This window comes from Qipengyuania citrea (assembly GCF_024171405.1).
Taxonomy (GTDB): domain Bacteria; phylum Pseudomonadota; class Alphaproteobacteria; order Sphingomonadales; family Sphingomonadaceae; genus Qipengyuania; species Qipengyuania profunda.
Genome location: NZ_JALJZT010000002.1, coordinates 1,973,130 through 2,084,416 on the forward strand (window position 1 = coordinate 1,973,130; position 111,287 = coordinate 2,084,416).

General features: G+C 65.3%; 116 protein-coding genes and 2 tRNA genes (2 of these 118 cut by a window edge). 54 read left to right on the plus strand and 64 right to left on the minus strand.

The window, feature by feature from the left end:
* The 9 genes from J2S32_RS10540 to J2S32_RS10580 all read left to right on the plus strand — a co-directional run.
* Positions 1–114, plus strand: partial view of a pyruvate, water dikinase regulatory protein gene (locus tag J2S32_RS10540; RefSeq protein ID WP_253523060.1) — the final stretch only. It extends 672 nt beyond the left edge of the window; the window shows 114 of its 786 coding nt (coding positions 673–786); its start codon lies beyond the left edge, outside the window; the stop codon is at positions 112–114.
* Positions 111–716 (plus strand): Maf family protein, encoded by a 606-nt coding sequence (locus J2S32_RS10545; protein WP_253520995.1) that lies wholly within the window; start codon positions 111–113, stop codon positions 714–716. The genes J2S32_RS10540 and J2S32_RS10545 overlap by 4 nt, the downstream gene beginning before the upstream one ends.
* On the plus strand, positions 713–1,567 hold the full coding sequence (gene aroE, locus J2S32_RS10550) for a shikimate dehydrogenase (protein ID WP_253520997.1): 855 nt from the start codon (positions 713–715) through the stop codon (positions 1,565–1,567). Before J2S32_RS10545 ends, aroE begins: the two co-directional genes overlap by 4 nt.
* Positions 1,564–2,178 carry a dephospho-CoA kinase gene (gene coaE / locus J2S32_RS10555; RefSeq protein WP_253521001.1) on the plus strand — a complete coding sequence of 205 codons (615 nt, stop codon included), beginning with the start codon at positions 1,564–1,566 and terminating at the stop codon, positions 2,176–2,178. The genes aroE and coaE overlap by 4 nt, the downstream gene beginning before the upstream one ends.
* 41 nt (positions 2,179–2,219) lie before the next feature.
* Positions 2,220–2,915 carry a DNA polymerase III subunit epsilon gene (gene dnaQ / locus J2S32_RS10560; RefSeq protein WP_253521004.1) on the plus strand — a complete coding sequence of 232 codons (696 nt, stop codon included), beginning with the start codon at positions 2,220–2,222 and terminating at the stop codon, positions 2,913–2,915.
* A gap of 78 nt (positions 2,916–2,993) precedes the next feature.
* Positions 2,994–3,563 carry a ribosome hibernation-promoting factor, HPF/YfiA family gene (gene hpf, locus J2S32_RS10565; protein ID WP_253521007.1) on the plus strand — a complete coding sequence of 190 codons (570 nt, stop codon included), beginning with the start codon at positions 2,994–2,996 and terminating at the stop codon, positions 3,561–3,563.
* 18 nt (positions 3,564–3,581) lie between these two features.
* Positions 3,582–4,046 (plus strand): PaaI family thioesterase, encoded by a 465-nt coding sequence (locus tag J2S32_RS10570; protein ID WP_253521010.1) that lies wholly within the window; start codon positions 3,582–3,584, stop codon positions 4,044–4,046.
* Positions 4,047–4,051: 5 nt separating this feature from the next.
* Positions 4,052–4,387: a DUF1491 family protein gene (locus J2S32_RS10575; protein ID WP_253521014.1), complete on the plus strand. Its 336-nt coding sequence runs from the start codon at positions 4,052–4,054 to the stop codon at positions 4,385–4,387.
* Positions 4,388–4,588: 201 nt separating this feature from the next.
* Positions 4,589–5,245 carry a cell wall hydrolase gene (locus J2S32_RS10580; RefSeq protein WP_253521017.1) on the plus strand — a complete coding sequence of 219 codons (657 nt, stop codon included), beginning with the start codon at positions 4,589–4,591 and terminating at the stop codon, positions 5,243–5,245.
* A gap of 61 nt (positions 5,246–5,306) precedes the next feature.
* Here J2S32_RS10580 and xth read toward each other — a convergent pair whose 3' ends face one another.
* The 3 genes from xth to J2S32_RS10595 form a co-directional block, all read right to left on the minus strand.
* A complete protein-coding gene (gene xth / locus J2S32_RS10585; protein ID WP_253521019.1) occupies positions 5,307–6,080 on the minus strand; it encodes an exodeoxyribonuclease III in 774 nt (257 codons plus the stop codon).
* A 96-nt stretch (positions 6,081–6,176) separates the two neighbouring features.
* A complete protein-coding gene (gene erpA / locus J2S32_RS10590; RefSeq protein WP_253521021.1) occupies positions 6,177–6,506 on the minus strand; it encodes an iron-sulfur cluster insertion protein ErpA in 330 nt (109 codons plus the stop codon).
* 31 nt (positions 6,507–6,537) lie between these two features.
* The gene (locus J2S32_RS10595) at positions 6,538–6,969 is read right to left on the minus strand and encodes a CBS domain-containing protein (protein WP_253521024.1); all 432 of its coding nucleotides are present in this window, start codon (positions 6,967–6,969) and stop codon (positions 6,538–6,540) included.
* Between the two features lie 113 nt (positions 6,970–7,082).
* Between J2S32_RS10595 and J2S32_RS10600 the strand changes: the two genes are divergently transcribed.
* Positions 7,083–7,373, plus strand: coding sequence for a hypothetical protein (locus J2S32_RS10600; RefSeq protein WP_253521026.1), 291 nt, complete (start codon positions 7,083–7,085; stop codon positions 7,371–7,373).
* On the opposite strand, the gene J2S32_RS10605 is transcribed toward J2S32_RS10600, so the two are convergent.
* From J2S32_RS10605 to J2S32_RS10620, 4 genes are read right to left on the minus strand one after another with little or no spacing between them, the layout of a single operon-like run.
* Positions 7,370–7,744, minus strand: coding sequence for a (2Fe-2S) ferredoxin domain-containing protein (locus J2S32_RS10605; RefSeq protein WP_253521029.1), 375 nt, complete (start codon positions 7,742–7,744; stop codon positions 7,370–7,372). The two genes, J2S32_RS10600 and J2S32_RS10605, sit on opposite strands and share 4 nt — an antisense overlap.
* 16 nt (positions 7,745–7,760) lie before the next feature.
* Positions 7,761–8,234 (minus strand): DUF2497 domain-containing protein, encoded by a 474-nt coding sequence (locus tag J2S32_RS10610; RefSeq protein ID WP_253523062.1) that lies wholly within the window; start codon positions 8,232–8,234, stop codon positions 7,761–7,763.
* Positions 8,235–8,286: 52 nt separating this feature from the next.
* Entirely contained in the window at positions 8,287–9,768 is a 1,482-nt protein-coding gene (locus J2S32_RS10615) for a TolC family outer membrane protein (protein WP_253521031.1), read from the minus strand.
* Entirely contained in the window at positions 9,769–10,371 is a 603-nt protein-coding gene (locus J2S32_RS10620; protein ID WP_367398978.1) for a protein-L-isoaspartate O-methyltransferase family protein, read from the minus strand.
* A gap of 155 nt (positions 10,372–10,526) precedes the next feature.
* Here J2S32_RS10620 and J2S32_RS10625 point away from each other — a divergent pair, with 155 nt between their 5' ends.
* The 3 genes from J2S32_RS10625 (at position 10,527) to J2S32_RS10635 (ending at position 14,087) form a co-directional block, all read left to right on the plus strand.
* The gene (locus tag J2S32_RS10625) at positions 10,527–12,044 is read left to right on the plus strand and encodes a fumarate hydratase (RefSeq protein ID WP_437181937.1); all 1,518 of its coding nucleotides are present in this window, start codon (positions 10,527–10,529) and stop codon (positions 12,042–12,044) included.
* Positions 12,045–12,121: 77 nt separating this feature from the next.
* Positions 12,122–13,345: a sensor histidine kinase gene (locus J2S32_RS10630; RefSeq protein ID WP_334201553.1), complete on the plus strand. Its 1,224-nt coding sequence runs from the start codon at positions 12,122–12,124 to the stop codon at positions 13,343–13,345.
* The gene (locus tag J2S32_RS10635) at positions 13,338–14,087 is read left to right on the plus strand and encodes a LytR/AlgR family response regulator transcription factor (protein WP_253521035.1); all 750 of its coding nucleotides are present in this window, start codon (positions 13,338–13,340) and stop codon (positions 14,085–14,087) included. Before J2S32_RS10630 ends, J2S32_RS10635 begins: the two co-directional genes overlap by 8 nt.
* An 87-nt stretch (positions 14,088–14,174) precedes the next feature.
* Here J2S32_RS10635 and J2S32_RS10640 read toward each other — a convergent pair whose 3' ends face one another.
* Entirely contained in the window at positions 14,175–14,468 is a 294-nt protein-coding gene (locus tag J2S32_RS10640; protein ID WP_253521037.1) for a UrcA family protein, read from the minus strand.
* 195 nt (positions 14,469–14,663) lie between these two features.
* Between J2S32_RS10640 and J2S32_RS10645 the strand changes: the two genes are divergently transcribed.
* From J2S32_RS10645 to J2S32_RS10660, 4 genes are all read left to right on the plus strand, one after another.
* Positions 14,664–14,930 (plus strand): hypothetical protein, encoded by a 267-nt coding sequence (locus J2S32_RS10645; RefSeq protein WP_253521039.1) that lies wholly within the window; start codon positions 14,664–14,666, stop codon positions 14,928–14,930.
* Positions 14,903–15,823 carry a diacylglycerol/lipid kinase family protein gene (locus J2S32_RS10650; RefSeq protein ID WP_253521042.1) on the plus strand — a complete coding sequence of 307 codons (921 nt, stop codon included), beginning with the start codon at positions 14,903–14,905 and terminating at the stop codon, positions 15,821–15,823. Before J2S32_RS10645 ends, J2S32_RS10650 begins: the two co-directional genes overlap by 28 nt.
* Positions 15,813–16,673 carry a metallophosphoesterase family protein gene (locus tag J2S32_RS10655; RefSeq protein ID WP_253521044.1) on the plus strand — a complete coding sequence of 287 codons (861 nt, stop codon included), beginning with the start codon at positions 15,813–15,815 and terminating at the stop codon, positions 16,671–16,673. The genes J2S32_RS10650 and J2S32_RS10655 overlap by 11 nt, the downstream gene beginning before the upstream one ends.
* Positions 16,674–16,757: 84 nt before the next feature.
* Positions 16,758–16,955 (plus strand): hypothetical protein, encoded by a 198-nt coding sequence (locus tag J2S32_RS10660; RefSeq protein WP_253521046.1) that lies wholly within the window; start codon positions 16,758–16,760, stop codon positions 16,953–16,955.
* A gap of 73 nt (positions 16,956–17,028) precedes the next feature.
* On the opposite strand, the gene rpsI is transcribed toward J2S32_RS10660, so the two are convergent.
* From rpsI to J2S32_RS10680, 4 genes are all read right to left on the minus strand, one after another.
* Positions 17,029–17,553: a 30S ribosomal protein S9 gene (gene rpsI, locus J2S32_RS10665; RefSeq protein WP_253521048.1), complete on the minus strand. Its 525-nt coding sequence runs from the start codon at positions 17,551–17,553 to the stop codon at positions 17,029–17,031.
* Complete coding sequence (gene rplM / locus J2S32_RS10670; protein WP_253521050.1) at positions 17,553–18,032, minus strand: 50S ribosomal protein L13; 480 nt, start codon at positions 18,030–18,032, stop codon at positions 17,553–17,555. The genes rpsI and rplM overlap by 1 nt, the downstream gene beginning before the upstream one ends.
* A 168-nt stretch (positions 18,033–18,200) precedes the next feature.
* The gene (locus tag J2S32_RS10675; protein ID WP_253521053.1) at positions 18,201–18,923 is read right to left on the minus strand and encodes a hypothetical protein; all 723 of its coding nucleotides are present in this window, start codon (positions 18,921–18,923) and stop codon (positions 18,201–18,203) included.
* Positions 18,924–19,020: 97 nt separating this feature from the next.
* Positions 19,021–20,055 (minus strand): COX15/CtaA family protein, encoded by a 1,035-nt coding sequence (locus J2S32_RS10680; RefSeq protein WP_253521055.1) that lies wholly within the window; start codon positions 20,053–20,055, stop codon positions 19,021–19,023.
* A gap of 142 nt (positions 20,056–20,197) precedes the next feature.
* Between J2S32_RS10680 and J2S32_RS10685 the strand changes: the two genes are divergently transcribed.
* From J2S32_RS10685 to J2S32_RS10700, 3 genes are all read left to right on the plus strand, one after another.
* Complete coding sequence (locus tag J2S32_RS10685; RefSeq protein ID WP_253521058.1) at positions 20,198–20,602, plus strand: MerC domain-containing protein; 405 nt, start codon at positions 20,198–20,200, stop codon at positions 20,600–20,602.
* Positions 20,603–20,611: 9 nt separating this feature from the next.
* Positions 20,612–21,583 carry a sulfur carrier protein ThiS gene (gene thiS / locus J2S32_RS10695; RefSeq protein WP_301298828.1) on the plus strand — a complete coding sequence of 324 codons (972 nt, stop codon included), beginning with the start codon at positions 20,612–20,614 and terminating at the stop codon, positions 21,581–21,583.
* 93 nt (positions 21,584–21,676) lie between these two features.
* Positions 21,677–22,204 (plus strand): hypothetical protein, encoded by a 528-nt coding sequence (locus tag J2S32_RS10700; protein WP_253521061.1) that lies wholly within the window; start codon positions 21,677–21,679, stop codon positions 22,202–22,204.
* 33 nt (positions 22,205–22,237) lie between these two features.
* Here the strand turns inward: J2S32_RS10700 and J2S32_RS10705 are convergent, their stop codons facing one another.
* From J2S32_RS10705 to J2S32_RS10715, 3 genes are all read right to left on the minus strand, one after another.
* The gene (locus J2S32_RS10705; protein ID WP_253521063.1) at positions 22,238–24,040 is read right to left on the minus strand and encodes an AMP-dependent synthetase/ligase; all 1,803 of its coding nucleotides are present in this window, start codon (positions 24,038–24,040) and stop codon (positions 22,238–22,240) included.
* 93 nt (positions 24,041–24,133) lie between these two features.
* Positions 24,134–25,849: a gamma-glutamyltransferase gene (gene ggt / locus J2S32_RS10710; protein ID WP_253521066.1), complete on the minus strand. Its 1,716-nt coding sequence runs from the start codon at positions 25,847–25,849 to the stop codon at positions 24,134–24,136.
* Between the two features lie 10 nt (positions 25,850–25,859).
* A complete protein-coding gene (locus tag J2S32_RS10715) occupies positions 25,860–26,888 on the minus strand; it encodes a quinone-dependent dihydroorotate dehydrogenase (protein WP_253521069.1) in 1,029 nt (342 codons plus the stop codon).
* A gap of 372 nt (positions 26,889–27,260) precedes the next feature.
* Between J2S32_RS10715 and J2S32_RS15845 the strand changes: the two genes are divergently transcribed.
* The 9 genes from J2S32_RS15845 (at position 27,261) to J2S32_RS10760 (ending at position 34,260) form a co-directional block, all read left to right on the plus strand.
* Positions 27,261–28,160: a helix-turn-helix domain-containing protein gene (locus J2S32_RS15845; protein WP_253521072.1), complete on the plus strand. Its 900-nt coding sequence runs from the start codon at positions 27,261–27,263 to the stop codon at positions 28,158–28,160.
* A gap of 91 nt (positions 28,161–28,251) precedes the next feature.
* Positions 28,252–28,662: an SUF system Fe-S cluster assembly regulator gene (locus tag J2S32_RS10725; RefSeq protein WP_253521074.1), complete on the plus strand. Its 411-nt coding sequence runs from the start codon at positions 28,252–28,254 to the stop codon at positions 28,660–28,662.
* Positions 28,659–30,140, plus strand: coding sequence for a Fe-S cluster assembly protein SufB (sufB, locus tag J2S32_RS10730; RefSeq protein WP_253521077.1), 1,482 nt, complete (start codon positions 28,659–28,661; stop codon positions 30,138–30,140). Before J2S32_RS10725 ends, sufB begins: the two co-directional genes overlap by 4 nt.
* Positions 30,137–30,664, plus strand: coding sequence for a DUF559 domain-containing protein (locus J2S32_RS10735; RefSeq protein WP_253521079.1), 528 nt, complete (start codon positions 30,137–30,139; stop codon positions 30,662–30,664). Before sufB ends, J2S32_RS10735 begins: the two co-directional genes overlap by 4 nt.
* 1 nt (position 30,665) lies before the next feature.
* Entirely contained in the window at positions 30,666–31,427 is a 762-nt protein-coding gene (sufC, locus tag J2S32_RS10740) for a Fe-S cluster assembly ATPase SufC (RefSeq protein WP_253521082.1), read from the plus strand.
* A complete protein-coding gene (locus J2S32_RS10745; protein ID WP_253521084.1) occupies positions 31,420–32,178 on the plus strand; it encodes a SufD family Fe-S cluster assembly protein in 759 nt (252 codons plus the stop codon). Before sufC ends, J2S32_RS10745 begins: the two co-directional genes overlap by 8 nt.
* Before the next feature lie 53 nt (positions 32,179–32,231).
* Positions 32,232–33,404, plus strand: coding sequence for a cysteine desulfurase (locus J2S32_RS10750; protein ID WP_253523071.1), 1,173 nt, complete (start codon positions 32,232–32,234; stop codon positions 33,402–33,404).
* On the plus strand, positions 33,401–33,901 hold the full coding sequence (locus J2S32_RS10755; protein WP_253521086.1) for an SUF system Fe-S cluster assembly protein: 501 nt from the start codon (positions 33,401–33,403) through the stop codon (positions 33,899–33,901). Before J2S32_RS10750 ends, J2S32_RS10755 begins: the two co-directional genes overlap by 4 nt.
* Complete coding sequence (locus J2S32_RS10760) at positions 33,901–34,260, plus strand: HesB/IscA family protein (protein WP_253521089.1); 360 nt, start codon at positions 33,901–33,903, stop codon at positions 34,258–34,260. Before J2S32_RS10755 ends, J2S32_RS10760 begins: the two co-directional genes overlap by 1 nt.
* Before the next feature lie 18 nt (positions 34,261–34,278).
* On the opposite strand, the gene J2S32_RS10765 is transcribed toward J2S32_RS10760, so the two are convergent.
* The 4 genes from J2S32_RS10765 to J2S32_RS10780 all read right to left on the minus strand — a co-directional run bounded on the left by J2S32_RS10765 (position 34,279) and on the right by J2S32_RS10780 (position 36,377).
* Positions 34,279–34,608 carry a hypothetical protein gene (locus tag J2S32_RS10765; protein WP_253521092.1) on the minus strand — a complete coding sequence of 110 codons (330 nt, stop codon included), beginning with the start codon at positions 34,606–34,608 and terminating at the stop codon, positions 34,279–34,281.
* Positions 34,609–35,208, minus strand: a complete 600-nt coding sequence (locus J2S32_RS10770) for a hypothetical protein (protein WP_253521096.1) — start codon at positions 35,206–35,208, stop codon at positions 34,609–34,611.
* A 61-nt stretch (positions 35,209–35,269) separates the two neighbouring features.
* Positions 35,270–35,692, minus strand: a complete 423-nt coding sequence (locus J2S32_RS10775; protein ID WP_253521098.1) for a hypothetical protein — start codon at positions 35,690–35,692, stop codon at positions 35,270–35,272.
* On the minus strand, positions 35,685–36,377 hold the full coding sequence (locus J2S32_RS10780) for an EI24 domain-containing protein (RefSeq protein ID WP_253521100.1): 693 nt from the start codon (positions 36,375–36,377) through the stop codon (positions 35,685–35,687). The genes J2S32_RS10775 and J2S32_RS10780 overlap by 8 nt, the downstream gene beginning before the upstream one ends.
* Before the next feature lie 112 nt (positions 36,378–36,489).
* Between J2S32_RS10780 and J2S32_RS10785 the strand changes: the two genes are divergently transcribed.
* Positions 36,490–37,485, plus strand: a complete 996-nt coding sequence (locus tag J2S32_RS10785; protein ID WP_253521103.1) for an adenosine kinase — start codon at positions 36,490–36,492, stop codon at positions 37,483–37,485.
* A 164-nt stretch (positions 37,486–37,649) separates the two neighbouring features.
* On the opposite strand, the gene J2S32_RS15850 is transcribed toward J2S32_RS10785, so the two are convergent.
* Together J2S32_RS15850 and purD are read right to left on the minus strand one after the other, a co-directional pair.
* Positions 37,650–38,837: a tetratricopeptide repeat protein gene (locus J2S32_RS15850; protein ID WP_253521106.1), complete on the minus strand. Its 1,188-nt coding sequence runs from the start codon at positions 38,835–38,837 to the stop codon at positions 37,650–37,652.
* Positions 38,838–38,845: 8 nt separating this feature from the next.
* Positions 38,846–40,120, minus strand: a complete 1,275-nt coding sequence (gene purD, locus J2S32_RS10795) for a phosphoribosylamine--glycine ligase (protein ID WP_253521108.1) — start codon at positions 40,118–40,120, stop codon at positions 38,846–38,848.
* Here purD and xseA point away from each other — a divergent pair.
* Genes xseA through J2S32_RS10815 form a run of 4 tightly spaced genes read left to right on the plus strand, consistent with a single transcriptional unit; the run spans position 40,119 to position 43,754 of the window.
* A complete protein-coding gene (gene xseA / locus J2S32_RS10800) occupies positions 40,119–41,576 on the plus strand; it encodes an exodeoxyribonuclease VII large subunit (protein WP_253521112.1) in 1,458 nt (485 codons plus the stop codon). The genes purD and xseA overlap by 2 nt on opposite strands.
* A gap of 24 nt (positions 41,577–41,600) precedes the next feature.
* Complete coding sequence (locus tag J2S32_RS10805; protein WP_253521116.1) at positions 41,601–41,810, plus strand: DUF2093 domain-containing protein; 210 nt, start codon at positions 41,601–41,603, stop codon at positions 41,808–41,810.
* 5 nt (positions 41,811–41,815) lie between these two features.
* A complete protein-coding gene (locus J2S32_RS10810; RefSeq protein WP_253523073.1) occupies positions 41,816–42,730 on the plus strand; it encodes a M23 family metallopeptidase in 915 nt (304 codons plus the stop codon).
* A 43-nt stretch (positions 42,731–42,773) separates the two neighbouring features.
* The gene (locus tag J2S32_RS10815; protein WP_253521119.1) at positions 42,774–43,754 is read left to right on the plus strand and encodes an esterase-like activity of phytase family protein; all 981 of its coding nucleotides are present in this window, start codon (positions 42,774–42,776) and stop codon (positions 43,752–43,754) included.
* Between the two features lie 56 nt (positions 43,755–43,810).
* On the opposite strand, the gene rpmB is transcribed toward J2S32_RS10815, so the two are convergent.
* Complete coding sequence (gene rpmB, locus J2S32_RS10820; protein ID WP_253521121.1) at positions 43,811–44,101, minus strand: 50S ribosomal protein L28; 291 nt, start codon at positions 44,099–44,101, stop codon at positions 43,811–43,813.
* A gap of 157 nt (positions 44,102–44,258) precedes the next feature.
* Between rpmB and J2S32_RS10825 the strand changes: the two genes are divergently transcribed.
* Complete coding sequence (locus J2S32_RS10825) at positions 44,259–44,714, plus strand: nucleoside deaminase (RefSeq protein ID WP_253521124.1); 456 nt, start codon at positions 44,259–44,261, stop codon at positions 44,712–44,714.
* 126 nt (positions 44,715–44,840) lie between these two features.
* Here J2S32_RS10825 and J2S32_RS10830 read toward each other — a convergent pair whose 3' ends face one another.
* The 6 genes from J2S32_RS10830 to J2S32_RS10855 form a co-directional block, all read right to left on the minus strand.
* The gene (locus tag J2S32_RS10830; RefSeq protein WP_367398979.1) at positions 44,841–45,554 is read right to left on the minus strand and encodes a ribonuclease T2 family protein; all 714 of its coding nucleotides are present in this window, start codon (positions 45,552–45,554) and stop codon (positions 44,841–44,843) included.
* Positions 45,541–45,975, minus strand: a complete 435-nt coding sequence (locus J2S32_RS10835; RefSeq protein ID WP_253521126.1) for a hypothetical protein — start codon at positions 45,973–45,975, stop codon at positions 45,541–45,543. The genes J2S32_RS10830 and J2S32_RS10835 overlap by 14 nt, the downstream gene beginning before the upstream one ends.
* A gap of 89 nt (positions 45,976–46,064) precedes the next feature.
* Positions 46,065–46,490: a hypothetical protein gene (locus J2S32_RS10840; RefSeq protein ID WP_253521129.1), complete on the minus strand. Its 426-nt coding sequence runs from the start codon at positions 46,488–46,490 to the stop codon at positions 46,065–46,067.
* Positions 46,491–46,533: 43 nt separating this feature from the next.
* Positions 46,534–47,394, minus strand: coding sequence for a carboxylating nicotinate-nucleotide diphosphorylase (nadC, locus tag J2S32_RS10845; protein ID WP_253521132.1), 861 nt, complete (start codon positions 47,392–47,394; stop codon positions 46,534–46,536).
* 98 nt (positions 47,395–47,492) lie between these two features.
* Entirely contained in the window at positions 47,493–48,290 is a 798-nt protein-coding gene (locus tag J2S32_RS10850; protein WP_253521134.1) for a LytR/AlgR family response regulator transcription factor, read from the minus strand.
* On the minus strand, positions 48,287–49,519 hold the full coding sequence (locus J2S32_RS10855) for a sensor histidine kinase (RefSeq protein WP_253521136.1): 1,233 nt from the start codon (positions 49,517–49,519) through the stop codon (positions 48,287–48,289). The genes J2S32_RS10850 and J2S32_RS10855 overlap by 4 nt, the downstream gene beginning before the upstream one ends.
* 82 nt (positions 49,520–49,601) lie before the next feature.
* On the opposite strand from J2S32_RS10855, the gene J2S32_RS10860 reads away from it, so the two are divergent.
* Positions 49,602–50,213, plus strand: coding sequence for an HD domain-containing protein (locus tag J2S32_RS10860; RefSeq protein WP_253521138.1), 612 nt, complete (start codon positions 49,602–49,604; stop codon positions 50,211–50,213).
* 4 nt (positions 50,214–50,217) lie between these two features.
* Here the strand turns inward: J2S32_RS10860 and J2S32_RS10865 are convergent, their stop codons facing one another.
* The 9 genes from J2S32_RS10865 to J2S32_RS10905 all read right to left on the minus strand — a co-directional run bounded on the left by J2S32_RS10865 (position 50,218) and on the right by J2S32_RS10905 (position 58,686).
* A complete protein-coding gene (locus J2S32_RS10865; RefSeq protein WP_253521141.1) occupies positions 50,218–50,904 on the minus strand; it encodes a DsbA family protein in 687 nt (228 codons plus the stop codon).
* Positions 50,905–50,921: 17 nt separating this feature from the next.
* Positions 50,922–52,301 carry a M48 family metalloprotease gene (locus J2S32_RS10870; protein WP_253521144.1) on the minus strand — a complete coding sequence of 460 codons (1,380 nt, stop codon included), beginning with the start codon at positions 52,299–52,301 and terminating at the stop codon, positions 50,922–50,924.
* An 11-nt stretch (positions 52,302–52,312) separates the two neighbouring features.
* The gene (locus J2S32_RS10875; protein ID WP_253521146.1) at positions 52,313–53,215 is read right to left on the minus strand and encodes an alpha/beta hydrolase; all 903 of its coding nucleotides are present in this window, start codon (positions 53,213–53,215) and stop codon (positions 52,313–52,315) included.
* A gap of 8 nt (positions 53,216–53,223) precedes the next feature.
* On the minus strand, positions 53,224–54,327 hold the full coding sequence (locus J2S32_RS10880) for a phosphatase domain-containing protein (RefSeq protein ID WP_253521148.1): 1,104 nt from the start codon (positions 54,325–54,327) through the stop codon (positions 53,224–53,226).
* A gap of 60 nt (positions 54,328–54,387) precedes the next feature.
* A complete protein-coding gene (locus J2S32_RS10885; RefSeq protein ID WP_253521150.1) occupies positions 54,388–56,394 on the minus strand; it encodes a hypothetical protein in 2,007 nt (668 codons plus the stop codon).
* Between the two features lie 102 nt (positions 56,395–56,496).
* Positions 56,497–56,985 carry a DUF2141 domain-containing protein gene (locus J2S32_RS10890; protein WP_253521153.1) on the minus strand — a complete coding sequence of 163 codons (489 nt, stop codon included), beginning with the start codon at positions 56,983–56,985 and terminating at the stop codon, positions 56,497–56,499.
* Positions 56,949–57,665 carry a sterol desaturase family protein gene (locus J2S32_RS10895; RefSeq protein ID WP_253523077.1) on the minus strand — a complete coding sequence of 239 codons (717 nt, stop codon included), beginning with the start codon at positions 57,663–57,665 and terminating at the stop codon, positions 56,949–56,951. The genes J2S32_RS10890 and J2S32_RS10895 overlap by 37 nt, the downstream gene beginning before the upstream one ends.
* Before the next feature lie 49 nt (positions 57,666–57,714).
* Positions 57,715–58,194, minus strand: a complete 480-nt coding sequence (locus tag J2S32_RS10900) for an MmcB family DNA repair protein (RefSeq protein WP_253521157.1) — start codon at positions 58,192–58,194, stop codon at positions 57,715–57,717.
* Between the two features lie 93 nt (positions 58,195–58,287).
* Entirely contained in the window at positions 58,288–58,686 is a 399-nt protein-coding gene (locus J2S32_RS10905; protein ID WP_253521161.1) for a hypothetical protein, read from the minus strand.
* Between the two features lie 129 nt (positions 58,687–58,815).
* On the opposite strand from J2S32_RS10905, the gene J2S32_RS10910 reads away from it, so the two are divergent.
* Positions 58,816–58,892: transfer RNA gene (locus tag J2S32_RS10910), tRNA-Arg, on the plus strand.
* 132 nt (positions 58,893–59,024) lie between these two features.
* Here J2S32_RS10910 and J2S32_RS10915 read toward each other — a convergent pair.
* The gene (locus J2S32_RS10915; protein ID WP_253521163.1) at positions 59,025–60,095 is read right to left on the minus strand and encodes a copper resistance protein B; all 1,071 of its coding nucleotides are present in this window, start codon (positions 60,093–60,095) and stop codon (positions 59,025–59,027) included.
* The gene (locus tag J2S32_RS10920) at positions 60,092–61,783 is read right to left on the minus strand and encodes a copper resistance system multicopper oxidase (RefSeq protein WP_253521165.1); all 1,692 of its coding nucleotides are present in this window, start codon (positions 61,781–61,783) and stop codon (positions 60,092–60,094) included. Before J2S32_RS10920 ends, J2S32_RS10915 begins: the two co-directional genes overlap by 4 nt.
* 80 nt (positions 61,784–61,863) lie before the next feature.
* Here J2S32_RS10920 and J2S32_RS10925 point away from each other — a divergent pair, with 80 nt between their 5' ends.
* Positions 61,864–62,133 (plus strand): metal-sensitive transcriptional regulator, encoded by a 270-nt coding sequence (locus tag J2S32_RS10925; RefSeq protein WP_253521168.1) that lies wholly within the window; start codon positions 61,864–61,866, stop codon positions 62,131–62,133.
* Positions 62,134–62,277: 144 nt separating this feature from the next.
* On the opposite strand, the gene J2S32_RS10930 is transcribed toward J2S32_RS10925, so the two are convergent.
* The 9 genes from J2S32_RS10930 to J2S32_RS10970 all read right to left on the minus strand — a co-directional run bounded on the left by J2S32_RS10930 (position 62,278) and on the right by J2S32_RS10970 (position 76,407).
* On the minus strand, positions 62,278–63,576 hold the full coding sequence (locus J2S32_RS10930) for a sugar MFS transporter (protein WP_253521170.1): 1,299 nt from the start codon (positions 63,574–63,576) through the stop codon (positions 62,278–62,280).
* Positions 63,577–63,686: 110 nt separating this feature from the next.
* On the minus strand, positions 63,687–66,071 hold the full coding sequence (locus J2S32_RS10935) for a glycoside hydrolase family 3 protein (RefSeq protein ID WP_253521172.1): 2,385 nt from the start codon (positions 66,069–66,071) through the stop codon (positions 63,687–63,689).
* A gap of 78 nt (positions 66,072–66,149) precedes the next feature.
* Positions 66,150–67,349, minus strand: coding sequence for an MFS transporter (locus tag J2S32_RS10940; RefSeq protein WP_253521174.1), 1,200 nt, complete (start codon positions 67,347–67,349; stop codon positions 66,150–66,152).
* On the minus strand, positions 67,346–68,407 hold the full coding sequence (locus J2S32_RS10945; RefSeq protein WP_253521178.1) for a LacI family DNA-binding transcriptional regulator: 1,062 nt from the start codon (positions 68,405–68,407) through the stop codon (positions 67,346–67,348). The genes J2S32_RS10940 and J2S32_RS10945 overlap by 4 nt, the downstream gene beginning before the upstream one ends.
* Positions 68,408–68,472: 65 nt before the next feature.
* Entirely contained in the window at positions 68,473–69,975 is a 1,503-nt protein-coding gene (locus J2S32_RS10950) for a tryptophan halogenase family protein (RefSeq protein ID WP_253521181.1), read from the minus strand.
* Entirely contained in the window at positions 69,972–71,003 is a 1,032-nt protein-coding gene (locus tag J2S32_RS10955) for a cupin-like domain-containing protein (RefSeq protein ID WP_253521183.1), read from the minus strand. Before J2S32_RS10955 ends, J2S32_RS10950 begins: the two co-directional genes overlap by 4 nt.
* Entirely contained in the window at positions 70,996–71,715 is a 720-nt protein-coding gene (locus J2S32_RS10960; RefSeq protein ID WP_253521185.1) for a SapC family protein, read from the minus strand. The genes J2S32_RS10955 and J2S32_RS10960 overlap by 8 nt, the downstream gene beginning before the upstream one ends.
* A 2-nt stretch (positions 71,716–71,717) precedes the next feature.
* Positions 71,718–73,268, minus strand: a complete 1,551-nt coding sequence (locus tag J2S32_RS10965; protein ID WP_253521187.1) for a tryptophan halogenase family protein — start codon at positions 73,266–73,268, stop codon at positions 71,718–71,720.
* Between the two features lie 112 nt (positions 73,269–73,380).
* Positions 73,381–76,407, minus strand: a complete 3,027-nt coding sequence (locus J2S32_RS10970; RefSeq protein WP_253521189.1) for a TonB-dependent receptor — start codon at positions 76,405–76,407, stop codon at positions 73,381–73,383.
* A 507-nt stretch (positions 76,408–76,914) separates the two neighbouring features.
* Here J2S32_RS10970 and J2S32_RS10975 point away from each other — a divergent pair.
* Complete coding sequence (locus J2S32_RS10975) at positions 76,915–77,952, plus strand: diacylglycerol/lipid kinase family protein (RefSeq protein WP_253521192.1); 1,038 nt, start codon at positions 76,915–76,917, stop codon at positions 77,950–77,952.
* Complete coding sequence (locus J2S32_RS10980) at positions 77,949–78,839, plus strand: hypothetical protein (RefSeq protein WP_253521195.1); 891 nt, start codon at positions 77,949–77,951, stop codon at positions 78,837–78,839. The genes J2S32_RS10975 and J2S32_RS10980 overlap by 4 nt, the downstream gene beginning before the upstream one ends.
* Here the strand turns inward: J2S32_RS10980 and J2S32_RS10985 are convergent.
* Positions 78,836–79,333, minus strand: coding sequence for a DUF2141 domain-containing protein (locus tag J2S32_RS10985; protein ID WP_253521197.1), 498 nt, complete (start codon positions 79,331–79,333; stop codon positions 78,836–78,838). The genes J2S32_RS10980 and J2S32_RS10985 overlap by 4 nt on opposite strands.
* 273 nt (positions 79,334–79,606) lie before the next feature.
* Here J2S32_RS10985 and rpe point away from each other — a divergent pair, with 273 nt between their 5' ends.
* From rpe to J2S32_RS11025, 9 genes are all read left to right on the plus strand, one after another.
* Positions 79,607–80,269: a ribulose-phosphate 3-epimerase gene (rpe, locus tag J2S32_RS10990; protein ID WP_253521199.1), complete on the plus strand. Its 663-nt coding sequence runs from the start codon at positions 79,607–79,609 to the stop codon at positions 80,267–80,269.
* Positions 80,266–82,128, plus strand: a complete 1,863-nt coding sequence (locus tag J2S32_RS10995) for a heparinase II/III family protein (protein WP_253521202.1) — start codon at positions 80,266–80,268, stop codon at positions 82,126–82,128. Before rpe ends, J2S32_RS10995 begins: the two co-directional genes overlap by 4 nt.
* 6 nt (positions 82,129–82,134) lie before the next feature.
* The gene (gene purH / locus J2S32_RS11000; protein ID WP_253521204.1) at positions 82,135–83,721 is read left to right on the plus strand and encodes a bifunctional phosphoribosylaminoimidazolecarboxamide formyltransferase/IMP cyclohydrolase; all 1,587 of its coding nucleotides are present in this window, start codon (positions 82,135–82,137) and stop codon (positions 83,719–83,721) included.
* Between the two features lie 123 nt (positions 83,722–83,844).
* Complete coding sequence (locus J2S32_RS15745) at positions 83,845–83,976, plus strand: hypothetical protein (protein WP_301298842.1); 132 nt, start codon at positions 83,845–83,847, stop codon at positions 83,974–83,976.
* Entirely contained in the window at positions 83,976–84,656 is a 681-nt protein-coding gene (gene msrA / locus J2S32_RS11005; RefSeq protein WP_253521206.1) for a peptide-methionine (S)-S-oxide reductase MsrA, read from the plus strand. Before J2S32_RS15745 ends, msrA begins: the two co-directional genes overlap by 1 nt.
* Before the next feature lie 37 nt (positions 84,657–84,693).
* Positions 84,694–85,161 carry a Fur family transcriptional regulator gene (locus tag J2S32_RS11010; protein ID WP_253521209.1) on the plus strand — a complete coding sequence of 156 codons (468 nt, stop codon included), beginning with the start codon at positions 84,694–84,696 and terminating at the stop codon, positions 85,159–85,161.
* Positions 85,162–85,239: 78 nt separating this feature from the next.
* Positions 85,240–87,162: a 1-deoxy-D-xylulose-5-phosphate synthase gene (gene dxs / locus J2S32_RS11015; protein ID WP_253521211.1), complete on the plus strand. Its 1,923-nt coding sequence runs from the start codon at positions 85,240–85,242 to the stop codon at positions 87,160–87,162.
* A gap of 149 nt (positions 87,163–87,311) precedes the next feature.
* Complete coding sequence (locus J2S32_RS11020) at positions 87,312–88,109, plus strand: crotonase/enoyl-CoA hydratase family protein (RefSeq protein WP_253521212.1); 798 nt, start codon at positions 87,312–87,314, stop codon at positions 88,107–88,109.
* Between the two features lie 73 nt (positions 88,110–88,182).
* Positions 88,183–88,956 (plus strand): hypothetical protein, encoded by a 774-nt coding sequence (locus J2S32_RS11025; protein ID WP_253521213.1) that lies wholly within the window; start codon positions 88,183–88,185, stop codon positions 88,954–88,956.
* Between the two features lie 7 nt (positions 88,957–88,963).
* Here the strand turns inward: J2S32_RS11025 and J2S32_RS11030 are convergent, their stop codons facing one another.
* The 5 genes from J2S32_RS11030 to J2S32_RS11050 form a co-directional block, all read right to left on the minus strand.
* On the minus strand, positions 88,964–89,647 hold the full coding sequence (locus tag J2S32_RS11030; protein WP_253521214.1) for an NnrU family protein: 684 nt from the start codon (positions 89,645–89,647) through the stop codon (positions 88,964–88,966).
* Positions 89,648–89,725: 78 nt separating this feature from the next.
* On the minus strand, positions 89,726–90,220 hold the full coding sequence (locus tag J2S32_RS11035) for an FKBP-type peptidyl-prolyl cis-trans isomerase (RefSeq protein ID WP_253521215.1): 495 nt from the start codon (positions 90,218–90,220) through the stop codon (positions 89,726–89,728).
* Positions 90,221–90,233: 13 nt separating this feature from the next.
* The gene (locus tag J2S32_RS11040; RefSeq protein ID WP_253521218.1) at positions 90,234–91,526 is read right to left on the minus strand and encodes an amidohydrolase family protein; all 1,293 of its coding nucleotides are present in this window, start codon (positions 91,524–91,526) and stop codon (positions 90,234–90,236) included.
* On the minus strand, positions 91,523–92,902 hold the full coding sequence (locus J2S32_RS11045) for an amidohydrolase (RefSeq protein ID WP_253521221.1): 1,380 nt from the start codon (positions 92,900–92,902) through the stop codon (positions 91,523–91,525). The genes J2S32_RS11040 and J2S32_RS11045 overlap by 4 nt, the downstream gene beginning before the upstream one ends.
* A gap of 107 nt (positions 92,903–93,009) precedes the next feature.
* Positions 93,010–94,593 (minus strand): peptide MFS transporter, encoded by a 1,584-nt coding sequence (locus J2S32_RS11050; RefSeq protein ID WP_253521223.1) that lies wholly within the window; start codon positions 94,591–94,593, stop codon positions 93,010–93,012.
* A gap of 202 nt (positions 94,594–94,795) precedes the next feature.
* Between J2S32_RS11050 and J2S32_RS11055 the strand changes: the two genes are divergently transcribed.
* From J2S32_RS11055 to J2S32_RS11070, 4 genes are all read left to right on the plus strand, one after another.
* Entirely contained in the window at positions 94,796–95,137 is a 342-nt protein-coding gene (locus J2S32_RS11055) for a GntR family transcriptional regulator (protein ID WP_253523079.1), read from the plus strand.
* A 48-nt stretch (positions 95,138–95,185) separates the two neighbouring features.
* Positions 95,186–95,566, plus strand: coding sequence for an integration host factor subunit beta (locus J2S32_RS11060; RefSeq protein ID WP_263607306.1), 381 nt, complete (start codon positions 95,186–95,188; stop codon positions 95,564–95,566).
* A gap of 68 nt (positions 95,567–95,634) precedes the next feature.
* A tRNA-Leu gene (locus J2S32_RS11065) sits at positions 95,635–95,719 on the plus strand.
* A 171-nt stretch (positions 95,720–95,890) separates the two neighbouring features.
* Positions 95,891–96,523: a PilZ domain-containing protein gene (locus tag J2S32_RS11070; RefSeq protein WP_253521228.1), complete on the plus strand. Its 633-nt coding sequence runs from the start codon at positions 95,891–95,893 to the stop codon at positions 96,521–96,523.
* Positions 96,524–96,572: 49 nt separating this feature from the next.
* Here J2S32_RS11070 and msrB read toward each other — a convergent pair whose 3' ends face one another.
* The 4 genes from msrB to J2S32_RS11090 form a co-directional block, all read right to left on the minus strand.
* A complete protein-coding gene (msrB, locus tag J2S32_RS11075; RefSeq protein WP_253521230.1) occupies positions 96,573–97,070 on the minus strand; it encodes a peptide-methionine (R)-S-oxide reductase MsrB in 498 nt (165 codons plus the stop codon).
* A gap of 82 nt (positions 97,071–97,152) precedes the next feature.
* Positions 97,153–98,493 (minus strand): cytochrome P450, encoded by a 1,341-nt coding sequence (locus J2S32_RS11080; RefSeq protein ID WP_253521233.1) that lies wholly within the window; start codon positions 98,491–98,493, stop codon positions 97,153–97,155.
* A 134-nt stretch (positions 98,494–98,627) separates the two neighbouring features.
* A complete protein-coding gene (locus tag J2S32_RS11085; protein ID WP_253521235.1) occupies positions 98,628–99,833 on the minus strand; it encodes an ABC transporter permease in 1,206 nt (401 codons plus the stop codon).
* Positions 99,830–100,810 (minus strand): ABC transporter ATP-binding protein, encoded by a 981-nt coding sequence (locus J2S32_RS11090; RefSeq protein ID WP_253521238.1) that lies wholly within the window; start codon positions 100,808–100,810, stop codon positions 99,830–99,832. The genes J2S32_RS11085 and J2S32_RS11090 overlap by 4 nt, the downstream gene beginning before the upstream one ends.
* Before the next feature lie 66 nt (positions 100,811–100,876).
* Between J2S32_RS11090 and queG the strand changes: the two genes are divergently transcribed.
* Positions 100,877–101,917 (plus strand): tRNA epoxyqueuosine(34) reductase QueG, encoded by a 1,041-nt coding sequence (queG, locus tag J2S32_RS11095; RefSeq protein ID WP_253521241.1) that lies wholly within the window; start codon positions 100,877–100,879, stop codon positions 101,915–101,917.
* Here the strand turns inward: queG and J2S32_RS11100 are convergent.
* The 6 genes from J2S32_RS11100 to J2S32_RS11125 all read right to left on the minus strand — a co-directional run.
* Positions 101,914–103,074: a CaiB/BaiF CoA transferase family protein gene (locus J2S32_RS11100; RefSeq protein ID WP_253521243.1), complete on the minus strand. Its 1,161-nt coding sequence runs from the start codon at positions 103,072–103,074 to the stop codon at positions 101,914–101,916. The two genes, queG and J2S32_RS11100, sit on opposite strands and share 4 nt — an antisense overlap.
* Entirely contained in the window at positions 103,071–104,297 is a 1,227-nt protein-coding gene (locus J2S32_RS11105) for an NAD(P)/FAD-dependent oxidoreductase (RefSeq protein ID WP_253521247.1), read from the minus strand. Before J2S32_RS11105 ends, J2S32_RS11100 begins: the two co-directional genes overlap by 4 nt.
* A gap of 70 nt (positions 104,298–104,367) precedes the next feature.
* The gene (locus J2S32_RS11110) at positions 104,368–109,056 is read right to left on the minus strand and encodes an NAD-glutamate dehydrogenase domain-containing protein (RefSeq protein ID WP_253521250.1); all 4,689 of its coding nucleotides are present in this window, start codon (positions 109,054–109,056) and stop codon (positions 104,368–104,370) included.
* Between the two features lie 177 nt (positions 109,057–109,233).
* Positions 109,234–110,211, minus strand: a complete 978-nt coding sequence (locus tag J2S32_RS11115) for an LLM class flavin-dependent oxidoreductase (protein WP_253521253.1) — start codon at positions 110,209–110,211, stop codon at positions 109,234–109,236.
* Positions 110,208–111,047 (minus strand): tetratricopeptide repeat protein, encoded by an 840-nt coding sequence (locus tag J2S32_RS11120; protein WP_253521256.1) that lies wholly within the window; start codon positions 111,045–111,047, stop codon positions 110,208–110,210. Before J2S32_RS11120 ends, J2S32_RS11115 begins: the two co-directional genes overlap by 4 nt.
* A protein-coding gene (locus J2S32_RS11125) for an alpha/beta hydrolase (protein ID WP_253521260.1) crosses the window boundary here: on the minus strand, positions 111,044–111,287 show its final stretch. 500 nt of this gene lie beyond the right edge of the window; only the last 244 of its 744 coding nucleotides appear in the window; its start codon lies off the right edge, out of view; it ends in the stop codon at positions 111,044–111,046. The genes J2S32_RS11120 and J2S32_RS11125 overlap by 4 nt, the downstream gene beginning before the upstream one ends.

The following is a 111,287-nucleotide window of genomic DNA, read 5'->3' on the forward strand; positions in this document are numbered from 1 at the left end:
TGGGCGGTGATCGACGTGACGCGCCGCTCGATCGAGGAAACCGCCGCGGCGGTGATCCGCTTGTATAACGAGCGTTCGGCAAGTGGCAGCTCGCAGGGATCCAAACCGATATGAGTGACCTTGGTGGTAGCGGGATCGTGCTCGCCTCGAACAGCGCGTCGCGCAAGGCGATGCTGGAGGCGGCGGGGATTGCCTTCGAAGCCGAAGGTGCCGCAGTCGACGAACGCGCGCTCGAAGCCGAGATGGAGGGCGCCGAGCCTGCCGAGATCGCGCAGGCGCTGGCCGCGGCCAAGGCGGCAGCCCTATCCGCCGCGCGGCCCGATGCGCTGGTGCTGGGTTCGGATTCGCTGGTCGAGGTCGACGGCAGGCGCTTCGACAAGCCGGCCAACCGCGACAATGCGGCCGAACATTTGCGGTTCTTCTCGGGCAAGGCAATGACCCTGCATAGCGCAGCGGCGCTTGCGCGCGGGGGCCAGATCGTCTGGGTCGGCTCCGATTTTGCGCGGCTGCGCGTACGCGACCTCAGCGAGGACTTTATCGCCGCCTATCTCGATGCCGAATGGCCCGCCGTATCCTATTGCGTCGGCGTGTTCCGGATCGAGGGGCCCGGCGTGCAACTGTTCGAGAGTATTGCGGGCGACCAGTTCACCGTGCTCGGCATGCCCCTGCTCCAAGTCCTCGATGCACTGCGCGGCGAAGGGGCGCTCGCTTCGTGACGGACTATGTCGAAGTGATCGGCGATCCGATCGCCCAATCCAAATCGCCCGTCATCCACGGGCTGTGGATCGAGAAGCTCGGGCTCGCTGCGGAATACCGTGCCACGCGTGTCGAAGCTGCGGGGCTGGAGGACTATCTCGCCGCGCGCCGCGAGGACGCCGCCTGGCGCGGATGCAATGTCACCATGCCGCACAAACAGGCCATCATGCCGCTGCTCGACCGGCTCGAACCGCTGGCGAAGCGCGTCGGTGCGGTCAATACGGTCGTGAAGACCCCCGACGGCCGGCTGGTCGGACGCAATACCGATGTCGCCGGGTTCCTAGAGCCGCTGGCGCAGCGGCTTGGCGAGCAGCACTATTTCCGCATGGCGCGCGTGCTGGGCACTGGCGGTGCCGCGCGCGCGATCGTTACCGGGCTGGCGCGCGAAGGGTTCCGCATCGTGCTTGCCGGTCGCAATACCGACAAGGCGCGCGCGCTGCTGGAGGAACTCGATCCCGACGGCGAACACCATGTCGCGCCGCTCGATCATTTCGCGCAGACGACCGATTTCGCCTTCGATGATCGCGAGGGATGCTGCGACCTGGTCGTCAACGCCTCGCCGCTCGGCATGCGCGGCCAGCCCGCCCTCGCCTTCGACTGGAGCCATGCCCCACCGGGTTCGATCGCCTATGATATCGTTACCGATCCGGTCGCTACGCCATTTCTGGAGAATGCCCGCGCCGCCGGGTTCCAGACCATCGACGGGTTCGCCATGCTGATCGGTCAGGCAGCGGCGGCGTTCGAACATTTCTTCGGTGTGGCCCCGCCCCGTGAATACGATTCGACGCTGCACGAAAGGCTGGCGGCATGACCCGCCCACTGATCGTCGGCCTCACCGGTTCCATCGGCATGGGCAAGTCGACTGTCGCCGCGATGTTCGAGGCTGCGGGTGTGCCGGTATTCGATGCCGATGCCGAGGTGCGCGCGATGCAGGGCCCCGGCGGTGCGCTGGTTCAGGCAATCGAAGCTGCCTTTCCGGGGAGTACCGATGCAGGCGGCGTCTCGCGGGAGAAACTCGGTGCGCTGGTGTTCGGCAATCCGCAGGAATTGGCTCGGCTCGAAGCGATCGTCCATCCCGCGGTGGCGGCGCAGCGCGAGGCGTTCCTGATCGAACATGCCGGCGCGCCGCTGGTGGTGTTCGATATCCCGCTCTTGTTCGAGAAAGGCGGCGCCGAAGCGGTCGACCGCGTGGTGGTCGTCTCCGCCCCCGCCGAAGCCCAACGCCGCCGCGTGCTGGCCCGCCCCGGAATGACCGAAGAAAAGTTCGCGCATATTCTCGAACTGCAGACCCCCGATTCGGAAAAACGCGCGTGCGCGGACCACATCATCGACACCGGGACTTCGGTCGAAGAGACCGAAGACGAGGTCCTCGCGCTGATCGCGGAACTGCGCGGTGTCATACCCGCGCGCCAATCGCTGTAACCCCCTTGTAATCTGGCCCCGCGGCGCCGATAGGAGTGGTGATGCGCGAGATCGTGTTCGATACCGAAACCACCGGCCTAGACCCCAAGACCGGGGACCGGATGGTCGAGATCGGCTGCATCGAGATGGTGAATCTCGTTCCGACCGGCGCGAGCTACCACGCTTACTTCAATCCGGAACGTGACATGCCCTCGGGCGCCGAGGCCGTACATGGCCTGTCGGCGGCATTCCTGTCGGACAAACCGCTGTTTCGCCACCTCGCCGCAGAACTGCTCGAATTTATCGGCGATTCGCCGCTGGTGGCGCATAATGCCGGGTTCGATTTCGGGTTTCTCAATACCGAGTTGTCGCTGTGCGAACTGGCCCCCATCTGCACCAGCCGGATGGTCGATACCGTCGCCTTGGCACGCAAGCGGCATCCGGGGGCCAAGCTCTCGCTCGACGCGCTGTGCTCGCGCTACGGGATCGATCGCAGCCACCGCGTCAAGCACGGTGCGCTGCTCGATGCCGAACTGCTGGCGCAGGTCTATGTCGAGCTCAAGGGTGGGCGGCAGATCGGCCTCGAACTGGCGGCGGAGGTCGCATCCGCCGGACTCGTCCAAGCCGCCGATTTCCCCGCAGTGCGCCAGGCCCCGTCGGGGCCGCGCCGCCAACCGCGCCCACACCATGCCAGCGCCGCGGAACTGGCGCGGCATCGCGAATTCATGACCGGGATCGAGAACCCCTTGTGGGGCTGATGTCCGGTATGGTGGAAACCGGCGGACGGGCCGGGGAGTTGGAACCGCACGGGGGACGGTAAAGGAGAAAATAACAAGATGGATATTCGTGTTTCCGGCCACCAGATCGACACCGGCACAGCGCTGCAGGAGCATGTCGGCGATCGATTGAACTCCATCGTCGACAAGTATTTCAACCGCGCCATTTCTTCGCATGTCACCTTCGGCAAGGGGTCGGGCGGCGCGTTCACCTCCGATATCGTCACACATGTCATGCAGGGCCTGATCCTCAAGGGTCATGCGGAAGCGCATGACGTCCACCAGGCTTTCGATGCCGCGGCGAGCAAGATCGAAAAGCAGCTGCGCCGTTACAAGCGCCGAATCAACGATCGCCACGAACAGGCCGCCCATGCGGTACGCGAGGCCGAGGCCGCCTATACGATCCTCGGCGCGCCCGAACCCGACAATGACGAGGAACTGACTGCCGACAGCCCGCCGGTGATCGCCGAGACCAAGGCGATGATCCCCGAATGCAGCGTGGCCGATGCAGTGATGCTGCTCGACCTCCAGAACACCAATGGGCTGTTGTTCAAAAATGCGGGCAGCGGCGCGCATAATATGGTCTATCGCCGTCACGACGGTTCGATCGGCTGGGTCGAACCGCGCTAGGAACGACGGAGAGTAGCAATGACGGGGGCCGCAACCAGCGGGGCTGAGCGCCATCATCGGGCGCTCGAGAGCCTCTATGCTTCGGCGCCGGTCAATGCGCTGTTTCCTTCGCGGCTGGAAATTACCGGCGAGGGCACCTCACGGATCACCTTCGATGTGACCGAAGAAGTTTATCATGCTGCCGGTGCGGCGCATGGCACGATCTATTTCAAGATGCTCGACGATGCCGGTTTCTATGCTGCGAACACCTTCGTCACCGACCGTTTCCTGCTGACGACCTCGTTCAACCTGCATTTCACCAAGCCGGTGCGGGTGGGGCAGGTGGTCGCCGAGGGGCGCTGGGTGAGCGGGCGCAAGCGCGTGTTCGTCGCCGAATCGCGGCTGGTCGATGACGAGGGCGACGAAATCGGCCGCGGAACGGGGACCTTCATGCGCTCGCATATCCCGCTGTCGAGCCTCCCCGGCTATCTCACCGAAGGCTGAGCATAGTGGACGCGCGCTTGCCTGCCCATGTCGAGGTTTCGGGCTTGATCCGTGCGGTCGAGAGTGCGGGCGGTTTTGGCATGGTCCTCCAGAAGGGGGAGAAAGACGCGGGCATCCTGCTGGTATTAACCACGCAAAGCGGCAGGAATACCCGCTTGTGGGAGCGCATGCCCCAGCTCGACGGGTCGCGCGCATTCGTCTGTACGCGCACACAAGACGATGAAAACGCAAGAGAATTTGACGAATACGTGACCAAGCGCCGGCGCTCCGACCCCGATTGCTGGGTTATCGAGCTGGATATCGAAAATGCAGAACGGTTCGTCGCAGGGGTGGCGGGTTAACTTGACTTAATATCAATTGCGACTATTTGCCCGCCAGCTTCGATGCGCAGGCGGCGTTAGGACGGCAATGGGGTCGACACGCTAGCACGCAGACGGGGGGTGGCCGGCAGGCCCGTATCGGATCCAAGTTTCAGGACGCCATCAACGCGCCATGGATCCCAGCCTGCGTCAGACCGCCAACCGCTTAGTTGTCAGTGAAAAATGGTATTCAAGACTACCGGGTTTACCGCGGTCATCGCGGCAATCGCCTTTACTACTTTTGCGGGAGCCGAAGGTTCCGGCGCCAACGCCCAGGTTGCGGCGCAAGCAACCGCAGACATCACCACCGAGGCACAGCTCACTGAAGAAGTGGTGCCCGTCTTCGTCGAGAAGGAAGTGGTGCAGGAGCTTCCCGCAGCGGAAGCCGTATCAGACAATTCCGCCGACGCGGCACCGCAGGCAGACAGCCTGCGCGAGCTCGTCGCCGCCATGCCCGCTGGGAGCCAGCTTTCCGACGAACTCCAGTGCCTCGCCGGGGCGGTCTATTTCGAATCGCGCGGCGAACCGCTCGACGGCCAGCTGGCGGTTGCGCAGGTGATCATCAACCGCGCCGAAGACCGCCGTTTCCCATCGAGCTATTGCAGCGTCGTCTACCAGCGCGCGCAATTCTCTTTCGTCAAACATGGCCGTATGCCGCGGATCAAGACCGGCTCGCGCGCCTGGCAGCGTGCGCATGCCATTGCCCGCATCGCCCACCGCGGGCTGTGGGACAGCGAAGCAAGCGATGCGCTGTACTTCCACGCGAACTACGTCCGGCCCAGCTGGAGCCGCCGCAAGGTAGCGCTGGCGACGATCGACACGCACGTCTTCTACCGCTGAAGCAAGTCAATTTGGAAAGGGGCCTTCGCGCGAGCGGGGGCCCCTTTTCGATTCGCGCGGACTAGTCGCGCACGTCGACCCAGACCGGAGCATGATCGCTGGCCTTCTCGCGCCCGCGATGCTCCTTGTCCACGCCCGCTGCCTGCAACCGTACGGCTAGCTCGGGGGACAGCAGCAGGTGATCGATGCGGAACCCGTGGTCGCGCTGCCATGCGCCCGCCTGATAGTCCCAATAGGTCCACACGCCTCCGCGCGGATTGAGCGTATCGAGCGCGTCGGTCCATCCGTCACCCAGCAGCCGGGCATAGGCATCGCGCGATTCGGGCTGCATCAGCGCGTCGCTCGCCATCGCGCGCCCCGACCAGACATCCTTGTCTTCGGGGATGACATTGTAATCGCCGACCAGTGCAGTCGGGATTTCCTGCGTCCACAGCGTCGCCGCATGCGCGCGCAGCCGTTTCATCCAGGCCAGCTTGTAATCGAATTTCGGCCCCGGTTGCGGGTTGCCATTGGGCAGGTAGATCGACGCCACGCGGACGCCGTTCACGTCCGCCTCGAGATAGCGCGACTGTTCGTCCTCGGGATCGCCGGGCAGGCCGCGCTGGGTCTCCACCGGTTCAACCCCATCGGCGAGGATAGCGACGCCGTTGAAGCTCTTCTGACCATGCCAGATGGCCTTGTAGCCGATGCTCTCGAACTCCTCGGCGGGAAAGCCTTCGTCCATCGTCTTGATTTCCTGCAGGCAGGCGACGGTGGGCCGGGTTTCCTCGAGCCATTCCTTCAGACGCGGCAAGCGCGCCTTGATCCCGTTGATGTTGAAGCTGGCGATACGCATGCGGGCGTTCTTATGGCCTCGGCAGGCGGTTGGCCAGCGCCAAGCCCCGTGCCTTCTCTGCGATGTGTGAAGGGCCGGTCCGGCCCTGCAGGATGGCTAGATGCCGAAGCTCGACCCGCAACCGCAGCCTGCCGCGGCCTGCGGGTTTTCAACGCGGAAGGCCGCGCCGCCCAGCGATTCGACGAAATCGACCGTGCTACCCGCGACGAGATCGAGGCTGACAGGATCGACGAGCAGCTTGACCCCGTCCTTCTCGCTGATCGCATCGTCGCTTTCAGCCGCATCGGCGAGGCCGAACTTGTACTGGAAGCCCGAACAACCGCCGCCTTCGACCGAGAGGCGGAGGATGGCCGGCTTGGCCTGCTTCTCGGCGATCACGGCGATACGGGCCGCCGCGGCATCGGTGAGGGTGGGGGAATTGATCATGCCAGCGATGTAGGGAGGCGCGAGCCCAGTCTCAAGCGGTCTGGATGTAAGCGCGCATGGCTTCAGCCTCGTGTTCGATCTCGTCGAGCCGCGCCTTGACCAGATCGCCGATCGAAATGAAGCCGCACATCGCCTCGCCATCGACCACCGGCAAGTGGCGGATCCGCCGCCGGGTCATCAGCGCCAGCGCTTCGAGAACCGAGGTTGTGCGCTGCACGGTGATCGCGGGCGCGGTCATGACCTCGCCCAGCGGCCGCGACAGGCAGGCATCGCCTTCATCGGCGAGGCGATAGATTACGTCGCGTTCGGAAAAAATGCCGACCACCTTGCCGGCTTCGACCACCGGGACCGCGCCGATGCGCTTCGAGGCCAGCAGCGCAACCGCCTCGCGTACGGGCGTATCGACATTGCAGGAGATGATCTCGGAGTTCGCCCGCCCTTCGATCAGACTGCCGATTTCCATGCGCCATCTCCTCCGCTTTGCTGCTGCCAGAATGCCATCTTCACCTGCAAAAAGCGAATCGTCCAGCACCCCGGCGTTGAAACTGGTGCGCAGGCCCGCCATGTGCGCTGGCGATGGCGCATAAATCTCCCTTGGACGATCCCGAAAGCGCGGCCTTTGCCTGGGCGCGCTATCGGCGGATCATGCGCTTCATGTTCCTGCTGACGGTCGGCGTGGTCGCGATCGCGATGGCACTGCTGTACCGCCACGGCGCCGAGGAAGTGTCGATCCACTTCTACATCGCCGTCGCGCTCGGCGTCGGCTTTACCATGCTGCTGACCAGCGCGCTGATGGGACTGGTGTTCCTGTCCTCGGGGACCGGCCATGACGAAGCGATCGAAGACCCGCTCCGCGACGACGACTAGTCGGCTGGTCTGAGACGGTATTCCTCGACCGGCACGCCGCCGATCAGATGGCGTTGGATGATCGCCTCGAGTACCTCGGGGTGGCACGAATGGTACCAAACGTTATCGGGCCAGACGACCGCGATGGGCCCCGCCTCGCATACCTGCAGGCAATCGGCCTTGGTCCGTTGGACGGTCCCCTCGCGGCCGACCAGACCAAGTTCCTTCAACCGGCGCTTGAGGTAGTTCCACGCCTGCTTGCCTTCGTCGCGGCGGCAGCATTTCTGCTTCTCGGAGATGCTGCACAGGAAGATCTGCCGTTCGGCAATGGCGCCGCCGGTCTTGGCCAGCGCTTGCTCGGCCTTGCGCAGGGCTTTCGGTTTTGCCGTCAAATGTACCGCGGCAGGCTCAGCTGCGCTTGCCCGCAATCCGTGCAATCTCGGCCTTGACCAGATCCTCGACCATGCCGGGCAGGTTGTCGTCGAGCCATTGGGCCAGCATCGGGCGCAGCATTTCGCGCGTCAGGCCCTCGAGCGAGGTCTCGCCCGAACGGACGATCTGCGGCTGCTTGCCGGGTTTGGCGAGCATGGCGAGCGCGGCGAAATTCTGGCTCATCGCCGCGCGCGTGTCGCCCCGGGTGAGCGCATCGTCTTCGGCTTCGTCCTCGTCCTCGTCCCGCTCGTCATCGAGGGCGATTTCCTCGGCGAGTTCGAGCACTTCGTCGGCTTCTTCGGAATCGGCGGGTTCGGCAAGGCTTTCGCGCATCGTGGCAGCCGTGCGCCGACGGCGTTCGAGGATCGCGCCTTCGCGATTGTCGCGTGCGATCACCTTTTTGATCGAGTCGAGAATTTCCTCGACCGAAGGTTCACCCGTTTGCTGCATCGTCACTCAAGCCCCTGTTGGCGAATCGGTACGTCCCGATTCGGTACAGCGCTCAATAGCCTGATTCGGTTCCCGTTTCATCCTCTCCCGGAACACTGGCGTCGGGCGTCGCGACATCGACAGTGCTCGTGGCGCCGGCGACGGGTTCGGGATCGCGGTCCCAATCCCACACACGGCCCTTCACGCGCTCGTAATTGGCTGCGGGATCGTAGAGTACGCCCTCGCCCAGGAACCCAAGGTCGCGCGCTTCGGCGCGGCCCATCGCGGCCAGCAGGCTGAAGCCCGCGACATAGGCGTTGCGGCGCGCCGTCACCAGCTGCGCTTGCGCGCTGAGCAGTTCCTGTTCGGCATTGAGCACATCGAGTATCTGGCGGCTGCCGATCGAGTTCTCCGCGCGCACGCCTTCGAGGCTGAGCGTGGCGGCCTCTACCGCGATCTGGCTGCTTTCGATCACGGCCAGCGATGCCTGCCAGCTCGACCAGGCGGCGCGTACCTGGGCGATGGTTTCGCGTTCGGCGGCAATGACCTGTTCGAGCGCTGCGGTTTCGCGCGCTTGTGCCTGCCGCTGGCGTGCGGCGGGAAGCCCGCCCTGGAATATGGGAATGCTGAGGTTCACTCCCGCATTGGCCGTCGTTTCTTCCTGCGTAATGCCGGGAGCGCCCCCGGCCAGCGTGTCGAAGTAATCGGTATAGGTCGCGCCCGCGAACAGCGAAACGCGCGGCAGCCGACTGGCGCCTGCGACCTCGGAGTCGAACCCCGCGGCATCGGCGCGTTCCATCGCCGCCAGCAGGTCGGGATTGTTGGCCAGCGCCGTATCGACAGCCGTGGCCACATCGGTCGGCAGGTTGGGCAGCGGCGGCGGTGCCTGCAGATCCTCGGGCGCGTCGCCCACCAGCCGGATGTAGGTTTCGCGGGCATTGATCAGGTTCGCCTGCGCATTGCGCAGATCGCCCTGCGCCAGCGCCAGCCGCGATTGCGACTGGGCAACATCGGTGCGGGTAAGGTCGCCGATCTCGAACCGGTCGCTCGTTGCCTGCAGATTGACCGTCAGGAATTCGACCTGGTTGGCGGTGAGCGCGACCAGCGCCTGCGTGCGGAGCACGTCCATGTAAGCGGCCACCACCTGGCTGAAAATCGCGCTCTCGGTCGCGCGCAAATCGTTCTGCCCCGCCGCGACGCGTTCTTCCGCCGCCTTGACCGCGTTCCTGACCGCCCCGCCGGCATAAACCGGAACGGTCAGCTCGGGACCGATCTGGAGGGTCCGGTCGGGCGAAGTGAAGCTGTTGGGCGACTTCTTGATAAACTCGATATAGGTGCCGGAGGCATTCACGCTGGGAATGCCGGGGGCTTCCTGGATCTGGACGTTTTCGTCATTCGCCCGCTGGTTGGCGCGCGCGGCGAGCAGCGTGGGATTGTACAGATAGGCGTTGGTCAGCGCCTCCTGCAGCGTATCGGCTTGCGCCGGAACAGCGAGAGCCAGCGCGCTTGCGCCCGCCCCCAGAACCCAGAACTGTGCTACCCCTCCGCGACGCATTCAGAAACTCCAGCTTTGCGGCCGGTCGAATGCGCCAAGCCGCGGGATACCCATTTCGGCAAGCGGGATCAGCGCCAGCGCGCTCCCCGATTTGCGGCCGGTGGCGAGGCGGGTGACGCCGCGCTCGACCATGCCGGTTACGATCCGTCCGCCTTCGGCGACCAGCTTGGCCAACGCTGCGGGCGCGTGTTCGATGGCCCCGTCGACCAGCACCAGCGTGTAATCGCCGCGCTTGGCGCCATTGGCCGCCTTCTCGGGCGTGACGGTGTCGAGCTTGCCGACCAGCGGCTCGACCAGCACGGGCAGGTAGCCGCTGCCGCCATCGATCACCAGCACGCGGTCATCCATGCTGGGCCGGGCTTCGGCGAGCATGGCACCATGAAACAGCGGAGCGGGCAGGAACCCGCCGCTTTCGAGCCGAATCGCGCGGTCCATATAGGCGATCGACTTGGCCCCCTCGGGCACGAAATCCTCGCGCGCGACGCTCGCCATGCGCTCGAGCACGAAGCCGTCGTTGACACCGCTGGTGCGCAGCTGGCTGTCGATCATCGCCTTGCGGGCGGCCGTGTAGTCGGGGCGGGTGGTGGTCAGGGTCATGGTCATTTCCGCGAGCTGTATTACATCAATAACACGCTTATGCAAGCTCCGGTTGCCTTAGGCGTATGGCCTCTCCGGGCCAAGCGCTTTGACCGATGGCGGCAAACCTGACTATCGGGGAGCGCAAATCTGCAACATGGGAATTTGCGGCGATGAGCGACATGACCGTCATCAGTGAAAACGACCTGATCGAGAGCGTTGCCGACGCGCTCCAGTATATCTCCTATTACCATCCGATGGACTATATCCGAGCGCTGGGCGAGGCCTATGAGGCCGAGAAGGGCCCCGCTGCCAAGGATGCGATCGCGCAGATCCTCACCAACAGCCGGATGTGCGCCGAGGGGCACCGCCCGCTGTGCCAGGACACCGGGATCGTCAACGTCTTCGTCAAATGGGGGATGAACTGCCGGCTCGACAGTACGCGCTCGCTGCAGGACGTCGTCGATGAGGGGGTGCGCCGCGCCTACAACCACCCCGAAAACAAGCTGCGCGCCTCGATCCTCGCCGATCCCGCCTTCACCCGCCGCAACACGCGCGACAACACGCCCTGCGTCCTGTCGGTCGAAATGGTGCCCGGCAGTACGGTTGAAATCGACGTTGCCGCCAAGGGCGGGGGCAGCGAGAACAAGTCCAAGTTCAAGATGATGAACCCGAGCGACAATATCGTCGACTGGGTGATCGAGCAGATTCCCTCGATGGGTGCGGGTTGGTGCCCTCCGGGAATGCTCGGCATCGGCATCGGCGGCACCGCGGAGCATTGCGTGAAGCTGGCGAAGCAGAGCCTGATGGATCCGATCGACATGGGCCAACTCAAGCAGCGCGGCGCACAGAACGATATCGAGCAATTGCGCATCGACATCTTCGACGCGGTGAATGCCATGGGGGTGGGCGCGCAGGGCCTTGGCGGACTTGCCACCGTGCTCGACGTGAAAATCCTCGACGCGCCCTGCCATGCGGCGGGCAAGCCGGTGGCGATGATCCCCAATTGCGCCGCTACGCGCCATGCGCATTTCACGCTCGACGGCTCGGGACCCGCCTATCTCGAGCCGCCCAAGCTGGACGATTATCCGCAAGTGACCTGGCAGCCCGACAGCGCCGCCCGGCGCGTCGATCTAGGCACGTTGACGCCGGCGGAAGTGGAAAGCTGGAACCATGGCGACCGCCTGCTGCTGTCGGGCAAGATGCTGACTGGGCGCGATGCCGCGCACAAACGCATCAAGGACATGCTGGATGCAGGCGAGGAGTTGCCGGTCGAGTTCAAGGGGCGCGCGATATACTATGTCGGTCCGGTCGACCCAGTGATGGGCGAAGTCGTCGGTCCGGCCGGCCCCACCACCGCCACGCGGATGGACAAGTTCACCGACATGATGCTCGACCTCGGGCTGCTCGCGATGATCGGCAAGGCCGAGCGCGGCCATGATGCGGTCGAAGTAATCAGCCGGTTCAAGGTCGCCTACCTCATGGCGACCGGCGGGGCGGCCTATCTCGTCAGCCGCGCGATCAAGGGCGCGGAAGTGGTGGCTTTCGAGGACTTGGGGATGGAAGCGATCTACGAATTCGAGGTCCAGGACATGCCCGTAACGGTCGCGGTCGATGCGGCGGGCAACAATGTCCACACGCTCGCGCCTGCCGAATGGCGACGCCGCATTGCTGCTGGAAATCTCGAACCTGCGGAATAACAGCCGCTCGACCAACCGCAGAGCCTGTTCGACCGCCGCGCTGGCATTTGCGGGCGCGAAGGGGCACATCGCAAACCGTGCCAATCGATGAACGCCAGATGAATCCCGAAAGCGAGCGCCTGTCCGGCAAGGTCGTCCTCGCCTCCATGGTGGGGGTGTGGCTGTGCTATTTCCTCCTGATCACCTTGCGCGGCGTGGTCGTCGGGCTCGAGTTCCAGGACGAGCTGCTATGGCGGCGCGCATTGGTTTGCGTTGTCGGCGTGGCCATGACCGGGCTTCTTTGGCTCGTCCTGCGGGTGGTCGAGAACCGCTCGCTCGGCATCAAGATCGCGGTCACGCTGGTTGTCGCGATGCCCGGTGCGATCATGATCGCGCAGGCGAACCGCTGGATATTCAGTTCGATCGAAGCCAAGGTCGAGGAGCAGATGGGCAAGGAGCGCGGTATTGCCCTGCGCCGCGACGATGCCGGCAATCTCCTCATCGACCTGCCCCGCACGAAGATGGGCGAAGATGTCGAGCAGGCCGAAGAGGCCGTTCCGCAAAGCGTGCTTATCTCGCCCGCTCCGACCGCACTCGACCAGTGGAAGATGACCTTCGACTTCGCGATCGGACGCTATTTCATCCTGCTGGCCTGGGCGTCGCTGTTTCTCGCCCTGCTGGCCGGTGCGCAGGCACGCGCGGCCGAGCGGCGCGGCGAACGCTTCCGCACGGCGGCCAAGGCGGCGGAACTGCGATCGCTGCGCTATCAGGTCAATCCGCACTTCCTGTTCAACACGCTCAATTCGCTGTCGGCGCTGGTGATGACCGGCAAGGCGGACCGGGCCGAACAGATGATCCAGACGATTTCGCGCTTCTATCGCCACAGCCTGGCGGACCATCCGACCGGCGACGTCAGCCTCGAGGACGAGATCGACCTGCAGGAGCATTATCTTGCAATCGAAGCGGTGCGTTTCCCCGAACGGCTGAGGATCAAGGTCGATTTGCCGCCCGAACTGGCCAGATATCAGGTGCCGGGGATGATTCTCCAGCCGCTGGTCGAGAATTCGGTCAAATATGGCGTTTCCGCTTCGCGCAAGCCGGTGACGATCACGATCGCCGCGCGCGAGGAATATGGCCGGCTGGTCCTGACCGTGAGCGACGATGGACCCGGCACCGCAGGCGAACATGGCTTCGGCATCGGCCTCGCCAATGTCCGCGACCGGCTCGAAGCGCGCTTCGGCAACAGCGCGACGATCGTATCGGGGCCCGCGCTTACCGGCTATGAAACCGAATTGAGACTACCGATGGTGAAACATGGCTGAGGAAGTGGGCGAGACGCTCAAGACCCTGATCGTCGATGACGAGCCGCTGGCGGTGGAACGGATGCAGGTCATCTGTTCGAAAATTCCCCAACTGCGCGTCGTCGGGACGGCAAGCGACGGAGCGCAGGCGTTGCGCCTGGTCGATGCGTTGCAGCCCGATCTGATCCTGCTCGACATGACCATGCCCGAAGTCGATGGTATTTCGGTAGCCAAGTCACTGGCGCAAAAGGCGGAACGCCCGGCGGTGGTCTTCGTCACCGCACATGACAATTACGCGGTCGAAGCCTTCGATCTCGATGCGGTCGATTACGTCCTCAAACCGGTCAAACCCGAACGGCTCGAACGCGCGGTATCGCGCGCGATCGCCCGGCGCGGTGACGGCGAAGCGTCCGAGAGCGCATGGCTCGAGGAATTATGGATCCCGCACCGCTCCGAACTCATCCGCATCGCCACGTCCGAGGTGGGCCGGATCGATGCCGAGCGCGATTATGTCCGCCTGCATGTCGGCGCAGATGACGCGGCGCGGACCTATCTGCTGCTGCAGACTATCGCTGGTCTCGAAAAGCGGCTGGATCCCGCGCGGTTTATCCGCATCCATCGCTCGACGATCCTGCGCAAGGATCGCATCACCGGTCTGCGCCATGACGGGCTCGGCGTGTGGTCGGTCGAACTCGAGGATGGTGAGGCGCTGCGCATCGGGCGCACTTACCTGCCCAAGGTCAAGGCCATGGCGGGCCGCTAGAGCCCCTCCACTTTGGAAAACGCATAAAAAAGGACCCCGACCGGGGGACTGCAACCGGCCGGGGTCCACAGGTGGCAGGCTGAAGCCTCAGCCGCCCATGGCCTGTTCGTTGACGCGGGCCGCGACTTGCTCGCCGGCTCGGGCCTTGGCCATCTCGAAGCAGCTGCGCGCGGCACTGTCGGGCAGGCGGCTGCCGGTGCGCGGGGCGTCAACACCGCAGACAGAGCGCGCGGCGCGCTCGATGCGCTGCGACAATTCCTTCTGGCCGGCGACGGTCTCGAGGTTGAGATCGCTGTAGGTCACATTGACATTTTCGGCCTGCGCGGCGGTTGCGGTGAGTGCGAGGCCGGCGGCGGCGAGCGTGGCAAGGGTCTTGTTCATAGTTCCATCTCCAGGTTTGCGGCGGACCCCGATCAATTGAGGGGGAGAGGCCCGCCGCACCAACTGTATTACATGTCTACATCTGTAATCACACGCGGGCTTCGACGGATGGCGAGGGCAATGGACGGGCGCTGCAAAACGACCGACCAATGGCATTTGGCAATCGGCAGGCGACGGGCGTAGGACGCTCGTCTTATGTTGCTGGGCATCCTCTTCATCCTCGGAACGATAAATTTCGCGGTCCACAAGGCGGTTCTCGAGTCGAACCACCCGCTGCTCGACACTCTGCCGGCCGCCGTTCGCGCGGGCGGCGGGCGCGTTTCGCTGGCGTTCGAGTTTCTCTTACTGCTGATGGCGATGCTGCTGGTGGCGCACGACTGGCCGGCTGCGGCCTGGGGGTATGCGATCTACAGCCTGCTTAATGGCACGACCGCATGGCTGCTGCTGAATGGCCGGATCTGAGCGCGGGAACCGCAGACGCAATCTGGCGCTTGATCGACATGGCCCCGCTGAAAACATGGCTGATCGTCAATTCGCGCAGCGGCAGCAATAGCGAAGCCGCACTGGTCGCGCTTGAACGCTCGCTCGCTGAATACGGTATGCCTGCCGAGAAGACGATCGCCTTTCCTGCCGAGGAACTCCCTAACCGCTCCGTGTTGCAGGACGCAGATGTAGACCGTCTGGTCGTCTTCACCGGAGACGGTACCCTGAATGCAGTAATCGAGGCGGTGGCAGGCTGGAGCGGCGAAGTGCTGGTCCTGCCGGGGGGGACAATGAACCTACTGAGCGCCCGGCTTCACGGGGCCGATACCGAATATGACGCTATCCTCGAGCGGATCGCCAGTGGCGCGTTTCGGCCCGTCCGTCCGAAAATGGCCTGCTGCCCTGCGGGAAGAGCCCACGCCGGTGTCCTGGTCGGGCCCGGAACCGCCTGGGCCGAGGTGCGCGAAGCGATGCGCGACTTCGATGTTGCGGGGCTTGCGCAGGGCGCTGGCGAGGCACTGGCCGAAACGACGGGCGGATCGCGCGTACGGATGGTCGAACCCGCGATCGGCCATTACGATGGCTATCCGCTGATCGAGCTAACCCCGAGCCACCGCGGCATGCAGGTCGACGGTTACCGGATCGAGAACGCCGGAGAATTCCTCCAGCAAAGCTGGGCGTTGTTGCGGCGCAGTTTCCGCGACGGCCCGCATGAGCGGCTCGGCCTGCTCGACCGGCTGGTGATCGAGAACTGCGCGGGCGAGCCGGTCGAAGTGCTTATCGACGGCGAACCGGCCACCTTGGGAACGCGGGCCGAATTCACGGTGGAAGACTGCCCGGTCGATCTGCTAGCGACCGCGCATGGCTTCTGACATCCGCCGGATATTCCACCTTTCCGACATCCATTTCGGGCTCGAAAACAACCGCGCGCTCGATTGGGTGAAGCAGGAGATTGCCGAAAAGCGCCCCGACGCGGTGGCGATTACCGGCGACCTCACCATGCGCGCACGGCACCGCGAATTCGCGGCCGCAACGCATTGGATCAATGAACTCGATGCCCCCGTGACCGTGGAGGTAGGCAATCATGACCTGCCCTATTTCAACCTCATCGAACGCTTCTTCGAGCCGTACAAGCGATTTCACGGGATGAAGGAGAAGGTCGAAAAGGAACTCGACCTCGGTGCGCTGGCGATCGTCCCGCTCAAGACTGCCGTGCGGATGCAGCCACGCCTCAACTGGTCGAAAGGCTGGGTGAGCCAGCGCTCGCTCGACCGCTGTCTATCCGCCCTCGATGCGCTGCCCAAGGGTACGCGCGCACTGGTGGCTGTCCATCATCCCTTGCGCGAAGTCGGCACACAGGGGACGGCGCTGACCAAGTATGGCGACCGCGCGCTGCGCGAACTCGCCAAACGCAAGGTCGAGGGCGTCCTGTCAGGTCATGTCCATGACGCGTTCGATATCATGGAAGACACGAGCGAGGGTCCGGTGCGGATGATCGGTGCGGGCACTCTGTCGCAGCGCACCCGCTCGACCCCGCCGAGTTTCAACGAGATCACCTGGGACGGGGCGCAGCTAACCGTGTGCGTGCGCAATCTTCAGCATGTCGACACATCCGATATGCAGATCGACGACGTGCCGGAAAACGCGCTGCCACCCCGTGGCCCGGGAGAGGCCGTCGCACCGGTGCGACAGATTCCGCGGACCGATCCGCCGGTGCATTAACCAGCCCGGCTAAGCAATTTCGGCACCGGTCCAACAATGATCTGACCCTATCTTCTGCGGCGATTGACCGGAGGAAGCAGAGTTATGGAACTCGTAAAGGCAATGCCCCTGGGCGCCGTCCTGACCCTCGTGGTAGCGCTGGCGATCGGTTCTCAAGGATCGAAAGGCGGCCAACTCCAGATTTTCCGCGCCGAGATTTACCAGTTCGACCTGTGGTGGTCGTGGCCGCTGTTCCTCGGCGGAACCGCGTTGGCCTGGGGCATCATGCTGCTCCAGCGCTGAGGGCGCTCCAAACGAAGAAGGGCGGCTCCTCGCGGAACCGCCCTCCTTGGTGATCTAATAGATCGTTTCGCGTTTAGCGCTTCGAGAACTGGAAGCTACGGCGGGCCTTGGCGCGGCCGTACTTCTTACGCTCGACAACACGGCTGTCGCGGGTCAGGAAGCCTGCCGCCTTGACCGTGCTGCGCAGCGCGGGCTCGTATTTGGTGAGCGCCTGCGAAATGCCGTGCTTGACCGCACCGGCCTGGCCCGAGAGGCCGCCGCCGCGCACGGTGGCGACAACGTCGTACTGTTCCTGGCGCTCGGTGATGGCGAAGGGCTGGTCGATGATCAGGCGCAGCGTCGGACGTGCGAAATACACTTCCTGGTCCTTGCCGTTGACAGTGACCTTGCCGCTGCCGGGCTTGAGCCAGACGCGCGCAGTGGCGTCCTTGCGGCGACCGGTAGCGTAGGCGCGGCCCTGCTTGTCGAGCTCCTGCTCGCGCAGCGGAACCTGGGCGGTTTCGGCGATCTGGGCTGCGTCGCCCTCGGGCGCGTCACCGGCGATGTCCTTCAGATCGGCGAGATCCGAGACGGTTTCGTTCTTGGTTTCGTCGACCATTATGCGACAACCTTGTTCTTGCGGTTCATCGAGGCAACGTCGAGCTTTTCGGGCTTCTGGCCGTCATAGGGATGCTCGGTGCCGGCGAATACGTGCAGCGCGCGCATCTGCGCACGGCCAAGCGGGCCACGCGGGATCATGCGCTCGACAGCCTTTTCGAGCACGCGCTCGGGAAACTTGCCTTCCAGCACCTTGGCCGGGGTGGTTTCCTTGATGCCGCCGGGGTGGCCGGTGTGCTTGTAATAGATCTTGTCGTTAAGCTTCTTGCCGGTGAACTTCACCTTGTCCGCGTTGATCACGACAACATGGTCGCCGCAATCGACATGCGGGGTGTAGCTCGGCTTGTGCTTGCCGCGCAGGTGGTTGGCGATGATCGCCGCGACACGGCCGACGACGAGATTCTCGGCGTCGATGATGTGCCAGTTCTTTTCGACCTCGGCCGGCTTGATCGACCGGGTGGTCTTCGTAAGAGCCTTCATGGCTGGTTTCCGTTCCTAGTGTTCGTGCCATGCCCGTGGAGGCATCGGCGCCAATCGGCGAATCCATGCGAATGAACCCGCGAAGCGCGCGGCAAATGGCGCTGGATGGCCTGTCAGTCAAGCGTTTCTGCGCATCTCGCGTGGGGTAAAATACAACCCCAACGAATTTCAGGCAAGCGAAAGGCGCCAGGTTTCGCGCGAAAGCCGCACATCTTCGGCAATGCGGGTAGTGATCCGGCGCTCGAACCGCTCGAGCAGTCCGCCCGTCGTCGCGGTGGCCTCAAGCTCGACCGAGAACTCACCGGTCAGCCCGCCGGGCAGCGGCAGCTCCCGCGAATCGCGGGCTTCACCGGTCACGGGAAAGAACAGGTCCGGCGGAGTGGTGCCGATAATCGTTCCGGCAGTCTTGGCAAGCTGGGCGAGATAGAGCTTCGCTTCCTGCATCTCGGCGGCGGACTTGCCCGATTGCTCAAGCACCCCGATCGCTGCTTGCACTGCGGCCGCGGTGCCCTCGGTATTCGCCGGCTGGCTCCCGACCATCCGTCCGCGGCTATCCAGACGCGCGGGGAAGGGCCCGGGCGAGCGGCGGTCGCGCTCGACTGCGGCAATGGGCTCGAGCACTGCAGGCGCGTCAACCGTACAGGAGACCTGTTCGCCCGTAACGCGGGTTTGCCCGGCGATGCTTTCGAACTGTCCCTTCCACTCGCGGGTCACCAGCAGCGACGCTCCGCGGGCCAGGCCGCGCTCCAGCTCCCGGCGCAGCAGGAACGGGCGGGTCGGGATGCTTATGGAACGGCCCGCGGCCCATACGGCGGCCGGGTGGCCGAGGACGGGCAGGATCGCTGCCAGACCGAAAAGCCTCAGTACGCCGCGCCTGTTATCTGCCTTCATCGCCCACCCCCGATACCAGCAATATTACGGGGCCCTGATCGGCGTGCAAGCTCTCGCGCCGTGCGCGGCCGGGAGCCTCGATGTCGCGGCCGCCAGATCAGGCCGTGTGGGTCTTTCGCCCCAGTACATGCGCACCCCAGGCGAAGCTCGCGACCAGCAGCGCGCCGACGATCTGGTGCGCGACGGCCACCCATAGCGCGACGCCCGTCCATACGGTCGCGATCCCGAGTACGATCTGCGTTCCGAAGGCGATATGGATCGCCACCGAGGCGCGGCGCATGAGCGGCTTTACCCTGCGCGCCATGACGATCAGCGCAGCGACCGCTGCCCAGGCCCACCAGCGGTGCAGGAAGTGGACCAGGTAGGGATCGTGGGTCACAGCGCGAAGGAAACCGCCACTGGTGTCATACTCCGGCACCAGCCGGCCCTGCATCAGCGGCCAGCTATCGGAGGCGAGCCCCGCATTGAGACCCGCGACCCACGCGCCGAGCAGCAGTTGAACGAAAAGGATTACGCCCACCCAACTCGCGGTGACGGTCCAGCGCGCGGGCCCGCCGCTGCCAGCGGCCAAGCGGCGAAGATCGAGTGCGGTCCAGACCAGCCCGCCAAGCGTAAACAGCGCGGTCAGCAGATGGATCGAAAGCCAGAAATGGCTCACATCGGTCATTGTCCCGGCGAGCCCGCTGCGCACCATGAACCAGCCGAAGACGCCCTGCAGCCCGCCCAGCGCAAGCAGCGCAACCAGTCGCCACTTGTAGCCCTGCGGGATCGCGCCGCGGATCCAGAACCATGCCAGGGGCAAGGCAAAGGCCAGCCCGATCAACCGGCCAAGCAGCCGGTGGAACCACTCCCAGAAGAAGATGAACTTGAAAGCCGCAAGGTCCATCCCTGCAGGGCCGGTCACGTTCCGATACTCGCCGGTCGCCTTATAGAGTTCGAATTCGGCCTGCCACGCGCTGTCCGACAAGGGGGGGATGGCCCCGGTGATCGGTTTCCACTGGGTAATCGACAACCCGCTTTCGGTCAGCCGGGTGATACCGCCCACGGCCACCATCACCACGACCATGACGGCGACGACCATCAGCCAGTTGGCCAGCGCGATTGGCCGCGCCTGCTTGCTCTTCTCGGACATGGCATCGTCTGTGGTTTGCAGCCGCGGCTGGCGCAAGTGCAAATCGGGCAAGCGGCAACCCGGTTGCCGCAACCGACGCGATGCGGCCGCCATCCGCCGGTTTTACTTGCAAGAAGATACACCATAACATATCTGGCCTCGCATGTTGCAACGTGCCATCTCGCCGATTCGTCGGAGGCTCGACCGGGCGGGGATCCTTCTCTCGGGTGCATGTGCGATCCATTGCCTGCTTTCGATTGTCCTGGTTTCAGGTCTCGGGCTTGGCGGGGAGCTGTTCCTTTCGCCCGATATCCACCGTGCGGGGCTGCTCATCGCCACGCTTATCGCAGGCGTCGCGATCGGCTGGGGCGCCTTGCGGCATCGCGTGGCAGCCCCCTTCGTGGTCGCAATGACCGGGCTGACTTTCATGGGCGCGGCGCTGGCCGTGCCGCATGGCGTGAAGGAAGCGGTGCTGACCATCATTGGCGTCGCGCTGGTGTCGCTGGGGCACATCCTCAACCTGCGCCATGTGCATTCCGCCGCTTGCAAGGAGCGCGCGGGCGACTAAGTCGAGCGCATGATTGCCCTGACCGTCAATGGCGAGACCCGCCGTACTGCCGCCGCCACCATCGCCGATCTCGTGCGTGAACTCGAACTCGACCCGGCGAAGGTCGCGGTCGAGCACAATGGCACCATCGCCCCGCGCAGCGAACTTGGCCAGCATCCCATCAGCGATGGCGATACGCTGGAAATCGTCCATTTCGTCGGCGGCGGGCAGGACGACGATAGCTGGACCGTGGCCGGGCGGACTTTCCGCAGCCGGCTGATCGTCGGCACCGGCAAATATCGCGATTTCGAACAGAACGCGGCAGCACTCGAAGCCTCCGGCGCGGAAATCGTCACCGTGGCGGTGCGCCGGGTCAATGTCAGCGATCCCAATGCGCCCATGCTGACCGATTACATCGATCCCAAGAAAGTCACTTACCTGCCCAATACGGCAGGTTGCTTCACCGCGGACGAGGCGATCCGCACGCTCCGGCTGGCGCGCGAAGCGGGCGGCTGGGATCTCGTCAAGCTGGAGGTGCTTGGCGAAGCGCGCACGCTCTATCCCGATATGCGCGAGACGTTGGTTGCGACCGAGACCCTGGCCAAGGAAGGCTTCCTGCCGATGGTCTATTGCGTCGACGATCCGATTGCGGCCAAGCAGCTCGAGGATGCGGGCGCGGTCGCAGTCATGCCGCTGGGCGCGCCGATCGGCTCGGGTCTCGGCATCCAGAACCGCGTCACGATCCGGCTGATCAAGGAAGGCGCCAGCGTGCCGGTACTGGTCGATGCCGGGGTTGGCACGGCTTCGGATGCCGCTGTCGCCATGGAACTGGGCTGCGACGGGGTGTTGATGAACACAGCCATCGCCGAGGCCAAGGATCCGCTCCGCATGGCGCGCGCGATGAAGCTTGCCGTGGAGGCCGGGCGCGATGCCTATCTCGCCGGCCGGATGGGGACGCGCAAATATGCCGACCCCAGCAGCCCGCTGGCCGGGCTGATCTGATCCGGGCGTGAGTCCCGGAGGCTGCTCCGGGGTGCGGAAAAAATATTAACCATCTTCGGAGATAGTCGGCCTCGTGACAGGGGAGTGCCGATCATGGCCGTTACGGGTACCGCATCGCTGACCATTGCCGAAATGCGCGAATTCGCCGGGCTGAGCGCCGCCGAGCAGCGCTATATCCGCCGCAGCCTGGATATCGGGCTGGGACGCTGCGATGCCTTTCGCGTCTGGGGGCGCAACCCTGGCGAGAACGCCGCGATCCGCAGCCAGTATGTCGCCTATCAGGAGCTGAAGGCGCTGCGCCAGTCGATCCCCGAACACTCGGGCTTCGACAGTGTCGAGGGCTTTGTCGGCAAGCTGACCCGCGTTGCCGCTTTCGATCTGGCGCAGGAGCGGATCGACAGCTTTTCCGCCTTTCGCTTTCTCTATGAACGGCTGATCTCCGCCGCCGCACGGCCGTGGCTGCCCAGCGCCTTCTGCGCCGCCGCCGCCCTGCCGCAGATTCGCCCCGATCGTCGCAAGATGCTGCTCCAGAGCCTGAGCGAAGCTGCCGCGACCGCCCCGGGGTGGAGCGACCGTGCGCCAAGTTTCTTCCCGGAATATATCGAGGAAGCGGTCGCCTAGGCCCTCTTCACGCCACCGCTACAGTCCGCGGTCCTAGCTGCGGTACAGCTTCGCCAGATGGTCGCCGTAGCGGTCCCTGATCTTGTGCCGGCGGATCTTCATCGAGGGGGTCATCTCCTCGTTCTCGATCGTGAACGGTTCGTCGGTAAAGGCGAACTGACGTACCTTTTCGACCACCGATAGATCCTTGTTCACCCGGTCGATCGCGGCGCGCACCGCGTTACGATACTCGGGCAGTTGCTGCAGTTGCTTGCAATCGAACTGCTTGCCCTGCGCGCGGCACCATTCGAGCGTCCATTCGGCGTCGGGGACGATCAGGCCGACGATATAGGGTTTGCGGTCGCCCGCCACCATCGCCTGGCCGATCTCGGGCTGCAGCGTCAGCATGCCCTCGACCTTCTGCGGGGCGATGTTGTCGCCCTTGTCGTTGACGATCATGTCCTTCTTGCGGTCGGTGATGACGATCCGGCCCCGGTCGTCGAGATGGCCGATATCGCCGGTATGCAGCCAGCCGTCCTGGATCGTGCGCTGGGTCTCGCTTTCGTTCTGCCAATAGCCATGCATGACGAGTTCGCCGCGTACGAGGACTTCGCCATCGTCGGCGATCTTCAGTTCGACACCGCGCATTGCGGGACCGACCGAATGCATCGCAATCCCTGCGGCCGGGCGGTTGCAACTGATCACCGGTCCGGCCTCGGTCTGCCCATAGCCCTGCAACATCGTCAGCCCCATAGCCTCGAAGAAGATGCCGACTTCGGGGTTGAGCGGCGCACCGCCCGAAACCATCGCCTTGATCCTGCCGCCGAACCGCTGGCGGATTTTGGGCCGCAGCAGGCGGGCGACCGCCAGATCCTTGAGCTTGTCCCCGAATTTCGGCTGGCCCGCGGCGCGGCGTTCGCCGACCTCCAGCGCAGTGTTCATCAGCTTCTCGGCAAGGCCGCCCTGCTTCTGCACCTGCTTCATGATCCGCGTGCGCAGCACTTCGAACAGCCGCGGGACCACGACCATGATGGTCGGCCGCGTTTCCTCGATATTGCTGGCGAGCTTCTCGAGGCCCTCGGAATAAAAAATCTGCGCGCCGACGCTGATCGGGAGGAACTGCCCGCCGGTATGCTCATAGGCGTGGCTGAGCGGCAGGAAGGAAAGGAACCGCTCGTCCTGCACGATGCCGAAATCCTCGATCAGGATTTCCGCCGCGCCCGCGGCATTGCACAGGATTGCGCCATGGTGCTGCAGCACCCCGCGCGGCGCCCCGCCCGTGCCGCTGGTGTAGATGATGCAGGCCGTATCGCCGCGCCCGACCTTCGCCATCCGCTCGGTCACCGCCTTGCGCGCCGCCGCGGCATCACCCTCGAGCATCTTGTCCCACATATGGAAGGTGAAGCTGCCCGATTGCTGGCGGTGGAGATCGTCGATGCCGATGACGTGTTCGGCAATGCCCGAGGCCTGCAAGGCACCATGCAGCGGCCGGAGCAGCTTCTCGGTCGACACGATCACCGCCTTGGCACCCGAATTGTCGAGGATATGGACGTGGTCGCGCTCGGTATTGGTAATGTAGGCCGGCACGGTAATGCAGCCTGCGGCCATTACCGCGAGATCGGCGATGCACCATTCGGGGCGGTTCTCCGACACGAGGCACACGCGGTCGCCGTCCTTGAGGCCCAGTCCGCGCAAATTCTCCGCAAGCAGGCAGACCCGTTCCGCGGTTTCACGCCAGCTGATCGTCTGCCAGCGGCCATCCTTCTTCGCCCCGAGGAAGGGCAAGTCGCCCTTCTCGTCCGCGCGTTTGAGGAAGAGTTCGACGAGATTGTTGGCGGAATCGATGTCCGACAGCACGGCAGGCTCCTCAGCGATCTTGTTCTTGTTGTAACCCAGTTCTTGGCGAGGACTTAGGCTGCCTCCCGCCACACGGCAAGCGACCCGGCGGGGTCACGGTATCTCGATCTGCCCGGCAAGGCGCGGATCGCGCGCGCTGACCCAGCCCGAGTGGCCACGCAGGACCGCGCCGCCCTTGACCGGTGCCTCGCGGACCAGCACGTCGGTGTGGCCCAGCGCCTTGAAGGCCGCGGCCTGCTCTTCCAGCCAGGTGCCTTGCTCGAGCAGGAGGCGCTCGCCAAAGGCCATGATGAAGGGAAGGCCGAGTATCTCTTCCGCCGACAGGCCGAAGTCGATCGCTCCGATGATGCTGCGCGCGGTCTGTACCGGGATGGTGCTGCCACCTGCTGCGCCGACCGCGAGGAAGGGTTCGCCCGTCGGATCCCAGACCACCATCGGCGCCATCGAACTACGCGGGCGCTTGCCCCCTTCGACCCGGTTCGCGACAAGCTTGCCGTCGACGGTTGGCGAGCGGCTGAAATCGGTCAGCTCGTTATTGAGGAAAAAGCCGCCTGCCATCAGGCCGGACCCGAAAGCCCCCTCGATGGTCGAGGTATAGCTGATCATGGTGCGCTCGGCATCGACCACGGCGAAATGCGAGGTGCCATGTTCTTCGGGCTCGTCACCATCGGCCAGCGCTGCCGGTGCGCCAGCAGGGACGCCGGCGGTGACTTCGGAAAGCGTGCTCCCCTCGCCGATCAGCGCGCTGCGCGCGGCGAGATAGCCAGGCTCCACCAGCCCCGCGACGGGTACCGAAACGTAATCGCTGTCCGCCAGGTAAAGTTCGCGATCGGCATAGGCGAGCCGCTGCGATTCGACGAACAGATGCCAGGTTGCGGGATTGCGCAGGCCCAGCTCGGCAAGGTCGAACCGTTCGAGCTGGCCGAGCATCTGCAGCACCGCGATACCGCCCGAAGTGGGCGGGCCCATCGTGCACACGCGATAGGCGCGATAGGTTCCGCACACGGCGTCGCGCAGCTTGGCTTCGTAACCAGTGATGTCCGCATAGGTCATCGCGCCTTCGCGCGGCGTGTCTGCCGCGACGGTCGCGGCGATTTCGCGCGCCAGAGGTCCGCTGTAGAACGCCGATGGTCCCGCCGCAGCGATGGTTTCGAAGGTCTGCGCCAGCCGCTCGTTGGCAACCCGCGTGCCGACCGGCAGCGGATTGCCCTGTGCATCGAAGAACAGCGCCCGTGCCTCGGCAGTATGCGCCGACCGGTTCCTTGCGCTCTCGAGCATGCCGTTGAGGCGCGCATTCATGTCGAAGCCTTCGCGGGCCAGGCGGATGGCGGGTTCGAACAGCTCGGCCCAGGCCAGCGTGCCATGCGCGGCATGTACCTTGGCCGCCAGCGCGATACTACCCGGGACCCCCACCGAAAGCCCGCTGCGCACCGATTCGCCGCGCGGGGGCAGCGTGCCGTCTTCGTTGAAGAACCATTCGGGTGTGGCGCCTGCCGGGGCGGTTTCGCGGCCGTCGAATGTGCCTACCGTGCCATCGGCGGCGCCCCGGACCATGAAGCCGCCGCCGCCGATCCCCGAGCTTTGCGGTTCGACCACGGTCAGCGCCAGCATCACGGCGATCGCGGCATCGGTCGCGCTGCCGCCGCGCGCGAGCATGGCTTCGCCCGCCGCCTGCGCGCGCGGATCCGCTGCGGAGACCGCACCGGCGAAGGCCGGAACCGGTTCGGCGGGCGAAGAAGCGAGAGGCGGGGTGGCGGAACAGCCGACGAGCGTGAGCGCCAGCAGCGAAGCGGAGAAGACCTTGTTCATCGCGGCGACGCTATTCACTTCCGACCGCTTCGGCAATCGAAGCGAAACCATCAAGCCGCATAAGCTCTTCGAGGCCGCGCAGGATCCGCCGCGGCAGGCCCGGCCCGCCAAAGACCATCGCGCTGTAGAGCTGGACGAGGCTCGCGCCTGCCCGGATACGCGCCCAGGCGTCCTCCGCGCTGGCAATCCCGCCCACCCCGACCAGTGGAATCGACCCGCCGGTGGCCGTGCGGAAGTCGCGCAGCCGCTGCTGCGCGAGATCACGCAGGGGCGCGCCCGACAACCCGCCCGCCTCGCCTGCGTGGGGCGAAGCCAGCTGGGGGCGCGAGATGGTCGTATTCGAGACGATCAGCGCGCCCAGCTGCCGCTCGATCGCGATTCGCGTGATCGCGTCGATATCTGCCGGTTCGAGATCGGGTGCGACCTTGAGAAACACCGGCGGCCCGCTGGGCCCGCGCGCCTCGATGACCGCGTCGAGCAGTCCAGCCAACGCGCTCTCGTCCTGCAAGGCGCGCAGGCCGGGCGTGTTCGGGCTGGAGATGTTGACCGCGAGATAGGAGGCCAGCGGCGCCATGATGCGCGTCATCGTCACATAATCGGCGATGCGGTCCTCGCTGTCCTTATTGGCACCCACATTGATTCCGACAATGCCCGGGCGGCGCGAGCGGCGCTGCAACCGGTCGCGCGCCACTTCTGCGCCAGCATTGTTGAAGCCCATCCGGTTGATGACGGCGCGATCCTCGACCAGGCGGAACAGGCGCGGCTTGGGATTGCCAGCCTGGGGGCGCGGGGTAATCGAGCCGACCTCGGCAAAACCGAAGCCAAGGCCGAGCAATTGGTCGGGGACCTCGGCATCCTTGTCGAAGCCCGCTGCCATGCCGAGCGGATTGGGAAAGGTCAGCCCAGCGACATCGATCGCCAGCGGACCGGTCTGTGCCGGGCGCATGCGCGGAGCGAGGGTCAGCGCCCTGACCGTCAAGCGATGGGCGCGTTCGGGGTCGAGCGCGAAGAGGGCGGGGCGGGCCAGATCGAACAACATGCCGCGCGCCATGCCGTGCCGGCCACGCGCTGTCGAGCCGTGAACCGTCCATCCGGTAGACCTGCGTTCGCGCGGAAAACGAAGAAAAATTCTGTCAGCCCACGGGCTGTCGCTTGCATACAATCAATTGATACAGACTCGGCGTAACACGCTCTTGCGACCCGAAGGGCTCGGAGCGATTTTGCAACGAGTTCTCGACTTCAAAGGGGGGGACCTTGAGGGGTCGCCCCCTTTTTTTCTGCCTATGCCCATCTGCCTGACGAATATTTGTTCTCGGCAGCATTGCGATCATGGTAAATTTGGCGTATTTTTACAATTCTTTGGCCGAAGTAGGGACGGAACAGGGGTTTGTCGGGTCTGCCAGGTGACGATGTGTCACACTCTTTCGAGTTCGTAGCGGCGCCGCCGGATCTCGCGCCCTATCTCAACTCGCTCTATATCTGGCGTAGCCCGGACGATCGGCTGGACGATGTTCTGCCCGCCTATTCGGGGCAGATGGTCGTATTCGGGCGCGGCGTGGGCCGGATGCAGTTCGACGGCGGCGAAGTAGCCGAAACCAGCGATGCCTTCTTCCTTGCGCCGCTGTGCCAGGCGCGCAATTTCAGCGTCAGCGGGCCGGCGACCCTGTTCGGCGTATCGCTCAATTTCCGCGGCTGGGCGGCCCTGTCGAGCCTGTCGGTGCACGACTACCACGATTGTTTCCTGCAACCCGAAATGGTCCTCGATGATTCGCCCGCGCAGGCCTTTGCCGTGCTGGGTGGGCGCTGGCGGGCGGGCGAACTGGGGGATCGGGAATTGCTCGACGCGATGACCGATGTCGTCCGGCGCGGGCTGTCGAAGCTTCCCGAACAGCACCTGACGGTGATCGACCGGACGCTCGAATGGCTGTCGAGCTCGTTCAAGCCCGAACTCGAAGAGCTGTACGAACAGCTGCCCTATTCGAAACGCCAGGCACAGCGGCTGGTGGCGCAATTCTTCGGCCAGTCGCCCGTGCGGCTGGTGCGCCGCTATCGCGCGGTCCGCGCCGCCACCTTGCTGGCGATGCCGCAATTGCCCGAAGAGATCGAAGCCGAGATCCGCGAGGCGTTTTACGACCAGGCGCATCTCATCAAGGAAATCCGCTTCTTCACCGGGCGCACCCCCAAGCGGCTCCAGCCAGCGGCGGGATCGCCGATCAACGACATGCTCGGCCCCGATGGCTATGGCTCGGTCAATCTGTTCGGCTCGGGCGAAGCGGAACAGCTCGGCCGCAGCCCGCTCCACGACGCCTGAATGCTAACGACTCGCAACTAGGTCTTTCCCGTTGAAATGGGGGAGCTTGGCTCCTAATTGGCCAATCGGAACGAATTGGTCCGATTTAACTATGCGCCTGTCAAACCTTGCTGATTATGCCGTCGTCGCCATGTGCGCCGCATCGCGTCATTGCGGTGGGGGCAAGACCAGCGCGGCCGAACTGGCGGCGGAAACCGGCCTCCCGGTGCCCACGGTGCAAAAGCTCGTGAGCAAGCTGTCGGCCGCGGGTCTGCTGCGGTCGAGCCGCGGTGCCGGCGGCGGGCTGCAACTGGCACGCCCGGCCGCGGCGATCACCGTCGCCGATATCGTCGAGGCGGTTGAAGGACCAATCGCGCTGACTGCCTGCGTCGAGGGCGTCCAGTGTTCGGTCGAGCACGATTGCTCGGTCAAACCGCACTGGCCGGTCGTGAACGAAGCGGTGCGCGGCGCGCTGGCGGCGATCCCGCTGACCCAGCTGGCACGGACAAGAGAGATTGCATGAGCGAAGAATTGGACATCCAGGACCGCGAAGCGCGCGAAGCTGCCGAAAAGGCCGCCGAGTACGAACACGGCTGGTCGTCGGACATCGAGACCGAGTTTGCCGAAAAGGGCCTGACCGAGGACACGGTCCGCTTCATCAGCGCCAAGAAGGGCGAGCCCGAATGGATGCTCGACTGGCGGCTCAAGGCGTTCCGCCTGTGGCAGGAGATGGTGGAGCCCGACTGGGCGAAGATCGGCTATCCGGCGATCGATTACCAGAACGCCTATTATTACGCGGCGCCGAAGAAGAAGGTCGAACTCGAGTCGCTCGATGAACTCGACCCCGAGATCAAGCGCGTTTACGACAAGCTCGGCATCCCGCTCGGCGAGCAGGAAGTGCTCGCCGGCGTGAAGGGCGCCAAGAAGGTCGCGGTCGATGCCGTGTTCGACAGTGTCAGCGTTGCCACCAGCTTCCGCGAGGAGCTGAAGCGGGCGGGCGTCATCTTCCTGTCGATCAGCGAGGCGATTCGCGAATATCCCGACATGGTGCGCAAATGGCTCGGCAAGATCGTCCCGCAGCACGACAATTACTTTGCCACCTTGAACAGCGCGGTCTTCTCGGACGGCACTTTCGTCTATGTGCCCGAAGGCGTGCGCTGCCCGATGGAGCTCAGCACCTATTTCCGTATCAATGCGGAGAACACCGGCCAGTTCGAACGCACGCTGATCATCGCCGAGAAGGGCAGCTATGTCAGCTACCTCGAAGGCTGCACCGCGCCGATGCGCGACGAGAACCAGCTTCATGCCGCCGTGGTCGAGCTGGTCGCACTGGAAGACGCCGAAATCAAATATTCGACCGTGCAGAACTGGTATCCCGGCAATGCCGAGGGCAAGGGCGGGATCTACAATTTCGTCACCAAGCGCGGCCTGTGCCAGGGTGCGCGCAGCAAGATCAGCTGGACGCAGGTCGAAACCGGCAGTGCGGTGACATGGAAATATCCCAGCTGCGTGCTCAACGGCGAAGACAGCGTGGGCGAATTCTACTCGGTCGCGGTGACCAACAATTACCAGCAGGCCGATACCGGTACCAAGATGATCCACAACGGCAAGGGCAGCCGCTCGACGATCATCTCGAAGGGCATTTCGGCTGGCAAGTCGAACAACACCTATCGCGGCATGGTCCGCGTGGCGGCCAATGCTGACGGCGTGCGCAACCGCACCGAATGCGACAGCCTGCTGATCGGCGACCGGAGCGGGGCGCACACCGTGCCCTATATCGAGGTGAAGAATCCCAGCGCGCAGATCGAGCATGAGGCGACCACCAGCAAGATCAGCGACGACCAGATGTTCTATGCCCAGCAGCGCGGCCTGGATGACGAGGAAGCGATGGCGCTGATCGTCAACGGCTTCGCCAAGGACGTGCTGAAGGAATTGCCGATGGAATTCGCCGTCGAAGCGCAGAAGCTGCTGGCGATCTCGCTCGAGGGGAGCGTGGGGTGACCGAACGCAAGACCCTCCAGATCCGCACGCCTTCGGCGGACGATGCCGCTCCCGCGCTCAAGAAAAAAGGCCGCGGCTGGGAAATCTCCGAGAAGCGGCTCGACAAGATCCACGAACAAGCGCGCCATTTGCGGCGGCATGCGACTCCGGCGCACAAGGTGCTCGCCGCGCGTTTCGCCAAGGAAGACTTCGGCAAGTTCAAGTTCACCCGCCACACCGTGGTCGGCTCGGCGATCCTCGATTTCGTCTCGCACCCGCTCGGGCTGGCGGTCGCAATCGACGAGGAAGGTCAGAACGACACGCTGGCCAAGCGGCGCGACAAGAGCCTCGCTGCGGTCGGCATGGAAGTGCTGCGCCTGCCCGCGGCGACGATCCTCGACGATGTCGAAGCGGCGATGCAGCCGATCTTCGCTGCGATGAACGCGCGCTACCGCGACAAGGAAAGCGCGCGCCGCGAACACCAATCGAAATACGGCCCGACGCCCCGGCGCACCCGCCAGGCCCGTCGCGACGACAGGAAGTAATATGCTGAAAATCGACAATCTCCACGCCGAAATCGACGGCAAGAAAATCCTCAACGGGCTGACGCTCGAAATCCGCGCGGGCGAGGTTCATGCGATCATGGGCCCCAATGGTGCGGGCAAGTCGACGCTGGCCTATGTGCTGGGCGGACGGCCCGGCTACGAGGTGACCGAGGGCTCGGTCGAGTTTATGGGACAGGATTTGCTCGCGCTGGAACCGCACGAACGCGCCGCTGCCGGCCTGTTCCTCGGCTTCCAGTACCCGGTCGAGATTCCCGGGGTCTCGAATCTGCAGTTCCTGCGCGAAGCGCTGAATTCGCAGCGCCGGGCGCGCGGTGAAGAACCGCTGACCGGCGGCGAATTCCTCAAGCTGGCCAAGGACAAGGCGGCGCTGCTCAAGCTCGACCCCGAAATGCTCAAGCGACACGTCAATGTCGGCTTCTCGGGCGGCGAGAAGAAGCGCGCCGAAATGGTCCAGATGGGCATTCTCGACCCGCAATTCGCCGTGCTCGACGAAACCGATAGCGGTCTCGACATCGATGCGCTGCGCGTGGTCGGCGATGGCATCAATGCGATCATGCGCGACCCGGCCAAGGGCGTCCTGCTGATCACGCACTACCAGCGCCTGCTCGAAGTAGTGAAGCCCGACAAGGTATCGATCCTGTCGCAGGGCCGCATCGTCCGGACCGGTGGCCCCGAACTGGCCGTAGAGCTTGAAAACGAAGGCTATGACGCGATCATGTCCGCCGAGACTGCGCATGCCTGAGGCAGCCGAACTCCCCACCCGCCGCGATGAAGCGTGGCGCTATTCCGCGGTCGAGCGGCTTCAGGGCGAAGCGCTGGACGACTGGCGCACGATCGATGTCGCCGCCGGCGAGAGCGTTCACGAAACGCTCCTGATTGCCGATGGCGGCGACACCAGGCCGACCGAACTGCACCGGTGGCGCGTGACCGTGCGCGAAGGCGCGACCTGCGAGATCTTCGCGGTGCTCGCCGCGGCCGAATATGCCCGGCTCGAAATCGAGGTGACCCTGCACAAGGGCGCGCATTTCGAACTGGGCGGGATCACCGTCGGCGGCCGCGAAACCGTGCGCGAATTCGTCACCCGCACGATCCATGCCGAACCCGAAGCCACCAGCAACCAGACCGTTCGCGCGGTTCACTGGGGCCACGGCACGGGCAATTTCCTCGGCAATATCGATGTCGTGCGCGATGCGCAGAAGACCGATGCGGCGCAGGACTTCAAGGGCCTGCTGCTCGAGAAGGGCGCAACCGTGAACGCGGTGCCGCAGCTCGAAATCTTTGCCGACGATGTCAAATGCGCGCATGGCGCCAGCGTTGGCCAGCTCGACGAAACCGCGCGTTTCTACATGGCTGCGCGCGGAGTCTCGCCCGATCTTGCCCGGCGCCTGCTGGTCCAGGCCTTCCTCGGTGACGCGCTGGTCGCGCTCGAGGATGACGAAACGCGCGAGGCGATGCTGAAAGTCGCGCTCGACAAGGTCGACCGGGCGCTGTGAGCGAGGCTACTACCCTTTTGCGCCCCAACGACATCAGGGCCGAATTCCCCGGCATGGTGACGGGCGATGGCCAGCCGTGGCATTATCTCGATACCGCCGCGACGGCGCAGAAGCCGCGGGCGGTGATCGACGCGATGACCTGCGCGCTGGGCGCGGATTACGCCACCGTCCACCGCGGGGTCTATGGCCGCAGCGCGCAGATGACGCTCGGCTACGAAGCCGCGCGGCGCCGCGTCGCCGCTTACATGGGCGCTGCCAGCGAACATGAAGTGGTGTTCGTGCGCGGCGCGACCGAGGCGATCAACCTCGTCGCGGCGAGCTGGGGCATGACGCATATCGGCGAAGGCGACCGCATCGTCCTCTCCACGCTCGAGCATCATTCGAATATCGTGCCCTGGCAGATGGTCGCCGAACGCACCGGCGCGCAGATCGACGTCTGCCCGCTGACCGAGGATGGCCGGATCGATCTGGGCGCGCTCGAAGCGCTGCTGACCCCGCGCACCAAGCTGGTCGCGCTGGCGCATGTCTCGAATGTGCTGGGCAGCGTGCTCGATGCCCGCGCCGCAGCCGATCTGGCGCATTCGGTGGGCGCGAAACTGCTGCTCGACGGGTGCCAGGCGGCGCCGCGCATGGCGCTCGATATGGCCGCGCTCGATTGCGATTTCTACGCCTTCTCGGGCCACAAGCTGTACGGCCCGACCGGGATCGGCGTGCTGTGGGCGCGCGAGGACATCCTCGATGCCATGCCCCCGTGGCAGGGCGGCGGGGCGATGATCGACCGCGTCACCTTCGACAAGACCACCTATGCGCCGCCGCCGCAGCGGTTCGAAGCGGGCACACCGATGATCACCGAGGCGATCGCGCTGCATGCGGCGATCGACTATGTCGCCGCGCTTGGTCCCGATCGCCTGTTTGCGCACGAGGCCGCGCTTGCCAGGCAGTTGCGCGACGCATTGCGCACACTCAATTCGGTGACGCTGTTTGGCCCCGAAGAAAGCGCCGGCATCGTCAGTTTCGCGATCGAGGGGGTTCACCCGCACGATCTCGGCACCATATTGGACGAAGAGAATGTCGCGATCCGGGCCGGGCACCATTGTGCGCAGCCGCTGATGGACCATCTCGGCGTCCCCGCCACCGCCCGTGCCAGCTTCGGGCTCTACTCGGACGAAAGCGACATCGCTGCGCTGATGCGCGGCATCGAACGGACTCAGAGGATCTTCGGATGAACGACGATCAGAACAGTGATTTCATTGCCGCGCCCTCCCCTGCGGATGCGCTGGCTGCCAAGCCGCCGCGCGCCCGTGTCGAGGACGCGGTCGATGCGGAAGAAACGCCGCGCGCGACGATGGAGCGCAAGCGCGACTATCTCGAAGGCTTCCTGCAGAAAAAGCCCGAAAACGTGCCCGCAGGCGCGCCGGGCGGTGATCTCTACGAAGCGGTGATCGCTGCGCTCAAGGAGATCTTCGACCCGGAAATCCCGGTCAATATCTACGATCTGGGCCTGATCTACGGCGTCGAGGTCGATGACGAGAGCGATGTGACCGTCACCATGACGCTTACAACGCCGCATTGCCCGGTGGCCGAAACCATGCCCGGCGAGGTCGAATTGCGCGCCGCCAGCGTGCCCGGCGTTCGCGATGCCGAGGTGAATCTGGTGTGGGACCCGCCCTGGGGCCCGGACAAGATGACCGACGAGGCACGCCTCGAACTGGGGATGCTGTAATGAGCGATACCAAGACCCGCGCCGCGCCCAAGGCAGCGGTCGTCCTGACCAAGGCCGCCGAACGGCGCGTCGCCGACCTGATGGCCAAGGCGCCCGAAGACGCTATCGGGGTCAAATTGTCGACCCCGCGGCGGGGCTGCTCGGGCCTCGCCTATTCGGTCGATTATGTCACCGAGGAAGCCAAGTTCGACGAGAAGATCGAGACCCCCGGCGGGCTGTTCTTCATCGACAGCGCCAGCGTGCTCTACCTGATCGGGAGCACGATGGACTGGGTGGAGGACGATTTCACCGCGGGCTTCGTGTTCGAAAATCCCAACGCCAAGGGGGCGTGTGGCTGCGGCGAAAGCTTTATGGTCTAGCCGCGCACGATCGGCTGGTTACTCCTCGGCGAGAAAGTCGAGCAGCGCGCGCTCGTATTCGTCGACCCGGCCATCCGCATCGATCCGCGCGTCGAGCCATTCGCGCTCGCTATGCGTCACCTCATGCGCCGCGGCTACGCCCTCGGCACGCGTCGGCGCTTCTTCCTTGCGTCCGAACACCTTGCCGAATGCGTTGGGCGAAGCCTTGGCCATCCGGCCGAGAAACCCGCCCACGCTGCTGCGCGTATCGGTCATGAAGGCCTGCAGCTCGGCGGCGCGCTCGCGGCTGATCTGTGCATCGGGATTGCTGTAACCCTGCAGGTAGTTGGCGATGCCCTGGACGAACAATTACTTCCATTCTGGCGCATTGTCACCGCCCAGCGTCGCGTCCTTGAGGCGAAACAGCATGTCGGCTTCCTTGCGCCCAACGGCTGCGGGGCGTTCACTGGCAGGCGCGAAGATCGCGCGGCGCAGCAGCCGGGCCTCGGTCGCGTTGACATTCCCCGCTTCGAGCGTGCCGCCGTCGCGCGTCGGCCCGGTGCCCTCGAGCGCAGCTAGCTCCATTTGCGAGATCGCGTAATCCTTGAGCGCTGCCGGCACGTTCTGCGCGCGTTCGAAAATGCGCACCAGCAGCTCGATCTCGGCCATGCTGCCGAACTGCCCGTCGGCATCGATCTGCATCATCAGCCAGCTGGCATTCTCGGGATCGACATAGCCTGCAGGCGCGCGCTGGTTGATGACATATTCGCCCAGCGCCTCGACGAAGAAATCGACCCATTCGGCGCTCTTCGTCGTCAGTTCGCGGTTGAGCGCGAAGATCGCTTCGGCCTCGGCCTGCGAAATCCGCCCGTCGGGCCATGCCTCGCGCCGCAGCGTCAGCACTTCCTCGGGGGTAATGACCCCGTCCGCGCCGACTCTCTTGGCCAATTCGCCGAAATGCACGCTCATCTGGACCAGCTCCCGTAAAATCCTGGTCCGGCAAGCCTATCCCGGCTTGCTTAAGACGGGGTTAGCGGCGCAGCGCGCGGACGCAGGCCGCGCGGTCTACGTCGAGGCCGTCGCTGGCGCGGCGGGCATCGACATAGGTGGCGCTGGGTTCGCCGCGCGGCTCGAGCGGGTAGAGATAGACATCGAGCACGCAGGCCTCGCCGACGAATTGCAGCTTCTTGGCATCGCCTTCCTTCACGGTCAGCCGCGGGACACCGAACAGATTGGCAAGCGCGGTTTCATTGCGTCCGATCACGCTCTCCAGCCCGGGCACATTCATCACGCGCGGGGCGCGGAACGAGGGGGTGGCGGGCGCGACGCGCACCTCTTGCGGCGGCGGTGCGGCCCCGGGACGCGAGGCCGGAGCACCCGGCGGACCCGGCGCAACGGGTACGGTGGTGCAGGCTCCGAGCAGGGGCAACAGCAGCAGGGCGAACTTACGCATCGAGGTCTTTCTCACGGGCGCGGTGGACGAGGTGGGTAGCGCAGGCAGCGCCCATTATCGGGGCAAGGAGGTTGAGGAAAGGTATCGCAAGCAGCGCCACCACCACGCCGCCGAGCAGGAAACGCGTGAGTCCGCCGATCGGGGCCAGCTCGGCCGGATCGGCGCGGTGCCGCAGCCACACCATGTCGTGCAGTTCGCGCCCGACGAGATAGGCGTTGACCGTCCAGAAGACCGCCGCCGCGCCAATCCCCGTGACCAGCAAGAGACCTGCGATCGGCAGCGCCGCGGCATTGGCGAGCACCGTGCGCAGGAGCGAGCGCAGCGCATTGCCGACTTCTTCGGCGAGCGGCAGGTCGCGCAGGCTGTGGCGCGCCTGCGGATAATGCCGCGCCTCGACCGCGCGCACCACATCCTCGGCGAAGAACTGCAGCACGAACAGCGCCACCACCCGGAACAGGAACCAGCCGGCCAGGATCATCCCCAGCGCCGCGAGCAGCGCGCCCAGGCCCGAGGTGTCGGCGTTGGTCACACTGTCGATCGCGCGTTCGACCACGAGATAGAGCCCCGCGCCGCCAGCCGCGAAGACCGCCAAAGTCAGCAGCGCGGTCTTGCCCAGCACCCTGAGGATTGCCGGATCGCCAAGCTGACCGGCGGCAAGGGCAAGGGCACGGGGAAGCGACATCATCGGAGCCGGGGGATGCGCGCCGTTATGGGGCAAGTCAACGCCGCCCTTGGCCAAACCCCGACGAGCCGCTAACCGCGCCCGACACACCGATTATCCCCTCCCCGGAGTACCCATGACCGAACCCCGCTACGACGTAATCGCCATCGGCAATGCCATCGTCGATGTGATGGCCCCCTGCGAAGAAGAGCTGATCGCCGAACTCGACCTCAACAAGGGCGGGATGACGCTGGTCGACGAAGACGGCGCTCGGCGACTGTATGAGGCGATGGGGCCGGCAAAGGAAATCTCCGGGGGCTCGGCCGCCAATACGCTCGCGGGCATGTCGGCGCTGGGCGCGCAATGCGCATTCGTCGGGCAGGTCGCGACCGACCAGCTGGGCGACGTCTTCAGCCACGACATCCGCGCGGTGGGAATCGATTTCGACACGCCGGCCCGCGAAGGCCAGCCCTCGACCGCGCGCTGCCTCATCTTCGTCACCCCCGATGGCGAGCGGACGATGAACACCTTCCTCGGGGCAAGCCAGTTCCTCCCCCCCGCCGCGCTCGACGACGAACTGATCGCCAGCGCGGGCATCCTCTATCTCGAAGGGTATCTGTGGGACCCGGAAGAACCGCGCCGCGCAATGCGCCGCGCGATCGAGGTGGCACGCAATGCGGGCCGCAAGGTCGCCTTCACTGCCAGCGAGAGCTTCGTCATCGACCGCCATGGCGACGATTTCCGCGCGCTGATTGAGGAAGGGCAGATCGACATTCTCTTCGTCAATGAAAGCGAACTCGCAACGCTGACCGGCGAAGAGGATTTCGAGGCGGGGCTCGCCATGCTGCAGGACAACGTCCCCGTGCTGGTCGCCACGCGCAGCGCCAAGGGCGCGGTGGGCATCGCCAATGGCTCGCGCGCCGAGGTTGCTGCCGAACCGATCGACAAGGTCGTCGACACCACCGGCGCGGGCGATCTCTTCGCGGCGGGCTTCCTCACTGGCCATGCGCGCGGCGAGACGCTCGAAACCTGCCTGCGCATGGGCGCCATCTGCGCCGCCGAGATCATCTCGCACTACGGCGCGCGCAGTGAAGCCGACCTCAAGGCGCTGGTTGCCGAGAAACTGGGCTGAGCAATCCGGCACGCCCTCGCACCGCGCCAGCTTCCGAGCCGGGGCGGTGCTTCTCGCGGCAAGTCGCGCTGCGTTAAATTTGAGCGAGGCAGAGCCGAACGCCCGAGATGCCCTAGTGGTCTGAGGTACACACTGGAGTCAGTCCGAATGAGGCTGGCGTCCCGCTAGTTTCCGGCTTCAAGCGCAATAGATCGATCGTCATCATCGCGCGCAAGGTCGTTCTCGCCGATCTCCCAATATGCATCTGCGCGTAGGCGAAGAGCGAAATAGTCATCCGGATCGATCTCCAATGCTTGGGATAGATAATCGATAGATTGCCGGTGTTTCTGCCTATTACGAGCAAGAACTGCCTTGCCATGCAGTACGACGACCCACCCGGGCTGGTTCTTGCCCACACGGTCGAAATCATTTTGCGCATTTAGCTCGTCATCCATCCAAGCATAGGCGAGGCCGCGATTGGCAAGCGCGTAAGGATGATCCGGAACGCGGTTGTGCAAGAGCGTGAAATCCTCGACAGCCTCTTCAAACCGACCGAGATCGAGGTTTGCGAGGCCTCTCTCTAGGTAAGCTCTGTCATTCTCTGGCCGAATGGCAAGGGAGGCATCCAGATCTTCGATTGCGTTTGGCAAGTCACGCAACTCGCGGTGAATAAGTGCACGGTTGAAAAGCGCATAAGAGTCACCAGGCTCAAGCTCGATCGCTTGGGAATAGTCCAGCAAGGCGAGGTGATTATTGCCGAGCCGGTGATGGACGCGGCCTCGATCTCCGAGCAAGTCCGCCCGCTTTTCAACGTCGAGATCGTGATCGGCCAGCATCGCGTTGCAGGTCGCCACGGCTTCGAAGAGTTCCTCCTCGTCGCCATTATAGTCGCACGCAGGTTTGGTGTTGCCGTAGACTATTCCAAGGGAACCGACAGTGAGCGCCAATCCGATGGCGCCGTTCCAGATGAGCGACGCCCAATATCGCCTGGGTTGTTCGGCCCGCGAGTAGGACCTGGATGATCCGCGAATGAGCGGGCGGATCTCGCCATTCCGCCAGCCTGGGACCACAGTCCCCAAGGCATAGCTGCCTACCGCTCCGAGCAAGGCGGGTGCCAGCCATTCGGATCGGGCGAAATCCTCCGCCCACTCAGTGAAGGCAAACCCACCGATGGCTAGCAATCCCGTCAGAGAAGCCAAGCAGAACAGCAAGTGGCGCCCGGACTTCCAGCTCACATCTTCCGGCGGTAGTGTAATATCACGCGGTGTCAGGCCGTGGGTGAAATAGCGCCAGACATATGCCGCGGGTGCAAGGGCGGAAACGGCCAGAGGCAAGGCAATCCAAGCCTGTGGAGGTATAGCATCCACGATCACAAACCGAGTTACCCGCGTTCCCGCCGCACCTCACGCTGGCCGATGTCGCGGCGGCAAAAGCCGTCGGGGAAGCTGATCGCATCAACCGCTTCATAGGCTTTCGCCTGCGCTTCGGTCGCGCTGGCACCGCGCGCGGTGACGTTGAGCACGCGGCCGCCGCTGCTGGTCAGCGTCTCGCCTTCCAGCGCGGTGCCGGCGTGGAAGACCTTGGCGCCGCCGGCCTCGGCCTCGCCCAGATCGATCGTGCCGCCCTTCTTGGGCGTGCCGGGATAGCCGTCCGCCGCCATCACCACGGTCAGCGCGAAATCGCCGGATAGCACCGGCTCGGCGATGTCTGCCAGCCGTCCTTGCGCGCAGGCCTGCATCAGTTCGACCAGGTCGCTTTCGAGCCGCATCATCAGCACCTGGCATTCGGGGTCGCCGAAGCGCGCATTATATTCGATCAGCTGCGGGCCGTCTTTGGTCAGCATCAGCCCGGCATAGAGCACACCCGAATAGGGCGTGCCCTCGGCGGCCATGGTGCGCACGGTTGGCTCGACGATCTCGCGCATGACTTGGGCCTGTAGCGCTTCGCTCAGCACCGGGGCGGGCGAATAGGCGCCCATGCCGCCGGTGTTTGGTCCGGTATCGCCTGCGCCCACGCGTTTGTGATCCTGCGCCGTGCCGATGGGGACGATCGCCGTGCCATCGGTCAGCGCGAAGAAGCTGGCCTCCTCGCCCATCAGGAACTGCTCGATCACCACTTCGCTGCCCGCGCTGCCGAACTTGCCATCGAACATTTCGTCGAGCGCATGCTGCGCCTCTTCGCGTGTTTCGGCGATGACCACGCCTTTGCCCGCGGCAAGACCGTCGGCCTTGAGCACGAAGGGTGGGTCGAACTTCTTAAGCGCGCCCCAGGCCGCTTCGAGCGAAGTACAGCGCTCGTAGCGTGCAGTGGGGATATTGGCGCGGCGGCACAATTCCTTGGTGAAGCCCTTGCTGCCTTCGAGCTGTGCGGCCTGCTTGGACGGGCCGAATGTGTCCACCCCCGCGGCGCGCAGGCTGTCTGCCAGCCCATCGACCAGCGGCGCTTCGGGACCGATCACGACAAGACCGATGTCGTTCTTGCGCACGAATTCGACCACCGCCTCGTGGTCGCCCGCGTCGAGCGCGATGCAGTCGGCATGCTGTGCCATACCGGGGTTGCCCGGCGCCGCCCACAGCTTGTCGCACAGCGGCGATTGCGCCAGTTTCCACGCTAACGCATGTTCACGCCCGCCCGACCCGAGCAAAAGGATATTCATGGCCGACCACTTCCCGTCCACTGCAGATGATGCGAGCTTGGTAGCGAAGGGCCGCACGGGCGACAACGCCGAGCCGTTGACGGTGAGCGAAATATCCCAGGCGCTCAAACGCACGGTCGAGGATCGCTTCGGCTTCGTCCGCCTGCGCGGCGAACTGTCGGGCGTGAAGCGCGCCGCCAGCGGGCATCTGTATTGCGCGCTCAAGGACGAAAAGGCGGTGATCGACGGGGTGATGTGGCGCGGCAATACCGAGCGCCTGCCCTTCGCTCCCGAAGACGGGCTGGAAGTGGTCGCTTCGGGCAAGCTCACCACCTATCCGGGCCGCTCGAAATACCAGATCGTGATCGAGCGGATGGAACTGGCGGGCGAAGGTGCGCTGCTGGCGCTGCTCGAGAAGACCCGCGCGCGGCTGGCGGCGGAAGGGCTGTTCGATGCCGGGCGCAAACAGCCGCTCCCCTTCCTGCCGCGCACCATCGGTGTGGTCACCTCGCCCACCGGCGCGGTGATTCGCGATATCCTCCACCGGCTGGCGGATCGTTTCCCCACCCGGGTCGTGGTCTGGCCGGTGCTGGTGCAGGGGCAGGGCGCAGCCGCGCAGGTCGCGGGTGCGGTGCGCGGCTTCGCAGCCATGCCCGAAGGCCATCCCGATCGCCCCGACCTAGTCATCGTCGCGCGCGGCGGCGGGTCGATCGAGGACCTATGGAGCTTCAACGAGGAAGAGGTCGTGCGCGCCATCGTCGACTGTCCGATCCCGACAATCAGCGCGGTCGGGCACGAGACCGATACCACACTGGCGGACTATGCCGCCGACCGCCGGGCGCCGACACCCACCGCCGCGGCAGAGATCGCCGTGCCGGTGCGCGCCGAACTCGCCGCAACCTTGAAGGATTTCGAAGGGCGCAAGGAACGCGCGATCCTGCGCCCGGTGCAGCTGGGGCGCGAGCGGCTGGAAGCGCGCGTCCAGCGCCTGCCGACCCGCGAGGCCTTGCTGCAACCCCAGGCCCAACGGCTCGACGATCTGGCCGAACGCCTGCGCCGCGGCCTGCGCGACCGGGCGGCGCAGGGGCGCGAGCGGCTTGGCAATCTGCGATTGTCGCTCGCTACGCTCGATCGCAATCTGCGCGAGGCCCGCCGCGCACTGGCGGGGCAGAAGCTGGTGCCTGCGCTGGTCGAACGTCCGCTGGCCGATCGGCGCGAGCGGCTGGCCGCGCTGGCACGGCTGGCCGAGCAGCTTCATCCCGACCGTCCCCTGGCACGCGGCTATGTGCGCGTCACCGGACCCGACGGGCGGACCATCACCGACCGGGCGGCGGCGGCGCAGGAGGCGTCACTTACGCTCAAGTTTCGCGACGGTGAGCTCGAAGTGGGTACCGGCGGCGATACCCCGCCCCCCGCGCCGCGTCGCAAACCGCGCAAATCCGGAACCCCGCCGAAGCAGGATGATTTGTTCGGTTAGGCCGGACCTGCTAGGAATTGCGCCATGCTGATGAACAAGAATTCGGGCCCGCCGAAAGGCGAGGCGAAACTGCAATACGGACCTTCCGGCTTTCGCGTGCTGCGCGCGGGCAACCATGTCTTTTGCGCGATGAGCGGGGTGCCGATCCCGCTCGACGAGCTGCGCTATTGGTCGGTCCAGCACCAGGAAGCCTACGCCAGCGCCCAGCTCGCGACCGAGCGACTGGCCCCGTGAACTGGATGCGGGTCGCGCCGCTCGTGCTCCTCGGGACCGCATGCGTTCCCGCCGCCACGCCGGAGCCCGCTCCGCCATCGCGGACGACCGAAGTGGTGCAGCCGGTCCGCGCTACGCCGACGCCAGGTCCGACGCCGACGGTCACGCCGACTCCCTTACGCCCCGCGGTGTTCACCTTCGATGGCGCGCTCGAACAGGGCGGCTGGATAAGGGGCACGGTTCCCGGCGGTACCAGCGAAGCCATGCTCGGCGAGGATGAGTTGGCGTTCGACGATGAGGGCAGGTTCTTCGCCGCCTTCGACCGTGATGCCCCCCCTGCGATGACGTTGACTGCCAAACTGGTTGACGGGCGCATGATCGATAGCCCGCTGGCGATCGCACCACGCGGCTGGGACATCGAACACGTCAACGTAGCGCGGCGAACGGGCGGTTCGTCGGCATCCTTCATGCGGCGCCGCCAGCCCGAACTCGATGCGATCTGGAATGCCCGACTGGAAGAAACCGGGGCGAAAGGCTGGCGGCAGGACTTCGTCTGGCCGGTCAAGGGGCGCATTTCGGGCCGGTTCGGGTCGCAGCGTATCTATCGCGGCGAACCGGGCAGCTATCACTCGGGGATCGATATCGCCACGGGCGGTGCCGGCACCCCCTATGTCGCCCCCGCCGATGGCGTGGTGGTGCTTGCAGCGGATGATTTCAGCCTGGAAGGCAAGCTGCTGATCATCGACCACGGACAGGGGCTCAACAGCGCCTTCTTGCACAGCGCGCGGCTTTACGTAAGCGAGGGCGAAATGGTCCGGCAAGGCCAGCATATCGGGGACATCGGTTCCTCCGGCCGCGCCACCGGCCCCCATCTCCACTGGAGCCTCAAATGGCGCAATGCGCGACTCGACCCGCTGTTGTTCACCGGACCGATGCGCTGAGCGCTTGACGCGCGCAGTGTGGCGAACAAGAGGGCCGACATCCATGCGCCGCTCGCGTCTTCTTCTTGCCGCCCTGCTGGCTGGCATGATCGCTCCGGGTACGTGGCTGCGCACGCCTGAACCCCCACGCGACTTCCGGCGGCTGGCCACAGCCACTGCCATCGCATTCGAACCGACCCGCACGGGCCCCTTCACCCTTGCGGATGCATGGGAAATGACCGGTCACCGCAAGCAGTTCGGCGGCTTCTCGGCATTGGTAACGCTTGATGGAGACCGCTTCCTGGCGGGCAGCGACACTGGGCGCAGGCTGGTGTTCGAACGCCCCGATCGCAGCACCTTGCCGGGCGTGCTCGAGCGTTTCGGAGACGATCAGGCGAGCCGGAAGGAAGGACGCGATCTCGAATCGCTCGCGATCGATCCCGCTAGCGGGACCGTCTGGGGCGGCTATGAATTTCGCAAATCGATCATTCGCTTCCATGCTGATTTGAGGGTCGACGAGGAAGTAAGTCCGCCGCTGATGCGCGACTGGGGCGGAAATTCGGGGGCCGAGGCACTGGTCCGTTTTGCCGATGGCCGGTTCCTCGTGATCGAGGAGCGTCCGCTGCGCTGGCGCGAGTCGCGCCATGTCGCGCTCCTTTTTGCCACCGATCCGATCGAGGATGCCGAGCCCGAAAGCGTGCGCGTGGATATCCCGGGGGGCTACCGGCCCGTCGATGCCACGCCACTGGAGGATGGGCGGGCGCTGATCCTGCTGCGCCGCCTCGCCCTGGGCATTCCGCCCGGATTCGAAACCGCGATTGCGGTAATCGATATCGACCGGCGCACTGCTGACGGCAGGATCCCTGCCCGCCTGCTGGCCGAATTCGGTACTGCGATCCCGCAGGACAATTACGAAGGGATGACCATCACCGACGATGCCGACGGACGGCATGTCTGGCTGATCTCGGACGACAACTTCATGGCGCTGCAGCGGACACTGCTGCTCAAATTGCGCTGGGACCAACGCGAAAAGGCGCGCGAGTAGCCTTGCGCGCCTTTCGATCCAGCGTAGATGCCCTGGCGCCGAAACGCCCTGACGGCTTACGCGGTAGCGAGATTCGCCTTCTTCAGCTCGCGCTTCACCTTGAGCGCGTTGGCCGAGAGCTTCTCGTCGCTGGTCTTGAGCAGCCAGTTGTCGAGACCGCCATTGTGTTCGACCGAACGCAGACCCTGGGTCGATACGCGGAGCTTGAAGCTGCGATCGAGCTTCTCGCTCATCAGCGTCACGTTCTGCAGGTTCGGCAGGAAGACCCGCTTGGTCTTGTTGTTGGCGTGGCTCACATTGTGACCGACCTGGCGGCCCTTGCCGGTGAGTTCGCAAATGCGCGACATGATACGTCTCTCGTTCAAATGGCTGGGCGAGTTCCCTTGGCCGCTGCTGCGGGGCGGGGGCTCGTGTTTGTCCCGGAAAGCGGCGCGCATAGCGGCGAGCTTGCGAATCGTCAAGCACGTTGCACCCGCGCCCACCGGGGGCTAGCGCCTTGCCGATATGGCCAGTTGGACCCTTCCGCAACCCATGCAACGCGCGCTCGAGCTTGCCGTGCAGTCTGCTGCAGCGGGCGAAGTGCCCGTCGGCGCCGTGATAACTCGCGGCGGGGAGATCCTGGCGGAAGCGCACAACGCCCCGCGTGAAACGCGAGACCCCACAGCCCATGCCGAAGTGCTCGCGATCCGCCGCGCGGCTGAAGCGCTGGGCGAGGAGCGGCTGACCGATTGCGAATTGTGGGTAACACTGGAGCCCTGCGCGATGTGCGCGGGCGCGATCGTCCATGCGCGGATCGGCAAGCTCTATTACGCAGCCAGCGACTCCAAGGGCGGCGCGGTCGAACACGGCGCACGCGTTTTCGATCAGCCGCAATGCCTGCACCGGCCCGAGGTCTACTCGGGTATGGGAGAAGCGCGCGCGGCAGAACTCTTGCGCGGGTTCTTCAGCGACCGGCGGTGATCTGAAGGCAGCTACCCCTCGTCTAAAATCGACCAGATGAGGGCTCTCTTGGCGGCGGGGGTCGCCCGATTTAGGTGCCGCTCCAATTGCCCTCGCCCGTTGAAGTCAGCCGCAAAGCGAAACTCGCTAGAGGCCGCGCCAAATCTTTGCGGGGGCTTCATCGCGTGCGCCAAACCGGGTGCGATCGCAGGCTTTCGGCATGAAGCGCTTATCGTAGCACAGCCGCAATTCTTCCAGCCAGCCGCGCGCGTTGAGCTTTACTCCCACCGCTTCATGCACCCAGCCGGGATTGGCATCGACAAAGCGCGTGCGGATGGTGCCTGCAGTCAGATCGTCCTCGCGGCTGACACGGTCGTAGTCGGGGATCCGCAGCCCCTCCCACAGGATCCGGGTGACCTTGAGATAGGTTGCGGGCTTTTGCGCCATGCAGCTGCCATGCTTGGCCCATTGGCGTGCGATCAGCGCCGCGGAGGGCGAGATGCACATATTGGCAGCGACCTCGCGCGGTTGCGGTTGTCGCTGGGCGGAGCACCATTGCGGCCAGCTACGCCCGCTGTCGGGCCACAGTCCGTGCACCACGAGGCCGAACATGCCCGCCCGCCCGCTGCATTGGCGTGCATGGCGCGGCTGCCCCTTGCGCGGCTTGCAGAATTCGGGGCTCCAGCTCAGCGCCAGCGTATAGCCGGTGACCGGGAGCGGACGCGGTGCTGCATCGGGCCGGACTTGTGGTACCTGCAGCGTGCGCGGGAGGTTGCATTGATAGTGCTGCGCCGCCAGCGGAGCGGCATGGGCCAGCATGCCGGCGAGCGGCAGTAGCGACAGCCGCTTAGGGAGCGACACGGTCGCGGGGATCTTCCGCAAACCACTGCCGTGCGTCGGCACGAAACAGCACGATCACGGCGGCCCCCGCCACCAGGCTTGCCGCAAGGTCGACAAAACCGGCGAGGTGCGGTCCCAGCGCCGCGAAGGCGAGATAATTCTGGAACAGGGCGTAGAGCACGACCAGCGCCAGTAGGTAGCGCACCATCCCCATGCGCAAGAGCGAGATGGTGGCCCAAACGATGCTGGCGAGCAGTGCGAAAATGAACAGCGACGCGATCACCATCCAGATCGCCATACCCCGTGCTCCGCCGCCCTCGCCGCCAAAATCGATGAGCGCGCGTTCCTCGAGGTTTCCGAAACTCAGCACCGCCGAGACGAGCACCAGCAGTGCCGCAAGCGGGAACAACACATCGAACAGTTTGATCGAACCTGGTTTCACCCCAATTTCCCCTTAGAAACCCCGCAAAAGCCGGAATAGATGTATTACATGGCGGCGCGCATAGCGACCGCCGCTTGCGAAAGGCGGACCTATTCGGCTCCGTTTCCGCCCTTCTTTTCGGCAAACCACGCGGTGGCATCGGGCTGGAAAAGAAACCAGATGGCCAGCACCGTCATCACCGTGCTGACGAGCCCCCAGACCATCGTCGCGTCGAAGTTGGTGACGATGGCGACCCCCGAGGTCACTACCGACCACGCGGTGAGGACGACAAGCAGCCACTTGGCCAGCCCGATCCGCAGGACGGAGATCATGAACCACAGCGCGAGGCTGATCGCGATGCCGAACAACACACCCGCGATCAATACGCCCACGCCCATGTCGGCATAGCCCTGGCCTGCCAGATCGGCTTCTGTGAGGCTGGCGATCGCGCCATAGTTGAGCGCCACCCCGAGCAGTCCGATCGCGACCGATCCGAGATAGAGCCAGTCGAACTTCCTGATTGATGCCGGTTTCATGCGACCCCCTCGCTATGTTCCTGAAGCGCAGGAATATCCGAATTTACAGCGGCGTAAAGTCCAGACCGATATCGGCGGCGGGAGCACTCTGGGTCAGACGGCCGACCGAGACGTAGTCGACCCCGGTGGCAGCTTTGGCGCGGATCGTCTCGAGGTTGATCCCCCCGCTGGCTTCGGTCGGCACGCGTCCGGCGACCAGCGCTACCGCTTCGCGCAAGGTCGGCGGTTCCATATTGTCGAGCAGCAGACGAGTTGCCCCGGCGGCGAGCGCGGGTTCGATCTGGTCGATCCGGTCGACCTCGCAGATGATTTCCTTCACTCCGGCCGCGACCGCGCGGCGTACCGCCTCGCCCACCGATCCGGCGACGAGGACATGATTGTCCTTGATCATCGCCGCATCCCACAGGCCCATACGGTGGTTCGCCGCGCCCCCCATACGCACCGCGTATTTTTCCAGATGACGCAGGCCGGGGATGGTCTTGCGCGTATCGAGCAGGGTGCAGTCGGGATTGTCCATCGCCGCGACATAGCCTGCGACCATTGTGGCGATGCCCGAGAGGTGCTGCACGGTGTTGAGCGCGCTGCGCTCGGCAGTGAGCATGGCGCGCGCATTGCCCTCGAGCCGCATCAGATCGGTGCCCGCAGGGACCTGGGCGCCTTCCTCGACGAGGATCTCGATCTGCATGTCCGGGTCGAGCGCGCGGAAGAAGGCGGCGGCAATCGGCAGACCGGCGACATGGATCGCATCGCGCGTGTCCATGGTCCCGGCAAACCGCGCCTCGGCGGGGATGACGCTCTCGCTGGTGACGTCGCGGCCGCCGCCGGGCAGCCCATCGCCAAGATCCTCGGCCAGCGTTTCGCGCACGAACCGGTCGAGCTCGAAGCCGGGAAGGGTGATAGTCATGAAATCGCTCCTGAAACGGGCCGGATGAGGCGCGCTGGTGCTCGACGCGGCTCTGCGCGGCACCGGGCGTGCTCACGCCAAGGCGTGTGCGCCGATCCTCAGTGCACGAACCGGGCGACGACATCGCGATAGCTGCGGCTCACCTTCACCTCGGCGCCCGAATCGAGCACGAGGAAGCATTCACCATTGGTATGCGGTTTCACCTGCCGCACCTGGTCGAGATTGACGATGGTCGAGCGATGCACGCGCTGGAACTTGCGCGGGTCGAGCCGGCGTTCGAGATCCTTCATCGTTTCACGCAGGATCAGCGAATTGTCGCCGGTATAAATGCACATGTAATCGCCCGCGGCCTCGATATGCTCGATCGTTTCGACCTCGACGCGAAAGATCTGGCCGCGGTCCTTGATATTGATGAGCTTCTCGAACCGGCTGGCCGCCTCGGCATCCTCGCCCGCGAGCGTTTCGGCGGCTTCGGGGGCGACTTCGGACAGGACGCTCTTCAGTTTCTCCGCCTCTTCGGTCGATTTCTTCTCGGCCAGACGCTGGCGCACGCGCTCGATCGTATCGGCCAGCTTGTCCTCGTCGACCGGCTTCATCAGGTAATTGACCGCATTCGCCTCGAACGCGCGGATCGCATGTTCCTGGAATGCGGTGACGAAGACGAACAGCGGCGGGTCGATCTCCATCACCCCCTGCACGACCGAGAAACCGTCGAAGCCGGGCATCTGGATATCGAGGAAGACGAGGTCGGGTTTCTGCGTCTTGATGGCGCGAATCGCCTCGCGGCCGTTCTGGCAGGTGCCGATGATCTCGACGTCCTCGAACGGTTCGAGCCGCAGCTGGAGGCCCTGGATGGCGAGCTTTTCGTCGTCGACTAGAAGGGTCCGGATGGTCATGTCGTCTGGGGTGCTTTCGAGGGTGAGTGTGTAGGTACAACGGCCGGGGAAGCCGCGGGTTTCTTAAGCGGGGCCGCCTGCGCGGGTGCGGCTTGCGCCGCGCTTAACGCGGGGTCCTCTTCGCTTTCGAAGGGTAATTCGATGAGCACGGAAAAGCCGCCGCTTTCGGGGGAGCGGATTTCGAAGCGGTGTTCCTCGCCATAGGCCTGCGCCAGCCGGTCGCGAATATTGGCGAGGCCGACTCCGGTCGAATCGCGGCGCGCATGCGTCGGGCGGACCGCGGGCAGGCCGGCCTCGATATTGTTCATCGTCATGCCCGGGCCCGTGTCCGACACGGTTACGCGCAGCCGCGGGCCGACGATCTGCGCGACGATGAAGATATCCGCGCCTTCCTCCTGCGGGCTGACGCCGTATTTGATCGCGTTTTCGACCAATGGCTGAAGCAGCATCGCGGGCAGCCGCGCGCTGGCCGCCTCGGGCTCGACGCGAAAGCTCGAGCGCAGCCGTTCCTCGAAGCGCATCTGCTCGATCCCGAGATAGAGCTGCAGTGTCTCGACCTCCTGCGCCACGGTTACCTTGCCGCCCGGCTGAGTCACCAGCGTGTGGCGCAGGAAGCTCGACAGGCGGGTGAGCATGGCATTGGCGGTCTCGCTCTGCTTGAGCAGGACCAGCGTGCTGATCGAATTGAGCGTGTTGAACAGGAAGTGCGGGTTGAGCTGGTAGCGCAGCATGGCCAGCTGCGCGCTGGTCGCCTGCGCTTCGAGCCGTTCGAGCCGGTCGGCCTGTTCCTCGACCTGGAGGAAGAAATTGATCGCGTAATAGAGCGCCGACCACGCGCCGAGCAGCGTCAGGTCGAAGAAGTAGATGCCCACGAACAGATTGGCGAAGCTGGTATTCGACGACGCCGCGCCCGCCACGTCGAGCACCCAGCTGTCGATGAAGGCATAGATGCCCACCGCGAGGACCAGCACCATCGCAGTCGCGCCCCAGGTCACGATCGGGCGCTGGCGGATCAGCTTGCCATAGACCACCGCGAGGATCAGGCTGAGCGAGAAACCGGTGATCGTGGCAATCAGGATGATGACCAGCCGGTCGGGCGGTTGGCCATTGGCCAGCGCGGACATGACGCGCAGCATGGTGGCCCCGCCCCAGCCGGCCAGCTGGAGGTTCCAGAACGCCTGGTTCTTATTGGCGAAGAACGGCGTTGGGCGAATGGGCAAGACTGCCATGGGCCATGCCCTCTAGCGCAATTGCGACGAACTGCGCCAGTCGCTACAGTGTCATCGACAGCCGAAGCGAGGGAGAGACGCGATGGGCGTGCAGGAAAATATCGAACATCCGGAAGCCGAACGCGCCAAGTTCCGCGAAATGCGCGAGGGCACGGCAGAGGATTGGGCGATCATCGGCGGAGAGTATCGCGCCTTCGCCAAGGGCCTGCCCGATCGCGTCCTCGATCACCTCAAGCTGCTCCATGGCGATTTCGGCGGCTTTCCCGTCGACCGGCTCGAACATTCGCTGCAGACCGCGACTCGCGCGCATCGCGACGGACGGGGCGAGCAATATGTGGTCATGGCGCTGCTGCATGATATCGGCGATACGCTGGGCAGCTATAACCACCCCGAAGTGGCCGCCTCGATCATCAAGCCCTTCGTCACCGACGAAATCCACTGGATCTGCCAGAACCACGGCGCTTTCCAGGGCTATTACTATTTCCACTTCCTCGGCATGGACCAGAACGCTCGCGACAAGTTCGCCGACCACCCGCATTTCGAAGCGTGCCGGACCTTCTGCGAGAAATACGACCAGGCCGCCTTCGACCCCGCCTATGACAGCGAACCGCTCGAATTCTTCGAACCGATGGTCCGCCGGGTGATGGAACGGCCGCTCGCCTCGATGTACGCCAAGGCAATGGAAGCGGAGTGAGCGCCTAGCCCTCCGCCGCGAGCGCGTCGGCGAGGCGCTGTTCGGGCACCAGCCCCTGGATGACCTCGTCGCCCGCTATCCAGCTGGGTGTTCCGGTGAATTGCAGCGAGCGGGCGAAGGCCATGTTGCGCGCGAGTTCGCCGGTGGCCGCGTCGGATGCAGCGAATTTTTCCGCGGCGGGCATATCGAGCCCCGCGATCTGCGCCGCGCGGGCGACATTCGCCTTGCTCGGCGGACCCTGGTCGAACATGGCGTGGTAGAAGGCGGGGTATTTCCCCTGCGCCGCGGCAGCCAGCGCCATACGCGCGGCCTGTTCGCTGCCGTCGAAGATCGGCCATTCGCGGACCACGACCTTCAATTCGGGGTCGGCGGCGATCAAGCGGTCGATTCCGGCGATCGACTGGCGGCAATAGGTGCAGCCGTAATCGGTGAACTTGACCAGCACCCTGGTGCCTTGCGGGTTGCCCAGGACCGCGCCTTGGAAAGGCTCTTTCACTTCACCCGAAACCTGCGCCAGCCGGTTCTCGGCTTCGCTGCGCTGATAGGCTTCGGACATTTCGGGAAGGATCTGCGGATTGGCGAGCAAATAATCGCGCGTATGGCCATGCCCCAGCCCCGAGAGCGACCACAGGCCGGCCCCGGCGAAGCCGAACACCAGCGCGATCAGCGCGGTCAGCAGGTTGTTTTTCATCGGATCCCTCGGTTTTCTCAGCCCGGTGCGCAATTGCGCCCGCGCTCCATTTCGCATTGCCGCTCGAGCAATGCACGCGCTTGCATGCCGATGTCCTGCGCGCGGATCCAGTCGGGCGTGCCACGGTCGAGACCGCCCTCGGCAGCCTGCGCGCTGCGTAGCGCCAGGCCGTACTGGCCGCTCATCACCTGCTGTTCGGCAGTCGCCAGACGCGCGCGCGCCGTGTCGCCGCGCGCGGCATAGACCACGCCGAGCTGGTACCAGGCGAAGGGATTGCGCCGGTCGCGCCCCACCGCGGCGCGCAGCACGCGCTCGGCCTCTTCGTAATTGTCGCGGTCTTCGGTGGCGATCAGCGCATGGCCGAACAGGCTGGCGATCAGCGGTTCGGAATTGGTCAGCGCAGTCGCGCGGCGCAGCGGCTCGAGCGATTCCTCGGGCCGTCCCGATTCGAGCAGGACCTGTCCCTTGAGCTCGAGAAAATACGGATCGTCCGGGTCGATGGCGAGCAGCTGATCGGTCGCGCCAAGCGCGAGGTCGACCCGCGCGTTCTGGTGATAGGCATAGGCGCGTGCGTAGAGCGCGGGGACCGTCGCATCGGTTTCGGGATAGTCGCGCAAGGTGGCCGAGGGCTTGGCCAGATAGCCCACGAGCTTCGCCTTCACGCGCTCGAAATTGGCCTGGTTGCGCGCATTACGCGGGCGTTCCCAGGCAGGGTCCTTTTCATAAACCTCGCGCAGCGCGGCGATGCGATCGCCCGAAAGCGGGTGGGTGCGGTAGAACCCCGCTTCGTCGCTCTGGCTGTAACCATAGCGATACTCCTGGTTAAGCAGCTTGCCGAAGAAGGCGAGCGAACCGCGCCCCGAGATCCCCGATTTCGAGAGATATTCCGCCCCGGCGAAATCGGCGGACGATTCCTGTGTCCGGCTGAAGGCCAGGAACTTGCCCATCGCGGCCTGCTGCCCCGCCATCATGATACCCATTGCGGCATCGCCCGCGCCCGCCAGCGCGGCACCGATTCCGGCGATCATCGACAGCAGCGATATCTTCGTTGCAGCGGCGGCGCCCTCGCCATAGCGGAGGATGTGGCCCCCGGTGATATGGCCGAGCTCGTGCGCGATGACGCCCTGGACTTCCTCGGCACTATCGGCGGCATCGAACAGCCCCGAATGGATATAGACCGCCTGGCCGCCCGCGACGAAGGCGTTGATCGACGGATCATTGATCAGGATGATTTCGACATTGTCGGGTTCGAGCCCGGCCGCCTCGATCAGCGGCGCGGAAATCTCGTCGAGGAATGCCTCGGTCTCGGCATCGCGCAGAATGCTTTGCGCGGCGACCGGCTGCGCCGCGAGCATGGCGGCAGCAAGGAAGACAATGAGGCGGGTGAGCAGGCGCATCGGCGCGCAGCCTAAGGCCTTTCGGCCTGAACCGAAACTGAAAGATCGGTCACCCGCAACGCGAAGGCGAGGATTGCTTCGTCGACATCGCGCGACCCGCGCCAGGGACTCGCCAGCGAGATCAGCGGCGCATTGTGATCGAAGCCCGCGAGAAAGCGCGTTTCGACCGCGCTGCCCGCTTGTTCCAGCGCCGCCGCCAGCGCGCGGGTGTTGCGCGGTCTGACCAGCGTGTCATCCTCGCCGTGGATCAGCAGCATGGGCGGGGCCCCGGCGCGCACATGATTGACCGGCTGCGTCTCGCTGCCCGCGCCAACCGACCCGAATGCCTCGCGGCTCGATGGTTTGTCATAGGGGTAGAAGTCGTAGGGCCCCGCGAGGCCGACTGCGCCGCTGAGCTGCACACCGCTGCCCGCGAGCCATTTCTCCTCCAGCGCAACCTGCACGACATTATAGGCCCCCGCCGAATGCCCGGCGACGACGATGCGCGTCGGATCACCGCCATATTGCGACGCCAGCCGCGCGGTTTCGCGGATTGCCGCAGCGGTATCTTCGAGCATGGCGGGGTAACGCCCGTCCTCGGCGAGGCGGTAACCTGCCAGTACGACTACGAAGCCTTCGGGTGCCAGCGCGCGGGCGATGAAATTGTAATCGTCCGGATCGCCCCAGCTCCAGCTGCCGCCATGGACGAAAATAAGGATCGGGAGCGGCGCGTCGGCCCCCGCAGGCGTGTAGATGCGCAGCTTCTGCGCGGGATGTGCGCCGTAAAGCCCACTCGATACCAGCGTCACGCCGCGTGACCCGCCGGTTACCCGGTCGATCCCGTCGAGCACGGCCGGACCGTTGCTGCGGACCGCCCATAGGAAGGCCCCGCCTGCGAGCAGGAGGACGACCAGCAGTCCGAGCAGGATTTTCATAGTGCGCCTCATGCCAGTTCCGGGTCCGTTGCTTCGACCGTATCGACGATCGCCTTGGCCTCATCATCGGCGAGCAGGCCAATCGAGGCGAGGAAATTGTGCCCGGTATCATAGCCGTTTCCGTGCCATAATGGCACTTTTGCCGCCTCGAGATTGGCCTTCGCGGTTAGTTCGTCGGGGGTCATCCGCTCGCCTACCTTGCGAATGAAGATCGCACGGACCCGGCCCGGGTTCTCCAGCGCGACGTCGGCAAAGGCGGTCAGGTCGCCCTGGCTGTCATCGCCGATCAGCGCGAACTTCATGTCCGGGTAGGTCGCGAGGATGCCATCGATCGCGGCGCGCTTGTGCGCGCCGTGGCTGGACGAGCCGAAGGTCTCGCGGTTGAGGCCCCAGTCACGCAGCGCGATCGGCCCCAGTGGCAGGCCGCGCCCGCGGATATAGGTCACGAGATAGCTGAACAGGTTCCACGGGCTCGACGAGACATAGAAGAACGGGCGGTGGGTGGCCGGCTGGCGTGTCCCGGCATGGCCGCTGCCCTCGGCCAGCACCTCGCCGCCGCCGAGCGCGTTGTAGAATACATCCGCCCCGGGCACGAGAATCCGCTCGGCCGGCATCTCCATGAGGACGCGCCGCCAATTGCGCAGCACGGCGCGAAAATCGCCGGTGATCCCGGTTTCGATGATGGTGTCGTCAATGTCCGAAATTACCGCGAGGCCGGTGTCGTTTCCCGGCGCGAGGACATGCGCATCGAGGCACTGGTCCGCGCCATTGGCCTGCCAGTGGATGACCACCGTCTCCCACGCGGGGTGCACATCATATTCCCACTCGGGATCGAGCCGGATATCGAAATGGACGAAGCCCTCGCCATCGGTCAGCCCCTGGTGGCGCTGGCTTGCCTCGCCCGGCCGCGCAATTTCGAGCTCGACCGGGAATTCGCCGACCTCGTGGCTGGCGAACTGCCCCAGCATGGTTTTCGCCGCGCGCCATTTGCCGCGTTTCTCGAACTTGCCCACGCGGGATCGCAAGGCCCGCGCGGTAAGGCGCAGGCGGCTGCGGTTCCGATAACCGAAATAGGGCTGGATACGGACGGGCGCGGTAGGCAGAAACGGCATCGCCCCCGCGCTAGCCGGTGCAGCGCGGGGGCGACAAGCCTTTTGTCCGGAGCGGGTTTTCTAGCCGAGCAGCTTGCGCGCGGCGCGTTCGACCAGCGGCACATCCTCGGGCACTTCGCCGATCACTTCCGGGTCGCCGTTGGGCGTGCGGCGGACCATGACCAGCGCGAATTCGGCGCCGTCCTCGTCCAGCTCGTCGAGCGACAGCGAGTCGAGTGCGCGCAGCTTGCGTGCAAGACTGGCGCGGACTGCCTTCTTGTCGTCGACCGGCTTGCCCTGCTCTTCCTTGCGCAGGCGGCGTTCTTCATTGACGATGCCCTTGAGGCCGCCTTCGGCCTCGCGCAGGAAAGTGGCGAGCGTGCCGCGTTCGACACCCACGCGGTGGGCATGCGTCAGCACGGCGGCGTATTCGGTGAGCCGGGTCTTGTCGTAATCGGCGCCGAAGACGAGCTTGACCACCGGGGTCATCGGCGCGCGGTCCTGATAGGTCAGGCTGTTGCTGGCCAGCAGCTCGTCGAATTCGGCGGGGTTGTGCTGCGCCTCGAGGCTGAAATCATAGGCGCGGCCGACCGCGGCATACAGCGTCTTGCGACTGCGATCCTCGGTGCTCTGCGCGGCCTGCGCCATTTCGCGCGCTGCGGCGAGGCTGTCGTATAGGCCTTCGGGGGCGGCCCTATCCTCCTCGACCGGCGCTTCGGCCTGAGCCTCGTCGCGAGGCCACTCTTCCGCAGCGTAGCCGATGGCTTCGTCTAGCGGCGCGGTGGGTACATTCGGCTCGTCGTATAGCGGCTGGTCCTCGAATGCCGGCTCGAAGTCGTCCACTTCCCCGCCAGCGACGATCGCGAATTCGGTGTCGTCCTCTTCGGGTTCTCCCTCGTCCGTCTCGGCCATCGGCTCTAGCCAGTGCCCAGCGGGAGCCTCGTAGGCGGTGGGCATGGGCGGCGGGAGCGCCGCGTCTTCGCCGTGGAAGGCCTGCGGTATGGGCGGCCCGGCCTCGTCGCCGGTCAGGTCGACGCTCTTCTTGGCCCGCTCGCCGCGGCTCACCAGCGAGATCAGGCTGCTCGACGTCTCTTCATCGGCCAGTGGATTGACGACATCGGCAACATCGTCCTCGCCTTCTTCCTCTTCGTCCCATTCGGGCAGACCGTAATCGGCGGCGGTCTTGATGCTGTTGTCGAACTCGGGGCCATCGTCGCCCAGCCCCATGTCGTCGGCAATCGGGCTGCCCAGCGGATTGCCGAGCGCATCGAGGCGCGGGCCGGACGGAGCGGGGCGTGCGCTTGCTTCCACCGCGACCTCTTCCGGTTCGTCATCGACCGTACCGAATGCGGGCTGCGGCAATGCGCCGTGTCCATGGCTTTCCATCATCTCTGCGTTCCCGAGTTCGAGCACGTCTTCGCCATATTCGGCGCGCACATTGGTCGTCAGCGTTTCGGCGGTTTCGACGGTGTTGCCGTAGTCCGGTGCGCTCCCGAGCGACTGGTCGATGGCAAGCAAGAGCTCGTCGGCGGTCTGCTGGTCGGCCATTTCCTTCCAGTTGATCACGCCATAAATGAAATCGATCGTCTGGTTGTTGCTCGAATAGGGCAACAGGATCCCGCGATAGAGCACCGGTACGCCGCTCGCATCGATGAATTCGGCCTCGAAGCCGATCGGCGCCTGGTTGGCGAGGATCTGCATGTAATGGTCGGTGATCCGGCTCAGTACCGAACGTCCGGGTACTTGCGACAGCAGCGCGGGACCGCCGTCGAAATCGCATTCATACGCCAGTTCGGCGCCGACGAAGCGGACCATTGGGTCGTCGACATTGTCCGCCAGGTCGAGCAGCACCGAATAGGGGCCGAAATCGCCCAGCTGTTCGGGGTGGAGGTCGGCAATATGCGGGAAGTCGAGATCACCGAGCAGGCTGGCCCAGTGGTTGTAGGCGCGCACCTGCATGCGGCGCTCGTCCTGTCCGACCGGCGAGGGCGGCGGATCGAGCTCGGCGTCGGACTCCTCGACATAGTCGTCGTCGAAGTCCTCCTCCGCATCGCGCGAGCCAAAATAGCCGCCTAGCCTGTCAATCACTGCGTAGTCCCCGCATTTTACTCATTCTGCAGGGGTATGCGGCGCGCGTGGTAAACATATCGTAAAGCGTATTGCCTGCGGATATGACCAGCGCGCAGCGCCTCAAAGCATGTAGCGCATCCGGATGGTGAGCCCGCGATCTTCCGCGCCGATATCGACCGCCGCGTCGGCGAAACTGGGCGGACCCATGCGCACCTTGGCATCGCGCGAGAAGCCGAAGCCTTCACGCGGCATCATGCCCAGCGCGCGGTCGGCCTTGCCATTGGCGTTCTCGTCATGAAGCAGCGCAACGGCGTAGCGCCCCGGTTTGACGTTGGTGAAGGTGAAGGACACGCTGCCATCATGCGCCGGCGCGGTTGCCCCATGCGCCCCGGGCACGCCGCGGCAGCGCGGAAACTGGTCTTCGTCGGTGGTCATGCAGGCGCGCACCACGCCCTTGGCATTGCGCAGTTCGGTCACCGTTACGGTAATCGTCGCGCCGGTTTTGGGCGGCGGCGGTGTCGCGGCTGCCAGCGCTGCACCCAGCGGCAGCAGCGCGAGCGCCGCCCTACGGCTCAGGCGTTGGGGCTGAGCCCGCGATCCGTGCCGCACAAGCGATCCCAGAAGCGGAAATAGAGGCCGTAATTGCATCTGTACTCTTCATGATGACGCTGGTGGTGGCTGGCGGTTATCAGCCAGCCGCCTAACGCCGAGTGAACCAGCCGGCGGGGAAACATCTCCCAGCCCATGTGATTGGTGACGCCCATCACCGTCATCACCAGCAATACCAGGCCGAGCATGGCGACATGGATCGGGATGAGGAAGACCAGTGCGGGGATCACCACCGCTCCGGTAATCGCCTCCCATGGATGGAAGCTCATTGCCGCCCAGGCGGTCGGCGGGCGGCTGGCATGATGGACGGCATGCATCGTGCGAAACCACGCGGGCCGATGCATCAGCCGGTGAGTCCAGTAGAACCATGTGTCATGCGCCAGCAGGAACAGCAGCGGCGCGAGCGGCAGGTACCACAGCGGATAGTCGCTCCACCCGGTATAGATCTGCGTCCAGCCGCGCTCCTGCCACCCCCAGGCGACCACGCCCGCAGGAATGCCGTAAATCGCCGCCGAGGCGAGCGACCAGCCGATTTCCCGGCGGATCTGCGGTCCGAGCCTGGCGTGATATCCGGGCCGCACGCGCTGCGTGACTGCAGCGAAGATCCCGCTCGCGGCGAGATAGCGCAGCGCCACGATCGCAGTCATTGCGAGAACGGAGAGGAGAATGGCGGCCCACATCATCTGCAGACCTTAGTCTGCCGCGGGCCGCGGGGAAACAGGCGAAGTGCTAGTCGGGTGCGCCCCAGGGCGCGCATTGCGGGTCCAGCCCAACGGTCGCGCGGCGCAGTGCAGTACGCGCAAGCCGTTCGACCTCGACCTTGCGGCGCGGGGCGGCCAGCGGGTGGAGCGGCGCAGGGCGGATGATCTCTCCGTCATAGCCATCGGCAACGATGATGCCGCAGCAATCGGGGCGATAGCCTTCGCCTTCCAGCGGGCTGCGATCGAGCCCCGGCGGCACGCCCCAGTAGAAGCGGTCGCAATAGTCGAGATAGTCGGGCCACTTCCCGTCACTCAGCAAATCGCCGCGCTGGACCTTGATCTCGACGATGACCACGCGGCCTTTCGGATCGATACCCATCAGGTCCGCCCGCCGGCCGTTCCGCAGCGGCATCTCCGCGAGGCACCAGATGTCGTTACGCGCAAAAAGTCGGGCAATGCCGCGTGCGACAACTGCCGCCGTTTCCGCTGTGGTTACCGAATCCGTCATGCCCTCGAACTGGAACAGAGAGCGAACATGGTCAAGGGGCTATGTGCTGAACCGGCTATCCGGGCAGAGCAGTCGATACTGGGGTCGGAGCGTTCAGCCAGCGTCGATGAGGTCGAGGATAGCCGTCCGCGCGGTGTGGAACTCGCGCCACAGCGTCAGCGCGGCAGCCGTCGTATCCTGGCCCTGCGCCGTAAGCGACAGAAGCGCGCGTAAACCGGGCTGCATCACGGCGGCGAGGTCTTCGATCCCGTGTGCCACCATTTCATAGTGCCAGCCACCCTGCTCGGCCGCGCGGTGCGGCAGCTGCTCGATTTCGGGTGTCAGCGACTCGCGCCCGAGCTGGGCCAGATTGCCCACTGCAGCAGCCGCCTCGTGCACCGCTTCCCACTGGGCGGCGAGAATGCCGATATTGGGCGCCGCACGCGGTCCCGTGTCGGCGGGCGGCAGCATGGTGGCGTGGGCCAGGTCGAATTCGTGGGGCATCGCGCTCATGACCGTGGAAGGTACGAAGCCAGTCTTGCGAAAAGCCTAACGCGCGCATCGCGAACAACGCGTTCGTTTTAAGGCTGGCGAGCGCGACCGCGCTTTGCTAAGCGCCCCGCTCGCCGAAAGGCATCGGAAGCACCCGTAGCTCAGCTGGATAGAGCGCTGCCCTCCGAAGGCAGAGGCCACAGGTTCGAATCCTGTCGGGTGCACCATTCGCGGCCGGTTCCTCTTGGGACAACCTCACCGTGACACAACTGCCATCCTGATCTGACCTCCGCCCAGAATTGTCGTGGGCTCGAGACGTGAGTCTCTCTTCCAAAGACGTTGAGGACCGGCATGGGTGGCTAGAACCATGCCCGCAGCCCGATGAGGGCCTTCACACCATCCGGGTCTCGTCCATTCGCCCGAGCAATGTCGGCGGTCTCGCCCAGCTTAGCTTCGTATTCGATCCCGATATAGGGCGCGAATTCGCGCAGGATCTCGTATCGCAGGCGTAGCCCCGGCTCGATCGCGGTAATCCCGGAGCCGATTTCGCGCTCCGGAATGTCCTGCGCTGCAAAACCCGCCTCGATGCGCGGTTGCAGGATCAGGCGCTGAGTGATCTTCTGGTCATATTCGGCCTCGACCCGCGCGGTCAGATCGCCGCGGTCCGACAGGAACAGCGCCCCGTCGAGATGGACCATGTAGGGCGCGAGGCCCTGCAGACCGACCACGAGATGCGTGAGGCTGCCGGGCTCGAAGTCGAGCCGCACGCCCACCTGCAGATCGAAGAACGGGTCGATCGCGCGGCTGTAGAGCGCCTGAATTTCGGCATCCTCCAATGCGCCGCCGAATTCACCCTCGCCTTCGGTCTTGAGCACGAAGCGATTGATGTCGCCGCCATACCAGGCTTGTGCATCCCACACATAGCCGTCTTCGCCGCCATCGGTTGCAATCCGCGCTTCCAGCCGCTCGACCAGGATCGTTCCGGTGGTCATGCCGCCGTTTTCGCGTGCCAGTTGCGTGCGTGCGGGGGCCATTGCGTCGCGGCCCCAGACTGCATCGGCAGCATATCGCGGTCCTTCCAGTGCGCGGGGCGGGGTCGCATCTTCGGATGCAGCCCCGGGTGCGGCCTTGTCCGTCATCGCTGCGTGCGATCCATGGTCCATGCCCGCCATGGGCGCCTCGTCATCGGCGCGCTCGTTCGGCGGGCATTGTCCAGGTGGAAGATGCCCCATCGCGCAATGATCGATCTCGGGTTCCGGCGAGGGTTCCTGCTCAATCTTGGGCGGGCATTTTTCGGGTGGCAGGTGGCCCATCGCACAGTGATCCATCTCGGACTGCGCGGCAGGCTTCTTGCCGTGCGCCGAATGGTCCTGCGCCGCCAACGGAGTAGCCGCCACCATCGCCCCGGCAAGCACTGCAACGCGCATCATGACGTGGCTCCCTCGGGGAATGGCCGCACTGTCACCACTTGCATCATTCCTGCGTGCATGTGGTAGAGCAGGTGGCAGTGGAAGGCCCAGTCGCCCGGCTCGTTCGCGGTCAGGTCGAAGGTCGCGGTGCCGCCGGGCTGGACGATGACCGTGTGCTTCAATGGCTGGTGCATATGGTCTGCGCCATTGACCAGCTCGAAGAAATGGCCGTGCAGGTGGATCGGGTGCGCCATCATGGTCTGGTTGACCAGTTTCACCCGGACCCGCTCGTCATAGCCAAAGCGGATCGGGTCGTCGGTGACGGCGGTGAATCTCTTGCCGTCGAACGACCACATGTAGCGTTCCATATTGCCGGTAAGATGGATTTCCATCTCGCGGTCTATGCTGCGATGCGGGTTCAACCGCCTGGCCTTGAGATCGGTGTAGCGCAGCACGCGGTGGCCGACCCCGTCGAGGCCGAGGCCGGGGGAATCCATGCGGTCCATCGGCATCGGTGCGATCATGTCCACGCCCGGCCCGACCTCGACATCGCCCGGCACGAGCGACTTGTCCCGCATCGAGTGGTCCATGCCTTGCCTTCCGTTCATTCCGGAATGGTCCATCATGCCCATATCGGCCATCGTCAGCGTCGGGATTTCCCGCAGCGGAGGCGCGGTGGCGATATGACCCTGGTGGCTCGTCAGGCTGGCGATCCCCATCCCGCTGCGGTCCATCGCCTCGGCCACGATCGCGTGGCTCCCGTCCGGCGGGGTCACGATCACATCATAGGTCTCGGCGACGCCGATCTGGAATTCGTCCACCTGCACTGCGTCCACATCCTGCCCGTCGGCTGCGATGACGGTCATCGGCACACCGGGAATTCGAACGTTGAAGAAGGTCATCGCCGATCCGTTGATGACCCGCAGGCGCACGCGCTCGCCCGCGCGAAAGGCCAGTTGCAGGTCATCCTGCAGACCGTGCCCGTTGATCAGGAAGGTGTAGGCAGTGCCCGTCACATCGGAAATGTCGCGCGGGTTCATCCGCATCTGCCCCCACATGCGCCGCATCTCGCCGGGCATGTCGCCCTCGGTCGCGGTCTGCATCTGGCGCTGGAAGTAATGCTCGCCCACCTTCAGCTTGCGCATGATCTCGTGCGGATGCAGCGGCGTGAACTCGGACAGCAACACTACATAGTCGCGGTCGTAGCGCCGGTCGGGCGTGGCACTCTCGATGATGATCGGGCCGTAATGCCCCGCCTGTTCCTGCAGGCCCGAGTGCGAGTGCCACCAGTAGGTGCCGCTCTGGCGGATCGGGAATTCGTAGGTGAAGGTCTCGCCCGGCTTGATGCCGGGGAAGCTGACGCCGGGCACCCCGTCGAACTGGAACGGCACGAGCAGGCCGTGCCAGTGGATCGAGCTGTCTTCGTCCAGATTGTTCGTCACATGCAGCCGCGCGGTCTGGCCTTGGCGCAGGCGGACCAGTGGCCCCGGCACGGTGCCGTTTACGGCGAAGGCGTGGCCCGAGCGGCCGCCAGTGGTGAAATGATGGTTGCCGATGGCAAGCGCGATGTCCTCGCCCGCCACTTCGCCGAAGCCGTTGCGCGCGTGCGTCAGCGACGCGCCGCGTGCCCAGGCGGGCATCGGAAGCGCGCTGGCAGCAGCCAGGGCAGCGGTGCTGCGGATTAGATGTCGTCGGGAAAGCGAGGGCATTGGGGGGCCTTGTAAAAGATTGATCCGTCGATGCCGGCTATATATACCCCCATGGGGTATGACAATCGGACACTTGGGCCATGGCTGACGCAAAGACCGCAAAAATCAATCGGCTGAACCGGATCGCGGGGCAGGTGCGCGGCCTCGCGCAGATGATCGAGGATGACCGTTACTGCATGGATATTCTCCATCAGCTGCAGGCGGTAAAATCTGCGCTCGCCAAGGTGGAAACGCAGATCCTGAAGGATCATGCCGCCTGCTGCGTAGCCGAAGCCATCGCCAGCGGCGACGAGGCCGACCAGCGCGAAAAGTTCGAGGAACTGGTGGACCTGTTCGCCAAGCGGCGTTGACCGTCACGCCGCGTCTCGGGTGGGCGCGGACGAATCTTCTGACGGCGGTCACCTTGCGACCGGGTTCGGAGCGCCTATTGCATCTGCCCGGGATGGACGCCCAGGCCGATGTCGTGCCCTCAAGCCATTCCCGACCGCCAAGTCCTAGCTGGCGGGCTTCCTCGCAAAGACGCCAAACCCGGCGATGATTGCGTAGCAGATGATCGGGATGATCATCGCGACGGCCAGATCCCCGCCCGTAGCATCGGCCACGACCCCGTAGATGAGGGGAACGATAGCGCCGCCGCAGATCGCCACGTTGATGATGCCCGAACCGTCTGCTGCGCGCGGGCCCAGTTTTTCGCAGGCGAGCGAGAAGATCGTCGGGAACATGATCGAGTTCATCAGACCCACGGCGAGCAAGCTGTAAGCGGCGATGGAACCGCTGCTGGTGGTCGAGATCACGATCAACGCGATTGCGCCAGCGGCGTTGAAGGCAAGGATCTTGCCCGGGCTGAACAGGCGCAGGAACACCGATCCGATGAACCGGCCGATCATCGCGCCGCCCCAATACAGGCCGATCATCCAACCGATCACGCTCTCGGGCTGACCCAGCACGCGTTCTCCGGACAGGTAATTGATGATTACCGAGCCGATCGACACTTCGGCGCCGACGTAAAGGAAGATGCACAGCGCGCCATAGCCGAAGCGGCCGCGCTTCAGCAGGTCGAGCCCGGCGAGCCCTTCGGAGGCTTCGTGCGTTTCGCCCTGCAGGCGGTTGCGGAACAGCCAGACCGCGAGAGCGACCAGCGCAATCAGCGCTGCCAGGCCGAGATAGCCTTGCCAGATCGCCTCGCTTTCCGCCTGGCGATAGGCCTGGAGGTCGGCGCCGGACAATTGGTCGGCGCTGATCGTGGCCAGGCTGCCAAGGATGAGCGCCGCCCCGACGATCGGGAAAATGGTGGTGCCGAGCGAATTGAACGCCTGCGCAAAGGTCAGCCGGCTGTGCGTGGTGCTTGGCGGGCCGAGCAGGCTGATCAGCGGGTTCGCGACGACCTGGACGATCACCACACCGCTGGCGAGGACGAACAGCGCGAACAGGAAGATCGCATAGGTCGCCGTCTGGCTGGCCGGGATGAACAGCAGGCAGCCCGCCATCATGGTGAGCAGGCCCGCGACCGCGCCGCGCATGTAGCCGATCTTCTTGACCAGTTTCGCGCCCGGTATGCCGATGATCGCATAGGCGGCGAAGAAGCAGAACTGGACCAGCATCGCTTCGGTCCAGTTGAGCGTGAACAGTTCCTTCAGCTTGGGGATGATCACGTCGTTGAGTGACGTGATGCCGCCGAAGATGAAGAACAGGCCGAATACGAAATACTGCAGGCCCGGTGCGTCGACCGGGGGCCTGTCGTCCTCGATCGAAGCGGGAATTGCGCTCTTTGCGGCGTCGGGTGCCAATGCCATGTCAGTTGTCCTCCCAAGACCCGGTGCGACCCTGTGGGGCCCGGTTTGTATTCTATGGCTCCCGGTGTCAGGCGCGTGCTGCCTCACGCCGGGAGTTTGAACCACCCTGCTCAGAACGAACAGTCGGTCCCGTCTGCAAATTCCTCGCGCACGATGGTCCCGATGCTCAGCGCGAAAGCGCCCTGCGATGCGAAGGTCAGCGTCGGGCCGAGATCGGCCACACAGGCGCCGGTGATGATCATCTCCCGCCAGCTCTTGCCCGCTGCGACTGCCAGCTGCTGCGTGATGTCGAGCGGTTCGCCCGAACCGACCGCGAGCGTGACGGGGGCCTGCGGCCGGTCGGTGACGGCGTAGAGGATGCGGTAGCCGTAGCCGCTGTTGCCGCCGCCCTGCGACAGTTCGAGCGTGGCGCCCGGCGCGAAAATTACGCTGCGCGCGTCTTCCTGGGCAGTGCGATCAAGGCCCATGGCGGTGATCCCGCCCGCTTCGCCGCGCAGATTGTCGAGCTTACCGCTCGCGGTATTGGCCAGCACGCCGTCGGCGAGGCGGCCGTTGACATACCAGTCGAGCGCGGGCCCCTGTTCGAGCGGAGCGCAATTCTCGTCGAGCTTGCGCAGCGGCGCGGTGTCCGCCAGCGGCCGGCCGTAGCCGACCGGGAAAAGCGCGCCTTCGGGGCCGTTGAGCGGGCCATAATCGCAGCGTTCGGGCCAGCTGAAGCCGAGTTTGCCCGTGGCCGGCACCGCGCCGGTCAGTACATCGGCAACCCCTGCGCCTTCGCTGCCCGGAAGCCAGCTGGCGACAAAGGCGTCGGCCAGGTTGAGTTCGCGGTTCATCCACATCGGGCGCCCGGACAGGAACACGGCGACCGTGGGTACGCCTTCGGCCGCGAACTTGCGAAGCAGGCCGAGCCCCTCTTCGTCGGAAAAGCCGAGGTGTTTCCGATCGCCGGCGAATTCCGCATAGGGTTCTTCGCCGAAGACCACGATCGCCACGTCGGGCTTGGCAGAATAGGTGCCATCGACCGACAGCGTGGCGCTGCCGCCGCGCGCTTCGGCAGCGCCCTTGAGCCCCTGCCAGATCGAGGTTGCACCGGGGAAATGTTCTGCGTTCGCGAGTTCAAGCCCGCCCTGCCAGGTGAGCGTCCATCCGCCCGAGGCCTGCGCGATGCTGTCGGCCGCGCTCCCGGCGACGAGGATGTCGGCGCCTTCGGCCAGCGGCAGCACGCCGTCGTTCTTCAGCAGGACCAGCGATTTGGCGACCGCTTCGCGGGCGATTGCGCGATGCTCGGGCGAACCCAGCAAATGGTATTCGCCGGCATGGGGCCGGGCCGACGGCTGGACGAAGTCGTCCAGCAGGCCAGCGCGCAACTTGACGCGAAGGATACGGCTGACCGCTTCGTCGAGGACCGGCACCGGGATGGTGCCGTCCCGGACCTGGGCGATCAGCGTATCGTACAGGCCCTTCCAGTCGTCAGGCACCATGTAGATGTCGAGCCCGGCGAGCAGCGATTGGGGGCAATCGGCATTGGTGCAGCCGGCAACCTGGCCATGGCCGTTCCAGTCGCCAACCACGAGCCCGTCGAACCCCAGCTCGCCGCGCAGGACATCGGTAAGCAGCATCTTGTTGCCATGCATCTTGACGCCGTTGATCGAATTGAAGCTGGCCATGATCGCTTCGACGCCCGCATCGATCGTCGCGGGGTAGGGCGCGGCGTGGATCGCCTTCAGCGCTTCGATGTCCCCGGTGACCTCGCCCTGGTCGACCCCCTGGTCGGTCCCGCCATCGCCAAAGAAATGCTTGGCGGTGGCAATGACGTGCCCGGCGCCGAGACGGTCGGCTTCGCCCTTGCGCCCCTGCAGACCTTCGACAAGCGCTGCGCCAAGGGGGGCGACGATGGCGGGATCTTCGGAATAGCTTTCATAGGTCCGGCCCCAGCGGTCGTCGCGGGCGACGGCGACGGTGGGCGAGAAATTCCAGTCGATTCCGGTCACCTCGATCTCGACGGCGGTCGCTTCGCCGATCCGGCGAACGAGATCGGGATCGCGCGCCGCGCCCAGGCCGATGTTGTGCGGAAAGATGGTCGCCCGCACGACATTGGTGTGGCCGTGGACCGCATCGGTGCCCCACATGGTCGGGATGACGGGTTCTCCGCCTGCGAGCGGCTCTACCGAGGCGAGATACATTTCATCGGCATGGCGCAGCCATTGCGAGGCTGGGGCGAATTCATCGCCATAGGGGCCGCGGTTTCCGCCATTGAGATAGCTGCCGAAGCGATAGCGGCGCATGTCTGCCGCAGTGAAGGACCCGATCTGCGGCTGGATCAGCTGCGCGACCTTGCGCTCGAGGCTCATCCGCGCGACGAGATCGGCAATGCGCGCATCTTCATCGGCGACGGGCGCGGTTTGCGCCGGCGGTGCGCTCGCGGCAGGGGCGGGAACCGTGGTGCATCCCGCCAGCCCGACTGCGGCAGCCGCCGCTAGTAAAAACGTTCTCATTCCAGCCATCCCTCCCGCTCCCTTGTTCAAATGAGAACGTTATCAATCGGGCTGGGGTGCCACGCGTATCCGGTAAAATCAAGCGGCGTTTTCACCGCGCAGCCTGGTTGCCAGCAGGAGCGTTGCCAGCGCGGCGAGCCCGGCAAGAACCCAGAAGAGCCCGCTGAAACCGAACACCGGGACCATGGCCAGCGTCAGCCATGGCATGATCAGGCTGGGCACCGTGTTGGTGAGGTTGAAAAAGCCGAGATCGCGGCCGCGCCGTGCAGGTTTGGGAAGAAACCTCAGCGTCTGGCTGGAATGCAGCGCCAGGAATACGCTGGTCGACAAGCCGAAGACGACATAGCCGAAAAGCGCCCCGGCAAGCCCTCCTGACAGGGCCATGATGGCAAGACCGATGCTGCCGATCCCCGAACCCAGCACCAGCGGCAGGATCGGACGGCTGCGGATATCGGACCAGCGGCCGGCAAGCAGGGCCAGCGGCACCGACAGGCCGAGCACGAGCGCGAAGATCCGCGCAGTGTCACTATCGCCGAAATCCGGCTCGATCCCCGATATCCACACCAGCAGATAGGCGAACATGGTCGCTTCGGCGATCTGGACGAGCAGCCGGGCGAGCCACATCCGGGCGACCATGTCGCGGGCCGCCCGGCGATGCCCATGCGGGCTTGCCGGCTTGTCCGCTATCAGATGCGGCATCGCCCGCGGACGGCCGAACACCACCACCGGCAGCACCATCACCACGACCAGTCCCGCGACGAGGCCAAGGCGCAGGTCCGGTCCGGCCAGCCCCGGGATGGTCACGAAGGCCCCCGACAGCGCACCCAGCGTCGGCGCGAAGGCCAGCAGGCCGCCGAGAAAGCCTTTCTGATTGTCGGGCACGACATCCCCGGCCCAGGCCGCCAGCGGCGCGAGCATCATGTTCACCGCCAATTGCCACGCGACGATCGCGATCAGCAGCTGGGTCCGGTCCTGCGCAAGGGGCACGCACAGCAACAGCAGGCTCGACGAGAGCATCCCGGCGACGATCCACGGTTTGCGCCGCCGCGTCACATCGCTCAGCCAGCCGAAGCCGATATTGGCACAACTCGCGGCAATCGCCCCGGCGAAGGCGGCGTAAGCCAGCAGATCGATCGTGCCCGCGCTGGCCATGTCGCTGGCCCTGAGGGGAAGCAGCAGGGTGAGGAATGGAACGTAGGATACCGCGCCGCCGGCTACCGCGAGCGCATAAAGCCACAGGAATCGGCGCGATTGGGTTATGCCCGCGTCCCGGCTCAAGTGCGGGAACGCGTGGGCGCGCGGGCCGTGGAGGCACGGACGATCAGCTCGCCTTCGATTACCACCGGCGCCTGGGGCGCGCCATGTTTCTTGAAATCGATCAGCAATTCGACCGCCCGTGCGGCAGTGCGCGCAATCGGCTGGTCGACGGCAGTGAGCGACGGCGTGGCGAAGCGCACGATGGGTGTGTTGTCGAAACTGACGATCGACAGATCGCGCGGGACGTGGAGGCCGCGTTCCTTGGCCACATCGAGCGCTGCCAGAGCCATTTGGTCGCTGCTGGCGATGATCGCCGTCGGGGGATTTTCGCGGTCGAGCAAAGCCTGCGCTGCGGCAAGCCCGCTTTCGAAGCCGAAATCGCCCTGTTCGAGCAGGTCTTCGCAATCGAGCTCGGCATTCCCCATCGCTTCGCGCCAGCCATCGGTGCGCCAGCCCGCCAGGCTGTATTCGTCCGGCCCCGCGATAAAGCCGATGCGCATGTGCCCCAGTTCGATAAGGTGGTCGGTGGCTTTGCCCGCGAGCAGCTCGTCGCCCATGGTCATGGCGATACCCGGACCGTCCTCCTTCGAGCCGATGCGCGCAAACGGAATGCCGTTTTCGGCCAGCAATCCGGTAATCTGCGGATTTTCCGAATGCGGCGGTGTGACGATGACGCCGTCGGGCTGCAAAGCCGCGATCGCCGCGCCGAGTTCGCGCTCCACATGGTCGCTATGCGTATCGATCAGTTCGAAGATCATCCGGTAGCCGCGTTCGGCGGCGGTCAGCATGCCGCCGAGCAGCATCTGGTCGACCCAGTCGCGGCCATCGCGGGCTCGCCAATCGGCAATCGTGCGGTCGCGGTCGTTGATCGCCAGGATCAGGTAGGACCGCGATCCGCTCATCCGCTGCGCCGCGATCGAGGGGACATATCCCAGCTTGTCGATGCTCGCCTGAACGCGCTCCTTCATGGCCGGGCGTACGTTCGGTTCCTTGTTGATGACGCGGCTGACCGTCTGCAGGGAAACCCCCGCATCGGCTGCGACGTGCTTGATGGTCACTGACTGGCGCCGCCGGCCCATGGAATAGCTAACCCCCCGAAACTCAGACCGTGCTAATACGAACCGGCCGGGCATTGAACCCCGGTCTAGGCTGCCTGGGCGGTTTTTGCCCCGCAGTATTGCGCGACATAGGCATGGTGGTCGGGCAGGTTCGCAACCGTGCGGGCCACTTTCTCGCGCAGCGTCTGGAGGAAATGCGCCAGCTCTTCGTCGGTCATCTTCTTGGCGACCGGGTGGAAGGCGCGCGGCATGATCCCCTGACCCAGCATGACCTGGATCCAGCTGTTCTCGACGAACAGTTCCTCGTTCTTGCGGAACACGCGCCCGGTTTCGCGGAACAGTTCGATCTTCTGGGTCAGACTGTCGGGAATATCCATCGTCGCGCACTGACGCCAGAACGGGCTGTCGCGCCGCTCGGTGGCCTTGTAGTGCAGGATCAGGAAGTCGCGGACCTGGATCATGTCGGTCAGCTGCTGGTCGTTGAATTCGGCAATGTCGCGCTCGCTCACATCGCCTGCCGGCATCATCCGCAACAGCCGGATGACCGCCCGCTGGATCAGGTGGATGCTCGTCGATTCGAGCGGTTCCAGGAAGCCGGACGACAGGCCGATGGCAATGCAGTTGCGGTGCCATTGCTTGCGCCGTGCGCCGGTGGTGAAGGGGATTGCGCGCGGTTCGCTGATCGGCTTGCCGTCGAGCGTCGACATCAGGCGATCATGCGCGGCGTCCTGCGACAGGTAGCGGCTGCAATAGACAATGCCGTTTCCGCCCCGGTGCTGCAGCGGAATGCGCCATTGCCATCCCGCATCATGCGCGATCGCGCGGGTGTAGGGCACCGGGGGGCCGGCCAGTTCGGTCTGCACCGCGATCGCGCTGTCGCAGGGCAGATAATGCGACCAGTCGTCATAGCCGACATGCAGCGCGCCTTCGATCAGCAACGCGCGGAACCCGGTGCAATCGACGAACAGATCGCCTTCGAGGCGAGTCCCGTCCTCCAGGCCGATCGCCGCGATATTACCCGTCTCGCCATCGATATCGACCTTGCCAATCTTGCCCTCGACGCGCTTCGCCCCGGCCTGTTCGGCGATGCGGCGCAGATAGGCGGCATATGCGGTCGCGTTCAGGTGATAGGCGTAGTTGAGGCCGTTTTCGGGCAGATGGGCGAATTTCTTGGCGTAGGCGGCGACAAGCTCGAGGCAATATTCGTCGTAACTGACCGTATGGCCGCGTTCGCGCCCTTCGGCCCAGAAATGCTGGAAGCCGGCCGACCAGTGGTCGCGCCCGGTGTTGCCGAAAGAATGGAAGTATTTCTCGCCGTCGCGTTTCCAGTTCTCGAATTCGATGCCGAGTTTGAAGGTGGCCTGCGTTTCCCGCATGAAATCGGCCTCGCTTATGCCGATCAGGCGGTTGAACAGCACCAGCGGAGGGATGGTAGCCTCGCCGACCCCGACGGTGCCGATGGCATCGCTTTCGACCAGCGTCAGATCGATCGCATCGCCCATGGTGTGGGCGATGGCCGCGGCAGCCATCCAGCCCGCGGTGCCGCCGCCGGCCACGACGATGCGCCGGGGTTTGAAATCGCTTCTCATCGGTTCAGTGTCCTCAGCAGGAAGGTGCGAATGCGGCTGGCGGTTTCGGCGGTAAGCGGCGCGAGTATGCCGCGCGCCGGTTCGGGAATATGCTCGGCCACCTCGGGCGGGTTCTCGAACACGTAGTGATCGAACAGCTGCCGCCAGAAGGCCCGCTCCTCCTGCGGCAGATCGCGCAGCGCCCATATCGCGTGGTTGAGCGCGTCCTGGGGCTGCCCCAGAAAACCCGGCGTGTCGCGCCACCAGTAATTCACCAGGACATTGAAGACCTCCAGCCCTTCGACATGGTGCCACCACATCGACGGGATGTAGATCGCATCGCCCGGCTCGAGTTCGGCGATCCGGGCATGCGCCAGCGCCTCGGCGAAACGGGGGAATGCTGCCAGGTCCGGATCGTGGAAGTCGACCAGACTGACCGCGCGGCCCGCGGGCGTGTTTTCCAGCGGACCGATATAGAGATTGCGGAACTGTTCGGGCGGGAACACCGTGAAGCGCCGCCGGCCGACGGCGCAGCAGGCGAGATTGCGCGGAAAATCATTATGCGCCGCGACGCGCGTATCCGTGCCGATCCAGATGCTTTCGCGCGGACCGCGGTCGCGGACCGGGGAGGGGTTTTCATCGGCCAGGCCGTCGAAGAACAGCTTCATATCGACCGAGGTGAGGTAGATTGCCGGCGCGTCCGCGCGGCCTTCATTGTCGTCGAAGCCGCGGAAGATATCCGCCAGTTTCCCGCGCGCCTGGCGGAAATTCATGGCGAAATCGTCTTCGTAGAACAGCCGGCCGTCGCGCCCCGGCTGGCCGATCGTCACTTCGAACGGCACGGGATGCGCCTTGTCCAGCAGGTAGGACCGGGCCGCGCGGGGCGAATCGCGGCCAGCCGCAACCAGTGGCCAGTCGTTCACCAGGCCGCGCACCACGAATGGCGCGCTGGCCTCGTCGAGCAGCGCCGAAAGCGCGGCAAAATCCGCAGCCTCGCGCACTTCGACCGGTTTCATCTGCGCGAAGATCGAAGGATCGGCTTCAGCCACGGGCCTCCCGCCTGTTCTTGCGCTCGACCAGCTCGCTAAGGTTCGACAGCGACGCCACCGCCATGAAGATCGGCATCAGGTGGCCGTCGGCGTGAAGCGCGCCAAGCGCATCGCCGTCGAGTTGCTGCAGCTTGTCTTCATTGATCATGTGGAAGCCGACGAGCGTGTTCTTGGCGCCATTCGCCAGCGTAACCTCGAAGCTGAACGGTTCGAGCAATTCGTACCGTTCGAGCGCCGCGATAAACGCGGCGCTGTCTTCATAGCCGACATGCAAATCGCCCAGCTGCGCCGAGATCTGTTCCACGTAAGGCGTCGGCCGGCCGAGTTCGTCGAACAGCCGTATGCCTTCGCCATCGGCCGAAATGCGCGGGTGATCCATATCGATATGGACGGTGGGCTCGTGGCTTTCATCTACCGGGCGCCCGACGAGGAACGGCTGGATCGCCATCGACAGCGGCCGATAGGCGGCATCCCATTCGCTGCCTTCGAGAAACAGGTTTTCGCCGTTCTCGAACCCGAGCAGGGCAAGCGCATTGAACCGCCCGCCATCGTTATCTCGCCGAAAGACGATCGGGTAATGGACTTGGACTTGCCGGAATTCATTCGGAACGACGAGCGCGGCCATGGCGGCATCGCCGAACTGCGCGCCAGCACCGGTATGCACGCGCAGCGCGGCATGGTCCGAATTGTTGAGGGTTTGGTGATTGCTCATGGTCAGGCGATTGCTCCCTGCGCGCCGCGGTCGGCCTCGGCCGCGCGCAATGTATCGAGATAGGTTCGGTTGGACGGCAGCGCAGCGGCGAGCGCGCGGCTGCGTTCGGACACTTCGGCAAGCCGGCGCAGCGCATCGGGTTCGGGCGCCGGCCGCGCGGCGCTGGGCAGGGGAAAGCCCATTCCGTACAGGACATATTGCTGGCTGAAGGCGGAAAAGATCTCGTCCACCTGGGGGAAGTCCGCCGCGGAAGGCGGGTGATCGCGCCAGAGTTCGAGTTGGCCTGCGAGCGTCTCCGGGATCGTGGCTGGATCGCGCTGCGCCTGCCAATAGGGTTCGCCGCGCTTGCTGAGCACGTAGTGCAGCTTGAGGAAGTCAACGATCCGGTCCCAGCGATAGCGGAACAGGGCGTTGAACCGGTCCGCCAGCCTCGGCAGCGCCGAGCGGCTGTGCGGATAGGCATCGGCAAGCGCTTTGAGCGACAATTCGATCAGCACGATGGCCGATGCTTCGAGCGGTTCGATGAAACCGGCGGACAGGCCTACGGCAAGACAGTTGCCGCGCCAGAACTGTTCGCGATGGCCGGTCGCAAACTGCAGCTTCCGCGGCGCGAGTGCCCCCGGATCGGCGCCCGGCACCTTGGCCGTGATATAGTCTGCGAGGATCGCCTCGGCGTCTTCGTCGGACAGGAAGCGCGAGGAATACACGCAGCCGATACCGCGGCGCGTGGGCAGGCCGATATCCCACAGCCAGCCCGCCTTGTGCGCGGTGCCAACCGTCTGCGATGCGATGGCGCTGCCGGGCGCGACGGGAACCTGCATGGCCAGCGCGCGATCGTTGAACGACACATCCGACCGGTCGCGCCATCCAACGCCAAGCTCATCGCCGATCAGCCGGGCTGCCATGCCGGTGCAGTCGATAAAGAAATCGCCTTCCACCGTATCGCCGCCGCGCAGCAGGAGTTTGGCAAGGAGGCCGTCTTCGCCGCGTTCGACGCCGGTTACATGGGCGCGAACGTGCTTCACGCCCAGATGGGCAGTACCATGCTCGGCAAGCAGCGCCCCCAGCTTGCCTGCATCGAGATGGTAGCCGTAATTGAGCGCGCCCGTAAAAGCCGGCATGGCACGCTGGCGCGGCGCCAGGTCGCGATCGCAAACCGCGATCTGCGGCGTGACGGCCCCGGCAAAGGAAGCCGCCTTCCCCTGCTGCGCGGACCAGGCGGAAAGGATGCCCGCCATCGGCGCGGAAGCGGGCGGGGTGAAGGGATGATAATAGCTGTCATCGGCCGACCCATCCACCCAGCCATCGAACCGCGATCCCTGCTTGAACGACGCATCGCAAGCGCTGAGGAAACGGGCTTCGTCGATCCCGATCGTCGCGAGCGTCTCGCGCAGTGTCGGCCAGCTGCCTTCACCGATGCCGATGGTCGGGATATCGGGCGCCTCGACGAGTGTCACGTCGAGCTCGGGCCGCCGTGCCGCCAGCAGGCACGCGGATAGCCAGCCGGCCGTGCCCCCGCCCACGATCACCAATCTGTTGAACTCGGACCTCATCGATCGGACGTCCATACCCTCTCATCACGCAGGATACAAAACGAGCCGCACTGCGCGGGCAGTGCGGCTCGCTTGCCCGAATATCGGCCGGACCTGCGGGTCCGGATTGCAGTTACCAGGTAAAGCGGACGCCGCCGGCATAGCGGGCATAGCCCGGGGCGGCGAAGTACACTGCCTGGTCGGCACGCATGTGGCCCTTGCGGTCCGCATTGGTCACATTGATGCCCTCGGCGAAGACCGAGATGCCGTTGGCGAATTCGTAGCTCGCGCTGACATCGAACTGGCCGTACTCCTCGGTGAAGAACGGATCGGTCCCGAAGCCCGACAGGAACTCGTCGCGCCAGTTGTAGGCGACACGCGCCTGGAACCCGCCCTTGTCGTAGTAGAGCACTGCATTGGCACTGTCGCTTACGCCGGTCACCGCGAACTGCGGCTCGGGGTCGAAGCCCGGACGCAGCAGCTCGTATTCGGTGTTCGAATTCACGATCGTGTAGTTCAGGATAACGCCGAAGCCGCTGTCCCAGAAGCTGTGGGTGATCGCGAATTCCCAACCGGAAAGAGTCGCGCTCTGGTCACTGTTGCCCGGCTGGCTGATGTTGAAGATCAGCAATGGATCGCCGGGCTGGGCAAGGATGCCGACCGGCATGCCGCCCGCATCATAGTCGACGGCGTCCGGATAGTTGGCAACGACGTAGTCGAGGATCGAAGCGCCCGGATTGGCCGCGTCCGGAGCGAAGGGCGCATTGCTTCCCTGCCGCGCAACGGCCTCCCGGAAGATCGCGCCAGCGCTGGGATCGCGCAGGTCGAATGCCGAGGACTGACGGATCGAGTTGCCGATGAAGTTCGACACCTTCTTGTTGAAGTAGCCGACCGAGAGGTAACTGGCCGGGGCGTAGTACCACTCGGCCGACAGGTCGATGTTCTTCGACTTGTAGGGAAGCAGGCCCGGGTTGCCCGAGAAGCCGGTGCTGCCGCCACTGACGCGCGCCGGCGAATTGACCGTGAGACCACCGTCGAGGTTGTTGTAGGCCGGACGGGTGATGGTGTGGCTGTACGATGCGCGCAGCACCACGTCCTGGATCGGCGTCATGTCGAAATCGATCGCCGGGAGCCAGTTGTCGTAGCTGCCCTTGAGCGTCGTGAAGACCGTATCCGACGGGTTTGAATCGACAATCGCAATCTCGTTGAACGATACGAGCGATGCGCCGTCCGGCGACGGCACGAGGGCCGAACTCGAGACGTCGGTCGCCTCGTAGCGCAGGCCGAGGCGCAAATGAGCCTCGTCGGCCAGAATATCGAAGGCATGGATGGTCTGGAGGTAGGGGGCGATCGTACGCTCATTGAGCAGGCGGTCGACAGTATACTCGGCCAGACAGCCCTCTCCGGTCGGGGTCCCGACCCAGGGAGTCGTACAGACGCCGATCTCGCGGTCCAGCAGGTCGATCAGCGAGACCGTGTCAACCTTGAAGTAGTTCGGAATGACCGCCGGATCTTCCGATCCTTCCATGCCTGCAAGGTCGTCCGGCAGGTCCTGCAGCGAGTACAGGCCGTCGGGCGTATCTTCTGCGCTCAGCGTGCCGCCCCAGCTATCGGTCTGAAGGAAGCCGTAGGCCGAACGAACCTTGTTGTCGGTATAGGTTACCCCGAAATCGAGGCTTTCGATAAAGCCGTCGTCGAAGTCCTTGCCGCCCGACAGGCGCACTTCGTTGATCCGGTCCTTCATGTAGGCCGTACGGAAGGCGTTGCCGGAAGGCCGGATGTTCGACGCGTCGATTTCGGAACCCGGATACATCTGCACGGAGATGACCGGCATGTCGCTGGTGAAGTCGATGCGCTGATTCTGGACACCGAAGATTGCGCTGCCAACCGCGATGTTGCTGCCGAAGGGCGAGGTCGGTTCGGATTCCGCAGTCGAATGGTGCGCGTCGAGTTCGAAGCGCCATCCGCTCGGGTGGTTCCATTGCAGGTTTCCGCCCAGCGAGTGGTTGGTGTTGCGGTTGGCGGCAACGGCGCCGGTAATCGCGAGGTCCTTGCCCGGGCCGAAGTCCTCGGCGTAGAAGTTCGGGCCGGCCACCGGGCCATCGGTCCAACTGCTGGCGGTCGCGCCGTGGTTGAACCAGACCCCGATGCTGTTGGTTTCCGCATCGATGGTGTTCTGCGAAAAGGTGTAGTCGACGGTTGCGGTAAACTGGTCGGACGGGCTGAACTGCAGCACCGCCTGACCATTGATACGCTCCCGGTCGATATTGGTGAAATCGTAACCGGCGTTCTGCGGCGTCTGGTAGATATCGTCCGGACCCGGGCGGTTTTCCACCCCGCCGGTCGTCGGCAGCGAACCCCAGCTCGAGGAATCGCTGCCCAGATAACCTTCGCGCCAGCCCGCGTTGAACTGGGCGAGCGACGCCTTGCGGCGCTGGTACGAACCGCTCAGCAGGATGCCGAAGGTGTCGTCGGCAAAGGTCTTGCTGATGACACCCGATATCTCGGGTGTGATTTCGGTATCTTCGAACGTGTGGTCGAGAACACCTTTGACGCCGATCGAACCCTGGAAGCCGGGCCGATCGAGCGGACGCGGGGTTTTCACATTGATGACCGAGCCGATGCCGCCGGAGGGAAGTGTCGCACGCCCCGACTTGTAGACTTCGACGCCCGCAATGCCTTCCGAGGCAAGGTTGGCGAAATCGAATGAGCGCGACGCAGGCGCTTCGCAGCATGAGCCAAGGCCCGACGCCGGCATCTGGCGGCCGTTGAGGAGTACGAGGTTGAAGTCCGGCCCGAAGCCGCGAACGGTGACCTTCGAGCCTTCGCCGCTTTCGCGATCGATCGACACGCCGGTAATGCGCTGCAACGATTCGGCGAGATTGGTGTCAGGGAACTTGCCGATGTCCTCGGCACTGATGGCATCGACCACACCGACCGCATCGCGCTTGATGTTCATCGCGTCCTGGAGGCTGGCCCGGATGCCCGAAACGATAATGACGTTGCCGCCATCGTCAGCCGCGACTTCCTGCGCAGTCTCGGAAGGCTGAGCACCTGTCCCGACGTCCTGTGCAGCGGCAGTCGATGCCGCCGCCCCCAGCGTCAGGACCGACGCGCCTGCCATGAAACGCGCGAGTGATTGTTTGTTGCCGAACTTCATTTTCCCTCCCTCTCCTGCGAAGCGCCGTCAGCGCGCGCAGGCTTCCTGATTTTGATCGAGGATATATATGTTAACGTTCACTTGGTCAATCGCGGCTGGAATTGGCTGGTCACAAAAATGCATGAGTGCGGCGAAAATGTTGCAGTTGGCGCATGTCATCCGGGTGGCGCCGCCGACCACGGCTTTACGAGCGTAGGAAGATTGGGCCCCGCTCCCCCGAGATCGTTTGGGCCCTGGCGAAGACTGCATGCGTCGGGGCGGCAATCTCCAGGTCCGAGCCGATAAGTGGATGCGGCGGAGTGCGTTACGGCGCAGTCCCCTCTCGGCCCCAACGGCGCCAACAAGGGCTTGCCGTAGCGTTGCGGCGTGGTTCAGCGCGGCGCCATAATTGCCCGGGCAAGTGTAGCCTTTTGCGCACGTGCGGCCAAGAATCGGGTGCACCACTATTACAATTTGGCGAAAATACCCTAGGTAGGCGCCGCAGGGGGCGATTAAGGCACAAGGTTGATGGACCGGGTAATCTACAACTTCGACAGCCTGCCCCAGCGGCACGGCTTGGCGTCGGCCCCCAAGCGCCGTTCGATTTACCGTGCCCGCCGTACGCCGGAGCCGCGTGTGGGGATCATCTATAATCCGCGCAGCCATCGCAACCACGGGCAGGATCTTGCCTGCAGCGGTGCGGACAGCATCATGGTCGCGCAGCCGCGCACGCGGGACGAGATCGCCCATGCCCTTGCCGGGTTTGCGCGCGACGGAATCGATTTTCTCGTGATCAATGGCGGTGACGGCACCGTGCGCGATGTGCTCACGATGGGCCAGACTGTATTTGCCGATCGCTGGCCCGCGATCGCGGTGCTGCCCAAGGGCAAGACCAATGCGCTCAACGTCGACCTTGGCGCGCCGGCCGATTGGTCGCTCGAAGGCGCACTTGCGGCTTATGCCTCGGGCCGGCAGATCATCCGCCGCCCGCTTGCGGTCAGCCGCGAGGATCACGACGATCCAGCCATGCTCGGCTTCATTTTTGGCGCGGGCGCTTTCACGCTCGGGATCGAGGCGGGACAGGATGCGCATTCGCTGGGCTTCTTCAACAGCCTCGCCGTGGGCGCGACCAGCGCCTGGGGCGTGATCCAGGGTCTGTTCGGTAGCAATCGCAACAAATGGCGCCGCGGCACGCCGATGCAGCTCACCTACCTCCCTTCGGGCAAGCCCGTCCCGCGCTCGGCGCATGGCGATCCTGCACGGCGTAGCGTGCTGCTCGCCTCGACGCTCGAACGCATGCCGATGGGTATCGAGCTGTTCGGCATGCCGCGAGCGGGCCTCAAGTTCGCTCTGCTCGACCATCCGCTGCGGGGCCTGTTGGCCGCGCTGCCCGTCATCCTGATGGGCTGGAGACCGCGCTGGCTGGCCAAGGCGGGGCTCCACCAGCTCGAGGCCGATGCGCTGGCAATCGACGTGGCCGAACCGGTGATTCTCGATGGCGAGGCCTTCCCCCCGGGGCGCTATCGCGTCGCACAGGGGCCGGAACTCACCTTCATCAGCGCGTGAGCGGCGCGCTCGCGCAGCGCATCGCAAGCGCACTCGACCGCCCGGTGCGGGACGAGGTGGCTGCCTTCGCGCGCCGGTTAGGCGAGGACGCCGGGGCGCTGGCAGTGCTGTTTTACGGTTCCAATCTGCGGACCGGCTCGCTCGAGGGCGTGCTAGATTTCTATGTCCTGCTGCCCGGCCCCCAGCGCGAGAAAATCTGGCCGCGCGTCAGCTACCGCGAATGGGACCATGCGGGCGAACGGCTGCGCGCCAAGATCGCGACGATGTCGCTGGCGCAGTTCGACAGCGCCGCGCGCGGGGAATCGCGCGATACGACGATCTGGGCGCGCTTTGTCCAGCCCTCGGCATTGGTCTGGTCAGCAGACGATGATGCGCGGGGGCGAGTGTTGGCGGCACTGGGTGGAGCGGCGACGACTGCAGGCCGCCTGGCGGCTGCTGTCGGACCCGAAGAAGGGGCGGCGGAGGCCTATTGGCGCGCGCTGTTCCGCGCGACCTACCAGGCCGAGTTCCGCGTCGAGAAACCCGGGCGGGAAAACTCCATCCTCGAGGTCAATGCGGCGCATTTCGATGGGCTGTTGCCGCTGGCGTGGGATGCGGCGAAGATCGCCTTTTCGCGCGACGGTGCGACCTTGCGGCCGAATCTGTCCGAAGACCGCCGCCGCCGCATCCTCGCGTGGTGGCGGCTTCGCGCGCGCCTGGGCAAGCCACTCAATTTGCTGCGGCTGGCCAAGGCGACCGCCACTTTCGACGGGGCAGCGGACTATGCCGCGTGGAAGCTCCACCGCCACACGGGCATATTGCTGGAGGTCACGCCATTCCGGGCCAAGCATCCGCTGCTTGCCGCTCCTGGTGCGTTGCTCGAGCTATGGCGCAAGCGCCGCGCCTAGCGGTAGCGCATCCGGATCGAGATGCTTTCGACGCCCGAACCGACCTCGAAAGCCGTCTTCTTGTAGCTCGGTTTGCCGAGGTTGAAGAGGTTAATGCTGGGATTGTTCGACATTGCCCCGCCATCGGCGAAAATGTCGGTGCTGCCATTGCCATTGATGTCGTGGCGCACCGCGATCGCATAGGTCCCGGGGCGCGGCAGCGGCATGCAGAAGGACATCGACCCCGCCTTCGCGGGCGCTTCCATGCGGTAGATCCACTTGCCCTTCTCGAGCCAGTCTTCCTTCGTCCCGCGATAGCTCTGCACGCGGATGGTGCCCTTGCTTTCCTTGATGTCGGTAATGGTCACGCGCACGGCCGGGCCGGCGCCGGCAGCGCATTTGGCGGCGTCATTGGTGATTTTCTGGCGGTATTGCGCCTCGGCCGGGGCGGGGGCGGCGAGTGTCGCAAAGGCAAGCGCCGCGATACCGGCGGTGGCGAAAGTCGTCCGTTTCATAAAGGTAATCCGTCTTCAACTGGGTCGATGCGGCGCCGCGGCGCCGGGTGTGAAGGGCCTGTCGCCCCTCGTTATGGCCTGCTGTTTACCAGACCGCGCTGAATTACGGCTGAATTTCGCACCCGCAGGATGCCCGTAAGCCAATCCCGGGCCGATCCAGGCGCGAGCAAATGCACGGCCCATGTGGAAAAGGCCCTCCCGCTCGCTTGTTAACCCTCGTTTCGCGCGCGTAGGGCTGGCCAAGCTCACCCGCGACCAAGGCCCCCAGCCCGCATGACCATTCCGCTTATCTCGCCTTCGATCCTGTCCGCCGACTTCGCTGCGCTGGGTGAGGAAGTACGTGCCATCGATGCCGCCGGGGCCGACTGGATCCATGTCGATGTGATGGACGGGCACTACGTACCCAACATTACCATCGGCCCGGCGGTGGTGAAGGCGCTGCGGCTGCATACCGACAAGCCGTTCGACGTCCATCTGATGATCGAGCCGATCGATCCCTATCTCGAAGCCTTCGCCGAAGCCGGAGCGGACATCATCACTGTCCACCCCGAGGCCGGGCCGCATATCCACCGCACGCTGCAGGCGATCACCGCGCTGGGCAAGAAAGCCGGTGTGGTGCTCAACCCGGGCACCAGCCTCGACGCGCTCGACTATATCCTCGAGGACGTCGATCTGGTGCTGGTGATGAGCGTCAATCCCGGTTTCGGCGGGCAGAGCTTTATCCATTCGCAGCTGCGCAAGGTCGAGGCGATCCGTGAGCGGATCGAGAAGCTGGGCAAGCCGATCCACCTCGAGGTCGATGGCGGGGTCAATGCCGAGACCGCGCGGCTGTGCATCGATGCGGGCGCCGATGTGCTGGTCGCGGGTTCGGCCACCTTCAAGGGCGGGCCCGGGAAGTATGCGGCCAATATCGCGGCGCTGAAGGGGCAGGCGTGAACCACGGCGCGCGCACTCTTCTGCGCGAGGATCGCGGCGCCCCCGACGACAGTGCAGCACCTGCGCTGCCCCTCACCGGCAAGGCCGAACCGCTGGTCGACCGCGGCCCGCCCGCCAGGCCCGACGCGGTTCCGCTCGAACCGGCGCGTGCGCTGGTACTCACCGATTTCCAGCCGCCGCGCGCGGGCCCCGTCGATAGCCTCGTGCGCTGGGCCTATCGGCTCGGCGTGCCCAATTCGGTGCTTGCGGCACCGCTGCGCAAGCCTGCCGCGCCGCGCTTGCTCGCCACCGTGGTCAGCCCGCTGCAGGGCGAACGCGCCGCGGGCATGGCTTTGCGCGCCGGCCAGTTCCTCGTCCACGGGCTCAAGGTGCCGGTCGACAAGCTCGATTTCGCCAGTAATGCGCCGCTGACCCCGCCCGTCCAACGCGCGGTGCAGGGCTTTGGCTGGCTGCGCGATCTGGGCGCCTGTGCCCCGCGCGAGGAATGCGCTGCGATCGGCGAGAAACTGCTCGCACGCTGGCTCAAGGCCAATCCAGTCCCCGCCAAGGGCCCCGCCTGGACGGTCGAACATGCCGGGCTGCGGCTGCTTGCATGGCTGGTTCATGCGCCCTTGCTGCTCGGCGGCGATGCACGGCTGCGCGCCCGCGCGCTCGGGGCGATGGAAGCGACGGCGCGCTTTCTCGACCGGCACGTGGCCGGGGCCGAGGACCGCCTGGGCCAAGTCGCCGGCTGGTGCGCGCTGGTTGCGGCCGGACTGCTGCTACCCGATGGCCGCCCGCGCCGCCTGTTCGGCGAAGCGGGGCTGCTGCGCGCCCTGGGCGAATTGGTCGCCGAAGATGGCGGTGTGCTCTCGCGCAGTCCGCTGGCGCAGGCCGAGGCGATCGCGCTGCTGATCGATCTGCGCGCCTGCTACGCCGCGGTAAACCGCGAACCGCCGCCCGCGCTGGAAACCATGCTCGGTCTGCTTGTCCCGCCATTGCTGACGCTGAGGATGGGCGACCGGGGTCTGGGCAGCTGGCAGGGGGCGGGTGCGACCTCCGCCGCCCGGGTCGATGCATTGATAACGGCGAGCGGGATTCGCGCGCGTCCGGGCAAGGAAAGCCGCCACTGGGGCTACCAGCGCGTCGATGCGGGCAAGGCCACGCTGGTGCTCGACGCCGCGCCGCCGCCACGCGCCCGCCACGCGCGCTATGGCTGCGCCTCCACGCTGGCCTTCGAACTGTCGCATGGCGACCAGCGCATCATCGTCAATTGCGGCGGTGCGGAACTGGCGGGCGGGCTGGTGCCCGTGCGGATCGAGCAGGGACTGCGCGGCAGCGCGGCGCATTCGACGCTGGTGCTCGACGACGCCAATTCGACCGCTGTCCTGATCAAGGGGCAGATCGGCAAGGGTGTCGAGGAAGTCGATATTGCGCGCACCGCGGTCAAGCAGAAGGGGCGCGATGCCGCGCGGCTGGAGGCTTCGCACAATGGTTATGCGGCGCGTTATGGCCTGATCCACCGGCGGACGCTGCTGCTGGGCGCCGATGGTAGCGGGCTGTCGGGTGAAGACGTGCTCGAACCCTCCGGGCGGCAGGGCAAGCGCGGCAAGATCAGCTTCGCGATCCGTTTCCATCTCGGCCACGGCATCGAGGCCGGGCTGGCGGACGACCGCCGCGGTGCGGGGCTTGCGCTGCCCGACGGTAGCTACTGGCAATTCCGCCTCGGAGGCGATAGCGGCGAGGCGCATATCGCGATCGAGGACAGCCTCTGGGTCGACGGGCAGGGCCGCCCGCGCGCCACCAAGCAGCTTGTCGTCGAAGGACTGACATCGCGCAGCGGGGGACGCTTCCCCTGGCTGCTCAAACGCATGGGGTGATTTTACGTGACTGACGTGGCGATCAAGCGGGCACTGCTTTCGGTGTCCGACAAGAGCGGCTTGGTGGAACTGGGCACGGCGCTGGCCGGACGCGGGGTGGAGCTGGTGTCGACCGGCGGCACCGCCAAGGCGCTGCGCGAAGCGGGCCTCGACGTGCGCGACGTGTCCGATCTCACCGGCTTTCCCGAAATGATGGACGGGCGGGTCAAGACGCTCCACCCGATGGTCCATGGCGGCCTGCTCGCCGTGCGCGACAATCCCGAACACGCGGCGGCGATGGAAGCCCATGCGATCGGCGCGATCGACCTCGTGGTTGTCAATCTCTATCCTTTCGAAGCGACCGTGGCGAAGGGTGCCGAGCGCGACGAGGTCATCGAGAATATCGATATCGGCGGGCCCAGCATGGTCCGCAGCGCAGCCAAGAACCACCAGTTCGTCACCATTGTCACCGACCCGGCGGATTACCCTGCGCTGCTGGGCGAACTCGAAGCATCGGGCGCAACCTCGCTCGACTTCCGCCGCAAATGCGCGGCCAAGGCATTCGCGGCCACCGCCGCCTATGATTCGATGATCAGCCAGTGGTTCGCCTTTGCCGACCAGCGGCAGCTCTTTCCCGACTTCCTCGCAATCAACGGCAAGGCCCCCGTCGAGCTGCGCTATGGCGAGAACCCGCACCAGCAGGCGGCGCTCTACACGCCGGTCGGTCCGCATGCCCGGGGCATCGCCCAGGCCGAGCAGCTGCAGGGCAAGGCGCTGAGCTACAACAATTACAACGATGCCGATGCCGCGCTGGAACTGTGCGCCGAATTCGCCGGCGGCGAACCTGCGGTGGTTATCGTCAAGCATGCCAACCCCTGCGGTGTCGCGCAGGCCGCGACATTGCTAGAGGCGTGGAACGACGCGCTCGCCTGCGACAGCGTGTCGGCCTTTGGCGGCATTGTCGCGGTGAACACCGAACTCGACGGGGCAACCGCAGCGGCGATCTGCGAAATCTTCACCGAAGTCGTGATTGCCCCTGCGGTCAGCGACGCCGCGCGCGAGGCGTTTGCCAAGAAGAAGAACCTGCGCCTGCTGGTTACCGGCGACCTGCCCGATCCCCGCCGCGGCGGGCTGGCAGTCAAGCCGATCACCGGCGGCCTGCTGGTCCAGACGCGCGACAATGGCACAATTACCGAAGCCGATCTCAAGGTGGTCACCCGGCGCGAGCCCACCGAACAGGAATTGCGGGATTGCCTGTTCGCCTGGACTGTCGCGCGGCACGTCAAGTCGAACGCCATCGTTTATGCCAAGGATGGCGCAACCGCGGGTATCGGGGCGGGCCAGATGAACCGCCGCGATTCCTCGCGCATTGCCGCGATGAAGGCAGCCGAAGCGGCTGAGAGCTACGGCTGGGAGCAGAGTCGCACTGTCGGTAGCGCGGTCGCCTCCGACGCCTTCTTCCCCTTTGCCGATGGCCTGCTGGCCGCCGCCGAAGCGGGCGCGAGCGCGATCATCCAGCCGGGCGGATCGATCCGCGATGACGAGGTGATCGCCGCGGCCAACGAACGGGGCCTTGCAATGGTCTTCACCGGGATGCGCCACTTCCGGCACTGAGGCCGGGCCGCTTCTTGGTCAGCGTTCGACGAGCGAAGCTGAACATCCGACGACGGGCGTATTAAGCCGGTTGCAAGAGGTGCGGGTGTAACCATCTGGGCGAGACATACGAAAGAAGCCCCTATGAGCCTGTTCACTCCCGACCTCTATCGCAATTTCGGCATCGGTTTCGGTGTCGGCGCCGTTGCTGTTCTACTGACCAATGGCAGCGAATGGCTCGCCGCCGTGCCGCAGTTGGTCGCTTCGATCCTGTAATGAACCTGCGCGCCGCCCTCGCTGCCGCCACGCTGGCGCTGGGGGCTTCTGCCTGTCAGCAACCGGCACTGGCGGCGGAACAGGCGGTCGCGGCGCCCAAAGCACAGCGCGTTGCCAAGGAAGGACCGGGGCTCAAGACCGCGATCTTCGCAGGCGGCTGCTTCTGGGGTGTCGAGGGCGTTTTCAGCCATTTGAAGGGAGTGACCAGCGCGGTTTCCGGCTATCATGGCGGGACCGAGCGGCAGGCGAGCTACAAGCTCGTCTCCAGCGGCATCACCGATCACGCCGAGGCCGTGAAGGTCACCTATGATCCCAAGGTCATCCGCTATGACCAGCTCCTGCGGATCTATTTCTCGGTGGTCGCCGATCCGACGCAGCTGAACCGGCAGGGCCCGGACCGCGGCGCACACTATCGCGGGGCCATCGTGCCCATGTCCGCCGAACAGAATACCGTCGCCAAGGCCTATATCGCGCAACTGACCGCCGCAAAGCTGTGGAACCGCCCGATCATCACGCAGATCGAACGCGCGCAGGCCTTCTATCCGGCCGAAAGCTACCACCAGGACTTCATGCTCAAGAACCCGCGCCACAGCTATATCGTGCGCTGGGATGCGCCCAAGGTGAAGGCGCTCAAGGCGATGTATCCGGGTGTCTACTCGGCGAGCTTCCGGCGCGACTAACTTGCGATAGGCGCTTGGCGCGCCTACTTCTTCGCGCATGGCCAGACCTGCGCATGCACACACCGAACACGAAGGCGACGACCTCATCGAGGCGGCCCGTCACACGCTGACCGACAATGGCGAGCAATGGACCGGCATGCGTCAGTCGGTGTTCGAGGAGCTTGCCCGCCACGACAAGCCGGCCAGCGCCTATGACATTGCCGACAATCTCTCGCAAAGCCGCGGCAAGCGGGTGGCCCCCAACAGCGTCTACCGGATCCTCGACCTGTTCGTGCGGACCAATCTTGCCAACCGGATCGAGAGCGCCAATGCCTATCTGGTCAATACCCATCCGGGGTGCCGCCACGACTGTATCTTCCTGATCTGCGACGATTGCGGCAAGGCCACGCATATCGACGACGACCGCGTCACCGGCGCGCTGCGCGTAGCGGGGCAGGACGCGGGCTTCACCGATGTCCGCCCGGTGGTCGAACTGCGCGGGCTATGCGACGATTGCGCCCGCTGAGGCGCGCCGCCAAACCGTTCATTTGCGGCGATAAAGCGTTCATCGACAGTTGCGTTTCGCGAGTGTAGAGCTTGTCGCATGACAAGTCGCCCCAAGACCCCCCTCCTCGATACGGTCAATACACCCGACGATCTGCGCAAGCTGGGCAAGGACCAGCTCCGCCAGCTGTCCGACGAATTGCGCGCCGAAATGATCGATGCCGTCGGCACCACCGGGGGCCATCTGGGCTCGGGACTGGGCGTGGTCGAGCTGACCACCGCGATCCATTATGTGTTCGACACGCCGCAGGACAAGCTGGTGTGGGACGTCGGCCACCAATGCTATCCGCACAAGATCCTGACCGGGCGCCGCGATCGCATCCGCACGCTGCGCCAGGGCGGTGGGCTGAGCGGGTTCACCAAGCGCAGCGAAAGCGAATACGATCCCTTCGGCGCGGCGCATAGCTCGACCTCGATCAGCGCGGCGCTGGGCTTCGCCATGGCCAACAAGATGCAGGACCGGGCCGGTCGCGGGATCGCGGTGATCGGCGATGGCGCGATGAGCGCGGGCATGGCCTATGAAGCGATGAACAATGCCGAACAGGCGGGCAACCGGCTGGTCGTCATCCTCAATGACAACGACATGTCGATCGCGCCGCCGGTGGGCGGCCTGTCCGCCTATCTCGCGCGGATGGTGTCGAGCAGCGAATATCTCGGCCTGCGTTCGATGGCGTCGAAACTCGCCAAGAAACTCGGCCGCCGCGTGTGGGGCGGGCTGGAAAAAGCCGAAGAATACGCCCGCGGCATGGCGACCGGCGGCACGCTGTTCGAGGAACTCGGCTTCTATTACGTCGGCCCGATCGACGGGCACAATCTCGATCACCTCATCCCGGTGCTCGAAAACGTCCGCGACAGCGAACAGGGCCCGGTGCTGATCCATGTCGTGACGCAGAAAGGCAAGGGCTATGCCCCGGCCGAAAACAGCGCCGACAAATATCACGGGGTCGCCAAGTTCGACGTCGTCACCGGTGAACAGAAGAAATCTAAGGGCGGCCCGCCCGCCTATCAGAACGTCTTTGGCGAAACGCTGGCGAAGCTCGCCGATAACGACCCGCGCATCTGTGCGATCACCGCTGCCATGCCCAGCGGCACCGGCGTCGACAAATTCGCGCAGGCGCATCCTGGCAGGGCCTTCGACGTCGGCATTGCCGAACAGCACGGCGTGACCTTTGCCGCAGGCCTCGCTGCCGAGGGCATGCGCCCCTTCGCCGCGATCTACTCGACTTTCCTCCAGCGCGCCTACGACCAGGTGGTGCACGATGTGGCGATCCAGAACCTGCCCGTGCGCTTTGCGATCGACCGCGCCGGTCTGGTCGGCGCGGATGGCTGCACGCATGCCGGCAGCTTCGACATCACCTATCTCGCGACGCTGCCCAATTTCGTCGTCATGGCCGCCGCCGACGAGGCCGAACTGGCCGCGATGACCTATACCGCAGCCGAATATGACGCCGGGCCGATCGCCTTCCGCTATCCGCGCGGTGCGGGGACGGGCGTGGAGATTCCCGAGAAGCTGGAAAAGCTTGCCATTGGCAAGGGCCGCATCGTGCGCGACGGCACCAAGGTGGCGATCCTGTCGCTCGGCGCGCGGCTGGAGGAGGCCAAGAAAGCCGCCGACCAGCTCGAGGCCAAGGGCCTGTCGACGACCGTCGCCGATATGCGGTTCGCCAAACCGCTCGACACGGGCTTGATCGAGAAGCTGATGCGCAGTCACGAAGTGGTGGTCACGGTCGAGGAAGGCGCCGTGGGCGGCCTTGGCGCGCATGTGCTGACCTTCGCCAGCGACACGGGCCTGACCGATGCCGGGCTCAAGGTGCGCACCATGCGTCTGCCCGACACGTTCCAGGACCAGAACGACCCGGCGAAGCAATATGACGAAGCGGGCCTCAACGCCCCGCAGATCGTCGACACGGTGCTCGCAGCATTGCGCCACAACAGCACCGGAGTGGAAGAAGCGCGCGCCTGACCGGCGATTTGGGGCGGCCTCTTCCCCCAGCCTGATCCTTCCCCTGCCGGGAAGCTAAAAAATCGCGGGCATCATACGATGCCAGCTAGGTGCTAACTCTTTCGCAGCGCCGCCGGGAGTGGCAGGACGGTCGGTGAAAGAGAGGCTGCATGACCCTGCTGACTACCGACACGTCGAATCACGTCACCACGCTTACGCTCAATCGTCCCGACACGATGAACCCGCTTGGGGCCACGGGTGACGGGGATGCCTTCGCCGCCGCCTGCGATGCGATCAATGCGGATATGGAGGTGCGCTGCGTGATCCTGACGGGCGCGGGGCGCGCGTTCAGCGCGGGCGGCGATATCAAGGCGATGAAGGAGCGGACCGGGACCTTCGGCGGGACCGCGCCCGAGATATCCGACGGCTATCGCAACAACATCCACAAGGTGCTGCGCGCGCTCTACGGCCTGCGCGTGCCGCTGATCGCGGCGGTCAACGGGCCGGCGATCGGGCTTGGCTGCGACCTCGCCTGCCTCGCCGATATGCGTATCGCGAGCGACCGCGCGAAATTCGGCGTCACTTTCCTCAAGCTCGGGATCATTCCCGGCGATGGCGGGACCTGGATCCTGCCGCGCATTATCGGCGAGGCGCGCGCTTCCGAACTCTTCTACACCGGCGATGTGATCGACGCGGCCACCGCGCGCGACTGGGGCCTCGTCAGCCGCGTGGTCGAAGGCGAGGCGCTGATGGACGAGGCGCACGCGCTCGCGGCCAGGGTGGCCGCGATGCCCCCGCATGCGCTGCGACATGCCAAGAACCTGATGCGACAGGGGCGTTCGGTGACCTATGACACCGCGCTCGAAATGGCGGCCAATACGCAGGCGCTAATGCATCTGACCCAGGACCACATGGAAGGGGTGGATGCGCTGATCGAGAAGCGCGCCGCCAAATTCACGGGCGACTGACGCGGCGTAGCGCCCGCCTGCGGCTTGCCAGTTGCGGTAAAATCGGAGAGACTTTGCCCGCGAGGGGGATAGCATGCCCGTAGGAGTGCTCGAAGTCATCGTCTGGACCTGCGTCGGCCTGTTCGTCGGCGTCGTCCTGCTCGGGTTCGCCGCGCTGGTCGGCTGGTGGCACCCACGCGACGAGGAAACGGGCAAATGGCTCAAACGCTCGGTCGTCTTCCCGCTGGTCGGCGGCGTGGTCGGTTTTGCGACCCTGGAGTTCGGCAGCGGACGCGATACGCCGCCTCCACCCGAACCAAGCCCGACCGTGTCACCCAGTTCGACGCCGTCACCGTTCCTGCCAACCGGCACACCCACGCCGACGCCCCGCCCCACGCCGACAGAAACACCTACGCCCCCCGATCCCGGTCCGCTGGCTGAGGCGTGTACTGTCTCGGTCCCCCAGTCGCTGACCAGCTGGGCAGACGAGCAACTGGGTGAGCCCCCTGCCTTCACCTGCGCGGGCCGCCAGCCATATCCAACCTGCCTCGACCCGCTGCGCCAGCGTTCGCGCCCTGAAATATCGTCGGCGGCGGCGCGTGAGTGCGGCGATGCGCTGGCCGCGTTCCGCCGTGAATATGTCGCCCCCGTCTATGGCGCAAAGGCCACCTATCAGGTCAATCTCGACACTGCCGAAGCCGCCTTGAGGCTGCGTACCTCGGATGAGGCGGTGGAGCGATATGACTACGTCACTGCCGAAATCAGCCGGATGAACGGGCGCGAATGGGATGGGTTCGTCGCCATCGACCGCCAGTCGCGGGAGGACATGCGCGCCTGCCAGGACGAGCGGCGGTGCCTCTACGAATAGCCGCCGGTCAGAGCCAGCGCCATATTCCGGCGGGAATACCGTTGGCGTGGATGTGGCCATAGGTCGCGGCGAGCCAGATGATCAGCCCGCCGATCCAGGCGATAGCGCCCGCCCTCGCCAGCCCGCCGAAGCGCGGCCAGTAGCTGGTCCGTTCTTCCCATCCGGCCCACGCTTCGCCCATTTGGCTTTCCTTTTTGCGGTCCTGCAAATGCGCCCCGAGCAGCGCCAGCAGACCGATCGCGCCCGCGAGGATGATCTGGCGCGGCGTCGGGCTGAGCAGGATATGCGTCGCGGCCCACAGCGCGATCGACCACATCATCGGATGCCGCGTGACATGGAAGACGCCGTGGGGATCTTGCGCGGCATGCGCCGCCGCGCGCGGATCGGGCAGCGCGGGATTGCGCTGGAACGACCCCGCCAGCAGCACCGTAGCAATCAACATGATCACCGTGGCAATCGCCCATAGGACGTCACCCGATCCATTCCAAAGGGGTACCCCTCCCGGTCCGACCGCACGAAACGCCATCGCCGCCCAGACGAATGTCGCCAGCGCGACCAGCGAATAGAGCGCGCGAAAGCCATTCTCGCCCAGCGCGCCGACCAGCGGTGCGCGTAGCGGGTGCGACAGCGCAAAATGCATTCCGACAAAGGCGAGTGAAGCGGCGAGCAGCGAAACCAAGGCCTGATCCATGACCGACTCCCATGTTTACAGCGTCAACATAGATAGCAGAGGCAGTGCGCGAAGCAAGCGGCATTCGCGGTGGCTGGATTATGCGGCGGGTTCGATCCCGAGCAGCTTGACGGTGAACAGCAGCGTCGCCCCGCCGGGGATCGGCCCCTTGCCGCCTGGCCCATAGGCGAGGTCGGCGGGGGCGGCGATCTCGATCGTATCGCCCACGCCCATTTCGGGGATCGCCATCTGCCACGCCTTGATCAGCCGGCCCAATGGGAAAGTCGCCGGTTCGCCGCGGTCGAAGCTGCTGTCGAAGGTCTCGCCATCGAGGAAGGTGCCCGCGTAATGCACGGTCACCGTATCCTCTACGCGCGGCTTTTCGCTGCTGCCCGCATAATCGACATAGCGCCACTTGAGCCCGCCGGGCATCGCGCGCCAGCCGTCCTCATGCGACAGTCCCGCAAGATAGGCCTGTTGCGCATTCATCCAGGCGATGTCCTGCGAGCGGTCGGGCGGCGTATCCTGCGCCGACAGGGCACGGAATCCGACTGCGGCCGCGGCCGCGCCCAGCGCCAGCAGGGTGGTGCGCATTTCCTTCACCGGCCTACCAGTCGTAGCCCTTGGGCAGATCGCTCTCGTCGAGATCGCGATAACGCTCCTTGAGACGGCTCTGGTGGTTGTCCAGCGGCTGCTCCACGCCGTCGATGAACACCTTCACCGGCATCGATCCCACTTGGAGCGGATCGCCGTCCCAGATCACCAGATCGCCCATCGCACCCGGGGCGAGCACCCCGGCCTTGCCGCCCATGCCGCTGATGCTGGCGGGCACCGAAGTGATCGCCGCAAAAGCCTGACCCCAGCTCAAACCGTCGGCCCCGGGCATGCGGGTGAGCGCCACGAGATTGCCTGCATACTGGTTGAGGTTGCGCGGGTTCTCCATCGCCGCGGCATTAAGCGCGACCTTGACCCCGGCTTTCACCATCCGCCCGACATTGCTCTGCGTTGCCGCCAGCTCCTCGAAATTGGCAGGCAGATCGTCGAGTCCGTCGGCGATGACAGGCACGCCGGCTGCAGCGATCTCGCGGGCGACGAGCCAGCCTTCGCTGGCGCCAACGAGCACGAGGTCGAGCCGCGGGAATTCACTTTTAAGCGCCAGTGTGCTGCGGATGTCGGAAGCGCGCTCCACATAGACGTAAAGCGGCTGTTCGCCGCGGACGACCGGGGCCAGTGCCGCCGCGTCGAACCGGGTGAGCAGGACCTCGTCGCTGCGGATGTCGGCGCTGGTGGCCGTGCGGTTGGCGCTCGCCTCGCGCAGTGCGGCGCGCAGCAGCGTATGCGTGGCGACGCGGCTGCCGCCCGCGATCCGCCCGCCATATTCGCCGAGCGCGACGACCTGGAATGCACGCGCCTGCGTGACCGCGTCGGGATCGGCCCCCAGATCGATCACCGCGCCCTGCCCGCCGAAGATCGAGCTCGAGGGCAGCGTGACCGTGGCGGCGCGGGTGATGCCCGAGGCGCGGTGCACGAGGATGTGCTGCGAGGAAGGGTTGATCACCGGAGCCACGTCGAGCGCGGCGCTGAACGGCGCCCCGCCGGCGCGCGTATCGTTCGATTCGCTCACCGCACCGACGTCCCACAGGCCGAGGCTGGTGAGGGTCGCGAAAATGCCCGGGGTAACCCAGGCACCGTTCGCGTCGATCGCGGGCAGGTTGCTGGCGGGCGTACCGCTGCCGAGCGCGGAGACCTTGCCGTTCTCGACCACGACATAGCCGCCCTCGATTGGTTCGCTGCCATCGCCCGAGGCGACGGTGGCGTTGGTCACGACGAAGCTCTGCGCGGCGGCAGGTGCGGCGACGGCGATGGCGGCGGAGGCGAGAAGCGTTGCAAGAGCCTTCATTTCACGTCTCCTTCACCGGGCTGGCCGAGCTCGAAATCGCTCACCGGACGCCGCTTGCGGTCCATTGCGTCGAACATCAGCGCGCCGTCGACCCAGACCTTTTCGGGGCGCGAATAGACCGACAGCGGATCCCCGTTCCACAGGACGACGTCGGCCATCTTGCCGGTTTCGAGGCTGCCGGTCATATCGGCGATGCCCATGGCCTTGGCGGCGTTGTAGGTGAACCAGCCGACCACTTCGGCATCGGGAATGTCGATCCCCAGCCGCAGCCCGGCGGCCTGCGCCTTGGCCGCTTCCTGGTTGAGCCGCTGGATGCCGTTCTCGTCATCGGAATGGATCACCACGCAGGCATCCGCCTGGCGCAGCAGCGCCGCGTTTTCGAGGATACCGTCATAGGCTTCCATCTTGAAGCCGTACCAGTCCGCCCAGATCGCGCTGCAGACGTCGTTTTCGCGCAGCAGGTCGCCGATCTTGTAGGCTTCGACCGCGTGATGGAAGGCGGTGACCTTGTAGCCCATCTCCTTGGCCATATCCATCACCAGCGCCATTTCGTCCGCGCGGTAGCAGTGGTTGTGGACGAGGATCTCGCCGTCGAGCACGCCCTTGAGCGTTTCCTTGCCCAGATCGCGCTTCTTGCCGTCATAGGCCTCCGCGTCGAGCCACATCTGCCGGTTGACCGCGAAATTGCCCATGCGGGTCGAGGGCGTACGGCCCTTACCGCCATAGACGCGTTTGGGGTTCTCGCCGCAGGCCATCTTCATGCCATAGGGCGCGCCGGGGAACTTCATCCCCTGCACGGTCCGCGCGGAAACGTTCTTCAGCGTGACCGAGCGGCCGCCGGTCAGGTTCGCCGAACCCGGCAGGATCTGCAGGCTGGTGACGCCGCCATTGGCCAGCGCGCGGGTAAAGCCCGGGTCCTGCGGCCAGACCGAATGTTCGGCCCAGACTTCGGGCGTCATCGGGCTGGTAGCTTCATTGCCGTCGGAATGCGCCTGCACGCTTGGGGTGGGATAATCGCCCAGGTGCGAATGGATGTCGATCACCCCCGGAGTGACGAACTTGCCGCTGCCATCGATCCGGTCGTAGCCATCGGTGGCGAGCGCGGCATCGCCAATGGCAACGACCTTGCCGTCGCGGAACAGGACGGTGCCGTTGTCGATCCGGCCGCCGCGGCCGTCGTACACGGTCGCGCCGATCAGCGCCGTCGGACGGCCGGGATAGGGGCTGTAGGTCGAGGGGAAGGGGGCATTGCCATCCTTGCCAACCGGCGCGGTCCAATCCTTGGCAGAAGCCGAGGCCACGCCGTCGCCTCCGGTGGTGGAACATCCGGCAACCGCGAATGCGGCCGCGCAGGCGAGCAAGGTATATTTCTTCATGGAACCCCCAATGCAGTCGGGCCGGAGCATTGCTGCCCCGGCCCGCGTGGTCAATTGCGTTTTGTCGGCGCTATCAAGCAGTTCGCAGATTGGCACCGGATAGCGGATCAGCCCAATGGGCGTGTTTCCGGATGGACACCGGCGCCTTGCGGTTCGCCCGGACCCTCGCTCTGGCCGAGCAGGTCGTCGCCGACATCGTCGTCCTGAAGCGTATCGAGATGCATGAGCTTCTTGATCAGAGGGCTGATGACCATCACGCCGACACCGATCGCGATCGCATACCAGCCCACGGTCGAATAGACGTCGAGCACGACCTGCTTGCCCGCTTCCTCGCCCACGCCTTCGGCACCGGTCGCCGAGGCGATCAGGCCGGCGGCGAAGTTTCCGGTGGCCGAAGCGAAGAACCAGGTGCCCATGATCAGCGACGCCATATGTGACGGCGCCAGACGGTTCATGGCCGACAGGCCGACCGGTGACAGGCACAGCTCGCCGGTGGTGTGCAGCAGGTAGATCAGGAAGATGAACAGCACGGGCACGGCTGCGTCCATGCCGACCGACTGCGCGCCCCATACGAGGACGAGGAAGCCGAGGCCGACCTGGACGACACCCAGGCCGAACTTGAGCGGGGCGCTGGGTTCCATCCCCTTGCGGCCAAGCGTTTGCCAGGTAACCGCAAACACCGGTGCGAGCAGGATGATGTAGATCGCATTGATCGACTGGAAGGTCGACGCGGGCACGCCGCCGCGATCGACATGGCGATCGGTGAACAGGTTGAGGCTCGAGCCCGCCTGTTCGAACAGCGCCCAGAAGACGATCGAGGTCAGGATCAGGAACATCGCTGCGAAAATGCGGTCGCGTTCTTCGCTGGGCAGCTTCACCACCGCAGTGAACAGCACGTAAAGCACCAGCGACCCACCGAAGAGACCGAGCACGTAGCCGACCATGTCCTGATACTGGATCGCAAGCCAGCAGATGCCGACCAGCGCGATGCCCACGCCGTACATCGACCATTCGGTCTTCTTGGCAAGCTGCTTGGGCGGTTCGCCGCGGCCGAGCAGCAGCGGCTTGCCCCAGACGAACACGACCAAACCCGCCAGCATGCCGATCCCGGCAAGACCGAAGCCATAGGCCCAGCCATAGGTTTCGCCGATATAGCCGCACAGCAGCGAACCGATCGCGGCGCCGAGGTTAATGCCCATGTAGAAGATGGTGTAGGCAGCATCGCGGCGTGTATCGGTGCGCGGATAGAGCTGGCCGACAATCACCGAGATATTCGCCTTGAGGAAGCCCGAGCCGACGATGATCAGCGCCAGTGCCAGCCAGAAAACGTAGACGATCGGATTGTTCTCCGTCCCCGCGGCGGGATCGCCTTCGAAGGCCATGAAGAAATGGCCCAGCGTCAGCAGGACCGCACCGAACAGCACCGCCTTCCTCTGCCCCAGATACTTGTCGGCGAGATAGCCGCCGACCACCGGGGTGATGTACACCAAGGCGGTATAGGCGCCGTAGATGATGCCCGCATCGCTGTCCGAAAACAGCCAGTGCTTGGTCAGGTAGAAGATCAGCAGGGCGCGCATCCCGTAATAGGAAAAACGCTCCCACATCTCGGCGAAGAACAGGACGAACAGTCCCTTGGGGTGGCCCAGGAATGTTCCTGCCGAATCCCCGTCAACCGGTTGTGTTGTGGCCATGCGTGGCAAACCTCTTGTAGTGTTCAGGAAGCCGCACACAGGGCTTCCTCCCCGAAGAAGCGGGCACCCTAACGGCTTGCGCGCTCATGTGAAGCATTAGTTACACTCGTGACCGGCTGGTGCGCGAATGGCGGTTTGGCCGGGAACCTTGCGCGCTCCGGTGTATTATGGCACTGATGCAGTCAGCTTCGGGGAACACGTGATGCGCAACCAGTCCAAGCCGGTCTATCTCAAGCTGCGTGACATGATCGCAGCGGCGATTATCGACGGACGCTATGCCGAAGGCGATATGCTGCCCTCGGTCCGCGCGCTGGCTGCCGAGCAGGGCGCCAATCCGTTAACCGTCGCCAAGGCCTACCAGCAGTTCCAGAACGACGGCCTGGTCGAAGTCCAGCGCGGGGTCGGCATGTATGTCGTCGACGGCGCGGCCGAGCGCCTGCGCCGGTCGGAACGCGACGCTTTCCTGCGCGAGGAATGGCCCGAGATCAGGGCGCGGATGGACCGCCTCGGCGTCTCGGCCAGCGAACTGCTTGCCGAAGCCTGAGGGCCGGGCTGAAATTTACAGCTGTGAACTTGCGGGGAACCGCGGCTTCTGCCACAACCAGCGGATTGGAATCGGGCGAGAAAGCATGATTTCGGTGGGGCGCGTGGTAATAACCCATTTGTGGCCGAGTGGGCCAGGAGACGCCAAATGATCCGATCCGAACTTCTTGCTGCCCTTGCCCAGGATAATCCCGAGCTGCGGGCCGAAGAGGTCGAACAGGTCGTGGACGTCTTCTTCGAAGAAATTGCCCAGCGCCTGAGCGAAGGCGGACGCGTCGAACTGCGCGGGTTCGGCGCCTTTTCCACGCGCGAGCGCGAAGCGCGCAAGGGTCGCAACCCGCGCACCGGCGAAACGGTCGATGTGCCCGCCAAGCGCGTGCCCTATTTCAAGCCCGGCAAGGATATGCGTCGCCGTCTCAACGACGACTGACGTTTCCCTACAGCTCAAGATCGACGATTGCCCGCCCGCCGGGCAGCGATTAGGGCTGCTTGCCGCAGGCGGGTGTGGCGGAATGGTAGACGCCGGGGACTTAAAATCCCCTGTCCTTTGGACGTGTGGGTTCGAGTCCCACCACCCGCACCAACGCTGTCGCATCCCTTCGATGAACCAAGCGCGCCCTACCGCGAATAATTCGCAAGGGGTTTATCTCCGCGTTAACCCCTAGCGTTATATTAGGGGCCTTCAAAGGATCGCTGGGCCAGGGAACCGTGGCAGACAAGCCGTAGCTGCGGGTACCTGGAGAATTTAGGGGCGATGGAATTTACCACCGAACTCTACATGGACGATAACGCTTCCTCGACCGGACCCGAACAGCGCGCTGCGCCGCGCTTCATCTCGCTTATCCGCGCGGCGAAACTGGTGTGCGGGCAGGGCGAGTTCGTCTGCGTTATCCGCGATGTCTCGGCGACCGGCGTGTCCGTGCGCACCTTCCATCGCTTGCCCACCGATGCGGCGATCGCGCTCGAATTGCAGAACGGCGAGACCTACGAGCTGGAACTGGTCCGCTCCGAGGGCTTCGAGGCGAGCTATCGTTTCGTCACCCCGATCGCGGTCGAACAGCTGATCCAGGAAGACTGGGGTTACCCCAAGCGCCAGCTGCGTCTCAACATCATGCTTCCGCTGGTGGTGTCCGCGCTGACGGGCCGGGGCAAGGCGGTCACGCTCAATGTCTCGCAGCAGGGCGCGCGGATCGAATGCGACCACGTCTTCTCGATCGACCAGCGCGTGACGATTTCCTGCGACCAATTGCCCGACATCCGCTGCACGGTGCGCTGGCGCAAGGATGCCAATTACGGGCTGGTGTTCGAAGATACCTTTACGCTGGCCGATTTCGCCAAGCTGGCCGCCAAGGTGCAATGCCCCGCGCTGCTGCAGGACCAGAGGTAATGCGCAGCGGGATCCGGCGTGCCGGTTTCACGCGTAGCCTTGCACTGATCTAGCTGGCGACGAAATCCAGCGCGGCGCCGTTGATGCAATGGCGCTTGCCGGTCGGCTTGGGGCCATCGTTGAAGATATGGCCCAGATGCCCGCCGCAATCGGCGCAGTGCACTTCGGTCCGCGGATAGCCGATCTTGTAATCGGTAGCGGTGCCGACCGCGCCCTTGTCGATGGCCTGCCAGAAGCTGGGCCAGCCGGTCTTCGAATCGTATTTGGCCCTGGAGCTGTAAAGCGTATTGCCGCAGCCCGCGCAGGTGAAGGTGCCCGCGCGCTGTTCGTCATTGAGCGGCGAGGAATAGGGCCGTTCGGTCCCCGCCTCGCGCAGGATCGCGAATTCCTGTTTGCTCAGCCGCTGGCGCCATTCGGCGGCCGTATATTTTACCCGAAATTCCTTCGCCTCTGCGGCGCCCGAGCCGCACGCGGCCAACGCCGCAAAGCTGGCAGAAACGCCGATCCAGCCAAGCAGGCGGCGGCGATCGAGGGACAGGTCTGTCATCGGGTGCGGTCTCATGGCGTGGAGGAATAGCCCCCCACGCCTGAACCTACGCTTGAACCGCGCGGCGGGTTACCGCCCGCCGTCAGAACTGGGTGACCTCGACCTCGAGCTTGCGGAAACCGTGCACGAAATTCGCCCGCACGCGCTCGATATCGCCCGCGACATGCACCCGGATGCGGCGCTTGTGCATTTCCTCGAGCAGGATCCGCAGCTGGAGCTCGGCCAGGCGCGCGCCGACGCAGCGGTGGATGCCATAACCGAATGCGATGTGGCGGCGGGCATTCTCGCGCGTCAGGTCGAGTTTGTCGGGATTCTCGAACACCTCCTCGTCGCGATTGGCCGAGAGATACCAGAGCACGACCTTGTCGCCCTTCTTGATCGTCTGGCCGAACACTTCGGTATCCTCGGTGCAGGTCCGCCGCATATGCGCGAGCGGGGTCTGCATGCGGAGCATTTCCTGCACCGCATTGGGAATCACGTCGGGGTTCTGTTCGAACAGCTTGCGCTGCTCGGGGTTCTTGTCGAGCTGGTAGACGAAGCCGCTCATCGAATTGCGCGTGGTGTCGTTGCCGCCCACGATCAGCAGGATCAGATTGCCCATGAATTCCTGCGGGCTCATCTGGTTCATCGCTTCGGAATGGATCATCATCGAGATGAGATCGTCGCCCGGTTCCTTGTCATGCGTGCGCTCGATCCACAGCGACTGGAAATAGGCCGCCATCTCGCTGAGGAAGCCCCAGCGCATCTCGTCGAGATCGCGCACGGTGGCGAGCTCGGTATCGCCCGCCCAATCGGACCAAAAGGTCAGCAGGCGGCGGTCTTCCCAGGGGAAACCGAACAGGATCGCGAGCATGCCCGTGGTCAGCTCGATCGAGACCTTGTCGACCCAGTCGAACACTTCGCCGCGCGGCAAGCTGTCGAGCAGTTCGCCGGTACGCTGGCGGATCTCGCCTTCCATCTCGGCCATGCCGCTGGGCGTGAACTTGGGCGCAACGGTGCGTCGCTGGCCGGTGTGCTGCGGGCGGTCCATGGCGATGAACATGGGCAGCTCGCGCCGCTCCTCGATCCCCGCCTCGGCCAGTTCCTCATCGGTCAGCCGGTTGAGGATGGTGATCCCGCCATGCTCCCAGCTGGAGGAAAAGGTGTCGGGCAGCGCCTCGATATGCTGGATCGCCTTGTGGCCGACCACCGCCCAATAGGGGCCGAAGGGGCTTTCGGGGATGTAATGGAGCGGTCCGGCTTCGCGCATCTCCTTGAAGATCGGCTGCCAGGTGTTCTCGGCATAGATGTCGCTGCGGCTGACATCCCATTTGTGCGGGTGGCTGAGGCGTTCCTCGGGGTGCTCCGCAAAATGCTTTTTCAGCGCTTCATGCGCTCTGGGTTCGGTACGGCATTGGGGGCGTTCGATTGCAGCAGTGGCCATGTCTCTCTCCTCGCGGGAGCGACTCCATCCGCCGCTCTCCCTCCTATGCCGCCCATCCTGCCTTAACTGACACGTGTGTCAATAGTGCGTTGCAAATCGCCACCCAACGAGGTCGTTGATCCAGATGCGAGTTCTTACGCGGGTTCGGTCCCGCCGACATGCCCCTTCACCGCGCGTCCGCCGCGGCCGGATTTCATCACCCGGCGGCGGAAGATCATCGCCCCGAAGCGGACGAACAGGATCACGCACAGCGCCTGCCAGCCAAGCGCGAGCGCATGCGGCCACAGCGCGTCCGACTGCGCCGCGCGCGCCAGCATGGCGAAGGGCGAGGACAGCGGGAAAATCGCGGCGAACAGCTCTATCGGCGAACCGGGGCGGGTGATCGAGGACGCGGCGAGGAAAAACACCAGCAGCTGCGCCATGGTGACGGGCATCGACAGCGTCTGCACCTCGCGCACGGTCGTCGCCATCCCGCCAATCGTCAGGAACAGCGAGCCGAGCAGCAGATAGCCCATCGCGAAATAAATAATCCCGAATAGCAGGAACAGCGGCCAGCCCAGCGCGGGTTCGGGCAGTTGCGGCAATGCGCTACCGGCCAGCAGGCCGATCGCCGCGCCCGCCCACACCGCAATGCCGACCAGGCTGATGCCGAGCATGGCAGCCAGCTTGCCGAGGAACACCGCGTCCATCGGGATGGCAGCGGCGAGCACTTCGATGATCTTGTTGGCCTTTTCCTCGACGAGGTTGGAAAGCACCATGCCCGCCAGCAGCATCATCAGCAGGAACAGCAGCAGCTGCCCCGCCTGCGCGGTACGGATACGGTCGCTGCGCTGCGCGGCGACACTGGTCGCGACCGGGCGCGCGGTAACTTCCGGATAGGCGGTTGCGGTCCTCGTACCGGCGTCGGCCGCGATCAGCGCGATAGGGCCGCTCCAGTACGCGATCGCGTCTGCCGGCGCCGTCAGCGCGGGCGCGGCCACCGTGCCGCTGATCACCGCGGTATAGTTCTTGCCCGGCTCGCGCAGAATCTGTTCGGGCGAGGCTGCGCTGGCGCTCGGCTGGAGTTCGGGCAGCGCCATGCCGATCTGCGGGGCGAGGCGCGCGCGTGCCGCGACCATCGCCTGCGTGTCGGCCTCGGCCATGGCGACCGCGACGACGCGGGTATTGGCGTCGCGCTGTACCTGCCCGCCGATCCCGCCTGCCAGCGCCCCGATAACGATCGGGAACAGCGGGCCCAGCAGGAAGAAGAAGAATGCGCGGCTGAACAGGATCGCGTGGAAATCGCGCTTGGCCACGACGCGCGCGGCTTCGAACAGCGACAGGCGGGTGGTGTCGGTCATCGCGTGGCTCCTGCGGCATGGTCTTCCTCGAGCGCGCGGGCCGCCGCTTCGCCGGCAATCTCCACGAAGGCATCGTGCAGCCCGGCGCGTTCGATCGACAGCGACAGGATACCGGCTTCGCCATCGATCAGCTGTTTGAGCAAGGCTTCGATCCCCGTCTCGGGAACGGGGAAGAACCAGAAATGGCTACCATCCGCCTTGGCATTATGCCGGGCATCCGCAGGGAGCGCCGCGCGCCAGGCCCCGTCGCGCTGGCGCGTCTCGAGCCGGACCTGCGCGGGGATGCGGTCGCGTGCGGCATCGACCGACCCGGCATAGGGGACCTTGCCGCCGGCAATGATCGCGACCTCGTCGCACAATCGCTCGGCATGGTGGATGACGTGGGTCGAGAAGATCACCGTGGTGCCATTGTCCGCCAGCTCGCGGATCATTACCTCGAGCTTGCCCTGGTTGATCGCATCGAGCCCGCTGAAGGGCTCGTCGAACACGACCAGACGCGGGCGGTGGACCAGCGTGCCGAGCAATTGCACCGTCTGTGCCATGCCCTTCGACAGCTGGCGGATCTGCCGGTCGACCGCATGGCCCAGGCCGTGGCGTTCGAGCAATTCGCGCCCGCGCGCCTTGCCTTCGGCGGTGGGCAGACCGCGCAAGGCGCCCATGAACGCGATCGCCTCGTCGCATTTCATTGCCGGGTAGAGCCCGCGTTCCTCGGGCAGGTAGCCGATCAGCTTGGCGACCTCGTGCGGGCGATCATTGCCGAACACGCGGCGCACGCCCTCGTCGGGATCGATAATGCCCAGCAGCATACGCAAGGTCGTGGTCTTGCCCGCGCCATTGGGGCCGAGGATGCCGTAGATCGCGCCTTCGGGCACGGCGATATCGACGCCGTCGACCGCCAACGTGCCGTCGAAGCGCTTGACCAGCCCGTGGGCCTCGATAGCGAGCGGGCGCTGGTCGCCAGCCGGGGGTCGCGTCATGGAGCCTGTCTCGGTAAGCATGCGCGCATGAGTAGTGGCTGGCAGTGAACGGGAGCACCCGCAAGCGTGGTTAATGCAGGATTGCAGGCGGAATTGCGCGCCGAGGCCCTCAGACTGGGTTTCGTCGCCTGCGGATTTGCGTCTGCTGCGCCCGACCCGCAGCGCGCCGCGCGGCTCGAACACTATCTGGGCGAAGGGCGGCACGGCGCGATGGACTGGATGGATGCGCGCAAACAGCAGCGCGCCTCACCGCAAGGATTATGGCCCGAAGCCAACAGCGTGATCGCGCTGGGGATGAGCTATGCGCCCGATGTGGACCCGCTGGCGCTGGCGGACGCGCCGGAGAAGGCGCGCGTGTCGGTCTATGCGCAGGGGCGCGACTATCACGACGTGGTCAAGAAGGCGCTGAAAGCGCTGGCCCGTTGGCTGATCGCGCGCGAACCGACAAGCGAACTCAAGGTCTTCGTCGATACGGCGCCGGTGATGGAAAAGCCGCTGGGGGAGGCGGCCGGGATCGGCTGGCAGGGCAAGCACACCAATCTGGTCAGCCGGTCGCATGGCAGCTGGCTGTTTCTCGGCGCAATCTATTCAACGCTCGAATTCGCGCCCGACCTCTCGCATCCCGATCGCTGCGGTAATTGCCGCGCGTGCCAGGATGCCTGCCCGACCGACGCGTTCCCCGCGCCCTACCAGCTCGATGCGCGGCGCTGCATTTCCTACCTCACGATCGAGCACAAGGGGCCGATTCCCGAGGAGTTTCGCGAGGCGCTGGGCAACCGCATCTATGGCTGCGACGATTGCCTCGCGGTCTGCCCGTGGAACAAGTTCGCCGATACGGCGCACCGGCACCTCAAGCTGGCGCCGCGCGAGGAGCTGATGGCGCCCGACCTGGCGAGCTTCCTGACCTTCGACGATGCGGGCTTCAGGCAGTTCTTTTCCGGCTCGCCGATCAAGCGGGTTGGGCGCGACCGCTTTGTGCGCAACTGTCTTTATGCGGCAGGGAATAGCGGTTCGGCAGCTCTCGCTCCGCTTGTCGAGGGGCTGCGCGGCGATCCCGATCCCGCGGTTTCCGAAGCTGCCGATTGGGCTGCGGCAAGGCTCGCCTAGCCCTCGCGGTAATCCCGGTCATGCTCGCCCAGCAGCGGGGCGGGCGCTGGATCGGGGGCTTCCCAGGCGGAAAAGCGCGACGGTTCGCGCATTTCGACCAGCGTGCCTTCGGTGGGATGTTCGCGGCGCATGAAAAAGCCCGACGCTTCAAGATGAGGCTCCTGCGCCATGTCGGCCATGTCGCGCACAGGCATTGCGGGGATCGCATTGGCGTGCATCAGCGCGACCAGTTCGTCGGTCGCGAAACCGGCGGTCAGTTCGGCAATGCGGGCATAGAGTTCGGCCTGCCCCGCAATCAGCCCTTCGAGAGTGGCGAAGCGCTCTTCTCGCGCGAAGGCCTCGTCGCCCATCAGCGCGATCACTTTGGTGAAATGGTCGAGCCGGTAAGGCACGATGCTGACATATCCGTCGCGGGTCGGGAACGGCTGGCGATCCGGGTCGACCTGGCGGCCATAGCAGGGCGGGCCGACGGGCGGATCGAAAGTGTTGCCGCCAAGGTGTTCCTTGAGCATGAAGCTGCTGAAGGCCTCGAACATCGGCACTTCGACATGCTGGCCTTGCCCGGTCCGCAGGCGGTGTACCACGGCGGCCATCACCGCATAGGCGGCGTGCAGCCCGGCGACCTTGTCGGCGATCAGCGATGGCAGGTAGCGCGGGCGCTCGTTGCCGTCCGCGCGCGGCAGCAAGGTGGTGGTGCCGCTCGCCGCCTGGATTACGTCGTCATAGGCCTGCAGCCCGGCATAGGGCCCGCCCGAGCCGAAGCCGACGCAATGCGCATAGATGATGTCGGGAGCAAGCGCGCGCACGCTGTCGTAATCGAACCCGAGCCGCTCGATCGCTTCGGCGCGGACATTATGGATGAAGATGTCGGCATCGGCGAGCAGGTCGCGCAGGATCGCGCGGTCGGCCTCCTGCTTGAGATCGAGCACCAGCGACTGCTTGCCGCGATTGAGCGCGATGTATCCCGGCCCCATCGCCTTGCTGTGCGCGGAGGGCGCGCCATAGCGGAACACGTCGCCGCCGGGGGCCTCGACCTTGATCACCTCGGCCCCGAAATCGGCGAGGATCTGCGTGCAATAGGGTCCGAAGACCACCGAGGTCATGTCGATCACGCGAAGCCCTTCGAGCATCGCGCGACCGTCCCCGGCTGCAATCACAGCATGTCCTTGAGCGGCACCGCGCTGTCGGCAAGCACTTCGGGATCCACTTCCGCGCGCGCCATCACCAGCTTGCGGCCCTGCACGTAATCCTTGGTGTTGTTGACGCAATCGAGCGCGATCACCACGCCTTCGCGCAGATAGACCACGCTGAACTTCTTGTCCGCCGGATCGCCGCGCAGCACGGTGGCATCATAGCCGATCGATATGCCGACGGTCTGCAGGCGCAGGTCGTACTGGTTCGACCAGAACCATGGGACCGCATCATAGGCCTGCTTGTCGCCCATGATCGCCTTGGCCGCGATCGTCGCCATGTCATTGGCATTCTGGACCGATTCGAGGCGGATGACCTTGTTGTCGGCGTAGGGGTTGGCGTGGCTGGCGCAGTCGCCGATGGCATAGATATTGTCGAGCGTGGTGCGCCCGTACGCGTCGACATCGACCCCGTTCGAACCCGCTGCCCCCGCAGCGATCAGCGGTCCCACAGACGGCACGATGCCGATCCCCGCGATGATCACATCGCAGGCGATCGTTTCCCCGCTGTCGGTCATCACGCCGGTGACGCGGCCATTCTCGCCGGTGATCGTCTCGACCGCGGTAGACAGGCGCAGGTCGACGCCCTGTTCGCGGTGATAGGCGGCGTAGAAGTCGGATAATTCGGGGCCCGCGACCCGCGCCAGCACGCGGTCGAGCACTTCGACCACGGTGACCTGGCAGTCGAGCTTGCGGAGCACTGCCGCTGCCTCGAGACCGATATAGCCCGCCCCGACGATCACTGCGCGCTTGGCCCCGGCGGCGAGCTCTTCCTTGAGCGTATCGACATCGCGCCGCGTGCGGACATAGTGGATGCCGGCATTGTCGCTGCCCGGGCACGACATGCGGCGGGCATCGCCGCCGGCAGCCCAGATCAGCTTGCGATAGGTAATCCGCGTGTCGTCGGACAGGCCCAGCTCGCGCGCGACCGGGTCGACCTCATTGACGTTGCGGCCGAGGCGCAGCTCGATGTCCTTGTCGGCCCAGAATTGTTCGGGGCGTATCTGGATACGCTCGAACGGCTTCTCGCCCGCAAGATATTCCTTCGAGAGCGGGGGGCGTTCGTAGGGCGGATTGCGATCGCGGCTGACGATGAGGACCGAACCCTCATGGCCGTTCTGCCGCAATGCGATGGCGGACTGGGCCCCGCCATGCCCCGAGCCCACGATGACGATATCGAAATGTTCCATCGCCGCGCTGGCTGGCGCGAAAACGCCAGCCGGTCAAGCCCAGCCGGTCATGCCCGGGTCGGGTGTGGTGCTAGCGGCCGAGCAGGTTGCGCGCCATGCTCGCGACCTGCGCCAGCATGGCCGGCGCGACCGGGGACTGGCCCTGCGCCCGCGCGACCATGCTGCGGAACCCGCGCACCGCAACGGCCTGCTCCTCGGCCCATTTGGCAACCGCGGCGGGCATGTCCTGCTTGGCATCCTTGCGCCGCGCGAGGCGCCGCAGCAGTTCGAGCCGCATCTGCTGGAAATCGCGCGCAAGGCCCGACACAAGCAGGCGTTCCCACACATCCGAAGGGCTCATCAGCGCGGCAGTCGACTGCGCCCAGTCGAGACCGAGCCGGCGGCCGATATCGGTGAAGGCTTCGGTCAGCCCGATCGGGGCGATGCCGGTTTCGCTGGCCAGCTTGGCGAGGCCCACCGCGCCGTCGAGATCGTAGAGATGCGCGACACGCGCGGCGAGCGCTTCGGGCGCCCCGGCGGCGATGAGCTGGTCGCACAGGCGATCGGATTGCTGGCGCGATTCGGCGCTTAGCAGTTCGGTGGTGGCGCCCGCGAGCTTGGCGACTGCCTTGCCGATATCGCCCACCAGCGCGCTCGGGTCGACGTGGCCCGAAGAGGTGCGCAGCACGTCCGAAATCAGATTTCCGGCTGCCGCGGCGATCCGGTCGAACAGCATCAGCCGGGCGCTTTCTGGCATCGCTGTGGCATCGATAGACGCCCATAGGTCGGGCAGGTCGAACAGATGTTCGGCAGCGACGAAAGCCGCGGCCACTTCATCCAGCTCGACGCCTTCCTCTTCGGCCAGTTCGAAGGGATGGATCATCCCCATGCGGTTGACGATGCGGTTGGCGAGCTTGGTCGCGACGATCTCGCGCCGCAATTGGTGGCCCGCGATCTGCGTCTTGTACTTCTTGCGCATCGGTGCGGGGAAGGCTTCGAACAGCGTTTCCTCGAGCAGCGCATCGTCGGCCAGGCTGCCGCGTTCGATGGCATCCTGGAGCACCAGCTTGGACGAGGATAGCAACACGGCCAGTTCGGGCCGGGTCAGGCCGGCGCCATCGGCCGCGCGCCGTTGCAGCGTCTGGTCGTCGGCCAGCCCCTCGGTCCGGCGGTCGAGATTGCCGCCCGCCTCGAGCGTCTGGATGATATGTTGCTGCGAGGCCATTGCGCGAGCTCCGCCGACTTCGGCGATCGACAGTGCCAGCGCCTGCAAACGATTGTCCTCGAGCACGATCCGCCCGACCTCGTCGGTCATCGATTCGAGCAGCGCGACCCGCTTGGGCTCGCTGAGCTTGCCCGCGCGCTTGGCGGCGGCCAGCGCGATCTTGATATTGACCTCATTGTCCGAACAATCGACGCCCGCCGAATTGTCGATAAAGTCGGTGTTCGAGCGTCCGCCGCCATGCGCGAACTCGATCCGGCCTGCCTGCGTGATGCCGAGATTGGCGCCCTCGCCGATGACCTTGGCGCGGACGTCCTTTGCATCCACGCGCAGCGCGTCGTTGGCCGGGTCGCCGACCTGGACGTTATTCTCCTGGGACGCCTTGATATAGGTGCCGATGCCGCCGAACCAGATGAGGTCGACCGGCGCTTTCAGGATCGCCGAGATCAGCGCCTCGGGCTCGATCGTGCCCTGCTCGATGCCCAGCTTCGCCTGCATCGCCTTGGACAGCTTGATGCTCTTGGCGTCGCGCGCGAAGACCCCGCCGCCCTTGGAAATCAGCGCGCTGTCGTAATCCTCCCAGCTCGAGCGGGGGAGCGCGAACAGGCGCTGGCGCTCGTCCCAGCTGGTTGCCGGGTCGGGATTGGGATCGAGGAAGATGTGGCGGTGATCGAAGGCGGCGACCAGCTTGATCGCCTTGGACAGCAGCATCCCGTTACCGAACACATCGCCCGACATGTCGCCGCAGCCGACGACTTCGACGGGCTCGCTCTGCACATCGACGCCCATCTCGAGGAAGTGGCGTTGTACGCTGACCCAGGCACCCTTCGCGGTAATGCCCATGGCCTTGTGGTCGTAGCCCTTCGAACCGCCGCTGGCGAAAGCGTCGTCGAGCCAGAAGTCCCGCGACTTGGCGATCGCATTGGCGACATCGGAGAAGGTCGCGGTGCCCTTGTCCGCGGCAACCACGAAATAGGGGTCTTCGCCATCGGTGATGACGACATCGTCGGGGTGCACGACCTGGTCGTCGACGATGTTGTCGGTGACCGACAGCAGCGTGCGGATGAAGGTCTCGTAGCTGGCGCGCCCCTCGGCCGCCCAGGCCTCGCGGTCGAGCGCCGGATTGGGCAGCTGCTTGGGATAGAACCCGCCCTTCGCGCCGGTGGGCACGATCACTGCGTTCTTGACCCGCTGGGCTTTCATCAGCCCGAGGATCTCGGTGCGGAAATCGTCGCGCCGGTCGGACCAGCGCAGGCCGCCGCGCGCGACGGGGCCGCTGCGCAGATGGATCCCCTCGACCCGGCGCGAATAGACGAAGATTTCGCGATAGGGGATCGGCTTGGGGAGATTGGGGACCTTGGCCGAGTTGATCTTGAAAGCCAGCGCTTCGGCCGCTGCGGGGGCGAAGGCATTGGTGCGCAGGATCGCGTCGATCAGCGAATTGTAGAGCCTCAGCAGGCGGTCGTCATTGATCGCCTTGACCTTGGCCAGGCCGCGCTTGATCGCGGCGCGCGCATCTTCGACCGCCTTGTCGCGTCCGGTACCGAATTCGGGATCGTGACGCGCGGTGAACAGCGCGATCAGCGCGCGGGTCACGTCGGGCGCCGCAGCCAGCGCATCGACCACGGTGTAGATGGTGAAGCCCATGCCCGCTTGACGCAAATAGCGGTAGAAGGCGCGTAGCCAGTTCGCTTCGCGCGCCGACAGGCCCGCTTCGGGCACCAGCCGGTTGAAGGGGTCGTTCTCCGCTTCGCTGTTGAGTACCGCGCTGACGGCTTCCTCGATCGCATCGGACCGGTCGATCAGCGCTTTGGGATCGGCACCCGGCTTCAGGTCGAGCAGGAAATCGTGGATCGTCCCCAACCGGCCCTCGTCGAGCACGGTGGGCATTTCGGACCGCACGTAGAAACCGAAATCTTCCAGTGCTGGCACGCCTTCGGACAGCGGCAGGCTGCCTTCCGACTGGTAGAGCTTGAGCCGCAGGCACCCCTGTACCTCGCGGTCGCAGAAATACATCCGCGCGCCGCGCACCACTTCCTCGCTTTCAAGGCTCGCACCGAGTTCGTGCAGGCGCGCGATGTCGAGCGCCGCCTCGCGCGGGCCATAGCGGCCGCGGAATCCGGTGGGGAAATGGTCGGCGAAGCGCATGGCGAGGCCCGCCGCGCGGCTCGGCTCCTCGATCGCGCCAAGCTCGGCCTCGACCGCTTCGCTCCAGCCGCGCAGCAGCGTCTGCATCTGCTCCTCGAGCTGCGCCTGGTCGGGCGCCTGGTCGCCATCGCGAATGTCGAAAACGAAGCGGATGGTGGCGAGATTGCCGCCTTCGACCTCGAGGCTCCAGTCGAGCAGCCGCGCCGAGGCGGCTTCCTCGAGCAGCGTCTGGATTTCCAGCCGCACCTGTGTCGCGACCATGTCGCGCGGCAGCCAGACGAAAGCGAAGAGGTGGCGGGCCAAAGGCGCCTCGACCAGCGCGAGGCGCGGGCGTGGGCGATCGACCAGGCTCATCATCGTCGTCGCGACGCGTTCGACGTCTTCTTCCGAGAAGCCGATCAGTAGATCGTGCGGGAGGGTGGTCAGCGCATGGACCAGCGCCTTGCCGGCATGGCCGGTGTCGTCGAACCCGTGACGGCTGCGCAGCGTATCGAGCTGGCGGCGCAGGCGCGGCACGCTGCGCGGCGGCGCGGCGAGCGCGGCGCTGGTCCAGACCCCGGCATGGACCGAGAGCGCGACCGGCTTGCCCTGCTCCTCGATCGGCACGATCAGCAGGTCGAGCGGGACGCGGCGATGCACGTTGCTGAGGTGGTTGGCCTTGATGATCAGCGGCCGGCGCTGGTCGGTGCCCGCTTCGAACCAGGCGAAAGCGCGTTCGTAGGAGGCTTCGGCGAGCAGCACTTGCGCGCTGCGGCGGCAGATGCCCAGCTCGTTCTCCTGGCGCCCGTCGCGGTGACGGGTGACGTGACCCAGCTGGGTCAACATGCCCGAATTGAGCCAGTCGAGCAGCTCGGCGCCTTCATCGTCGGTTGCCGCGATCCGCTTTGCATCGCTCGCCATGGCCTCCTGCAGCGCGGTCCAGTCGGTGACTGCCGCGCGCACGTCGGCAAGCGTTTCCTTGAGCGTTTCCTGCAACTGGCGGCGGGTCTTGGCATCGACGCGCGCGGCCTCGATGTAGATCATCGATTCCCAATAGGCCTCGTCCGGATCGCCTTCGGGGATGCCGGTCAGCCGTCCGTTCTTGTCGCGCTCGACCGGGATGACCGGGTGGACCAGCCGGTCGATCGACAGGCCCAGCGCGGCAATCGTCGCGGCGACCGAATCGACCAGGAAGGGCATGTCGTCATTGACGATCGCGATCCGGGTCAGGCGCCGTTCGTCGCTAACGCTTTCGATCGCCATGGCCGAACGCCCAAGCGTACGCTGTACGGCCAGCTGCCCGACAAATTGCGCGGCGTCGCCAAGCTGGGTCTTGTCGAACGGCGTGTCGCCGCTGAGCAGCGACAGGCGCATTCTCTCGGTGATCGCATTCTGGAGGGTTTTCGGAAGGACGGCAGTTGTCGAACCCATAAGGGGCCTCTCTCCTTGCGGCGCATGATCGTTTCCGCGCCGCGAAATATCCGAGTCGTGTGCGCCACGACCTGCGCGCCGCGCCTAGGCCCGTTGCAGGCGGGCTGCAAGGTGCTGTGCGCGCAAAAGTGCAATCGTATGCGCGCCATCATGCGGCCCGCCGACGCTACGGCACGCCTAGTCCGCCAGCGCATCCATCGCGAGTTCCAGCGCCCGGCACCGCGCGGCGGGATCGAACATGCTCCCGCCAAAGACGATCTCATCGGCCCCGGTCCTCTGGATAAAGGCGCGCACTGCCGCAGCGGCCTGTTCCGGGGTGCCGATCGCGCTGGCCTGGCCGATATGCGCGAGCATGGCCTGCGCTTGCGGTGGCAGGCTGGCACGGTAGCCGCGGACCGGCGGCGGCAGCTTGCCCGGCGTGCCCGTGCGCAGCGCGACGAAGGCCTGCAATTGCGAACTCGCGAGATATTCCGCCTCGTCTTCGGTATCGGCGACGAACAGGTTCATCGCCGCCATCACATGCGGTGCGGCGCAGGCTTCGGAGGGCTGGAAATCGCGCCGGTAGAGTTCGAGCGCGCCATCGAGGTGGTCGGGGGCGAAGTGGCTGGCAAAGGCATAGGGCAGGCCGAGCTTGGCGGCGAGCTGGGCGCCGAACAGGCTCGACCCGAGCATCCAGAATTCAGGCCGCGCGCCGAGGCCCGGGGTCGGATGGGTCGCGGTTTCGCCCGCCATCAGAGCCATCAGCTCGACCACATCCTGCGGGAACATCTCGGCGGCGCGATGCAGATCCTTGCGCAAGGCACGCTGCAATTCGGGCCCCGCTCCGGGAGCCCGGCCAAGCCCGAGGTCGATCCGCCCGGGAAACAGCGCATCGAGCGTGCCGAACTGTTCGGCGATCTGGAACGGCGTGTGGTTGGGCAACATGATTCCGCCCGACCCGATCCGGATGGTCGAGGTGGCATTGCCGATATGCGCCAGCACGACTGCAGTCGCCCCGCCGGCAATCCCGGCCATGGCATGGTGCTCGGCCACCCAGAAACGCTTGCAGCCGGCCTTTTCGGCGGTTTGCGCGAGCATGGTCACGGCATCGAACGCCTCACCCAGCGTGCCGCCCTCGCGGACGGGGACGAGATCGAGCACGGAGAAATCGGTCATGATGCAAGCTGCTCCAGATAGGTCCGCGCCCGGGTGGCCTCGGTGCTTTGCGGCGCGACCAGCAGCACCGATTCGAAACTGCGCCGGGCTTCCTCGTCACGCCCCGACAGCGCGGCGATCACACCCGCCTCCAGCCCGACTGCGGGGTCCTGCGGCGAAAGCAGGGCAGCCTGCGCAATCTGTTCGCGTGCTTCGCCAAGCCGTTCGAGCCGCCGCGAGAGCGTGGCCGAAAGCAGCCATGCGCGGGCATTGGCAGGATCCGCTCCGCGTGCGCCGGCCAGCGCAGCCACCGCGTCCTCGTTGCGACCCATGGCAACCAGAGCGCGGGCGCGGTCGACCGATACGCTCCCCAGAAGCGGCGCATCGGCGGCATCGGCGGCGTAATTCACCGCGCGGGTGAAGGCGATTTCGGCGATGGCGGGATTGCCCTGCGCCATGGCCGCATTGCCCGACATGGCCGAAAGCCGCGCCTGGTAGGCCGGGGCACCGGGAGGAACTTCGCCAGCGGCCAGATCGAAGGCGCGCTGTGCCTCGGCGAAATCGTCCAGCCGGACGAGCGCGAGGCCGAGGCAATGCGCCGATTGGGCCAGCTCGAGCTGGTTCGCGGCGGTCTCGCGCCAGGCCTGCGCCATATCGCTGGCGGCTTCGGCATCATCGGCGGCGAGCGTAACGCATTCGGCCAGCTTGCTGCCCGAGGTGCCCGAGGTGCCGGCGGGTGCAGCCGCACGCTCGCGTGGTGGGCGCTCGCGCAATTCCTCGGGTAGGCCGGGGAAGGCGTTGGCGCCAGGGTTAGGGCCGACCTGCAGGATCAGCAGGGCGATGGCGGAGGCAATCATACAAGGCCTTTCGAAAGCGCGTCGACAGTGCGCAGCAGCAGGGCGATGTCCTGCTCGCGCGACAGGCGGTGGTCGCCGTCCTTTACCAGTGTGACCTGTACATCGTCCGAACGCAGCGCGGCGGCGAGACGCAGGCTGATGTCCCACGGCACATCCGGATCGCGCTGCCCGTGGATCAGCCGCACGGGCGCGGTGAGGGGAATCTCGCCGCCGAGCAGGAGCTGCGCCTGCCCGTCGCTG

Bases quoted from the DNA above. Each gene is read 5' to 3' on its own strand.
- J2S32_RS10545 (WP_253520995.1), top strand. From the start codon at position 111: ATGAGTGACCTTGGTGGTAGCGGGATCGTGCTCGCCTCGAACAGCGCG.
- coaE (WP_253521001.1), top strand. From the start codon at position 1,564: ATGACCCGCCCACTGATCGTCGGCCTCACCGGTTCCATCGGCATGGGC.
- dnaQ (WP_253521004.1), top strand. From the start codon at position 2,220: ATGCGCGAGATCGTGTTCGATACCGAAACCACCGGCCTAGACCCCAAG.
- hpf (WP_253521007.1), top strand. From the start codon at position 2,994: ATGGATATTCGTGTTTCCGGCCACCAGATCGACACCGGCACAGCGCTG.
- J2S32_RS10570 (WP_253521010.1), top strand. From the start codon at position 3,582: ATGACGGGGGCCGCAACCAGCGGGGCTGAGCGCCATCATCGGGCGCTC.
- J2S32_RS10580 (WP_253521017.1), top strand. From the start codon at position 4,589: ATGGTATTCAAGACTACCGGGTTTACCGCGGTCATCGCGGCAATCGCC.
- xth (WP_253521019.1), bottom strand. From the start codon at position 6,080: ATGCGTATCGCCAGCTTCAACATCAACGGGATCAAGGCGCGCTTGCCG.
- erpA (WP_253521021.1), bottom strand. From the start codon at position 6,506: ATGATCAATTCCCCCACCCTCACCGATGCCGCGGCGGCCCGTATCGCC.
- J2S32_RS10595 (WP_253521024.1), bottom strand. From the start codon at position 6,969: ATGGAAATCGGCAGTCTGATCGAAGGGCGGGCGAACTCCGAGATCATC.
- J2S32_RS10600 (WP_253521026.1), top strand. From the start codon at position 7,083: ATGGCGCATAAATCTCCCTTGGACGATCCCGAAAGCGCGGCCTTTGCC.
- J2S32_RS10610 (WP_253523062.1), bottom strand. From the start codon at position 8,234: ATGCAGCAAACGGGTGAACCTTCGGTCGAGGAAATTCTCGACTCGATC.
- J2S32_RS10615 (WP_253521031.1), bottom strand. From the start codon at position 9,768: ATGCGTCGCGGAGGGGTAGCACAGTTCTGGGTTCTGGGGGCGGGCGCA.
- J2S32_RS10620 (WP_367398978.1), bottom strand. From the start codon at position 10,371: ATGACCATGACCCTGACCACCACCCGCCCCGACTACACGGCCGCCCGC.
- J2S32_RS10625 (WP_437181937.1), top strand. From the start codon at position 10,527: ATGACCGTCATCAGTGAAAACGACCTGATCGAGAGCGTTGCCGACGCG.
- J2S32_RS10635 (WP_253521035.1), top strand. From the start codon at position 13,338: ATGGCTGAGGAAGTGGGCGAGACGCTCAAGACCCTGATCGTCGATGAC.
- J2S32_RS10640 (WP_253521037.1), bottom strand. From the start codon at position 14,468: ATGAACAAGACCCTTGCCACGCTCGCCGCCGCCGGCCTCGCACTCACC.
- J2S32_RS10645 (WP_253521039.1), top strand. From the start codon at position 14,664: ATGTTGCTGGGCATCCTCTTCATCCTCGGAACGATAAATTTCGCGGTC.
- J2S32_RS10650 (WP_253521042.1), top strand. From the start codon at position 14,903: ATGGCTGCTGCTGAATGGCCGGATCTGAGCGCGGGAACCGCAGACGCA.
- J2S32_RS10655 (WP_253521044.1), top strand. From the start codon at position 15,813: ATGGCTTCTGACATCCGCCGGATATTCCACCTTTCCGACATCCATTTC.
- J2S32_RS10660 (WP_253521046.1), top strand. From the start codon at position 16,758: ATGGAACTCGTAAAGGCAATGCCCCTGGGCGCCGTCCTGACCCTCGTG.
- rpsI (WP_253521048.1), bottom strand. From the start codon at position 17,553: ATGGTCGACGAAACCAAGAACGAAACCGTCTCGGATCTCGCCGATCTG.
- rplM (WP_253521050.1), bottom strand. From the start codon at position 18,032: ATGAAGGCTCTTACGAAGACCACCCGGTCGATCAAGCCGGCCGAGGTC.
- J2S32_RS10675 (WP_253521053.1), bottom strand. From the start codon at position 18,923: ATGAAGGCAGATAACAGGCGCGGCGTACTGAGGCTTTTCGGTCTGGCA.
- J2S32_RS10680 (WP_253521055.1), bottom strand. From the start codon at position 20,055: ATGTCCGAGAAGAGCAAGCAGGCGCGGCCAATCGCGCTGGCCAACTGG.
- J2S32_RS10685 (WP_253521058.1), top strand. From the start codon at position 20,198: ATGTTGCAACGTGCCATCTCGCCGATTCGTCGGAGGCTCGACCGGGCG.
- thiS (WP_301298828.1), top strand. From the start codon at position 20,612: ATGATTGCCCTGACCGTCAATGGCGAGACCCGCCGTACTGCCGCCGCC.
- J2S32_RS10700 (WP_253521061.1), top strand. From the start codon at position 21,677: ATGGCCGTTACGGGTACCGCATCGCTGACCATTGCCGAAATGCGCGAA.
- ggt (WP_253521066.1), bottom strand. From the start codon at position 25,849: ATGAACAAGGTCTTCTCCGCTTCGCTGCTGGCGCTCACGCTCGTCGGC.
- J2S32_RS10715 (WP_253521069.1), bottom strand. From the start codon at position 26,888: ATGTTGTTCGATCTGGCCCGCCCCGCCCTCTTCGCGCTCGACCCCGAA.
- J2S32_RS10725 (WP_253521074.1), top strand. From the start codon at position 28,252: ATGCGCCTGTCAAACCTTGCTGATTATGCCGTCGTCGCCATGTGCGCC.
- sufB (WP_253521077.1), top strand. From the start codon at position 28,659: ATGAGCGAAGAATTGGACATCCAGGACCGCGAAGCGCGCGAAGCTGCC.
- sufC (WP_253521082.1), top strand. From the start codon at position 30,666: ATGCTGAAAATCGACAATCTCCACGCCGAAATCGACGGCAAGAAAATC.
- J2S32_RS10745 (WP_253521084.1), top strand. From the start codon at position 31,420: ATGCCTGAGGCAGCCGAACTCCCCACCCGCCGCGATGAAGCGTGGCGC.
- J2S32_RS10750 (WP_253523071.1), top strand. From the start codon at position 32,232: ATGGTGACGGGCGATGGCCAGCCGTGGCATTATCTCGATACCGCCGCG.
- J2S32_RS10755 (WP_253521086.1), top strand. From the start codon at position 33,401: ATGAACGACGATCAGAACAGTGATTTCATTGCCGCGCCCTCCCCTGCG.
- J2S32_RS10760 (WP_253521089.1), top strand. From the start codon at position 33,901: ATGAGCGATACCAAGACCCGCGCCGCGCCCAAGGCAGCGGTCGTCCTG.
- J2S32_RS10770 (WP_253521096.1), bottom strand. From the start codon at position 35,208: ATGAGCGTGCATTTCGGCGAATTGGCCAAGAGAGTCGGCGCGGACGGG.
- J2S32_RS10775 (WP_253521098.1), bottom strand. From the start codon at position 35,692: ATGCGTAAGTTCGCCCTGCTGCTGTTGCCCCTGCTCGGAGCCTGCACC.
- J2S32_RS10780 (WP_253521100.1), bottom strand. From the start codon at position 36,377: ATGATGTCGCTTCCCCGTGCCCTTGCCCTTGCCGCCGGTCAGCTTGGC.
- J2S32_RS10785 (WP_253521103.1), top strand. From the start codon at position 36,490: ATGACCGAACCCCGCTACGACGTAATCGCCATCGGCAATGCCATCGTC.
- xseA (WP_253521112.1), top strand. From the start codon at position 40,119: ATGGCCGACCACTTCCCGTCCACTGCAGATGATGCGAGCTTGGTAGCG.
- purD (WP_253521108.1), bottom strand. From the start codon at position 40,120: ATGAATATCCTTTTGCTCGGGTCGGGCGGGCGTGAACATGCGTTAGCG.
- J2S32_RS10805 (WP_253521116.1), top strand. From the start codon at position 41,601: ATGCTGATGAACAAGAATTCGGGCCCGCCGAAAGGCGAGGCGAAACTG.
- J2S32_RS10810 (WP_253523073.1), top strand. From the start codon at position 41,816: ATGCGGGTCGCGCCGCTCGTGCTCCTCGGGACCGCATGCGTTCCCGCC.
- J2S32_RS10815 (WP_253521119.1), top strand. From the start codon at position 42,774: ATGCGCCGCTCGCGTCTTCTTCTTGCCGCCCTGCTGGCTGGCATGATC.
- rpmB (WP_253521121.1), bottom strand. From the start codon at position 44,101: ATGTCGCGCATTTGCGAACTCACCGGCAAGGGCCGCCAGGTCGGTCAC.
- J2S32_RS10825 (WP_253521124.1), top strand. From the start codon at position 44,259: ATGGCCAGTTGGACCCTTCCGCAACCCATGCAACGCGCGCTCGAGCTT.
- J2S32_RS10840 (WP_253521129.1), bottom strand. From the start codon at position 46,490: ATGAAACCGGCATCAATCAGGAAGTTCGACTGGCTCTATCTCGGATCG.
- nadC (WP_253521132.1), bottom strand. From the start codon at position 47,394: ATGACTATCACCCTTCCCGGCTTCGAGCTCGACCGGTTCGTGCGCGAA.
- J2S32_RS10850 (WP_253521134.1), bottom strand. From the start codon at position 48,290: ATGACCATCCGGACCCTTCTAGTCGACGACGAAAAGCTCGCCATCCAG.
- J2S32_RS10855 (WP_253521136.1), bottom strand. From the start codon at position 49,519: ATGGCAGTCTTGCCCATTCGCCCAACGCCGTTCTTCGCCAATAAGAAC.
- J2S32_RS10860 (WP_253521138.1), top strand. From the start codon at position 49,602: ATGGGCGTGCAGGAAAATATCGAACATCCGGAAGCCGAACGCGCCAAG.
- J2S32_RS10865 (WP_253521141.1), bottom strand. From the start codon at position 50,904: ATGAAAAACAACCTGCTGACCGCGCTGATCGCGCTGGTGTTCGGCTTC.
- J2S32_RS10870 (WP_253521144.1), bottom strand. From the start codon at position 52,301: ATGCGCCTGCTCACCCGCCTCATTGTCTTCCTTGCTGCCGCCATGCTC.
- J2S32_RS10875 (WP_253521146.1), bottom strand. From the start codon at position 53,215: ATGAAAATCCTGCTCGGACTGCTGGTCGTCCTCCTGCTCGCAGGCGGG.
- J2S32_RS10880 (WP_253521148.1), bottom strand. From the start codon at position 54,327: ATGCCGTTTCTGCCTACCGCGCCCGTCCGTATCCAGCCCTATTTCGGT.
- J2S32_RS10895 (WP_253523077.1), bottom strand. From the start codon at position 57,665: ATGTGGGCCGCCATTCTCCTCTCCGTTCTCGCAATGACTGCGATCGTG.
- J2S32_RS10900 (WP_253521157.1), bottom strand. From the start codon at position 58,194: ATGACGGATTCGGTAACCACAGCGGAAACGGCGGCAGTTGTCGCACGC.
- J2S32_RS10905 (WP_253521161.1), bottom strand. From the start codon at position 58,686: ATGAGCGCGATGCCCCACGAATTCGACCTGGCCCACGCCACCATGCTG.
- J2S32_RS10915 (WP_253521163.1), bottom strand. From the start codon at position 60,095: ATGATGCGCGTTGCAGTGCTTGCCGGGGCGATGGTGGCGGCTACTCCG.
- J2S32_RS10920 (WP_253521165.1), bottom strand. From the start codon at position 61,783: ATGCCCTCGCTTTCCCGACGACATCTAATCCGCAGCACCGCTGCCCTG.
- J2S32_RS10925 (WP_253521168.1), top strand. From the start codon at position 61,864: ATGGCTGACGCAAAGACCGCAAAAATCAATCGGCTGAACCGGATCGCG.
- J2S32_RS10930 (WP_253521170.1), bottom strand. From the start codon at position 63,576: ATGGCATTGGCACCCGACGCCGCAAAGAGCGCAATTCCCGCTTCGATC.
- J2S32_RS10935 (WP_253521172.1), bottom strand. From the start codon at position 66,071: ATGAGAACGTTTTTACTAGCGGCGGCTGCCGCAGTCGGGCTGGCGGGA.
- J2S32_RS10945 (WP_253521178.1), bottom strand. From the start codon at position 68,407: ATGGGCCGGCGGCGCCAGTCAGTGACCATCAAGCACGTCGCAGCCGAT.
- J2S32_RS10950 (WP_253521181.1), bottom strand. From the start codon at position 69,975: ATGAGAAGCGATTTCAAACCCCGGCGCATCGTCGTGGCCGGCGGCGGC.
- J2S32_RS10960 (WP_253521185.1), bottom strand. From the start codon at position 71,715: ATGAGCAATCACCAAACCCTCAACAATTCGGACCATGCCGCGCTGCGC.
- J2S32_RS10965 (WP_253521187.1), bottom strand. From the start codon at position 73,268: ATGAGGTCCGAGTTCAACAGATTGGTGATCGTGGGCGGGGGCACGGCC.
- J2S32_RS10970 (WP_253521189.1), bottom strand. From the start codon at position 76,407: ATGAAGTTCGGCAACAAACAATCACTCGCGCGTTTCATGGCAGGCGCG.
- J2S32_RS10975 (WP_253521192.1), top strand. From the start codon at position 76,915: ATGGACCGGGTAATCTACAACTTCGACAGCCTGCCCCAGCGGCACGGC.
- J2S32_RS10985 (WP_253521197.1), bottom strand. From the start codon at position 79,333: ATGAAACGGACGACTTTCGCCACCGCCGGTATCGCGGCGCTTGCCTTT.
- rpe (WP_253521199.1), top strand. From the start codon at position 79,607: ATGACCATTCCGCTTATCTCGCCTTCGATCCTGTCCGCCGACTTCGCT.
- J2S32_RS15745 (WP_301298842.1), top strand. From the start codon at position 83,845: ATGAGCCTGTTCACTCCCGACCTCTATCGCAATTTCGGCATCGGTTTC.
- msrA (WP_253521206.1), top strand. From the start codon at position 83,976: ATGAACCTGCGCGCCGCCCTCGCTGCCGCCACGCTGGCGCTGGGGGCT.
- J2S32_RS11010 (WP_253521209.1), top strand. From the start codon at position 84,694: ATGGCCAGACCTGCGCATGCACACACCGAACACGAAGGCGACGACCTC.
- dxs (WP_253521211.1), top strand. From the start codon at position 85,240: ATGACAAGTCGCCCCAAGACCCCCCTCCTCGATACGGTCAATACACCC.
- J2S32_RS11020 (WP_253521212.1), top strand. From the start codon at position 87,312: ATGACCCTGCTGACTACCGACACGTCGAATCACGTCACCACGCTTACG.
- J2S32_RS11025 (WP_253521213.1), top strand. From the start codon at position 88,183: ATGCCCGTAGGAGTGCTCGAAGTCATCGTCTGGACCTGCGTCGGCCTG.
- J2S32_RS11030 (WP_253521214.1), bottom strand. From the start codon at position 89,647: ATGGATCAGGCCTTGGTTTCGCTGCTCGCCGCTTCACTCGCCTTTGTC.
- J2S32_RS11035 (WP_253521215.1), bottom strand. From the start codon at position 90,220: ATGCGCACCACCCTGCTGGCGCTGGGCGCGGCCGCGGCCGCAGTCGGA.
- J2S32_RS11040 (WP_253521218.1), bottom strand. From the start codon at position 91,526: ATGAAGGCTCTTGCAACGCTTCTCGCCTCCGCCGCCATCGCCGTCGCC.
- J2S32_RS11045 (WP_253521221.1), bottom strand. From the start codon at position 92,902: ATGAAGAAATATACCTTGCTCGCCTGCGCGGCCGCATTCGCGGTTGCC.
- J2S32_RS11050 (WP_253521223.1), bottom strand. From the start codon at position 94,593: ATGGCCACAACACAACCGGTTGACGGGGATTCGGCAGGAACATTCCTG.
- J2S32_RS11055 (WP_253523079.1), top strand. From the start codon at position 94,796: ATGCGCAACCAGTCCAAGCCGGTCTATCTCAAGCTGCGTGACATGATC.
- J2S32_RS11070 (WP_253521228.1), top strand. From the start codon at position 95,891: ATGGAATTTACCACCGAACTCTACATGGACGATAACGCTTCCTCGACC.
- msrB (WP_253521230.1), bottom strand. From the start codon at position 97,070: ATGACAGACCTGTCCCTCGATCGCCGCCGCCTGCTTGGCTGGATCGGC.
- J2S32_RS11080 (WP_253521233.1), bottom strand. From the start codon at position 98,493: ATGGCCACTGCTGCAATCGAACGCCCCCAATGCCGTACCGAACCCAGA.
- J2S32_RS11085 (WP_253521235.1), bottom strand. From the start codon at position 99,833: ATGACCGACACCACCCGCCTGTCGCTGTTCGAAGCCGCGCGCGTCGTG.
- J2S32_RS11090 (WP_253521238.1), bottom strand. From the start codon at position 100,810: ATGACGCGACCCCCGGCTGGCGACCAGCGCCCGCTCGCTATCGAGGCC.
- J2S32_RS11105 (WP_253521247.1), bottom strand. From the start codon at position 104,297: ATGGAACATTTCGATATCGTCATCGTGGGCTCGGGGCATGGCGGGGCC.
- J2S32_RS11110 (WP_253521250.1), bottom strand. From the start codon at position 109,056: ATGGGTTCGACAACTGCCGTCCTTCCGAAAACCCTCCAGAATGCGATC.
- J2S32_RS11115 (WP_253521253.1), bottom strand. From the start codon at position 110,211: ATGACCGATTTCTCCGTGCTCGATCTCGTCCCCGTCCGCGAGGGCGGC.
- J2S32_RS11120 (WP_253521256.1), bottom strand. From the start codon at position 111,047: ATGATTGCCTCCGCCATCGCCCTGCTGATCCTGCAGGTCGGCCCTAAC.